At 26.1% G+C, this 115,343-nt stretch carries 93 protein-coding genes, 8 tRNA genes, 1 other RNA gene and 6 pseudogenes (1 of these 108 running past the window's edge); 46 read left to right on the top strand and 62 right to left on the bottom strand.

Translation table 11 applies throughout. The annotated features are described in order from the left end of the window. The 12 genes from G4A98_00540 to smrB all read right to left on the bottom strand — a co-directional run. Positions 1-1,133, bottom strand: the 5' portion of a protein-coding gene (locus G4A98_00540) for a methionine--tRNA ligase (GenBank protein QIQ41720.1). It extends 514 nt beyond the left edge of the window; only the first 1,133 of its 1,647 coding nucleotides appear in the window; its start codon is at positions 1,131-1,133; the stop codon falls past the left edge of the window. 143 nt (positions 1,134-1,276) lie between these two features. Next, positions 1,277-1,858, bottom strand: a complete 582-nt coding sequence (dcd, locus tag G4A98_00535; protein QIQ41719.1) for a dCTP deaminase — start codon at positions 1,856-1,858, stop codon at positions 1,277-1,279. Between the two features lie 205 nt (positions 1,859-2,063). Then, positions 2,064-3,470, bottom strand: coding sequence for an NADP-dependent phosphogluconate dehydrogenase (gene gndA / locus G4A98_00530; GenBank protein QIQ41718.1), 1,407 nt, complete (start codon positions 3,468-3,470; stop codon positions 2,064-2,066). A gap of 380 nt (positions 3,471-3,850) precedes the next feature. Continuing rightward, positions 3,851-4,483, bottom strand: coding sequence for a bifunctional phosphoribosyl-AMP cyclohydrolase/phosphoribosyl-ATP diphosphatase HisIE (locus G4A98_00525; GenBank protein QIQ41717.1), 633 nt, complete (start codon positions 4,481-4,483; stop codon positions 3,851-3,853). Next, positions 4,477-5,253: an imidazole glycerol phosphate synthase subunit HisF gene (gene hisF, locus G4A98_00520; GenBank protein ID QIQ41716.1), complete on the bottom strand. Its 777-nt coding sequence runs from the start codon at positions 5,251-5,253 to the stop codon at positions 4,477-4,479. The genes G4A98_00525 and hisF overlap by 7 nt, the downstream gene beginning before the upstream one ends. Further along, positions 5,232-5,972 carry a 1-(5-phosphoribosyl)-5-[(5-phosphoribosylamino)methylideneamino]imidazole-4-carboxamide isomerase gene (gene hisA / locus G4A98_00515; protein ID QIQ41715.1) on the bottom strand — a complete coding sequence of 247 codons (741 nt, stop codon included), beginning with the start codon at positions 5,970-5,972 and terminating at the stop codon, positions 5,232-5,234. Before hisA ends, hisF begins: the two co-directional genes overlap by 22 nt. A 4-nt stretch (positions 5,973-5,976) precedes the next feature. Continuing rightward, positions 5,977-6,567, bottom strand: a complete 591-nt coding sequence (gene hisH / locus G4A98_00510; protein ID QIQ42157.1) for an imidazole glycerol phosphate synthase subunit HisH — start codon at positions 6,565-6,567, stop codon at positions 5,977-5,979. Continuing rightward, positions 6,567-7,628 carry a bifunctional histidinol-phosphatase/imidazoleglycerol-phosphate dehydratase HisB gene (hisB, locus tag G4A98_00505; protein ID QIQ41714.1) on the bottom strand — a complete coding sequence of 354 codons (1,062 nt, stop codon included), beginning with the start codon at positions 7,626-7,628 and terminating at the stop codon, positions 6,567-6,569. The genes hisH and hisB overlap by 1 nt, the downstream gene beginning before the upstream one ends. After that, positions 7,618-8,724 (bottom strand): histidinol-phosphate transaminase, encoded by a 1,107-nt coding sequence (hisC, locus tag G4A98_00500; protein QIQ41713.1) that lies wholly within the window; start codon positions 8,722-8,724, stop codon positions 7,618-7,620. The genes hisB and hisC overlap by 11 nt, the downstream gene beginning before the upstream one ends. Next, positions 8,721-10,028: a histidinol dehydrogenase gene (hisD, locus tag G4A98_00495; GenBank protein ID QIQ41712.1), complete on the bottom strand. Its 1,308-nt coding sequence runs from the start codon at positions 10,026-10,028 to the stop codon at positions 8,721-8,723. Before hisD ends, hisC begins: the two co-directional genes overlap by 4 nt. Positions 10,029-10,036: 8 nt before the next feature. Next, positions 10,037-10,936, bottom strand: coding sequence for an ATP phosphoribosyltransferase (hisG, locus tag G4A98_00490; protein QIQ41711.1), 900 nt, complete (start codon positions 10,934-10,936; stop codon positions 10,037-10,039). Positions 10,937-11,363: 427 nt separating this feature from the next. After that, positions 11,364-11,897: an endonuclease SmrB gene (gene smrB / locus G4A98_00485; protein QIQ41710.1), complete on the bottom strand. Its 534-nt coding sequence runs from the start codon at positions 11,895-11,897 to the stop codon at positions 11,364-11,366. 286 nt (positions 11,898-12,183) lie between these two features. Between smrB and aroC the strand changes: the two genes are divergently transcribed. From aroC to G4A98_00470, 3 genes are all read left to right on the top strand, one after another. Then, positions 12,184-13,248, top strand: coding sequence for a chorismate synthase (aroC, locus tag G4A98_00480; protein ID QIQ41709.1), 1,065 nt, complete (start codon positions 12,184-12,186; stop codon positions 13,246-13,248). 838 nt (positions 13,249-14,086) lie between these two features. Continuing rightward, the gene (gene dapA / locus G4A98_00475; GenBank protein ID QIQ41708.1) at positions 14,087-14,971 is read left to right on the top strand and encodes a 4-hydroxy-tetrahydrodipicolinate synthase; all 885 of its coding nucleotides are present in this window, start codon (positions 14,087-14,089) and stop codon (positions 14,969-14,971) included. Beyond that, positions 14,949-15,209, top strand: a complete 261-nt coding sequence (locus tag G4A98_00470) for a hypothetical protein (protein QIQ41707.1) — start codon at positions 14,949-14,951, stop codon at positions 15,207-15,209. The genes dapA and G4A98_00470 overlap by 23 nt, the downstream gene beginning before the upstream one ends. A gap of 123 nt (positions 15,210-15,332) precedes the next feature. On the opposite strand, the gene dapE is transcribed toward G4A98_00470, so the two are convergent. The 4 genes from dapE to G4A98_00450 all read right to left on the bottom strand — a co-directional run bounded on the left by dapE (position 15,333) and on the right by G4A98_00450 (position 21,090). Further along, positions 15,333-16,460: a succinyl-diaminopimelate desuccinylase gene (gene dapE / locus G4A98_00465; GenBank protein ID QIQ41706.1), complete on the bottom strand. Its 1,128-nt coding sequence runs from the start codon at positions 16,458-16,460 to the stop codon at positions 15,333-15,335. Between the two features lie 107 nt (positions 16,461-16,567). After that, positions 16,568-18,565 carry a transketolase gene (gene tkt, locus G4A98_00460; protein QIQ41705.1) on the bottom strand — a complete coding sequence of 666 codons (1,998 nt, stop codon included), beginning with the start codon at positions 18,563-18,565 and terminating at the stop codon, positions 16,568-16,570. Positions 18,566-18,620: 55 nt separating this feature from the next. Further along, entirely contained in the window at positions 18,621-19,571 is a 951-nt protein-coding gene (gene tal, locus G4A98_00455) for a transaldolase (GenBank protein QIQ41704.1), read from the bottom strand. Between the two features lie 298 nt (positions 19,572-19,869). Next, complete coding sequence (locus G4A98_00450; protein ID QIQ41703.1) at positions 19,870-21,090, bottom strand: beta-ketoacyl-[acyl-carrier-protein] synthase I; 1,221 nt, start codon at positions 21,088-21,090, stop codon at positions 19,870-19,872. Positions 21,091-21,235: 145 nt separating this feature from the next. Here G4A98_00450 and rsmI point away from each other — a divergent pair, with 145 nt between their 5' ends. Further along, positions 21,236-22,084, top strand: a complete 849-nt coding sequence (gene rsmI, locus G4A98_00445) for a 16S rRNA (cytidine(1402)-2'-O)-methyltransferase (GenBank protein ID QIQ41702.1) — start codon at positions 21,236-21,238, stop codon at positions 22,082-22,084. Between the two features lie 32 nt (positions 22,085-22,116). Then, an RNA gene (gene rnpB, locus G4A98_00440) (RNase P RNA component class A) lies at positions 22,117-22,483 on the top strand. A 76-nt stretch (positions 22,484-22,559) separates the two neighbouring features. Here rnpB and pmbA read toward each other — a convergent pair. Beyond that, positions 22,560-23,900 (bottom strand): metalloprotease PmbA, encoded by a 1,341-nt coding sequence (gene pmbA / locus G4A98_00435; GenBank protein QIQ41701.1) that lies wholly within the window; start codon positions 23,898-23,900, stop codon positions 22,560-22,562. Between the two features lie 195 nt (positions 23,901-24,095). Here pmbA and ppa point away from each other — a divergent pair, with 195 nt between their 5' ends. Beyond that, complete coding sequence (gene ppa, locus G4A98_00430) at positions 24,096-24,629, top strand: inorganic diphosphatase (GenBank protein ID QIQ41700.1); 534 nt, start codon at positions 24,096-24,098, stop codon at positions 24,627-24,629. 34 nt (positions 24,630-24,663) lie between these two features. On the opposite strand, the pseudogene G4A98_00425 reads toward ppa, so the two are convergent. Then, positions 24,664-27,569, bottom strand: a pseudogene (locus tag G4A98_00425) (translocation/assembly module TamB). A 347-nt stretch (positions 27,570-27,916) separates the two neighbouring features. Here G4A98_00425 and rpmB point away from each other — a divergent pair. Together rpmB and rpmG are read left to right on the top strand one after the other, a co-directional pair. Further along, positions 27,917-28,144 carry a 50S ribosomal protein L28 gene (gene rpmB / locus G4A98_00420; protein ID QIQ41699.1) on the top strand — a complete coding sequence of 76 codons (228 nt, stop codon included), beginning with the start codon at positions 27,917-27,919 and terminating at the stop codon, positions 28,142-28,144. A 10-nt stretch (positions 28,145-28,154) separates the two neighbouring features. Then, the gene (gene rpmG / locus G4A98_00415; protein QIQ41698.1) at positions 28,155-28,322 is read left to right on the top strand and encodes a 50S ribosomal protein L33; all 168 of its coding nucleotides are present in this window, start codon (positions 28,155-28,157) and stop codon (positions 28,320-28,322) included. Between the two features lie 185 nt (positions 28,323-28,507). Here rpmG and fliR read toward each other — a convergent pair whose 3' ends face one another. The 11 genes from fliR to fliF form a co-directional block, all read right to left on the bottom strand. Continuing rightward, on the bottom strand, positions 28,508-29,284 hold the full coding sequence (gene fliR / locus G4A98_00410; GenBank protein ID QIQ41697.1) for a flagellar biosynthetic protein FliR: 777 nt from the start codon (positions 29,282-29,284) through the stop codon (positions 28,508-28,510). Next, positions 29,284-29,556, bottom strand: a complete 273-nt coding sequence (gene fliQ, locus G4A98_00405; GenBank protein QIQ41696.1) for a flagellar biosynthesis protein FliQ — start codon at positions 29,554-29,556, stop codon at positions 29,284-29,286. The genes fliR and fliQ overlap by 1 nt, the downstream gene beginning before the upstream one ends. Positions 29,557-29,626: 70 nt before the next feature. Continuing rightward, positions 29,627-30,766, bottom strand: coding sequence for a flagellar type III secretion system pore protein FliP (gene fliP, locus G4A98_00400; GenBank protein ID QIQ41695.1), 1,140 nt, complete (start codon positions 30,764-30,766; stop codon positions 29,627-29,629). A gap of 11 nt (positions 30,767-30,777) precedes the next feature. Beyond that, a complete protein-coding gene (gene fliN, locus G4A98_00395; GenBank protein ID QIQ41694.1) occupies positions 30,778-31,179 on the bottom strand; it encodes a flagellar motor switch protein FliN in 402 nt (133 codons plus the stop codon). Further along, the gene (locus G4A98_00390; GenBank protein ID QIQ41693.1) at positions 31,154-32,134 is read right to left on the bottom strand and encodes a flagellar motor switch protein FliM; all 981 of its coding nucleotides are present in this window, start codon (positions 32,132-32,134) and stop codon (positions 31,154-31,156) included. The genes fliN and G4A98_00390 overlap by 26 nt, the downstream gene beginning before the upstream one ends. Before the next feature lie 100 nt (positions 32,135-32,234). Next, a complete protein-coding gene (locus tag G4A98_00385; GenBank protein ID QIQ41692.1) occupies positions 32,235-33,389 on the bottom strand; it encodes a flagellar hook-length control protein FliK in 1,155 nt (384 codons plus the stop codon). Between the two features lie 5 nt (positions 33,390-33,394). Next, complete coding sequence (locus G4A98_00380; GenBank protein ID QIQ41691.1) at positions 33,395-33,841, bottom strand: flagellar export protein FliJ; 447 nt, start codon at positions 33,839-33,841, stop codon at positions 33,395-33,397. A gap of 29 nt (positions 33,842-33,870) precedes the next feature. Next, positions 33,871-35,274: a FliI/YscN family ATPase gene (locus G4A98_00375; protein ID QIQ41690.1), complete on the bottom strand. Its 1,404-nt coding sequence runs from the start codon at positions 35,272-35,274 to the stop codon at positions 33,871-33,873. Further along, the gene (locus tag G4A98_00370; protein ID QIQ41689.1) at positions 35,232-35,894 is read right to left on the bottom strand and encodes a flagellar assembly protein FliH; all 663 of its coding nucleotides are present in this window, start codon (positions 35,892-35,894) and stop codon (positions 35,232-35,234) included. Before G4A98_00370 ends, G4A98_00375 begins: the two co-directional genes overlap by 43 nt. Next, entirely contained in the window at positions 35,887-36,882 is a 996-nt protein-coding gene (fliG, locus tag G4A98_00365; protein ID QIQ41688.1) for a flagellar motor switch protein FliG, read from the bottom strand. The genes G4A98_00370 and fliG overlap by 8 nt, the downstream gene beginning before the upstream one ends. Beyond that, on the bottom strand, positions 36,879-38,546 hold the full coding sequence (fliF, locus tag G4A98_00360; protein QIQ41687.1) for a flagellar basal body M-ring protein FliF: 1,668 nt from the start codon (positions 38,544-38,546) through the stop codon (positions 36,879-36,881). Before fliF ends, fliG begins: the two co-directional genes overlap by 4 nt. Positions 38,547-38,820: 274 nt before the next feature. Between fliF and fliE the strand changes: the two genes are divergently transcribed. Beyond that, positions 38,821-39,129 carry a flagellar hook-basal body complex protein FliE gene (gene fliE / locus G4A98_00355; protein ID QIQ41686.1) on the top strand — a complete coding sequence of 103 codons (309 nt, stop codon included), beginning with the start codon at positions 38,821-38,823 and terminating at the stop codon, positions 39,127-39,129. A gap of 130 nt (positions 39,130-39,259) precedes the next feature. Here the strand turns inward: fliE and G4A98_00350 are convergent. Both G4A98_00350 and gltX read right to left on the bottom strand, forming a co-directional pair. Continuing rightward, a tRNA-Ala gene (locus G4A98_00350) sits at positions 39,260-39,332 on the bottom strand. Positions 39,333-39,521: 189 nt separating this feature from the next. After that, positions 39,522-40,925: a glutamate--tRNA ligase gene (gene gltX / locus G4A98_00345; protein ID QIQ41685.1), complete on the bottom strand. Its 1,404-nt coding sequence runs from the start codon at positions 40,923-40,925 to the stop codon at positions 39,522-39,524. A gap of 210 nt (positions 40,926-41,135) precedes the next feature. Here gltX and G4A98_00340 point away from each other — a divergent pair. Further along, positions 41,136-41,211 (top strand) — tRNA-Val (locus tag G4A98_00340). Between the two features lie 23 nt (positions 41,212-41,234). Continuing rightward, positions 41,235-41,307, top strand: a tRNA-Lys gene (locus tag G4A98_00335). An 18-nt stretch (positions 41,308-41,325) separates the two neighbouring features. Here G4A98_00335 and ligA read toward each other — a convergent pair. After that, on the bottom strand, positions 41,326-43,350 hold the full coding sequence (gene ligA / locus G4A98_00330; GenBank protein QIQ41684.1) for an NAD-dependent DNA ligase LigA: 2,025 nt from the start codon (positions 43,348-43,350) through the stop codon (positions 41,326-41,328). Positions 43,351-43,603: 253 nt separating this feature from the next. On the opposite strand from ligA, the pseudogene cysK reads away from it, so the two are divergent. The 5 genes and pseudogenes from cysK (at position 43,604) to G4A98_00305 (ending at position 48,206) form a co-directional block, all read left to right on the top strand. Then, positions 43,604-44,547, top strand: a pseudogene (cysK, locus tag G4A98_00325) (cysteine synthase A). A 101-nt stretch (positions 44,548-44,648) separates the two neighbouring features. Continuing rightward, the gene (locus G4A98_00320; protein QIQ41683.1) at positions 44,649-44,906 is read left to right on the top strand and encodes an HPr family phosphocarrier protein; all 258 of its coding nucleotides are present in this window, start codon (positions 44,649-44,651) and stop codon (positions 44,904-44,906) included. Positions 44,907-45,059: 153 nt separating this feature from the next. Next, positions 45,060-46,772, top strand: a complete 1,713-nt coding sequence (gene ptsI / locus G4A98_00315) for a phosphoenolpyruvate-protein phosphotransferase PtsI (GenBank protein ID QIQ41682.1) — start codon at positions 45,060-45,062, stop codon at positions 46,770-46,772. Between the two features lie 48 nt (positions 46,773-46,820). Continuing rightward, on the top strand, positions 46,821-47,324 hold the full coding sequence (crr, locus tag G4A98_00310; GenBank protein QIQ41681.1) for a PTS glucose transporter subunit IIA: 504 nt from the start codon (positions 46,821-46,823) through the stop codon (positions 47,322-47,324). Positions 47,325-47,408: 84 nt separating this feature from the next. Further along, positions 47,409-48,206: an undecaprenyl-diphosphate phosphatase gene (locus G4A98_00305; GenBank protein QIQ41680.1), complete on the top strand. Its 798-nt coding sequence runs from the start codon at positions 47,409-47,411 to the stop codon at positions 48,204-48,206. A gap of 27 nt (positions 48,207-48,233) precedes the next feature. On the opposite strand, the gene G4A98_00300 is transcribed toward G4A98_00305, so the two are convergent. Next, on the bottom strand, positions 48,234-49,478 hold the full coding sequence (locus G4A98_00300; GenBank protein QIQ41679.1) for a tRNA CCA-pyrophosphorylase: 1,245 nt from the start codon (positions 49,476-49,478) through the stop codon (positions 48,234-48,236). 219 nt (positions 49,479-49,697) lie between these two features. Between G4A98_00300 and rfaE1 the strand changes: the two genes are divergently transcribed. After that, complete coding sequence (gene rfaE1 / locus G4A98_00295; protein ID QIQ41678.1) at positions 49,698-50,645, top strand: D-glycero-beta-D-manno-heptose-7-phosphate kinase; 948 nt, start codon at positions 49,698-49,700, stop codon at positions 50,643-50,645. 277 nt (positions 50,646-50,922) lie between these two features. Next, entirely contained in the window at positions 50,923-51,570 is a 648-nt protein-coding gene (gene ribB, locus G4A98_00290) for a 3,4-dihydroxy-2-butanone-4-phosphate synthase (protein ID QIQ41677.1), read from the top strand. Here ribB and tsaD read toward each other — a convergent pair. Then, entirely contained in the window at positions 51,548-52,558 is a 1,011-nt protein-coding gene (tsaD, locus tag G4A98_00285) for a tRNA (adenosine(37)-N6)-threonylcarbamoyltransferase complex transferase subunit TsaD (protein QIQ41676.1), read from the bottom strand. The two genes, ribB and tsaD, sit on opposite strands and share 23 nt — an antisense overlap. 229 nt (positions 52,559-52,787) lie before the next feature. Between tsaD and rpsU the strand changes: the two genes are divergently transcribed. From rpsU to rpoD, 3 genes are all read left to right on the top strand, one after another. Next, positions 52,788-53,003 carry a 30S ribosomal protein S21 gene (gene rpsU, locus G4A98_00280; GenBank protein ID QIQ41675.1) on the top strand — a complete coding sequence of 72 codons (216 nt, stop codon included), beginning with the start codon at positions 52,788-52,790 and terminating at the stop codon, positions 53,001-53,003. Positions 53,004-53,080: 77 nt separating this feature from the next. After that, a complete protein-coding gene (locus G4A98_00275; protein ID QIQ41674.1) occupies positions 53,081-54,814 on the top strand; it encodes a DNA primase in 1,734 nt (577 codons plus the stop codon). A 164-nt stretch (positions 54,815-54,978) separates the two neighbouring features. Next, on the top strand, positions 54,979-56,817 hold the full coding sequence (gene rpoD / locus G4A98_00270) for an RNA polymerase sigma factor RpoD (protein QIQ41673.1): 1,839 nt from the start codon (positions 54,979-54,981) through the stop codon (positions 56,815-56,817). A 127-nt stretch (positions 56,818-56,944) separates the two neighbouring features. Here rpoD and cysE read toward each other — a convergent pair. The 7 genes and pseudogenes from cysE to G4A98_00235 all read right to left on the bottom strand — a co-directional run bounded on the left by cysE (position 56,945) and on the right by G4A98_00235 (position 63,342). Further along, positions 56,945-57,740 (bottom strand): annotated as a pseudogene (cysE, locus tag G4A98_00265) (serine O-acetyltransferase). A 49-nt stretch (positions 57,741-57,789) separates the two neighbouring features. Further along, entirely contained in the window at positions 57,790-58,236 is a 447-nt protein-coding gene (gene secB / locus G4A98_00260) for a protein-export chaperone SecB (protein QIQ41672.1), read from the bottom strand. 87 nt (positions 58,237-58,323) lie between these two features. After that, entirely contained in the window at positions 58,324-58,758 is a 435-nt protein-coding gene (locus G4A98_00255) for a rhodanese-like domain-containing protein (protein ID QIQ41671.1), read from the bottom strand. 102 nt (positions 58,759-58,860) lie between these two features. Further along, complete coding sequence (gene argH / locus G4A98_00250) at positions 58,861-60,240, bottom strand: argininosuccinate lyase (GenBank protein QIQ41670.1); 1,380 nt, start codon at positions 60,238-60,240, stop codon at positions 58,861-58,863. 78 nt (positions 60,241-60,318) lie between these two features. Beyond that, the gene (locus G4A98_00245; protein QIQ41669.1) at positions 60,319-61,530 is read right to left on the bottom strand and encodes an argininosuccinate synthase; all 1,212 of its coding nucleotides are present in this window, start codon (positions 61,528-61,530) and stop codon (positions 60,319-60,321) included. A 29-nt stretch (positions 61,531-61,559) separates the two neighbouring features. Beyond that, the gene (gene argB / locus G4A98_00240) at positions 61,560-62,333 is read right to left on the bottom strand and encodes an acetylglutamate kinase (protein ID QIQ41668.1); all 774 of its coding nucleotides are present in this window, start codon (positions 62,331-62,333) and stop codon (positions 61,560-61,562) included. 77 nt (positions 62,334-62,410) lie between these two features. Beyond that, positions 62,411-63,342 (bottom strand): annotated as a pseudogene (locus G4A98_00235) (N-acetyl-gamma-glutamyl-phosphate reductase). Positions 63,343-63,511: 169 nt separating this feature from the next. On the opposite strand from G4A98_00235, the pseudogene G4A98_00230 reads away from it, so the two are divergent. Continuing rightward, a pseudogene (locus G4A98_00230) lies at positions 63,512-64,651 on the top strand (peptidase dimerisation domain-containing protein). On the opposite strand, the gene metF reads toward G4A98_00230, so the two are convergent. Next, the gene (gene metF, locus G4A98_00225) at positions 64,646-65,524 is read right to left on the bottom strand and encodes a methylenetetrahydrofolate reductase (GenBank protein ID QIQ41667.1); all 879 of its coding nucleotides are present in this window, start codon (positions 65,522-65,524) and stop codon (positions 64,646-64,648) included. The pseudogene G4A98_00230 and the gene metF sit on opposite strands and share 6 nt — an antisense overlap. A 104-nt stretch (positions 65,525-65,628) precedes the next feature. On the opposite strand from metF, the gene murB reads away from it, so the two are divergent. The 15 genes from murB (at position 65,629) to purH (ending at position 81,821) form a co-directional block, all read left to right on the top strand. After that, a complete protein-coding gene (gene murB / locus G4A98_00220; GenBank protein ID QIQ41666.1) occupies positions 65,629-66,687 on the top strand; it encodes a UDP-N-acetylmuramate dehydrogenase in 1,059 nt (352 codons plus the stop codon). A gap of 148 nt (positions 66,688-66,835) precedes the next feature. Continuing rightward, positions 66,836-66,908 (top strand) — tRNA-Thr (locus G4A98_00215). Between the two features lie 15 nt (positions 66,909-66,923). Then, positions 66,924-67,005 (top strand) — tRNA-Tyr (locus G4A98_00210). Between the two features lie 26 nt (positions 67,006-67,031). Then, a tRNA-Gly gene (locus G4A98_00205) sits at positions 67,032-67,103 on the top strand. A 17-nt stretch (positions 67,104-67,120) separates the two neighbouring features. Continuing rightward, positions 67,121-67,193, top strand: a tRNA-Thr gene (locus G4A98_00200). A gap of 279 nt (positions 67,194-67,472) precedes the next feature. Beyond that, positions 67,473-67,856, top strand: a complete 384-nt coding sequence (gene secE / locus G4A98_00195) for a preprotein translocase subunit SecE (GenBank protein ID QIQ41665.1) — start codon at positions 67,473-67,475, stop codon at positions 67,854-67,856. Between the two features lie 2 nt (positions 67,857-67,858). Further along, positions 67,859-68,404: a transcription termination/antitermination protein NusG gene (gene nusG / locus G4A98_00190; GenBank protein QIQ41664.1), complete on the top strand. Its 546-nt coding sequence runs from the start codon at positions 67,859-67,861 to the stop codon at positions 68,402-68,404. Positions 68,405-68,439: 35 nt separating this feature from the next. Beyond that, positions 68,440-68,868: a 50S ribosomal protein L11 gene (rplK, locus tag G4A98_00185; GenBank protein ID QIQ41663.1), complete on the top strand. Its 429-nt coding sequence runs from the start codon at positions 68,440-68,442 to the stop codon at positions 68,866-68,868. Positions 68,869-68,870: 2 nt separating this feature from the next. Then, entirely contained in the window at positions 68,871-69,566 is a 696-nt protein-coding gene (gene rplA, locus G4A98_00180) for a 50S ribosomal protein L1 (GenBank protein ID QIQ41662.1), read from the top strand. A 261-nt stretch (positions 69,567-69,827) separates the two neighbouring features. Continuing rightward, positions 69,828-70,325 (top strand): 50S ribosomal protein L10, encoded by a 498-nt coding sequence (gene rplJ, locus G4A98_00175; protein ID QIQ41661.1) that lies wholly within the window; start codon positions 69,828-69,830, stop codon positions 70,323-70,325. A 66-nt stretch (positions 70,326-70,391) separates the two neighbouring features. Next, positions 70,392-70,760: a 50S ribosomal protein L7/L12 gene (gene rplL, locus G4A98_00170; GenBank protein ID QIQ41660.1), complete on the top strand. Its 369-nt coding sequence runs from the start codon at positions 70,392-70,394 to the stop codon at positions 70,758-70,760. 216 nt (positions 70,761-70,976) lie between these two features. After that, positions 70,977-75,005, top strand: coding sequence for a DNA-directed RNA polymerase subunit beta (gene rpoB, locus G4A98_00165; protein QIQ41659.1), 4,029 nt, complete (start codon positions 70,977-70,979; stop codon positions 75,003-75,005). A 74-nt stretch (positions 75,006-75,079) separates the two neighbouring features. Then, a complete protein-coding gene (gene rpoC / locus G4A98_00160; GenBank protein ID QIQ41658.1) occupies positions 75,080-79,303 on the top strand; it encodes a DNA-directed RNA polymerase subunit beta' in 4,224 nt (1,407 codons plus the stop codon). A gap of 476 nt (positions 79,304-79,779) precedes the next feature. Then, the gene (locus tag G4A98_00155) at positions 79,780-80,076 is read left to right on the top strand and encodes an HU family DNA-binding protein (protein QIQ42156.1); all 297 of its coding nucleotides are present in this window, start codon (positions 79,780-79,782) and stop codon (positions 80,074-80,076) included. A 167-nt stretch (positions 80,077-80,243) separates the two neighbouring features. Continuing rightward, positions 80,244-81,821, top strand: coding sequence for a bifunctional phosphoribosylaminoimidazolecarboxamide formyltransferase/IMP cyclohydrolase (gene purH / locus G4A98_00150; protein ID QIQ41657.1), 1,578 nt, complete (start codon positions 80,244-80,246; stop codon positions 81,819-81,821). Between the two features lie 126 nt (positions 81,822-81,947). Here purH and metE read toward each other — a convergent pair whose 3' ends face one another. Beyond that, positions 81,948-84,221, bottom strand: a complete 2,274-nt coding sequence (metE, locus tag G4A98_00145; GenBank protein QIQ41656.1) for a 5-methyltetrahydropteroyltriglutamate--homocysteine S-methyltransferase — start codon at positions 84,219-84,221, stop codon at positions 81,948-81,950. A 964-nt stretch (positions 84,222-85,185) separates the two neighbouring features. Continuing rightward, positions 85,186-86,004 (bottom strand): Cof-type HAD-IIB family hydrolase, encoded by an 819-nt coding sequence (locus tag G4A98_00140; protein QIQ41655.1) that lies wholly within the window; start codon positions 86,002-86,004, stop codon positions 85,186-85,188. A 182-nt stretch (positions 86,005-86,186) separates the two neighbouring features. Between G4A98_00140 and glmU the strand changes: the two genes are divergently transcribed. Together glmU and glmS are read left to right on the top strand one after the other, a co-directional pair. Continuing rightward, positions 86,187-87,560 carry a UDP-N-acetylglucosamine diphosphorylase/glucosamine-1-phosphate N-acetyltransferase gene (glmU, locus tag G4A98_00135; protein QIQ41654.1) on the top strand — a complete coding sequence of 458 codons (1,374 nt, stop codon included), beginning with the start codon at positions 86,187-86,189 and terminating at the stop codon, positions 87,558-87,560. 74 nt (positions 87,561-87,634) lie between these two features. Next, entirely contained in the window at positions 87,635-89,464 is a 1,830-nt protein-coding gene (glmS, locus tag G4A98_00130; protein ID QIQ41653.1) for a glutamine--fructose-6-phosphate transaminase (isomerizing), read from the top strand. A 134-nt stretch (positions 89,465-89,598) separates the two neighbouring features. Here the strand turns inward: glmS and rpoH are convergent, their stop codons facing one another. After that, positions 89,599-90,453 (bottom strand): RNA polymerase sigma factor RpoH, encoded by an 855-nt coding sequence (rpoH, locus tag G4A98_00125; protein ID QIQ41652.1) that lies wholly within the window; start codon positions 90,451-90,453, stop codon positions 89,599-89,601. Between the two features lie 157 nt (positions 90,454-90,610). Beyond that, a complete protein-coding gene (gene ftsY / locus G4A98_00120) occupies positions 90,611-91,750 on the bottom strand; it encodes a signal recognition particle-docking protein FtsY (GenBank protein ID QIQ41651.1) in 1,140 nt (379 codons plus the stop codon). A 98-nt stretch (positions 91,751-91,848) separates the two neighbouring features. On the opposite strand from ftsY, the gene rsmD reads away from it, so the two are divergent. From rsmD to dnaC, 3 genes are all read left to right on the top strand, one after another. Beyond that, positions 91,849-92,421, top strand: coding sequence for a 16S rRNA (guanine(966)-N(2))-methyltransferase RsmD (rsmD, locus tag G4A98_00115; protein ID QIQ41650.1), 573 nt, complete (start codon positions 91,849-91,851; stop codon positions 92,419-92,421). 90 nt (positions 92,422-92,511) lie between these two features. Next, positions 92,512-93,006: a primosomal protein DnaT gene (gene dnaT / locus G4A98_00110; GenBank protein ID QIQ41649.1), complete on the top strand. Its 495-nt coding sequence runs from the start codon at positions 92,512-92,514 to the stop codon at positions 93,004-93,006. Further along, positions 93,006-93,746, top strand: coding sequence for a DNA replication protein DnaC (gene dnaC / locus G4A98_00105; protein ID QIQ41648.1), 741 nt, complete (start codon positions 93,006-93,008; stop codon positions 93,744-93,746). The genes dnaT and dnaC overlap by 1 nt, the downstream gene beginning before the upstream one ends. A gap of 17 nt (positions 93,747-93,763) precedes the next feature. Here dnaC and efp read toward each other — a convergent pair whose 3' ends face one another. The 3 genes from efp to G4A98_00090 all read right to left on the bottom strand — a co-directional run bounded on the left by efp (position 93,764) and on the right by G4A98_00090 (position 96,868). Continuing rightward, positions 93,764-94,333 carry an elongation factor P gene (efp, locus tag G4A98_00100; GenBank protein QIQ41647.1) on the bottom strand — a complete coding sequence of 190 codons (570 nt, stop codon included), beginning with the start codon at positions 94,331-94,333 and terminating at the stop codon, positions 93,764-93,766. Positions 94,334-94,882: 549 nt separating this feature from the next. After that, complete coding sequence (gene groL, locus G4A98_00095; protein QIQ41646.1) at positions 94,883-96,529, bottom strand: chaperonin GroEL; 1,647 nt, start codon at positions 96,527-96,529, stop codon at positions 94,883-94,885. A 45-nt stretch (positions 96,530-96,574) separates the two neighbouring features. After that, the gene (locus G4A98_00090) at positions 96,575-96,868 is read right to left on the bottom strand and encodes a co-chaperone GroES (GenBank protein QIQ41645.1); all 294 of its coding nucleotides are present in this window, start codon (positions 96,866-96,868) and stop codon (positions 96,575-96,577) included. 269 nt (positions 96,869-97,137) lie between these two features. Between G4A98_00090 and G4A98_00085 the strand changes: the two genes are divergently transcribed. Further along, positions 97,138-97,210 (top strand) — tRNA-Phe (locus tag G4A98_00085). A gap of 16 nt (positions 97,211-97,226) precedes the next feature. On the opposite strand, the gene mnmE is transcribed toward G4A98_00085, so the two are convergent. The 4 genes and pseudogenes from mnmE to rpmH all read right to left on the bottom strand — a co-directional run bounded on the left by mnmE (position 97,227) and on the right by rpmH (position 100,966). After that, positions 97,227-98,591 (bottom strand): tRNA uridine-5-carboxymethylaminomethyl(34) synthesis GTPase MnmE, encoded by a 1,365-nt coding sequence (gene mnmE / locus G4A98_00080; protein QIQ41644.1) that lies wholly within the window; start codon positions 98,589-98,591, stop codon positions 97,227-97,229. 79 nt (positions 98,592-98,670) lie between these two features. Next, positions 98,671-100,269: a membrane protein insertase YidC gene (yidC, locus tag G4A98_00075; protein QIQ41643.1), complete on the bottom strand. Its 1,599-nt coding sequence runs from the start codon at positions 100,267-100,269 to the stop codon at positions 98,671-98,673. Between the two features lie 194 nt (positions 100,270-100,463). Continuing rightward, positions 100,464-100,810, bottom strand: a pseudogene (gene rnpA / locus G4A98_00070) (ribonuclease P protein component). Positions 100,811-100,822: 12 nt separating this feature from the next. Next, a complete protein-coding gene (gene rpmH, locus G4A98_00065; protein ID QIQ41642.1) occupies positions 100,823-100,966 on the bottom strand; it encodes a 50S ribosomal protein L34 in 144 nt (47 codons plus the stop codon). A 464-nt stretch (positions 100,967-101,430) separates the two neighbouring features. Between rpmH and dnaA the strand changes: the two genes are divergently transcribed. The 3 genes from dnaA (at position 101,431) to gyrB (ending at position 106,439) form a co-directional block, all read left to right on the top strand. Next, positions 101,431-102,795 (top strand): chromosomal replication initiator protein DnaA, encoded by a 1,365-nt coding sequence (gene dnaA / locus G4A98_00060; GenBank protein QIQ41641.1) that lies wholly within the window; start codon positions 101,431-101,433, stop codon positions 102,793-102,795. A gap of 4 nt (positions 102,796-102,799) precedes the next feature. Further along, positions 102,800-103,900 carry a DNA polymerase III subunit beta gene (locus G4A98_00055; GenBank protein ID QIQ41640.1) on the top strand — a complete coding sequence of 367 codons (1,101 nt, stop codon included), beginning with the start codon at positions 102,800-102,802 and terminating at the stop codon, positions 103,898-103,900. A 127-nt stretch (positions 103,901-104,027) separates the two neighbouring features. Beyond that, positions 104,028-106,439 (top strand): DNA topoisomerase (ATP-hydrolyzing) subunit B, encoded by a 2,412-nt coding sequence (gene gyrB / locus G4A98_00050; protein ID QIQ41639.1) that lies wholly within the window; start codon positions 104,028-104,030, stop codon positions 106,437-106,439. A gap of 73 nt (positions 106,440-106,512) precedes the next feature. Here the strand turns inward: gyrB and atpC are convergent, their stop codons facing one another. The 9 genes from atpC to mnmG all read right to left on the bottom strand — a co-directional run bounded on the left by atpC (position 106,513) and on the right by mnmG (position 115,152). Beyond that, on the bottom strand, positions 106,513-106,929 hold the full coding sequence (gene atpC, locus G4A98_00045) for a F0F1 ATP synthase subunit epsilon (protein ID QIQ41638.1): 417 nt from the start codon (positions 106,927-106,929) through the stop codon (positions 106,513-106,515). A 26-nt stretch (positions 106,930-106,955) separates the two neighbouring features. Beyond that, entirely contained in the window at positions 106,956-108,353 is a 1,398-nt protein-coding gene (gene atpD / locus G4A98_00040) for a F0F1 ATP synthase subunit beta (GenBank protein ID QIQ41637.1), read from the bottom strand. Positions 108,354-108,377: 24 nt separating this feature from the next. Then, the gene (gene atpG / locus G4A98_00035) at positions 108,378-109,250 is read right to left on the bottom strand and encodes a F0F1 ATP synthase subunit gamma (GenBank protein QIQ41636.1); all 873 of its coding nucleotides are present in this window, start codon (positions 109,248-109,250) and stop codon (positions 108,378-108,380) included. A gap of 35 nt (positions 109,251-109,285) precedes the next feature. Next, positions 109,286-110,824 (bottom strand): F0F1 ATP synthase subunit alpha, encoded by a 1,539-nt coding sequence (locus G4A98_00030; GenBank protein QIQ41635.1) that lies wholly within the window; start codon positions 110,822-110,824, stop codon positions 109,286-109,288. Between the two features lie 11 nt (positions 110,825-110,835). After that, positions 110,836-111,369, bottom strand: coding sequence for a F0F1 ATP synthase subunit delta (locus G4A98_00025; GenBank protein QIQ41634.1), 534 nt, complete (start codon positions 111,367-111,369; stop codon positions 110,836-110,838). Continuing rightward, positions 111,369-111,854 (bottom strand): F0F1 ATP synthase subunit B, encoded by a 486-nt coding sequence (locus G4A98_00020; protein QIQ41633.1) that lies wholly within the window; start codon positions 111,852-111,854, stop codon positions 111,369-111,371. Before G4A98_00020 ends, G4A98_00025 begins: the two co-directional genes overlap by 1 nt. Positions 111,855-111,972: 118 nt before the next feature. Next, positions 111,973-112,212 (bottom strand): F0F1 ATP synthase subunit C, encoded by a 240-nt coding sequence (gene atpE / locus G4A98_00015; GenBank protein ID QIQ41632.1) that lies wholly within the window; start codon positions 112,210-112,212, stop codon positions 111,973-111,975. 36 nt (positions 112,213-112,248) lie between these two features. Further along, positions 112,249-113,073: a F0F1 ATP synthase subunit A gene (atpB, locus tag G4A98_00010; protein QIQ41631.1), complete on the bottom strand. Its 825-nt coding sequence runs from the start codon at positions 113,071-113,073 to the stop codon at positions 112,249-112,251. Positions 113,074-113,265: 192 nt separating this feature from the next. Next, positions 113,266-115,152, bottom strand: a complete 1,887-nt coding sequence (gene mnmG / locus G4A98_00005) for a tRNA uridine-5-carboxymethylaminomethyl(34) synthesis enzyme MnmG (GenBank protein QIQ41630.1) — start codon at positions 115,150-115,152, stop codon at positions 113,266-113,268. Positions 115,153-115,343 lie beyond the last annotated feature (191 nt).

Here is a 115,343-nt window from a genome sequence, read left to right as displayed (position 1 = left end):
ACAAAATCTTCTAAATTAATTTCAATATCGTGAATTTTATTAGATGACTTGCTTGCATAATAATAACGTAAACTATCTGAATCAAAACATTTAATCCAATCTCTAGCTTTAATTAAAGCACCTCGTGATTTTGATAATTTCAATCCGTTTATCGTAAGATAACCATGAACAAAAATTTTATTAGGTTTTCTAAAAGAAAAAGCTTCTAATATTGCAGGCCAAAATAAAGTATGAAAATAAATAATATCTTTTCCAATGAAATGGTATAGTTCATAACTAGATTTTTCATTCCACAATTCATGAAAATTTAATTTTTTATTTTTAAAACAAAGATTTTTGAATGTACTAATATAACCAATAGGAGCATCAAGCCAAACATAAAAATATTTATTAAGATATTTAGGAATTTTAAATCCAAAATAAGGTGCATCTCGAGAAATACACCATGATTTTAAACCTACTTTAAACCATTCTTCTGTCTTTTTAATTACTGAATTTTCTAAAACACCAGAATGTATCCATATTTTCAGCATATCACTAAAGAAAGGCAAATCAAAATATAAATGTTTTGTATTTTTTAAAATAGGTTTTGTTCCTGAAATCACAGATATTGGATTAATTAAATCTATAGGTTCATAAGTTGAACTACATATTTCACAATTATCACCATATTGATGTTTGGATCTACAAATCGGACATGTACCTTTGATAAATCGATCTGGAAGAAAAATTTTCTTTTCATCATCATACAATTGAGAGATTTGTTTTTCTTTAATTAAACCTTGTTTATTCAAACATGTAAAAATTTTTCTTAATAAATATAAATTTTCTACACTATGAGTTGAATAATAATTATCATGTGAAATTTTAAAATTTAAAAAATCTATTTGATGTTCTTTTCTAATATTTTTAATCAGTTCATTAGAAGATATTCCCAAATCTTTAGATTTTAACATTATCGCAGTACCGTGTGCATCATCAGCGGAAACAAACCATACTTCATGACCACGCATTCTATGATAACGCACCCAAATATCTGCTTGAATATGTTCCAACATATGTCCAATATGAATCGAACCATTTGCATAAGGTAAAGCACAGGTAACTAAAATTTTTCTAAGTACACTTGTCATAATATTATATTTTTTTAAATGAAAAATATGATGTAAAAAAATAATTACAAACTATTACTAGTTTAAATCAATAATTTTATTAATAATTAATTTATAAAACAACTAAGAAATTAAAATATAGATGATATTTTTTATAAAAAGTTTTATTCTTTATCAATACGACTAGGAACCACTCCATTTTGAATTTTATATTTAGCTTCTTGTCTTAAATTATAAGGACGTAATACTGGTTGAGATAAAACTTCAAAACTAAGTGCGGCAATCTTCATTTGAGGACATAATACTAATGTTAATTTTCCTGCATTAAACATTTCTAGAACAATATTACCCTTCCATCCTGGATCAATCCGATGTGCAGTAGCATGAATCATTAGTCCTAGACGAGCTAAAGAAGAACGTCCATCTAGCCAACCAACTAAATTATTTGGAATTTTAATATTTTCAAAAGTAGAAGATAATACTAAAGATCTCGGTTGTAAAAACAATGGTTTTTCTTTAGAAAAAATTATTTCATGACTCATAATTTCTCTTAATTCTGACGCTTTATTTATTTTAGAATTACTTAAATCAATACAAGAGCTAGTATGTTCATAAAAAAAACGAAATTTATTACTCAGATGTATGTCAACAGTGATTCCATTAATTAATTTTTTTTCAGGATAAGGTTCTATAATTAATTCTTTTCTTTTCAACCATTCTTCAATATCTTTATCACATAAACGCATTTTTATTCCTGTAATATAATTAATGTCATTAAAAAAAATATGTTATAACATCGATAAAAAATATAACAAGTAATAAATAGAATCGAATAGCAGAGATATTTTTTAATATATTCTGCTATTTTAGTTTTTAACTATAAGATAATATCCATGATATAAGAAACATGATAGATACATATATAAATATCAACTATTCTAGTATTATTTTTTATTCAGACCAATTCGTATGAAAGTAACCAGTTTTATCTATTCTTTGATAAGTATGTGAACCAAAATAATCTCTTTGAGCCTGGATAAGATTAGCTGGCAAATCTATTGTTCTATAACTATCATAATAAGATATTGCTGCAGAAAAAGTTGGAATAGCAACACCATATTTTACCCCATAAATAACAATTTTACGTAATGATCTTTCGTATTCATTAGCTACTTTTGAAAAATAAGGAGTTAATAATAAATTCATTATGTTTTTATTTTGCGAATATTCTTCTGTTATTTTTTCTAAAAAATTGGCTCGTATAATACATCCAGCTCTAAAAATCTTAGCAATTTCTCCATATTGTAAACTCCAATTATATTTTTCTGAAGCTTTTTTTAATTGAGAAAAACCTTGAGCATAAGAAATTATTTTCCCTAAATACAAAGCTCGTCTAACTTCTTCAATGAAACTATTTTTATCTTTAATCGATGCTTGTATATTAGGTCCTTTCAATATTTTTGATGCAGCGATACGTTGTTGTTTTAGAGAAGACAAATAACGTGAAAAAACAGATTCAGTAATTAATGAAAGAGGTTCTCGTAATTCTAAAGCATTTTTGCTGATCCATTTACCCGTACCTTTATCTTCAGCTACATCTAAAATAATATCTATTAAATATTTTCCATTATGATCTTTTTTAATAAAAATATTTTTTGTTATTTCAATTAAATAACTATTGAGTTCACCTTTATTCCATTCAGAAAATATAGATGATAATTCTTCATTACTTAGATTTAATAAACTTTTTAATAAAAAATATGACTCTGAAATTAATTGCATATCACCATATTCAATACCATTATGTATCATTTTTACATAATGACCTGAACCATTTGGACCAATATAACTTACACATGAATCACCTTTAAATTTTGCGGATATTTTTTGTAATATAGGAAATACAAGATTATATGCTGTTCTTTGTCCTCCTGGCATAATAGATGGACCATGTAATGCTCCTAATTCACCTCCAGATACTCCCATTCCAATAAAATTAATGCCGTATTTAGATAATTCTTCACTTCTTCGAATAGTATCTTTATAAAAAGTGTTACCTGCATCAATTAATATATCTTCTTTTTCTAAATAGGGTATAATTAGTTTAATAGTCTCATCAGTGGCTCTTCCAGATTGAACCATTAATAAAATACATCTTGGTTTCATAAGTGAATTAATAAAATCTTCAATAGAAAAATATGGAAAAATATTCTTCTTCTTATGTTGATTTATTATTTCTTTTGTGATTGAACTTGTTCGATTAAATATAGATACAGTATAATTTTTACTCTCAATATTTAATGCTAAATTTCGTCCCATAACTGCCATTCCTACAACACCAATTTGTTGTTGTGACATTTCTTTCTCCAATTACAATATGCTAAATAAATATTAAATCATCATTGTTAAAAATTATTACATTTCATTTAATTTCTTACACAATAAATGATATTACAAATATTTTCAATTTTTCATTAATTTAAAATAAAATATGAAAAAAGTATTTTTATTAATTTAAAATACAGATAAAAACTTTGCAAAAATTATATTAATATTTGATTTTGTAAAAAAAGAAAAATTTACTCATATAATATCTAAGAAATTTTTTAAAAATGGAGATGTTTACGTATAATCACACATAATATATATGTGTTTTATATTATTGAAATTTATTTTTGAAATTGAAATGTCATAGATCTGTTTTTATTAATATTTTTTAATATTATACATTTAATTTTCTAAAGATTAATATGTAATTTTTTTTTTCTTCTTTTTTTCAAATTATCAAGAACTATATTTAAATTTAAATTTTGATCATGCAATAATACAATAAGATGATAAATTAGATCTGAAGATTCATTGATTAATTCATTTGAATCTTTCTTCATGGCGGCTAATATTGTTTCTACAGCCTCTTCACCTACTTTTTGGGCTATACGACTTGTTCCCGATTCATATAAACTAGACGTATATGAATGAGTAGAAAATTTATTTTTTCTATCCTCTATAATTTTTTCTAATCGAAATAAAAAATTTATATTATTTTCCTTTAAAATAAAACAACTCGTATTTCCTAAATGACATGTCTTCCCTTGGGGAGTAACTAAAATTAACAATGCATCATGATCACAATCCGTACTAATTTCAATTACTTGTAAATAATTTCCTGATGTTTCTCCTTTAGTCCATAAACAATTCTTAGTACGAGAATAAAATGTCACTAAACCATCTTTTTGGGTTTTTAATAAAGCTTCTTTATTCATGTATCCATGCATTAAAATTTCATTCGAAGAATAATCTTGTATGATTGCAGGAATCATGCCATTAGTTTTTTTCCAATTAAGATTTACTAAATTACTTGTTCTTAACATTCTCTAATCTCCATTCCCCGTGCAATTAAAAAATTTTTTAAAGTGCGTATATCTACTATATTTCTGTGGAAAACAGATGCCGCTAATACTCCATCTACGTTAGAATAATGTAATGCTTCATAAAAATGTGTTATATTTCCTGCACCTCCTGATGCAACTAAGGGAACTTTACATATTTCTCTTATTTCGCTTAGATGCGAAAGATCGTATCCTTGTTGCAATCCATCTTTATTCATTACATTTAAAACGATTTCACCAGCACCTTTTTCTTGAACTTTTTTTACCCAATCAGATGTTTTCCAACAAGTTTGATAAGTTTTTCTGATATCTCCTGTATATTGCTGTACCATATAAGAATTTTTTTCTTTATCAAACCAAGAATCAATACCAACTACCGTACACTGTACGCCAAAACGTTCTGAAATTTTAGTAATTAAATCAGGATCCATTAATGCTGCAGAATTAATCGATATTTTATCTGCACCACTAGATAAAATGCTTCCTGCGTCTTCTACACTTTTAATTCCTCCAGCTACACAAAATGGAATATTTATTATTTTAGCAATATTTTTTATCCAGATTTTATTAACTAATTTATTTCTTGTTGAAGCAGTTATATCATAAAATACTAATTCATCTATACCTTCTTTTGTGTAACGTTTAGATAATGGCAAAATATCACCTACAATCTTATGATTTTGAAATTTGATCCCTTTTACTACTACACCGTTATTAACATCAAGACATGCTATGATTCGCTTTGCCAACATTTTAAAACCTCTTCTATCGTAAATTTTTTTTCTAATAAACTACGGCCAATAATAATACTTTTAATTCCAGTTTGTTTTAAAGAAATAATATCTTGTAAGGTAGATACCCCACCAGATGCTTGAAAATGTATACTTTTAAAAGAATTAGTAATTTCTTTATATAAATTAAAATTTGGTCCTAGTAATGTTCCATCTTTAGATATATCTGTACATAATACATGTTTTAAACCACTCGGTAAAAAATATTCAATGACTTCCTCAAGCATCAAATTAGTTCTTTTTTGCCAACCATTAATATATATTTCTTTTTCATTATGACTATTAATGTTTACGTCTAATGCTAAAACAATTGAATCTGAACCATAAATTTTTAACCATTCTTTTACTTTGTTTGTATTATCTATAACAGAAGAACCAATCACTACTCTTTTAGCTCCTAAACTAAGAAGCGTACTTATATCTTTGGTAGTTCTTACCCCGCCACCTATTTGTATAGGAATAGCAGTACAAGATAAAACTTTTTTCAATAATGCTATTTGTCTATTATTGCTGTCTTTTGCTCCGTCTAAATCTACTAAGTGAACAATTTTAACATTTTTTAATTTATATTCTTCTAAATGAGAAAGTAAATTTATATCGTAATTTTTTTTATTTAAATAATTACCTTGATATAAACGTACTGCTCTACCATCGATTAAGTCAAATGCTGGAATAATCATTAATTTACATCTCCAAAAAATTTTTTAACAATTGCGAACCTATATTTCCAGATTTTTCTGGATGAAATTGAACTCCAAAAAAATTATTTTTTTGTATAACTGAACTAAAATCTAGACCATAATTAGTTGTAGACAATGTGTATTTATTGATAGGAACTATATAACTATGAACGAAATAAAATCTCGAGTGATTTGGTATTTTTTTAAATAAAGGATGCTCTGTATGAAATATAATTTGGTTCCAACCAATATGAGGTAATGGTAAATGATTAGTTTTTAAACGTAATGCAGACGATTTAATGATTCCAAGTGTTTTTACACCATTACATTCTTCACTAAAATCACAAAACAATTGCATGCCAAGACATATTCCTAATATTGGTTGTTTGAATTTTTGAATAATACTAACTATATTTTTTTGAAATAAAAAATTCATTGCTGAAGAAGCAGTTCCTACTCCAGGTAAAAAAATCTTTTTAGATTGTGAGATAATAGATGGTGCTGAAGTTATTATAGGATCATACCCTAAATTTTTAATTGCTACTTTTATCGATGTTAAATTCGCACAACCAGTATCTACTATTACTATGTTCATCATAAAATCCCTTTTGAAGTAGGTAACACATTGCCTTCTAGCTTAATAGCTTGACGTAACGTACGACCAAAAACCTTAAATAAACTTTCAATACAATGGTGATCATTTTTTCCTTCAGCATATAAATGAAGTGTGATTTTCATAGAATAACAAAGGGAATAAAAAAAATGTTCAACCATATCAGTACTAAGATCACCAACCATTTTATAGTTAAAATTGGCTTTAAAATTTAGGTATGGACGATTTGATATATCCATAATACAATTAGATTTACTTTCGTCCATAGGTAAGTAAAAACCGAATCTACACAAACCATTTTTTTTTCCTAAAGCTTGTAATAACGCTTCCCCTAATACAATACCTGTATCTTCTATTGTATGATGATCATCAATATGAAGATCGCCTTGTGTAGAAACATTCATACAAATACCACTATGTACTGCTAATTGTTCTAACATATGATCAAAAAACTTTATACCAGTATCAATTTTACTTGTTTCTTCTAGATCTAACCAAACGTCAACATGAACTGTAGTTTCTTTTGTTTTTCTAATAATTCTAGAATATCTGTTATGTTTTATAATATATTTTTCAATATCAACCCAACCACATATGTTTTCTTGATATTGAATGCCTTTGATTCGAAGATTTTTTGATAGTTCTATATCTGTACTTCGGTCACCAATAACGTAGCTACTTTTCAAATCTATTTTATTTAACCATGGTTTTATCATATTTATTTTAGGTTTACGACATTCACAATGATCATCTAAAAAATGAGGGCAAATTAATATATCATCGAATATCACTCCTTCTGAACGAAAAATTTTCAACATAAAAATATGAGGTACATTAAAATTTTCAAGAGGAAAATTTTTAGTACCAAGACCATCTTGGTTAGTCACCATAATTAATTTATAACCAAGTTTTATTAATTTACGCAATGAAGAAATGACATTTTTTTTAAATATTAATTTACTTATTGAATCTATCTGGTAAGTATTAATAGGTTCATCAATTAATGTCCCATCTCGATCAATAAATAATATTTTATTTTTCACTCATATCACCTTGAAAAATATGTTTTTTAGAAAAAATTTTAAGCTCTTCAATTAAACGTGAAGATTCTAAACGTGTTCCTATTGAAATTCTTATACATTTTTTTATATTAACTTTCTCATTTTGATTTCTTAAAATTATTCCTTGATTCCATAAAGTTTTAAAAACTTTTTTAAACATAAAAAATTTTACTAATACATAATTTGTATGGCTTTCAAATACTTTTTCTACACAAGAAATATTTTGTAATTGATTAATTAACCAAATACGATTATTGTTTGAATCTAATACTCTGCTTTGCATTAATTTAATATAATGTGTTTCTAAAGATTTCACCGCTATATCAGCAACAGGTATTGATATCGGATAAGGACTGATAACTTTATTTAAAATTTTAATAATTTCTTTTTTTGCTAAAGTAAAACCACATCTTATCCCAGCTAAAGAAAAAGCCTTGGACAATGTTCGTAGAATAACTAAGTTTGGATATTTTTTTAAGTCATTTGTCATACTTTCTTTTGGAGAAAATTCAATATAAGCTTCATCGATAACAACTAAAGATCGACCTAAAGTTATATTTAGTAAGAATATTAGATCTTCTTTTAAAAAAATATTTGCAGTGGGATTATTAGGATTACAAATATACACTAATTTTACTCTGCTTAAATTTAACGCAATTTTTGGCAAATCTAATTGCCAAGTATTTTTAATGGTAGGAATTTCTTTTATTTCTATACCAGCTATTTTTGCATTTATTCGATACATATCATAAGTGGGAGGACAATAAATAATTGCATCTTTTCCTGGTTCACAAAAAGCTTTAATTAACAATTCAATTCCTTCATCAGCACCTCTTGTAACTAAAATTTGATCATAAGATAAATTAACATAATTAGCATAAGAAACTATTAAATTATTCGGTTGACATTCTGGATAGCGATTAAATGATCTTTTTTTTAATTCAAAAAAAACAGGTACAGGTGATTCATTAGCGTTTAATAATACGTTACCATGCTCACCTCCTATACGTCTTGCAGATTGATAAGGTATTAAATCTTGTATATTAGTTCTAGCTAATTTTAGAATATTATCTGTCATATTTTTCTCTTTAAAAAATCTATTCGAATTTTTACAGCATTTTTATGTGCTTCAAGTTTTTCTGCAGAAGATAAAATTTCAAGAGTATTAGATAATTTGATCAATCCTTGTGGTGTTAACTCTTGCACTAATATGCGTTTTTGAAAATCAGATAATCCTAAAGCAGAATTAGTAACAGATTTTCCATATGTTGGTAGAACATGATTTGTTCCAGACGCATAGTCACCTGCAGATTCAGGAGACCATAAACCTAAAAAAATAGAACTAGCATTAGAGATATAATTAAGCACCTCTCTAGGTGATTTTGTTTGAATGATTAAATGTTCAGGCGCATATAAATTAGATATTTTAATACATTCTGATAAATTTTCAGTAATAATAATCGTACTATTTTTTAATGCTATTAAAATTTCTGATAATCTAGATAAATTGTTTAATTGTTTATTAAGAGAATAAATTACATTTTTTGCTAATTCAACACATGATGTTAGTAAAATAACTTGCGAGGATATACCGTGTTCAGCTTGAGACAATAAATCAGCGGCCAAAAAATCTGCATTAGCACTATAATCAGCAATTATTAATAGTTCTGAAGGTCCTGCTAACATATCTATTGCAGTTCCATCAGCAATAGAATTAACTTGTAATTTTGCTTCTGTAACATAAGCATTTCCTGGACCAAAAATCTTGTCTACTTTAGGAATAGTCTCAGTTCCTAAAGAAAGAGCTGCTATAGCTTGCGCTCCACCAACTTGAAAAATTTTTTTAATCCCGCAAATATCAGCTGTATAGAGAATTTCGTTGCTAATCGGAGGAGGCGAACAAAGAACAACTTCTTTACAACCAGCAATTTTTGCAGGTATCGCTAACATTAATACAGTTGAAAAAAAAGGTGCAGTTCCACCAGGTATATAAATACCTATCGAATTTAAAGGTAGATTAATTTGCTGACAACGCACTCCAATTTCTGTTTCAATATCTACTGTTGATGAAATTTGAGCTTTATGAAACAAAGTAATGTTTTTTTTTGCAATTAAAATAGAGGTTTTTAAAATATCACTTAGGTAAGATGAAGCGGAAGAAATTTTTTTTTCTGAAATTTGAAATTGATTTAAATCACATTTGTCAAATAAAAAGGTATATTTTTTTAATGCTTGATCACCTAACGTTTTAATGTTTTCTATAATTTCTGTAACAGTTTTTTTAATAGTATTGCTTTTTTTAAAAAAAGGTCTTGATAATATTTTTTTTTGTTCATTAGAATTTAATTTATTCCAATAAATTAAATTGTTAAAATATTTCATTATAGTTTTTACTCCATCATTTTTTCAATTGGTAAAACTAAAATTGAACTAGCTCCTAATAATTTTAATTTTTCCATTGTTTCCCAAAATAGTGTTTCACTGCTTACCATATGCATGGCTACTCGATCATTATCCCCTGCTAATTTTAGAATAGTCGGTTTTTCTGCTCCATGTAGTAAAGATATTACTTCTTCCAATTTTTTTACAGGAGCATGCAACATGATATATTTGGATTCACGAGCTTTAATCACACCTTTAATACGAGTCATTAATTTACTAATAACTTCTTTTTTTATAGCATTAATGTTTCCAGTCTTAGAAATAAGACATGCATGAGAATGATAAACTATTTGTACTTCACGTAAACCATTAGCTTCTAATGTGGCTCCTGTAGAAACTAAATCACAAATAGCATCTGCTAAACCAGCTCTAGGTGCAACTTCTACTGATCCATTTAACATGCATAATTTAAATGAGACATTTTTTTGATCTAAATATTTTTTTAACAAATAAGGATATGAAGTAGCAATTCTAATGTTTTTTAAGCATTTTATACTAGAGTATGTAGTATTTACTGGTAAAGCTAAAGATAATCTACACACTCCAAAATCAAGTCGTCTTAAAGTAACATAAGAATATTCTAGTTTTTGCGACGTTCGTTTTAATAACTCTTCTTCAAGAACATTTTCTCCGACTATTCCTAAATCTACAACACCATCCATTACTAACCCAGGAATATCATCATCACGGACTAACATAACATCAATCGGCATGTTTTCAGCAAAAGCTATTAGCTTTTGTTGTTTTAAATTAATTCTAATACCACAACATGTTAATAGTCTTATAGAATCGTTGCTTAAACGACCAGTTTTTTGCATCGCTATACGTATACGATTATTGTCAAACATATTTGAAATCCTTTAAAATTCTTTATATTAAACAAAAAAAATTATAACTTTTATTTTTTTTCAAAAATAAAAAAACCCAAATAAATAAGGGTTTTTAAAAAAAATATTTCTCTATAATATGAAAAAACATAATAATTAAATAATTTTAACAACGCGAATAATGTTCATATAAAAATTATTGATACTAGTTTTGTTTTACACACTTTTATTAAAATACTTTTTGATATTTAAAAAGATAATAATACGATTTTAATTGAATTTAAAAAATTTTATTTACATTGAAAAACATGATTAATGAAATTTAAAGTGATTAATAATTAATTTAAAATTAAAAAATTAGAATTGTATTAAAAAATAAAAATTTTATTTTTATATCTTTGATATAAAATTATTTAATTTATTAGTTAAAATATTTGTATTTTTTTCTTTAAAAATTAACTTCAATTATAACTATGATTGCAGCATCGCTTCCAAAAAATTTAGGAGCTTCATGGAAAGCTATGATATCTGGATGTTGAGATAGCCAAAAAGGCATTTGTTTTTTTAAAATATGTTTACCATGTCCATGCATAATATGAGCACAAAAAATTTTTTCTTTTTGACATATTGTGATTAATTCAGCTAATGCTTGTTGTGCTTGATATTGTGTTAATCCATGTAAATCAAGAAATATATCTGGTTCATATTTTCCTTTTTTTATATTTTTTAATATATTGTATAAACTTTGATGACGAACATAAGAAACGGGATTATCTTGAAATAAATCTTTTTTATTTTTATCAGAAAAATAATGTGTATGAGCATTTTTCTCTAAAAAAATTCGCTGAGATACCGTATTAGTATTATTTTTTTTATGAACTCGAGAATGAAAAATAGTGTCTTGTACTATCTCACGAGTACCATTTAACCATTTACGAAATAAAATATTCGAATTAATAGCATGTCGTCTATTTTTATTCATAATTATTTTTTACCAATAATATTAATTGAAAATTTTAAATACATATACAATTTACTTGTAATTTTTATAATGATTTACGTATTTTTTATTAATTATATAATTTAGTTTTTGTAAAAACAACAAATAAAAAAATATTATTAGCAGACTATATAGTAAATAAGCTATTTTCAATAATTGATATTTTTAAAAAAAATAATTTTAATTTTTCAAGAAATAAAGAATCATTTTTTTTTATTTATTCTGTATAGTTATATTATTATATTTTAACAATTATAGAAAAATAAAAATGTCTGGAAATACAATCGGTAAAATATTTTGTGTAACTACTTTTGGTGAATCACACGGAGAAGCATTAGGATGTGTAGTTGATGGGACACCACCAGGTCTAGAATTATCTTGTAAAGATTTACAATATGATTTAAATCGGAGACGACCAGGAACTTCTCGTTACACAACTCCACGATGTGAACCTGACAAAATTCATATACTTTCTGGTATATTTAATGGACTTACAACTGGTACTAGTATCGGTTTAATTATTTATAATAGTGATCAACGTTCTCAAGATTATAATGATATCAAAAATATATTCCGACCAGGACATGCTGATTATACTTATGAAAAAAAATATGGAATTAGAGATTATCGTGGAGGTGGAAGATCTTCTGCTCGCGAAACTACTATGCGTGTTGCAGCAGGTGCTATCGCAAAAAAATATCTTAAAAATAAATATGGAGTAAAAGTAAGAGCATATTTATCAGCAATGGGAAATATTAAATGTTCTTTGAAATCTTGGGAAGAAGTAGAAAAAAATCCTTTTTTCTGTGCTGATACTGAAAAAATTTCAGAACTTGAAACTTCAATTAAAAATTTAAAAAAAATAGGTGATTCGATTGGAGCCGAAATAACAATTATTGCTGAAAATATTCCTATAGGATTAGGAGAACCAGTTTTTGATCGTCTTGATGCTGATTTAGCACATGCCTTAATGAGTATTAATGCAGTTAAAGGAATAGAAATCGGAGATGGATTTTCAGTCGTAACTCAAACAGGAAGTACACATCGTGATGAAATTACACCAAAAGGATTTTTAACTAATCGTTCTGGTGGCATTTTAGGTGGTATTAGTAATGGTGAACATATTTTATTAAAAGTAGCATTTAAACCTACATCAAGCATTCGAAAAGTAGGAAATACAATTAATCAAAATAACGAAACAGTTCAAATCATCACTAAAGGTAGACATGATCCATGTGTAGGATTACGTGCTGTTCCAATAACTGAAGCAATGGTAGCAATTGTATTAATGGATCATTTATTAAGATTTCGTGCACAATGTAATGGAAAATAATTTTTTTTAAAATATATAAATACTACTAAGTAAATATTTATTTAGTAGTATAATTATATAAAAACATTATAAATTCTTTCAAAAATTAATATCGCTATACTTTATATTTTAAATAGAATAAGTTTTTTGATATTGAGTCTTATATTCAAATCGTTTAAGTATTTTTACTTATAAAATACAACCAATTTAAAAAGAGTACAATAAAAATTGTTATACTTATCTTTCTAAATACTAAATTTTTATAAAAAAATTGTTTTTTTAAAAAAAAAATTTTAATTTTTTGTGTGAAATAATAAGAGTTTATTAGTAGTAAAAATTAATTTATTAATATGCTATATTTTTTAAAAAATTCGCTGTTGTCTAGCATATTAAAATCTTGTATTATACAAATCAAAGTCATGGATGTATCAAAAAAAGTTATTTTTCTATTCTAACTCATTTATTAGTTTTTACTATTTTTCTGATCTAATTAAATAAAATAAATTCCACCATAATAGTGCTCGATATTATCATATTTATAACCCAAAACAACTAACTATTATCTTTATTTTTTATTTAAACAATATACTTTTATATATGAATTTTTTTTTGATTGCTAAACAACTAAAAAATATACATTTAATACATAAAGATAAGTATATCAAATATAAATTAAAATAAAAAATATTTTTTATTATATTAAATAATTAATACTTTATAATATAAATCGTATTATCTAATATTTTTATATTTAAAATAAAATTATATTTTAAAAACATAATACTCATAATTTCTATATACTTTATTTTTAAATGTGTCAAAAATCCCATAAAATATTTTTTATGGAGGAGGGCCAATAATGTTTAAAGGAAGTATTGTTGCACTAATTACACCCATGGATGAAAAAGGTCGGATTTGTCATTCAAGTTTAAAAAAACTAATAAATTATCATATTACTAATAAAACTACAGCTATTGTTTCTATTGGAACTACTGGAGAATCCGCAACACTGAGTCAAGAAGAACATATAAATATTGTTATGCTGACTTTAGAATTGGCAGACAACCGTATTCCAATTATTGCAGGTACAGGAGCAAATGCTACAACAGAAGCTATATCTTTAACAAACAGATTTGAAAAATCTGGTATTTCAGGTTGTTTAACTGTTACTCCATATTATAATAAACCTACTCAAGAAGGATTATATCAACATTTTAAAGCCATTTCAGAAAATACTGAATTACCACAAATTTTATATAATGTGCCTAGTCGTACAGGATGTGATTTACTTCCAGAAACAGTTGCAAAATTAGCTCAATTAAAAAATATAATAGGAATTAAAGAAGCAACTGGAGATTTATCTAGAATTAACAAAATAAAAGCATTAGTTCCAAGTGATTTCTTATTAATTAGCGGAGATGATGCAACAGCTTTAGATTTTATACAATTAGGCGGTCACGGTGTAATATCAGTTACAGCAAATGTTGCTGCAAAAGAAATGATGAAAATTTGCTCATATGCATTAAAAGGAGATTTTATTAAAGCTAGATCTCTAAATAATCGTTTAATGTTATTACATGAAGCACTTTTTATAGAACCTAATCCCATCCCTATAAAATGGCTAGCTAAAAGAACAGGATTAATAAATTATGATACACTTCGTTTACCCATGACTCCTATTTTAGATTCTACACGTTTTCAACTTGAAAAAGCCATTCAATATGCTAATCTTAAAATATTATAGAACATTTTTTAAAAAAACAATAATATTTCAAATATTAAATATATTTTTAATAACATCTTGCACATTAAAAGATTTTAAAAAAAATGATGATTTTGATTTTTACAATACAAAAAATCAATTTAAAAAATTAATCGTTCCAAAGGGGATCAGCATTCCCGATAAAAAAGAAGAATATAGTATTCCTTATACAGATAAAGATTTAGAAAAAAAAAATCATGATATATTTCCTCCTATATAAAACATATCATGTTTTAAAAAAATGTTTTTAAGTTAAACATTATTTATGTCAATTAATGCAGACTATCTTCATGATATTCTGCATTACTTATAATAAAAAATTAGAAAAATAATTTTCAAGGAATTAAGTGAATAACTTCTTCATGATATCTTCATACATACAACTTAATAATTGCAAATCAGATATTTTTACACATTCATTCATTTTATGAATTGTGCTATTAGTTAATCCTAATTCGACTACTTCAGAACCTGTTAAGGAAATAAATCGACCATCAGAAGTTCCACCAGAAGTAGATAAAATAGGTTTTTTCTTATTAAAATAAGAAACAGATTGTATTACAGTTGTTATTAATAAACCTTTTTTAGTAAGAAATGGTTTTCCTGATAACAACCATTTGATAGAGTAATTGATATTATTTTCATCTAATATATTGACTATTTTAGATTGAATATCTTTCTCAGAAACTTCTGTATTAAATCGAATATTAAACTGAACGAATAAGGAACCTGGAATAATGTTATTAGTGCCATCTCCTGCATGAATATTTGCAATATTTATACTCGTAGGTAAAAAAAAATCATTCCCATTGTCTAATTGTATAGATAATATCTTTAAAATGATCGGTAATCCCTTATGTATTGGATTATCTGCTAAATCAGGATAAGCAATATGACCTTGTATTCCATGAATAGTTAAATTCGCCGTAATTGAACCACGTCGACCATTTTTTATAACATCACCTACTACAGCAGTACTAGAAGGTTCTCCTACTAAACAGTAATCAATAAAATCATTTTTATAGGTTAAATATTCTACTACTTTAGTCGTTCCATTAACTGCACTAGACTCTTCATCCGAAGTAATAAGAAAAGATAAACGTCCTTTGTGTTTTGGGAATTTTTTTACAAATCTTTCAGTAGCAATAACCATAGCTGCTAAAGCACCTTTCATATCTGAAGAACCTCGTCCAAATAAAAATCCATTTCTAATTACTGGTTCAAAAGGATTAGTATACCAATCTTGTTCCGGTCCGGGTGGCACTACATCAGTATGTCCTGCAAATGTGAATGTTTTTCCAGTACCTCTAAAAGCCCAAAAATTTTTTGTATCATGAATATTAATTATTTTAACTTTAAATCCTATTGCACATAAACGTTTAATAATAATATCCTGACAACCTAAATCTTTTGGACTAATAGATGGAATAGAAATTAATTCTTGTGCTAATTTAGTGATTGAGCAAATCATATATCTTCCTAATCTAGGATTCATACTAAAAAATATTATCAATATTTTTTATAAAAAATGGGGCTATAACTAAGCCCCATAAAAATTAAAAACTTTTAAAAATCAAGTTAAGATTTTAATAAAGTTATCGATTGATCAACTATATTTTCAGTAGTAAAACCAAACTTTTTAAATAAATCTTCAGCAGGAGCTGAGTTACCAAATGTTTTCATGCCAATAATTAAACCATTGAGTCCTACATACTTATACCAAAAATCTTCTATACTTGCTTCAACTACAATTCTTTTAGTAACATAAGATGGCAATACAAGTTCTTTATAAGTAGTATCTTGTCTATCAAAAACATTAGTAGAAGGCATCGATACGACACGTACAGAATACCCTAAAGACACAAGTTTTTTTGCAGCAATTAAAGTAATATTCAGTTCTGAACCAGTTGATATAAAAATAACGTCTAGTGGTTTTTTAGAATCGTATAATATATATGCCCCATAAGAAATACTATCTAATTGTTTGGAGTCTCGATGAAATTGTTCTAAATTTTGACGTGATAAAATTAATGCTGTAGGTCCTGATTTTTTTTCAATAGCTTGTTTCCAAGCTATTGCTGTTTCGACTTGATCACTAGGTCTCCATACATCTATATTAGGAGTCATTCTTAAGCTAGCTAATTGTTCTACAGGTTGATGCGTAGGACCATCTTCACCTAATCCAATAGAATCATGAGTATATACAAAAATATGTTTAGTATTCATTAAAGCAGCCATACGAACTGCATTACGTGCATATTCAACAAACATTAAAAATGTAGCAGTATAAGGAATGAAACCTCCATGATGAGAGATTCCATTTGCAATAGCTGTCATTCCAAATTCACGAACTCCATAATGAATATAATTTCCAGATAAATGATCTACAATAGAATTAGAAACTGACGACATAGTCAAGTTACTAGGCGATAGATCTGCTGAACCACCAATCAACTCAGGCAAAATTTTAGCATAATTTTCTAATGTATTTTGAGAAGCTTTTCGACTAGCAATATTTTTTTTATTTTCCTGTAAAAAATGAATATAATTATTTGTTATCTTACTCCAATTTAAAGGTAATTCTTTTTTCATTCGTCGTAAATATTCTAACGATAAATTAGAATATTTAGATTGATATGAAGAAAATTTTTTATTCCATTCTTTTTCAAGTTCAGAACCTTTTTCTACAAAATTCCATTCTTTATAAATTTTTTTAGGTATTTCAAAAGGAGGATACTTCCAATGTAATTGTTCTCGAGTCAAAGCAATTTCTGCTTCACCAAGTGGAGCGCCATGCGATTCTGCTGTGCCTGATTTATTAGGAGAACCAAAACCAATGATAGTATTACAAATAATAATTGAAGGTTTGTCTATGATTGATTTTGCTTCTTTTATACTATTTTTTATAGATTCTGAATTATGACCATCAATCGCATCTACTACATGCCAATTATACGATTCAAAACGTTTTGCTGTATCATCAGTAAACCAATTAGATGTTTTTCCATCAATTGAAATACCATTCTTATCATAAAAAACAATTAATTTTCCAAGACTTAAAGTTCCTGCTAAAGAACATACTTCGTGAGAAATTCCTTCCATTAAACAACCATCACCTACAAAAACCCAAGTATAATGATTAACTATATCGTGTTCTGGTCGATTAAAATAAGAACTTAAAGTTCTTTCTGCAATAGCCATACCAACAGCATTTGCCAATCCTTGTCCTAATGGACCGGTAGTTGTTTCTACACCAGGTGTTTCACCTGTTTCAGGATGTCCTGGAGTTTTTGAATTAAGTTGTCTAAAATTTTTTAGCTCTTCTATTGATAAATCATATCCTGTAAGATGTAACAAACTATACAATAACATAGAACCATGTCCATTAGACAATACAAAACGATCGCGATCAGTCCAATTAGGATTTCTTGGATTATGTTTTAAAAAGTTTCTCCACAAAACCTCAGCAATATCTGCCATTCCCATAGGCATACCAGGATGACCTGATTGCGCATTTTGTACAGCATCTATACTTAATATTCGGATTGCATTAGCTAGTTCTCTTCGTAAAAACATAGATTTTCCTTTAGATTAAAATATTACTAGTGAAGTTTTATTTTAAAAAAACGTTTTATATCTTTTTAGAGAATATTTCTTCTAGATATAATTGATCTTTTCCAAAAATACGTATACCTTCAGATAATTTTTGAACAGCCATAGGATCTTGATTATGTTCCCATCGAAATTCTTCTTCAGAAAGTTTTATTGGAGGAAGTGAAGTAGAACTAGGAGGATTAAGTTGTCTATCAATGTTTCCAGTATTAGATTCTAGTTCTTTTAATAAAACAGGTGAAATAGTTAGTCGATCACATCCAGATAAATATAATATTTGTTGGATATTACGAAAGCTTGCTCCCATAATAATAGTTTTATAATTATGTTTTTTATAGTATTCATATATTTTACAAACAGATATCACACCAGGATCTTTTCCTGAAAAAGATTTAGATAGTAAGTTTTGAGAAATATACCAATCGTAAATACGACCAACAAAAGGAGATATTAAAAAAACATTTGCTTCTGCGCAAGCGCGTGCTTGAGCAAAGGAAAACAAAAGAGTTAAGTTGCAAAGAATATTGTCTTTTTTAAGTTCTTCTGCAGCTTTTATACATTCCCATGTAGCAGCTAATTTAATTAACACTCTTCTTCTAGGAATTCCTTGTTCTTCATACAAATTAATTATTTTTTTTGCTTTTAAAATACATTTTTCTGTACTAAAAGACAATCGAGCATCAACTTCACTAGAAACATAACCTGGTATTTTATTTAAAATTGCTATTCCAAGATCAACTAATATTTTATCGCTTGCATTAATTATTTGTTCTTTATATAAACCCCCTTTCTTTCTTGCATATTCTATAGCTTGATCTATAAAAATTTGATTAACACTCAAACTTACTGCTTTAAGTATCAAAGATGGATTAGTAGTAGCATCTTCTGGTGTATACTTGCAAATAGATTCTATATCACTAGTATCTGCAACTATCGTTGAAAATTGTTTTAAAGCATTTAATTGATTCATAGTTAATCTCATTTTTCTTAAAAATAAAAAATTTAAATTTAAAAATATATCAATGAAAAAATAATAAATATATTTCTACTCAGTACTAATTAAAACATTATATATTAATAACAAAAAATCATTTTAATATTAAAAATATTAAAATGATTTTTTCTAACTAGTATAAATTAAATAAACACACATAAAAAATATATATTTTCTTAATATAAAAATAATTTTCAAAAAATTTCATAAATATTTTTAATATATCTACAGATTAATTTTATTGAAAATATTTAAATGATTAGTGATATATTTATCAATATTTTTTTATTATTAATGAAGCGTTAGTGCCACCAAAACCAAAACTGTTAGACATCGCTGTTCTAATTTTTATATTTGTAGTTTTTTGAATAATATTCATATCTTTTGCACAAGATTCTAATGTTTCAATATTGATTGAAGGAGCAATAAAATCATATTTTAACATTAATAGAGTATAAATAATTTCATGTACTCCTGAAGCTCCTAACGAATGACCTGTCATTGATTTTGTTGCTGAAATCATTGGTTTTTTTTCATTTAAGAACACTTTTTTAATTGCTTTTAGTTCTATTAAATCACCAGTTTTCGTCGAAGTTCCATGTACATTAACGTAATCAATGGAGATATTTTTATCTTTTCTTGCTAAATTCATACAGCGAAGCGCTCCATTTCCTGAAGGTGATACCATATTAAAACCATCAGATGTTGCTGCATATCCGATGATTTCTGCATAAATATGAGCAGAACGAGATAAAGCAGAACTCAATTCTTCAATAACTAGCATTCCTGCACCACCTGAAATAACAAAACCATCACGATTTATATCGTATACACGTGATGATTTCACAGGATTACTGTTAAAATTTGTAGAGAGCACTCGCATTGCATCAAATTGACTAGCTAATTCTAAACTCACCTCTTCACCTCCACCTGCAAAAATAATATCTTGTCTACCAAACTGAATTAATTCAAATGCATGTCCAATACAATGTGCAGAAGTAGCACAAGCTGAACTTATAGAATAAGTTATTCCATAAATTTTAAAAAAAGTAGATAAACAAGCCGATATTCCAGAAGGCATAGTTTTAACTGCAAGATAAGGGCTAATATAGTTTAAAAAACCTGTATTTTTCATAGTATTTATATTAGATTCAATAATATTTTTTGAAAAACTACATCCTGATCCAGCAATTAATCCAACACGAGGATTTTTCTGATATTCTGCACTTTCTATATTGGCATCTTTGATAGCTTCAATCATCGCCAAAAAAGAATATCTAGAGGCATTATTCATAAATCGAGACAATTTCTGTGATATCATATTCATACTTTTTAATTTAATATTACCCCAAATGTTACTACGCATTCCTAATTTTTTCATTTCTTCTGAAAAAACAATTCCGGAAGCACCATTATATAAAGAATCAAGGACTTCTTTTTTTTTATTACCAATGCTCGAAATAATACCAATACCTGTTATCACTACTCGTCTCACTTTTAATCCTTAAATTTATGAAAAATTATATATCTAATAAAAACTAGTAATAAAAAATCAAAGCGCAATTTTACATGCACAATAAAATATTTAAATTAATTTAATTTCTCATCATACATATAACGATATTTTATGGATAAAAAAAATGAATGAATTTTACATTGGTATACTTTATATTGTACCAACTCCTATCGGTAACCTTTCAGATATAAGTTATAGGGCATTAAAAATATTGAAAGATGTTCATATAATTGTAGCTGAAAATATTAGACATACTAATATTTTACTTCAACATTTTAATATTAAAAACTATTTAATATTAATGAATAAAGATAATGAAAAAAAACAAAGTGATAACTTAATTCAAGAACTAAAAAAAGGAAAAAAAATTGCTTTAGTTTCTAATGCAGGCACTCCAATTATTAATGATCCTGGCGGTATATTAATAAAAAAATGCCATTCTTGTAATATAACAGTTATTCCTCTTCCAGGACCTTGTGCTGCTATTACAGCATTAAGTGCTTCTGGAATAATAAATAATCGTTTTTGCTATGAAGGATTCTTGCCTTCTAAAAAAAAAGCAAGACGTGATTTACTCTATTCTTTAAAAGAAGAAACACGAACAATTATTTTTTATGAATCTAAATATAGGATACTTGAAAGTATACAAGATATAATAGAACAAATAGATAAAAATAGACACGTAGTAATAGCAAGAGAAATTACAAAAAAATGGGAATCTATTTATGGAGCAAAAGCAAGTGTAATGCTTCAATGGCTTAAAGCTGATAAATATCGTTATCAAGGAGAAATAGTAATTATTGTTGATGGTTTTAAAAAATTAAAAACAGATAATTTATCAAAAAAAATCTTGGATACATTTTTAATATTAAGAAATTTTTTTTCATTAAAAACATCAGTTTTAATTACTTCCCAAATACATAAGATTAGTAAAAATAATTTATATCAATACGTGATAAAAAAAGAAGAGTGACAATATTACATGAATAATGTATCATTAATCTTGAAGTTGACCAAACAGTCGCTGTTTAATTTTTAAAAATTAAAAAGAGGAAAGTCCGGGCTCCATAGAGCAGGGTGCCAGATAACATCTGGAAAGCGTAAGCTTATGACTAGTGCAACAGAAAAAAAACCACCTATTTTTTAATAAAAAATATGGCCAGGGTGAAAAGGTGTGGTAAAAGCACACCGCATAATTGGTAACAATTTATGGCATGGTAAACTCCACCCGGAGCAAAGCCAAATATAGGATAAATTATTGCGTATTGCTCGTACTTTATAAACCTGGGTAGGCTGCTTGAGTTAGTAAGTAATTACTAATCTAGATGAATGACTGTTAAAACAGAACCCGGCTTACAGGTCAACTTCACCAGTCTAAAAAATTTCTATAAAGGTAATAAGTTTATTACCTTTAATTGATTAATGTTTAAAGCATTCAAGAATGTAATTTAATTTCCAGAAATCTGCATTTCAGATAATAATACTGATCCACATTGAATATTATTACGACTATCAATATCAGTACTAATATCAATAATATTATTCCACATATTTTTTAAATTACCAGATATAGTAATTTCATTAATAGGATAAGAAATTTTTCCTTTTTCAACCCAAAAACCTACTGCTCCACGTGAATAATTACCACTGATTATATCTACACCTTGTCCCATTAATTCTGTTACTAATACTCCCTGATTCATCTTTTTTAAAAGCTCTTCAAAAGATATGTTGCTATTTGAAATCAACCAATTATAAATTCCACCGCAATTTCCTGTACTTTTTAATTTAAGTTTACGTGCATTGTAACTATTTAATAACCAAGTTTGTAATATTCCGTTTTGAATAATATATTTATTTGTTGTAATTACACCTTCATTATCAAAAGGTTTGCTTCCTAATCCTTCTTTTAAATGAGGATTTTCTTCGATATTCAGCCAATCAGGGAAAATTCTCATTTTTAAATCATTAATTAAAAATGTAGATTTTTGATAAACATTATCACCACTAATAGCATGAACAAGATGCGAAAAAAAGATATGAGATATTTCCGATGAAAAAATAACTGGAGATTTCATAGTATGTATTTTTCGAGAACCTAGTCTAGATATGACTCGTTCAGCAGTTTTTTGACCTAATATTTCCGGTTTTACTAAATTGTCTATTTTTCTTGAAACAGAATAATCAAAATCTCTTTGCATAGAATTTTTATCTTTAGCAACTATACAGTTATAAGTTGAATAACGAGTAGATTTATATTTTTCTAACATACCTAGACTATTTCCAAAAACATTTATAGTTGCATAACTATTAAAAAAACTACCTTCGCTATTAATAATTCTCTTGTCAAATTTAAAAGCTGCTTTCTCTGATGAGACACAAAGATCAATTGCATTTTTCACATTAAATTCCCATGGATGAAATAAGTTAAGTTCTATACAATGGAAACATAATAACTTTATATCTGGCAAACCTGAAAAAAAATCAGAAGATGAATACTTTGAAATATTGATAGCTATATCTAACATTTTTTCAATACTATTGATACTAAAATCTTTTGATGAAACACTACCTTTAGAGAATTTATTATATACTGTTATAAATAATGCACCGTCACTATTAAACTCTACATTTTCAATAATACTATTTCTTATAGTAACACTAATACCTATTGTTTTTTTGACAAATACTTCAACAGCAGTACTTTTATTTTTAGATAGTTGAAGAGTTTCTTTAACTACATTCATAAGAAATAATTCTTCTTTTTCGATTTCCTTAATTAATTCCATATATATTAACCCTTGTAAAAATATTTTTTTATATATAAAGATTATATTAAAAAATACTTAAAATTAAAATAAATTACTTTGTATAAAATATAGATATAATTATTCTTCAATGTTAAAATTTATTGAATGTCATATGATTATTTGCTCATTTAACTAATATACTAGAACAATCAAAGATTGTTATTAAGGAAAAAAATGAATTTCAAAAAAATTATTGCCGGTGATGATATACCAAATGATATATACGTTATTATAGAAATACCATCAAACTCATCTCCTATTAAATATGAAATAGATAAAAAATCAGGTATGCTTTTCGTAGATCGTTTTATACCTACTCCCATGTTTTATCCTTGTAACTACGGTTATATTAATCAAACTTTATCTCTAGATGGTGATCCTTTAGATGTTTTAGTATCTTCATACTATCCAATACAATCGAACTGTGTTATTCACTGCAAACCTGTTGGAATCTTAAAAATGCAAGATGAATCAGGTGATGATGCTAAAATTATAGCAGTTCCTAAAAGTAAAATTTGTAAAGAATACAAAAATATAAATGATATATCAGATATACCAGAATTATTAAAAAAACAGATTTCTCATTTTTTTCAACATTATAAAAACCTAGAAAAAAGAAAATGGGTAAAAATTGTTGGATGGGGAGATTGTCAAGATGCGAAATTAGAAATTAAAAATGCATATAATCGTGCTAAGCAACAACAATAATATTTTTTTGATATAAATAATATTTGTAATATATTTAAAAAATAAAATTTTTTTCATTAATTTTAAAATAAAATAATAAAAATCTTATATATCCAATTAAATCATATTTTGAAAGTAAATAGTGCAAATTCAATTGAGAAGAAAATTTTAGTTTTATTTTAGGAAAAATCAAAACTGATATTTTTTTACTATTAAATGCAATAGTCCATTCTATATTAGTAGAATTCTTGAGAAATGGATGTAGTGTAAATAATATATTTCCTTTGTCTATTATAATTTCTTGATTAATTTTTATAATATCTATTTTTCCTGAAAAATAAGGAAAAAATAAAGTTATATACTTTAATATTTTATTACTTCTGATAAAAATATTTTGAAAACTAACATCAGCCGAAACTTTAGGCTGATACCAAGTACCAAAAATATTTATTTTACTTTGAAAAATACCATTTGCTTGTTTAAAGTTTAAAGTAAAAAAATTTATAAAAGAAAAAGGGAAATGATCAACAATAAATTCACCTTCTATATTTTTTTTATCATAAATATCTATAATATTTAAATATCCTACGATACTGTTTTTTTGCAATGAGTCTCTTATCTTGTTTACCATCCATTTACTTTTCAAATCATTATTTATTAAATGAATAGATATTTTAAAATAATCTATATTTTCAATAAAAATTTTTTTATTGATCTTTTTTTCTAATTTTATATTATTGCCTATTAGAATTAATTTACTATCATAAATATTTTTTTTCAATTTCCATTGAAATTGTGAATTAATAGATAATTCACTTTTAAAATTCAGCAGTTCTGGATTAAATATATTAAAAAAAGATATTTTTATGTTATGTAAAAAGGATAAAAAATTATCTCTTTTTCTAATATTTTCTTGATAAAAATTACTGATATTATTATTAGAATCATAATAATTAATTAAATTATTTTTTTTTGCATTGACTTGTCCTAAAAAAGTTTGAATCTTGACTTTTTTAAAAAAACCTTTCCAATTTCCTGTTTTTTTATTAAAAAATCCATTGATTATTAAATTTATATATAGTTTATGACTTTTTAATAAAAAAGAAAAATGTTGTTTATTATTATAAGAACAAGTGTGAATACGTAAAGTATTAATATAAAAATTATTAAAATGAATTTTTTTTGCGTCTATTAATATTTTTCCTAAAAATTTATTATTCATATTTATTTTCGTAGATATTTTTATATTTTTTAAATATGTATTATTCCAATCTAAATCACTAGCTAAAATTTGACTGGTAATAGTAGGAAATAAATAATCGCCGTAACAATTTAATTTTGCTTTAATTCTACCTTTTAAATTAGGTGTAAAATAATTTAAATTATTAGCATAAAAAGATGAATAAATATTATATTTGTTTCCTAACGAACCATTGAAATGTAATTTATTCTTTCCTAAAAATAAATCTATTCCAGGAATATCTATACAATTAAAGTTTTTATAGTATAGAGAGCCTAGTACAGAGAATTGTTTTCTTATGATATTACCATCTAAATGTATTTTAGGAATATATAAATTACTTATATTATTATCATAGTTTCCTGCTATATTCATTTTTCCTATTAATTTTAATATATATTTATTATGTTGAATATTTTCTTTTAAATTAATTATTTTTTTATAAAAATTTTTTTGTTTAACTGGAATAAATTTAATTTTTTTTAAAAATATATTCTGTAAATTACCGCTTCCTTTAATATCAATAAATATTGAAGGAAAACCTTGTAGAGTAAAAATATTTTTTAAAGATAAAAAATAATTATTAATTTTTCCTTTCAAAACACCATTAAAATTATCTAATTTTAATATATAATCTTTTTTAATTGGTAAAGATAAATTGTTACTCTTTAATTTTATAAAAAATGGATAATCTACACTGTTTAAAAAAACTAATCCATAAATTTTAATATTATATAAATCTTTAGATTTTAATTTAAATTTAAATTTATTATGAGTACTTAAACCTGCTGTAAATGAAACATGCATAATTTTGTTATGAAATATCGGCGTCATTATTCCAGTATTGATAAAACATGAAGTTGAACCATGATTATTAAAAAAAATTTTTCCATAAGAATTTGTTTTTAAAAAAGAAGAATCTATTTTTAGATTCTTTATTTTTAAAATACTATTTTCTATTTTAGCTTTGAACTCTACTTTAAAGACATTATTATTTTTATAATCTATAAATTTTATTTTATTACATTTTAAAGATTTAAAATTAATATTTAAGGGAATAAAGTTTTTTTGTTCATATGAAAAAAATTGTAAAAAACTATATATTTTTTTATATTTATTAAATTTCTCTTTCAAAGTTGAATGATTTAAAATATTTTTTTTTTTAAATCAACCTTTGATGATAAATAAATAGAATTTATATAAGTAGGTGAAAAAATAATATTATTTTTAACTAACTCTATACTACTTAAAACATTTAAAAAACATATATGTACTCCTGGCGATTTAAAAAAAATTTTATCTGCATGTATTTTTCGAAAAATTAAGGGATATTTTATAAAAATATTTTTTTTAAAAATATTAAGAGATGTATTTTTTTTTAAAAAATTATGGGATATATTGTTTTCTGATGAAACGATCAAAGTTTTTGTTTTAATTTCTTTAAAACTTGTTTCCATTTTAAATAGAGATTGAGTATCTAGAATCACATGTACACTATTTGTTCTCATTGAAATACCAAAAGCATTATATTCAGCATTTTTTAAAGTAAAATCACGCCAATTTCCCGATATTTCTTCTGCTTTTAATCCTATAAAAAAACGACTAGTAAAATTAAAAAAATATTTAAATCCAATATTACTTTCTATAAATAATAAAAAAATTACAAAGAACGTAGAAAAAAAAATCAAAGATTTAGATAAGCATCTCTGATATATACTCATAAAAATTGTCCTGATTTAGTATTAAATTATAAATATAAAAATTAATTTATAATAAATTAACTAAGAGTTAACATGATATATTTTATATTAAAAACAATAAAAAAACGATATTTTTCTATTATGTAAGTATGATTTTTAAAATACTTTATAATAAATTTACGTAATATTAAAAATTAATTATAATATTGCAATATACTAGATCCTGTTTTATAAAAAATATCGAAAGTTAAACAACTATTATAGTTTTTGATAATATGTTAAAATATTTTTTTGATTTTATAAGACAATAATGCTGATAAAATTCATTGATTTAAAATATATCGTATTATACTTCAAGGGGAAAAATGATGTCACGTATATGTCAAGTTACTGGTAAAAAAAGAATGATTGGTAACAATCGTTCTCATGCTATGAATGCAACTAAAAGAAAATTTTTAATAAATATTCAATACCATCGATTTTGGATTGCTGATGAAAAAAGATTTGTTAAATTACGTGTCTCAGCTAATGGAATGCGTTGTATTGACAAAAACGGTATTGAAAAAATAATAAAAAAAATAAATTATAAAAAATAAGGGTGATTTAATGGCTAAAAAAACTCGTGAAAAAATAAAAATGATATCATCTGCAGGAACTGGACATTATTACACTACAACTAAAAATAAAAGAAATACGCCAGATAAGTTAAAATTCAAAAAATATGATCCTGTAATTCGAAAACATGTCTTATATAACGAAGGCAAGATCAAATAAAAAAATAATACATTTCTATTAAAAAATATTTTTATTTTATACTAAAAACTAAAGTATAATTTTAGAAAAATTATACTTTATTTATAAGAATTTTTTAAAAAAAATTCCAATCTTAAAATACATAATAATGTATAATAGTTATCTTTTTTAAATTAAATTATACCATTTAAATAATAAAATAAAAACTATATATTTAAAAAAGTGTGAGTTATAAAAAACATTAAATCATATAATATTTTTTTAAACAAAGGAAATGTAACAGGTATTAAAAAATATAAAACTAATATCCCTACTAATACATTTAACGAAAACCCAATAGAAAAAATAGATATCTGGGGAGATAAACGATTTAATAAACTCATTATAAACCCAAGAGATAATAAAACAATCATAACTGGAAAAATAAATAAAATGCTATTAAAAAAAATATAACTAGAAAATTTTAATAAGATAAAGAAAATATTGACATTTAAAAAATAACTATCAATAGGCATACTATAAAAGCTATCAATTAATATAGAAATTAAATAAAGATGAGTATTTAAAATTAGAAAAAAAAATAAAGTCAAAATATTCAATAAACGAGATATTACAGAAATACCAATATGACTATTGTGATTAAAAAAAGTTGCAAATGATAGACCCATTTGTAAGCCTATTATTTCACCAGCTAAATTTACTGTAACAAATAACAATTGTGCAGTAAAACCTAAAACAATTCCAATTAATATTTGTTGTAAAAGTAACAACAATCCCAAATATGAAAACAATGTTGTATGAACTTCAGGTAACAGAGGAAATACTAACCAACTGATCATGCCAGATAAAACAATTTTATTCTTTCTATTAATAAGTTTATCATTAAAAATAGGTGCAGTAGAAAAAAAAGATAAAATTCGTACCATAGGCCAGAAAAAATTACTAATTAAGGTTATCAATTGTAAACTATTAAATGTTAACATTATGATTTAATAATCAAAGGTATACTATTGAATAAATTATGCATGTAATCTAGCATAATACCTAACATCCAGGGTCCAAGTATTACGATTACGCCTAAAACAGAAATAATTTTAGGAATAAAAGATAGAGTTTGTTCATTAACTTGTGTAGCCGCTTGTAAGATGCTAATAACTAAACCACTAATTAAAGCTGCTAATAATAATGGTGCAGCAATAATTAATGCAACTTTTATGGAATTATGAAATAATTCCATGACATATTCAGATGTCATAAATAAACATCTCCATTTTAACAGTTAATTTAAAATTATTTATCATATATAAATATATTTTACAAAAATGTTATGCATTAAAACTTTGTGTTAATGAAGTAATTAATAATTGCCATCCATCAGCTAATACAAACAACATTAGTTTAAAAGGTAAAGAAATTGTTGAAGGTGGCACCATCATCATGCCAAGAGCCATCAATACACTAGCTACAACTAAATCAATAATTAAAAAGGGTATAAAAATAGTAAATCCAATTTGAAAAGCTGTTTTTAATTCACTAGTAATAAATGATGGTAATAAAATTCGCATTGGTATATCATTTTTATTTTTATAATAGGAAATATTTGCTAATTTTGAAAATAATTCTAAATCAGGTGTATGTGTTTGATTTAACATAAATTTTTTTAACGGAACTACACCTTTTAGAATAGCATCTTCCATATTTATCTTTTCTTCGCTAAATGGCACATAAGCATCTTTATATATTTTATCAAATGTAGGAGACATTATAAAAAATGTCAAAAAAAGTGCTAAACCCAGTAATATTTGATTTGGTGGCGCATACGGTGTTCCTAATGCATTTCGTAATAAACCAAAAACAATAATAATTCTTGTAAAACTAGTCATCATTAAAAGAAAGGCTGGAAGGAAAGTTAAAGATGTTAAAAAAACTAATGTTTGTACTGGAACCGACCAAGTCTGTCCTCCGTCATCTAAAATATGACTTGTTAATCCAGGTATTTCTGCACGAACTGTTGGACAAAGAAATAATAAAAATAAAAATGGAATAATTCGATAAAACATTGTTTTTTTCCAGGATATTTTAGAAAAATTTTTTAAAGAATGATTAAAAGAATTTTTTTGAAACAAAGTTTCATCTGTTTTTTTTATTGGTACATCCTTTAAAATAGATGAAAATGTATATAAATGCGTAATATTTTTTGTTGTTACACCCAATAATAGTCTTACTTTTTGAACCTCTACAAGAAGAACAGACTCTTGGGATCCGACAGATAATCTATCTATAATTTTTATACAAGATATTAAGTGATTAACTTTAAAAAAAGAAATTTTTTTTAAAATCCAACTTAAAATTAATATCAATAATATTATTTCAGATAAAGCACTAATTATTTGATAAAATTTTTCACTATTAAATATCGGTTGAAAAATACTTGATATTGACTGAAAAAACATATTATTTTTCATAAAGTTTAAATTTAAGATAAAACATTTATAGTTTTTAAAGAATTCTTTATACTAGTAATACGAAGACCATATTTTTTTTCTAGCACTACAATTTCGCCAGATGCGATTAAATAACCATTAACAAAAATATCTAATGATTCTTTTATTGATTTATCTAAAATTAACATGCTTCCCTTTGAAAAGCTAAGAAAATCTTTTATTTTTACTTTGGATTTTCCTAATTCTACAGTAATATTAACAAAGGTATTAAGTAAAACATGTTTACTATCTACTGTAGTTCTAGAATCATTTAATATATTTTTATTCACATTTTCTTGCAGTGATAAATCCTCATTAACATCTTGATTTTTAGATATTTTTTTTTCAGAATTAATTGATTTTTTCTTATCATCGTTGTTCTGTGTATTGCTCATGAGAGCGTTCCTTATCTTGATCAGACTCTAAATTATTATTAATAAACTCTTCTATAAAAACAATAGATTGTTCATTAAACGTTTTATAGTCACCAAAAAATATAGCTTGATCTTTTATGAAAGCTGTAATTTTATTAGGTTTTTTAATTGGTAAAATATCTCCTACCGATAAATTATAAATTTTATCATATGAAATAGAAATGCCAACGATTTTAGATTTAATATTTAATTCAACATTATATATATCATTAAAAGAGATACTATTCTTAGTATTTTTTTCTTCTATATGCGTGTTTTTATAATTACCGCTCATTGAAAGAACTATTTTTTTATCAATATGTTTCAGTATTGAAATTGGGATTAAAATATTAAAAAAAACTTCTATATTATTAATAGTAAAATTAAAATAATGAATTAAAAATACTCTATTAAGATCAAAATCAAATTGTTTTATATCAAAAAACGTTTTTGTATTAATAAAAGTTATTTCTTTTAAAAAATATTTTTTATAAATTCGAGTCAAAGAGCTTGTTATAAATTTAATTATTTTTTTATTAATGAAAATCTCGGCAGACGTGATATGTGTTATTTTTTTATTATTGTTTATAGAATTATCCTTTCCTCCAAACAAAATATCTATGACAATAGATAAAAAATTATCGGAAAAAATTATAAAAGATTGATTATTATAAGGAAGTATTTCTATTAAATTAAGACATCTTAAGTTTTTTACGATGTTTTCATTAGCATAACAAGATCCTATCCTTGTGTTGTAAGATATTAATTTTATATTCTTTTTAGTAAGATTAGAAAAAAATGTTATAAAATGTTCTACCAAACCATCATTAATATCTTCTAAAATTTTAATTTCATATTCTTTTAAAGAATGCTTTAAATTATTTTCCCTTTCATAAACTTTTTTGAATTTATTATATAAATTATTACTTTTCCCCATTTTTATACCTCACAGGTAAAAGTTATTAAAAGAAAAACTGAATACTTCGATTGTTTACATCGAATAACATGATTATTTTGCAAAATAGTTTATATTTTTTTCACACACATATGTCAATTAGTTTATATTTTGTAAAATCTGTTTTTTTTTCATATATATTCAACATTTTTTTAAAATTATCTGTACGATGCATATTTTTATAAAATGAATTTTTATAGATTTTTAGTTTGTTATTTTTCAAAGAACTACAAATCTTGAATTCTTCTAATTTAATTCCATTTTTTGTTAAAGAATCACGTAAAAAAGGCATATAATCATCTAAAAACATTCTAACTTCATTATATTTAGAAATAAGTTTTAATGTAGCAGCATTATTTTTCATATTGATGACAACATGTATAGAACCTAAATATTCTGGTTTTAAATGTATTTCTACTTCATTAAACTTATTAGAAATTGACAAAAGTATTTTTTGGCTGATTAATTTTTTCCATTTAATAGAGTTACTTGAATCATTTGAAAACAATGGTTCTATGCATAATTTCATATCTTTGGGTTGATTAAAAACTTTTAAGGAACTTCCTCTGTTAATTACATTTTCATATTTGGATGTAAATAAAACATTTTTATTTTTTTTAATATCTGTCGGAACAATTATTTTTTTTGCGTCTTCTACACATTTTATATTATTTTTATTAATATTAGACATACTTATTTTTTTTTGAAAAAATTTATGATTAATTTTTTTAGAATATACATTATTTCTTATATTTATATTATTTAATTCACGAATGTGATTGTATGTATTTTTATTTTTTATCAGCTTATTTGGTGAACTATCTATTTTTAATACTTCAATTTTTTTTTTATTTTTTTTGATGTTATCATTTTTTCTATTTTTTAAAGAATCAATAGAATTTGACGGAGTATTTTGATCTTTATCTATTCTTTTTTTTTGTATTTTATCATCTTCAATATTATTCACGTCTTTCAAATTACAACCTACATCTTTTACACTTAAAAAATTCAATAAATTATTGATTACAAAATTAGAACAGAGAATACTTTTATCATCATCTTTTTTTTCTTTGTTGAAAACATCATCAAATTCTATTTTTTTACTCAGTAAGTGTTTATTTAATTCATTAAAAATAGATTTTGATAATCCTGTTTCATAAAGAACATCAAAAAAATTATTGTTTTTATTAAAAGAAGCATTGTTCTGTGATGCTACATTGAAAATCATTTCTAACATTATAATCATTGTCCTTTTTTTAAAAATTTTAATTGAATATAATTATTATTAATTATGTCTTCCTGTATTTTTCTTATTTTTAGTATTTCTTTTTTATTTACTATATTAAAATGTTGCCAAACTTTTAGTTTAATTTTATTTTTAGACCATGTTCTTAAACTTTCTTCAATTATTTTTTTATGTTTTTCAATTCTATTTAGATTGTCTTGGATAATTATTTGCAGCATCGAAATAAAATTATTGTAGTTTTCCCATTGATGTATACAAATTCCTAATATCATTTTATCATGTATTTTTTTTGAATATTCTTTTTGATAATCAATCAACAATTGTAATTGCTTACTATTCTGTTCTTTTTGTAAATACAGCTGTTTAAGATTAATAAGTTCTATGTCTATTTTCTTTTTTTCTATTTCTTCTAATAAAGAAAATGAAAATTTTTTATATGTCATTGATTTAATACATCCAGTATATTTAAATATTAAAGAAATATTTCATTTAACGCTTCACAAGAAATCAAATAATCACTTTTTTCCGATATTTCTTGTTGCAAAAATTTTTTTAATTTTGGCCATATTTTAATAGCATGATCTAAAATTAAATCAGTACCATTCACGTAGGCACCTATATTTATTAAATCTCTATTCCTTTGATAAGAAGCAACTAATTTTTTAAAATACAAAGCTTGATTATATTGTTTCGTATTAATAATACTAGGCATAACACGACTAATAGAAGATTCAATATCAATTGCAGGATAATGACCTAAATCAGAGTAATGACGAGACAATATAATATGTCCATCTAATATAGAACGAGCAAGATGTGAAATAGGATCTTGTTCATCTTCACCTTCAGTCAAAACGGTATAAAATGAAGTAATTGAAGCTTTGCTTTTATTAGCTATTCCTGTACGTTCTACTAACATTGGAATCTTTGAAAATATAGAAGACGGATAGCCTTTAGAAATCGGAAATTCTCCTAAAGACAATGAAATTTCTCGTTGTGCCATTGCATAACGTGTTAAAGAATCCATAATTAACAATACATGTTTGTTTCTTTTATAAAAATATTCTGCAATATTAGTAGCATAAGATGCCGCTTGTATTTTTAACAAAGGAGATACATCTGCAGGAGCAGCAATAACTACTGATCGTGATAATCCTTCAACTCCTAATATATTTTCTATAAAATCTTTTACTTCTCGACCTCGTTCTCCGATTAACGCGATAATAATAACATCAGCTTGTGTATACCTAGCCATCATACCAAGTAAAACACTTTTACCAATACCTGAACTAGAAAAAATTCCTATTTTTTGACCTCTTCCAACAGTTAAAAGTCCATTAATAGCACGTATTCCAGTATCTAATACTTCAGTAATTGGAGTTCTATGTAACGGATTAATACTATCGTTTTTTATAACAGTATAATGTTTATAATCAATTTTAGGTAGTTGATCTAATGGTCGACCTCGACCATCTAATACTCTTCCTAACAATTCTACACAAAGTGGCATTTTTTTTATAATACGATCTACATAACTTCCTAATTTTAAAAAAACACGAGCACCAGGAAAAACACCATTAATGTCTTCATAAGATAATAATAGAGTTTTTTCTCCTGAAAAACCTATTACTTCAGCATGAATATTTACATTTTGACCATCTATTATTCTTTCAATAAAACACTCTGAACCAATAGGCATCTTTAATCCCATCACTTCTAAAACTAATCCATTAATACTAATAAGACGACCGTAATTAATAATATCAGATAGCTTCTCAATTCTATTTTCAAAAGAAGAAAACTTTTTTAAAAATTGAACGAATCTTAAATTCATTAATATTCCTCTGAATAGATAAAACGACATACTTCTTGCCATCTAGCATCAACTGTAGCATCTATATCAATATTTTCTGATTTAATTTTACAACCATTTAAGTCTATATTATCATCGAAAATTAATGTCCATTTATAAGTATTTAAAAAATCTTTAAAGGTACTTTCGATTAATTTTTTATTATTAGGATGAATTACAAGTTGCGGTTTTTTTAAAAAGATACCGTCTTTTTTAATAATATTTGTTATATAATTAATTAACATTGATTCGTCAATATCAATGTTTTTACCAATTACATAAGATGAAATTTTTAAAACTGTATTTAGTAATTGAGAAAATAGTGCATTTTCAAACATAGATAAAGCTTTTTCAAAATCTAAAAACAAATTATTCAATTTGTTTTTTAATAAAACACTCTCTTCTTGACTTTGTAAAAATCCTTTTTTAAAACCAATTTCATATCCTTTTGTTTTCATTAAATCTCTTTCGAATTCTTTTTTATCAACACTATAATTTTTTGTATTTTGTAATTCTAAAGAAAAATCTTCTTTTTTAAATTTATCAAAATGAAATAAAATTATTTTATTTTTTTTTGTATTTTTTAAAAATATTTTTTCTGGATACCATCGTTTCCATGTTTTTTCTAAGATCGAATTAGGCATAATACTCTCTTAAAGTTTTTAATGATATTTTTTTGTTTTCTATAATATTTTTAATCATTATTAAAATTAGTTTTTGTTCATTTTTTATTGAGTCATTAGAAACATAAGATTTTTTCTGTAAACTTAAAGATAGTTGATTAGATTCTATCTCAGGCATATTTTTAAAAAACTTTTCCTTAATAGCAGGACTAGTCTTTTGAAGTGCAATATACAACTTTTCTTTTTCTATATTTTTCATTGCTAATTTAATGTATTTATCATCTACATCTAATAAATTTTCGAATAAAAACATTTCTGCAATAATTTTATCGGCTAATTGTTCGTCACATTGACTAATTTTTTTTATCGTTTCTTTTTCATGCTTTATTTTCATCGAATTTAAAATTTGAGCAGCGGTTTTTATACCTCCTTTTTCTGATAAAATTAATTTTTTATATTTTAATAAATTATTAATAACTTTGTTTAGTTCTACTAAACTAGATTCTTCAATACCCCGAAAATCTATGATTCTTAATATAATTTCAGCTCGTTTTTTATCACCTAGAAACGAAAGAACTTGAGCCGATTGATTTTTATCTAAATATACAAGTATTGTAGTAACAATTTGCGGGTGTTCATTTTCTAATAAAAAAGCTATTTTTTTAGCTGGCATATAATTGAGTGCTTTAATATATATTAAAGCATTACGAATTTCTAGTGCATCTTGTAACAGAGAATTTCCTTGTTTTTCTCCTAATGCTTTAGTTAGCATCTTAATAAGATACTTATCACTATTATTACAATTTAAAGCATTGTTTTTTATTGCAAGATCATAACACTCCAGTAGTATTTCATTTAATTTTTGAGTAGAAACTCTTTTAATATTCACCATAGCAGTAATCAGTTCTTGTACTTCAAAAGGAGTTAAATGTTTTAATATTTCTCCTGCTTGATCAGACCCTATTGCTATTAATAATAACGCACTTTTTTCAGTACCATTTAAAATCATATTTTATCACTCATCCATTGACGAATAATCAACGCTATAGTACGTGGATTCTGATTAGATATATTACAAATTTGATGGATTAATTTATCTATATTGATATTTTTTTTCAAATCTACTTGAGTAATGTTTTTTTCTATAATATCTTTTTTTTCTATATCTCTTTCTGTTGGCATAACCACTGTATTTTCAAGATTATTATTTTTTGAAAAAGGACAAATATATTTTTTAAATAAGAGTAAAAAAAATAAAAAAGAAAAAAACCATGGAGCAATAGTAAACAAAGAATTCGAAAATTTAAACGTTTTTACATTATTAATTTGAACTGGCATTTTTTCATTATATTTAGCAAATGGTGCGTTAACAAGATGAATACTATCTCCTCGAGATTTAGAATATCCTATTGCTTCTTGTATTAATTTTTCAATATTTTTTGTTTTTTCTATAGTTAAAGGAACTAATTTTTCGTTCTTATCTTTAGAAAAATTTATTATAACTGCTGCAGATAACCTTTTAATTTCTCCTATGTTCATTTTAGTGTGTGATACACTATGATTTAATTCATAATTTATGGTATGATCACGATGAGTATTACTGTTAATAGGAGTAAAATTATCTTTTAAAATTTTACTATCTTTAATAGAATGTATTTTTTTTGCATCTTTATTATTTAGAGTATTTTTATTAAAATAAATATTATTGTTAGATAAAGAATTTGGTATGTCGCCCTGCATATTTTTTTTCTCTACTTCATCATGAATACTTATTTGATGAGATCTTATAGATTGATTTTTACGATCAGTATTCGGTGAATATTGTTCTTGTGTTTTTTCTTGTGAATTAAAATCTATCTGTGCAGTTACTTGGGCATAAACATTACCAATTCCTACTAATGGTTCTAAAATCTTTTTGATTCTATTTCTATAACGAGACTCAATATCTTCAGAATATTTAAATTGTAAATCATTGACTTGATCATATTCTAAAGAAGTCTGATTTAACAACCTACCTAATTGATCTACAATAGTAATATTCTCTACTGAAAGGTTAGATATACTGCTTGAGACCAAATGTAGTATTGCATTGATTTGTCCTGTATTTAATGATTGTCCTGGCTGAAGCTCTAATATAACAGAAGCTGATGATGTGTTTTTATCTTGTAAAAATAATGATGATTTAGGAAAAGCTATATGAATTCTAGCACTTTTTACAGCTTGTATTCTTTGTATAGTACGAGCCAATTCTCCTTCTAAAGCACGTTGATAATTTATCTGTTCATTAAATTGACTTACTCCAAATTTTTCTTTGTCTAATAATTCAAAACCTACACCTCCACCTCTAGGAAGATTATTTTCGGCTAAATGCAAACGAATTTCATAAACTTTATTTTTTGGAACTGATATTTGACCCGAAACATTAGTGAATTGATAGGGAATTTTCATTTGATTTAATTCATTAATAATAGCTCCACCATCTTCATTAGATAAATGATTGTATAAAACTTGATACTCAGGAGATTTAATCCATATTGACACAGAAACAGCGGTAATAACTGCAGCTGTTAGTAAAATGATTAAAACACGCGAGTTTTTTAAAAAACGAGATAAAAAATTATTAAATTTTTTTTTCTCTTTTAAAACTGAATCTTCTATAGTGCTGAAATTCATGAAATCTTCCTATCTGAATAATTAGTTCTAACTATAATTTAATGATAATTTAAAAACATCACTAATAGTATGAAATAAAAAAATTTCTTGTGAAATGATTATTTAAATGAAAATATTATTAATATAAAATATTATTAATATAATAAAAACATTATTTCAATAAAGTATTAATATTTTTATCTTTTATATATGATAGTATTTTTATCTTTATAAAGATATGATAGTATTTTAAAAACTTAAAAAATAAAAAATTATTTTTTTAACGAGGAAGATTATGTTTATTGATAATATCAATCATCAAAACATTAATACAAAAATTAATCTGTTAGATATAAACACAAAAACAAAAAAAACAGAAAGTGACAAGTTTATGGACTATTTAAAAATAGCATTAGGAGAAATAAGCAAAACTCAAAATCATGCAAAAACTGATTCTGAAAAATTTATATTAAATCAATCAGGAATTTCTCTCAATGATGTAATGATAAATTTAGAAAAATCTTCTATTTCTATACAAATGGCAATCCAGATAAGAAATAAAATTGTTTCAGCTTATCAAGAAATAATGAGTCAACAAGTTTAATTTAGAAAATTTTCTGTGCTGAATAAAAAAATTTAGCACAGTCTTATAAAAAAATTTTTTAATAATTTTTAGAAAAAAGCATTTTTTCTGTATTTTTTATAAAATTTTGAATTCAAAATAATAAATTTAATGGAGCTAAGCGGAATCGAACCGCTTACATCTTGCATGCCATGCAAGCGCTCTACCAAATGAGCTATAGCCCCAAAACATTACAATATAAAAACACATGAATCCTGTCAATTTATTTTTTATAAATTATATTAAAAATAAAGAATTAAAAACATATTTTTTATAAAATCTCAAGTATGATCTTACTAAAAACCATACGTGTCAATTTTTTTATAAAATAATTTTATTATACTGTATAAAAATAGTTTAAAAAATACTATCATCTATAAATTTTTAATGTAATTAATAGCTTTTTTAATTCGTAATAGAGTTTTATCTCGACCGATTAAACTAATTACAGAAGTAATACTGGGAGAATATATATCTCCTGTCATAGAAATACGTAATATCATATTAACTTCTTTTATTTTTACTTTAAGATCTTCAGATATATCATTAATGATTTTTGATATATTATAATTGTTCCAAATAGATAATTTTTTAATTCTTTCATAAGATTGATCTAGAATACAAACATTTTTTATTGTAAAATATTTTTCTACTGCTAATTTGTTAAAAAATTCAAATTCTTCATAAAAATATCGACAAGATTCTGCTATTTCTTGTAAAGTATTATAACGACTTCTTAATAGTTTAACTAAAGATTCTATATCAGGACCATTTTTTATATTAATATTTTGTATTTTTATATAATCTTTAAGAAGACTAGAAATATAATTTAATGGTAAATTATTAATATAATATTTATTCAACCATAAAAGTTTTTTCATGTTGATTGAACTAGCAGATTTACTGATAGATTTTAAATTAAATAATTTCTTCATTTCAGATATATTAAATATCTCTTTATTACCATAAGACCAACCTAATCGTACTATGTAATTTAATAATGCTTCCGGTAAAAAACCATTATTATAGTACTCAAGTATATTTACAGCATTATTTCTTTTAGAAATTTTATGACCTTCTTCATCTAAAATCATTGATAAATGTGCATAAATAGGTATTGCAGAACCTAGCGATTTTAATATATTAATTTGACGAGGTGTATTGTTAATATGATCTTCTCCACGAATAACATGAGTAATTTTCATATCTAAATCATCTATCACAACACAAAAGTTATAAGTAGGCATTCCATTAGAACGTTGAATAATAAGATCATCTAGTTCTGTATTATTAAAAATAATTTCCCCTCTAATTTTATCTTCAAAGACTACTTTTCCCGAAAGTGGATTTTTAAATCGTATTACATAATTTTGATTTAATGTATTTTTAATATTTAAGTTTCTACAAGTACCAGGATAACGTGGTTTACAACCTTTTATAATTTGTTTCATTCGTATTTCTTCTAATTCTTTAGATGAACAAACACAAATATATGCATCTCTTTTTTCTAACATAGAATCAATAACTTCTTTATATCTATTCAATCGTTTACTTTGGAAATAAGGCTCTTCATCCCAATTTAATCCCAACCAATTTAATCCATTTATAATAGAATCAATAGAAATTGATTTAGAACGTGAAAGATCAGTATCTTCTATACGAAGTATAAATTTTCCATTATAATGTTTTGCAAATAACCAAGAATACAAAGCAGTACGAATACTACCAATGTGCAAATTTCCAGTAGGACTAGGTGCAAAACGAGTTTTTACTTTCATATATTCCTCGTAAAAAAAAATAATTAATAAATAACTAATAATTCTACAAATATTTTTTTATATCAGTATTATTGATCTTAATTTTTAAAAAATAGATTACAGTTTCACCATTATGATTAAATTTGCAACAAACAAATGTTATTTTTTAAAAAAAGATTGACTCTATTACTTCTGGCTTTACAATATGTATATATACAAATTTATTAAAACGGGTGATTAGCTCAGTTGGTAGAGCTCCTCCTTTACACGGAGGAAGTCGGCGGTTCGAGTCCGTCATCACCCACCAAGAATTATTAAAAATTTTTAAAAGGGTCGTTAGCTCAGTTGGTAGAGCAGTTGACTTTTAATCAATTGGTCGCAGGTTCAAATCCTGCACGACCCAAAAAAATACAATATACTACTATTTAACATGAACTAAAGAGACAAGTTCTTCTTCGTTAATAATTTTAATATTTAAATCTTTCGCTTTAAAAAATTTAGAACCAAAATTTTTACCAACAATTAAAAAATCTATTTTTTGAGAAATTCTATCTAAAATCTTTGCACCTAAATTTATTAAAATTCTTTTTAGTTCGATTCTTGAAAAAGAATCAAATTTTCCTGTTAAAACAATGTTTTTATTAAAAAAATATGATTTTTTTATATCAAATTCATGTCCTTCTTCATCATTCCAAAAAATTCCTACTTTTGTAATGAGTTCGTTCACCATTTCACGATTTGACATGATAGAAAAATAATTAAATATATTATTTGAAATAACTTTTCCTACTCCTTCTACACAATTTAATTGTAAAATATTAGCATTCATTAATTCATTTAATTTGATAAAATGATGTGCGATTTTTTCAGATATAATTTCTCCTACACCGGGTATTCCTAAAGCATAAATAAAACATTTAAGAGTAGTTTTTTTACATTCTTGAATAGACTTGATAATTTTTATGCTTTTCTTTCCACCTACGTTTGTTAATTTAATTAAATCAAGATCTTTGAGATAGAAAAAATCTATTGGATTCTTAACAAATCCTTTTTTTATTAATTCATTAATAATTTTTGGACCTAAACCAATTACATGTAAGGATTTTTTTGAAAAAAAATGGTGTAATGCTTTTTTCTTCTGAGCGTTACATATCAATCCAGCATGGCAGCGGATTACTTTTTCTTGAGTATTTTCTAATAATTTTGTATTACATACTGGACATAATGTAGGAAAAATAATTTTTTTTGTATTATTGTGACGTGTAGCTTTAATAACACGTAATAATCTTGGTATAACATCACCAGAACGACAAATGACAACAGAATCATTAACATGTAAATCTAGTCTTTCTATTTCATTCTTATTATGTAAAGATGCTTTTCTAATCATAACTCCAGATATATAGACAGGATCAAAATAAGCTACAGGTGTAATTACACCTGTTCTACCAACTTGAAATTGAACATCTTTTAATAATGTAATTCTTTCTACAGAAAAAAATTTAAATGCTATAGCCCATCTTGGCGATTTTGTATTACAGCCTATTTTTTCTTGTAATTCTATTGAATTCACTTTAATGACAATTCCATCTATATCAAAATCAAGAGTATTTCTTTTTTTTTCAAATTTTTTGTAAAATTCTAAAACTTCTACGTAATTTGAACAAAGTATACTTTCTTGATTAACAGGCAGTCCCCAAGATAAACATTTTATTAATCGTTCATAATGAGTAGTTAATTTTCCATGAACTTCTGTACAAAAATAACATCCATAACATGAAAACATTAATTTTCTTTCAGCTGTTATTTTTGGATTAATATGACGCAGTGAGCCTGCTGCCGCATTTCGAGGATTAGAAAAATATTTATTTTGATTTATTTCATGTTGCTTATTTAATTGTATAAAATCAGATTTCAGCATAAATATTTCACCTCGAACTTCTAATCTTTTCGGTATATCAATTCCCTGCAATGTTAATGGAATTGAATCGATTACTCGCACATTATCAGTAACATTCTCTCCCTTAACACCATCACCGCGAGTTGCTGCTCTTACAAAAACTCCTTCTTCATAAATTATACTAATAGCTATTCCATCTAATTTAAGTTCACAACAAAGAGATTCTGGTTCATTAGTATTAATAAATTTTTTAATTCTTTTTTCAAAATTTAAATATCCATTGACATCGAACGTATTTTCTAATGATAACATAGGAAAAAAATGTTTAGTTTGTTTGAATTGTCTCAGAAAATTTGATCCTACTTTTTGTGTAGGTGAATCTAAAGTAATAAATTCTTTATTTTTTAGTTCTAAACTATACAACTGATGTAACAAATAATCATATTCGGCATCAGAAACAATGGATTGATCTAATGTATGATAAAAATATTCATATTTTAAAATATTTTTTCGTAACTTATCGATTTTATTTTTAATAGATTTCATAAATTTATTATATATATAATTATATTACGAACAGATAAAATTTAAATGTTTTAAATTTTATAAATTAATAATATTAGTATTTTTAAATATTTTTTATTATATAATTTTTATTTATAATATAAAAGATAGATTTTTTAACTCATGGTTAAAAAGAAGTGTAATAAAAAATATTTACACACAAGACTAAAATGAAATTTCGTTTAATACCATTTAAGATTTATAATACAAGAAAAAATTTTTAAAAAAGGGAAAAATGAGTAAAATATATGAAGATAATTCTTTAACTATCGAGAATACACCTCTCGTTCGATTAAAAAAAATGGACATGGAAGTATTTTAGTAAAAATAGAATCTAGAAATCCAAGTTTTAGTGTTAAATGTAGGGTTGGTGCTAATATGATATGGAGTACAGAACAAAATAAAAACATCAATAAAAACATAGAATTAATAGAAACTACGAGTGGCAATACGGGAATATTATTAGCTTATGTTGCTGCTTCTAGAAGTTATCGATTAATTCTAACTATGTTTGATACTATGTCTGTTGACAGAAGAAAGTTACTCAAATCCTTAAGTGCAAAATTAATACTAACAGATGGAAAATATGATATGAAAGGAGCTATTTCTATAGCTAATAACATTATATCATGTAATTCAAAAAAATATTTTTTATTAAAACAATTTGAGAATCCGGATAATCCCAAAATTCATCAAATCACTACTGTTCTAGAAATCTGGAATGGTACCAATGATAATTTAGATATATTAATTTCTGCTGTAGGAACAGGTAAAACGATTACCGGTATTACAAGATATATAAAACAAATCAAAAGGAAAAAAATTTAATAGTGTAGCTGTAGAACCTTCTAAATCACCTATAATTACACAATTTTTAGCAGAAAAAAATAAAATATAAACCACAAAAAATTTAAGATATTAGACTTGTATGTATTCCTAAAAATCTAGATTAAACGTTAATTAATCAATTTATTACTGTTTCTAATACAAATGTAATACTTATGGCTTAAAAATTAATGAAAAAAAGAAGGAATATTAGCAGGAATTTCTTCTGGTGCAGCTTTATGCGCAGCAATACAAATACAAAAACAAAAATATTTTTTAGATAAAACAATAGTTGTTATTTTACCTTCTTCAGGAGAATGTTATTTAAGTACAGAATTATTTTCTAATCTATAAAAAAAACCGTGTAAGATACAACTTTTACAATAAACAACTCTAAAAAATATTTTAGAATTTACTAACAGATTGCATTAATAAAATTTTACTAAGGAAAAAAAATGTTTCAAAACCAAATTAAAATAACTGCTCCGCATGGTTTGCATACTCGTCCTGCAGCTCAGTTTGTAAAAGAAGCAAAAAAATTTATTTCTGAAATTTCTATTATTTACAATGGCAAATCAGTCAATGCAAAAAGTTTATTTAAAATACAGACGCTAGGTTTAATCCGAGGAAGTCTTATTACACTATCAGCTGAAGGGGAAGATGAAAAAGAAGCAATTGAACATTTATCGACAATAATGACAGAATTAGAATAAATTACCATTAAAAAATTAATTTTTAATTTCTCTGAAAAAATACTGGAAATTATATAAAAAAATAACTTCTAACTATTTTATAAAAAATATATTCGCCTGACATGTCATATTTCCATCTCTAAATGAATAAACTTTATTATTAAAGGTAATGTTATGATTTCAGGCATTTTAGCATCACCGGGTATAGCTTTTGGAAGAGCTCTTTTATTAAAAGAAGAAGAAATTGTTATTAACCGGAAAATAATTACTATTAACAATATTACTATAGAAATAGAAAGATTTTTTGAAGGTAGAAAAAAATCAATACAACAACTAACGGAAATAAAAATAAAAACAAGAGAAAAATTTGGAGAAAAAAAAGAAAGCATCTTTGAAGGCCATATTATGCTACTTGAAGATGAAGAATTAGAAAAAGAAGTAATTTCTCTGATAAAAGAAAGGAACATATCTGCCGCTGCAGCTACTGAATTAATTATTGAGGGACAAGCAAAAGCTCTAGAAGAACTAAAAGATGAGTACTTAAAAAACAGAGCGATTGATGTAAGAGATATTGGAAATCGCTTATTAAAAAACATACTTAACTTAAATATTATTGATTTAAATAATATAAATAGTGAAGTAATTTTAATTGCAAAAGATTTAACTCCTTCTGAAACAGCACAAATTAATCTAAGATATATTTTAGGATTTATTACTGATTTAGGAGGTAGAACATCACATACCTCAATTATGGCAAGATCGTTAGAAATCCCTGCAATTGTAGGAACTGGAAATATTACAAGACTAGTAAAAAATCATGATTATATTGTTTTAGATTCTATTAATAATCAAATTTTTATAAATCCATCTAATCAATTAATAAATCAAAAAAAAGCAATAAAAAAACAATATATTTCAACAAAAAATAAATTAATACTTTTAAAAAGTTTACATGCTACAACTATTGACGGACATAATATTAAAATCGGTTCTAATATTGGTAGTCTTAAAGATATTGATTCTGCAAAAAAAAATGGTGCCGAATGTATTGGTCTGTATCGCACTGAATTTTTATTTATGGGTAGAAATTCTTTACCTACTGAAAACGAACAGTTTCAAGCATATAAAACAATTGCAGAGTTAATGAACAATAAATCTGTCATTATCAGAACAATGGATATTGGTGGAGACAAAGATCTTCCTTATATGAATTTGCCAAAAGAAGAAAATCCTTTTCTCGGATGGCGTGCTATACGTATTTCAATAGATCGAAAAGAAATATTACACACGCAATTAAATGCTATTCTTCGTGCTTCTGCATTTGGTAAAATATATATTTTGTTTCCTATGATAATATCAGTAAATGAAATCAGATTTTTAAAATCAGAAATTAAAAAACTTCAAATTCAATTAAATAATAATAATATATCGTTTGATAAAAATATCAAAATTGGAATTATGATTGAAACTCCAGCATCAGCTATAATAGCTGAACATCTAATAAAAGAGGTGGATTTTTTTAGTATTGGAACTAATGATTTGACGCAATATACCTTAGCTGTTGACAGAGGAAATGATTTAATTTCACATCTTTACAACCCTATGAACCCATCTGTTTTAAAATTAATTAAACAAGTGATCGATATTTCACATATAAACGGAAAATGGACTGGAATGTGCGGCGAGCTTGCAGGAGATGAACGTGCCACTGTTCTTTTATTAGGAATGGGATTAGATGAATTTAGCATGAGTTCAATCAGCATCCCTAAAATTAAAGAGATTATTCGCAAAACATCTTTTTCTAGTGCTCAAAAATTGGCACAACAAGCCTTGAAATTACCAACTACTGAAGAAATACTTTATTTAGTAGAAACCTTTGTTCATTAAAACCTAAAAAATACTAAAAATAAAATAAAATGTACTTAGGAGAAAAAAATGAGTTTCTTTTCTGATTTTTTTAACAGTAAAAAAACTAATTTTTCTAAAAAAATAGAAATTATCGCACCTTTATCAGGGAATATAATAAACATAGAAGATGTACCAGATCTTGTTTTTTCTAAAAAAATTGTAGGAGATGGAATAGCTATTAAACCATTAGGAAATCAAATACTTGCACCAGTAAATGGAACAATTGGAAAAATATTTGAAACTATGCATGCTTTTTCAATGATTTCAGAAGATAATGTTGAATTGTTTGTACATTTTGGAATCGATACTGTGAAGTTAAAAGGAGAAGGTTTTAAAAAAATAGCACAAGATAATCAAAAAGTAAAAATAGGAGATGAAATTATTATATTTGATTTAGATTTTCTTACAGAAAAAGCACAGTCTATTTTAACTCCTGTTGTAATATCTAATATAGAAAATTTTAAAAAAATAAAAAAATCATCTGGAACTGTTATTGCTGGAAAAACAGTTATTCTGACTTTGTATCATTGATTTTCAATATAAAAACGGTGCTGTTATTTAGTACCGTTTTAAAATGTATACTATTAATATTAAATAATTTTAAGGGAGAAATAAATGCTTGATTTACATCAAGTTATTGCTTCTATTATTATTGGAACTATAGAAGGAATAACAGAATTTCTTCCTATTTCCTCTACAGGACATATGATTATAGCTTCTCATTGGCTAAGAATAGAAAACAATAACACAAAAATATTAGAAATTTTTATTCAATTGGGTTCTTCATTATCAATATTATATTTTTTTCATAAAAAAATTTTAAAAATAATCAATTTTAATACAAATCTTCAAAATAAAAACACAAAAAATATTCATGTTCTTATTGCTATTTTACCTACAATATTTTTTGGGCTGATATTTTATAAAAATATCAAATTATTATTCAATACACATAATGTTATGTATGCATTAATATTAGGTGGTTTTTTTTTATTAATATCTGAAGTATTTAAACCCAAAAAATACAAAACATATGATATTAACGATATTAGTTTATTTCAATCTGCAATCATTGGATTTTGTCAAATTCTTTGTTTATATCCTGGTTTTTCAAGATCTGGAGCTACTATAGCAGCTGGAATATTATTAGGAATAAAAAGATCAGTTGCAATAGAATTTTCTTTTATAGTATCAATCCCATTAATAATGGGAGCATCTTGTTTTGATTTTATAAATAATTTTAGCAATATTAAAATATCAGATCTTCCAATATTTTTTATGGGATTTGTAATATCTTTTATAATTTCTATAATATCTATTAATAAATTATTAAAACTTATAAATAAAACATCACTGATATTTTTTGGAATATATCGTTTCGTAATAGCAGGATTAATTTATTTTATTGACTAATTGAGAAGTTCATCAAAAAAACATCTTTTATGGATAGGAACAATGTTTAATATTTTTTAAACGCCATAATTCTAATTTTTTAATTCTTAAACGCATTAATTCATTTTTTATTGTATAACCCTTAAAACCTTTTTTTAAAATTAATTTAATAGAAACACTTTTAACAACATAAAAACATGTTTTTAAAAAACAACCAGGTTTTATACAAAAACAATTAGATTTATCTTGACTTACAAAATTAAAATTACTTAAAAAAGCTAATTTTTCAACACGTTCTGGTTTTCTCCAAGCATCAATTTTTGAAAATAGATTAATAATATTGTTAGATGATTGATAATAAATAGTATTTAAAAAAAAATAAAAACCAGTATTGAAAACAGCTATGTCTCTAATGTAAGATGGAATATTAAATCGCTTGCATAAATTATTAATAATAGATGCCGAATATGAATCAAAAAATATCTTTGTACAATTATTATTTATTTGATTAATTGATAAAAATTGACACAAATAAGAAAAACGAATATCAACATCTTTATTATAAAGTGATATTTTAGCTAATCCCATTAATATTATGTTTTTATTATATACTTCTTTAAAAGAAGAATAGTTTAAAATGTATTTTTTTTCGTATAAAATATACATTTCTGGAAAAAAAAAATATAGTGCATTGCAAGCATATAAAACTTGAAAATATACATGAGGATTAGCAGTTTTAAAAGCTTTTTCAGTTTCATTCCATATTCTGTTTGAAGTTAAGTATGATAATTCCTTTTTTTTTACTATCATACACATTAATAACATAGTTTCTTTTGCAATTTTAAATCCTAAGTGAACTAAAGTGGCAGCAAATCTTGCTGCACGTAAAACACGTAATGGATCTTCTATAAAAGATTCTGAAACATGTCGTATCAAACGACATTCTATATCTTTTTTTCCTTCGAAAGGATCAATATAATTACCATTTTGATCTTGAGCAATAGCATTGATTGTTAAATCTCGTCTTACTAAATCTTCTTCTAAAGTAACATTAGAATTGCAATCAGTATCAAAACCAGTATATCCCCTTCCAGATTTTCTTTCTTTTCTCGCTAAGGCATACTCTTCATGTGTGTCTGGATGCAAAAAAACTGGAAAATCTTTTCCAACTTGTTGAAAATTTTTTTCTAATAATATTTTTTCTGTACCTCCTACTACTACCCAATCTTTATCTTTTACAGGTAAATTAAGTAAAGAGTCGCGAACAGCTCCTCCTACTAAATATATTTTCATAATAATTTTCTCATACTAAAAAATAAAATTCTATTCTATAATGAAAAGTAGAATTCTTTATATAATTGTTTATCATTTTACAAATTAAATCTTGTAATAATATTTTATATAATATATAAAAAAATATCTTGTTAAATTTAAGACTTTTTATACTTATTTTAAAAAAATGTTCAATATTTAATATGTTTGAAGTTATTTGAATACTAAAGAGATAATATTATGAAAAAAAAATTGATTAATTTTAACAATTCACTTGTGTTAGTTGTCGGAGATATTATATTAGACTGTTATTGGTATAGTAAAAACCACTACATGCTGTCTGAACAATTAACACCAATCGTGCCAATTGATCAAATTAAAGAACAACCTGGAGGCGCTGCAAATGTAGCTAAAAATATTGCAGAGATTGGAGGTTATTCCAAAATTATTGGTTTTATTGGTATGGATAATGCAGGATTAATTTTAAAAAAACTTATGAATCATGTTAGAATTAGTTGTGATTTGATTTCTATAAAAAAAAATAAAACTATTACAAAAATTAGAATTGTATCAGAAAAGAAACAATTGATTCGTGCAGATTTTCAAGAAAAATATATTTCTAAAAAAAATAATATATTGCATCAAAAAATTATTAATTCACTATCGTCCTTTAAAATTTTAGTACTATCAGATTATGCAAAAGGAACTCTCATAAATATAAGAAAAATTATTAATTGCGCAAAAAAAATGTCTATTCCAACAATCATAGATCCTAAGGGAATAGATTTTAAAAAATATTCAGGTGCTAGTTTATTAACACCAAATCTTTCTGAGTTTGAAAAAATAGTTGGAAAATGTCATAGAGAAAATGAAATTTTACAAAGAGGAATAAAATTATTGTCTGAATTGAAGTTATCAGCATTATTAGTGACTCGTTCTGATCAAGGAATGACTTTATTTCAAACAAAAAAAAAACCAATACATTTTCCTGCTATATCTAAAATAGCTTCTGATGTAACCGGTGCAGGAGACACCGTAATTGCTATAATTGCAGCGTCTTTAGCAACAGGATATTCTTTAGAAGAAGCATGTTTTTATGCTAATATTGGAGCTAGCATAGTCATACAAAAAATTGGTACTGAAACGTTAACGATTAATGAGTTAAATTCTGTTTTAAACTATCAATAAATAAATATTATTTTTCTTTTAGAACTTGTTTATAAGACCTATTGTTTAAAAAAATATAAAATATTTAATCAAAATTAAACGTTTTTTAAAAAATATAAAGAAATTAAAAATCTTATTTTAAGATAAAAATTTCTATACCTGTCAAACTTGCTTTCATCTATGATATATTAATTATTAATTATAATTTTAGAATAATTATAAAAAATAAAGATAAAAAATTAATTAAATTTACTACAAAAAAATTTTTCAATAATTTAACCCTATTAAGATTTTTATAATGAATCAAACACTTTTATCTAAATTTGGAACACCTATAGAACGAATTAAAAAAGCAATATTTGCTTTACAATCTGGTCAGGGAATAATCATATTAGATGATGAAAAACGTGAAAACGAAGGAGATCTCGTTTTTGCGTGTGAAAATATGACAGTAGAACAAATGGCTTTAGCTATTCGATATGGAAGCGGAATAGTATGTCTCTGTATTACTGAATCTAAACGGAAACAACTTAATTTGCCTATGATGGTAAAGAAAAATACTAGTGTATATCGTACTGGGTTTACGGTGACAATAGAAGCTTCTAAAGGAATTTCTACTGGTGTATCAGCTAAAGATAGACTAACTACTATAAAAACTGCTACTGCTGATCATGCTAAACCTAGTGATTTAAATAGACCAGGTCATGTATTCCCATTAAGAGCTCATACAGGAGGAATTTTATCAAGAGCAGGACATACAGAAGCTGCTATCGAAATTGTTTCTCTGGCAGGATTTAAACCAGCTGGAGTCATTTGTGAATTGACAAATAAAGATGGGACTATGGCACGCACACCAGAAGTAATAAAATTTTCTGAAAATAAAAAAATGCAAGTATTAACTATACAAGACTTAATCTTGTACATTAAACACACAAATCACTTATAGACCATCGTGGTTTTACTAGTATTTCCAGTTGAGGGTTTTGTGCTTCTTTATGACGCAATGATCCAAGATATGCAATCATAGCACCATTATCTGTACAAAGTTCTACACTAGAATAAAAAACTGTTCCGTTAAAATATTTTTTAACCATTTTTTCAGATTTTTTACGCAAATTATAGTTCGCACTGACACCACCTGCTATAACTAAACGTTTCCATTTTTGTTTTTTTAATGCCTTTTTAGTTTTAATTAATAATACATCAATTACTGCTTCTTCAAAAGCTCTCGCAATATTAGCTTTTTCTTGCATACTTTGATTACATTCATTAATTTTTTGAGCCGTAAAAGTTTTTAAACCTGAAAAACTAAAATTTAAACTAGAATGCTGTATCATAGGTCTGGGAAAATGAAAACAATCTTTAATACCCTTACATGCTAATTTAGACAATTCAGATCCGCTTGAATATTTCAATCCTAATAATTTTGCTGTTTTATCAAATGCTTCACCAGCTGCATCATCTAAACAATTTCCAAGTATTTCATATTCACCAAATTTATGAGCACCAATAATTTGTGTATGTTTACCAGATACTAATAATGCAATAAATGGAAACTCAATTGATTTAAAATCCAACATTGGCGATAATAAATGTCCTTCCATATGATGAACTGGAAGAACTGGTATATTCAAGGATAGTCCCAATGAACATGCAAATGTAGCACCTACTAATAACGAACCGACTAAACCAGGACCAGCAGTATAAGCAATTATATCAATATATTTGACCATATTTTTTTTTCTAAATATTTTTTTTAATAAAAGAATCATTGCTTTCATATGTTCTCGAGATGCTAGTTCTGGAATAATACCTCCATGTATATTATGGATTTTTTTTTGACTACACACTTCGTTGATTAATAATCCTTCTTTACTATCATAAATAGCGACACCTGTATCATCGCAAGAAGTTTCAATACCTAATATTCTCATAAATTTATACCTATACATTAAATGTAAAAATAAGAAAAAATAGATTACGCATCAAGTTTAAATTAATGTTATTCTAAATAAATTAATGTTAAAAAATTGCATTACAACAATATTAAACATGAAAAATGCTTCTTTACAATATCATACTCATTGATATAGGATCTATTATCTTAAACATATTTTGATAATTTCTTATTCTAGAAAAGTAAATAATTGAGGTAAATTTTGAATGCCAATAATAAAAGTACGTGAAAATGAACCATTTGATGTCGCACTCCGTCGTTTTAAACGGTCTTGTGAAAAAGCTGGTATTTTAGCTGAAATTCGTCGAAGAGAATTTTATGAAAAACCGACTACTGAACGTAAACGAGCTAAAGCTTCAGCCGTCAAACGTCTTGCAAAAAAACTTACACGAGAAAATGCGAGACGTATTCGCATGTACTAAATACATTTTAAAAATAAAAAAATTAAAAAACCGTTCTTTTTAAAGAACGGAAATAATTTCTATAGTTATAAAATTATATGTCTGGGAAAATACCTAAATATTTCATCACTGAACTACTATTTCGAACTAATATCGTAGAATTAATTAACGAACGTTTAACATTAAAAAAAAATGGTAAAAATTATCAAACTAATTGTCCTTTTCATGATGATAAAACTCCATCTTTTACTGTAAGTTATGAAAAACAATTTTACTATTGTTTCGGATGTAATGCACATGGTAACGCAATTGATTTTTTAATACAGTATGAACATTTAAGTTTTATAGAAAGTATTGAAGAGCTTTCTATGATACACGGTATCACAATACCATTTGAAAATATAATACCAAATAACGTTTATTTTAAAAAACAAAAACTATATTTATTAATGGAAAAAATATGTAATTTGTATAAAAAAAATATAAATATTACTAGTGCAGCTAATCAGTATCTAGCTAAAAGAGGAATTAATCAAAAAATGATTGATTTTTTTTTAATTGGTTTTTCTAGTTTTAAATGGGATAATTTTTATCAAAAATTAAATATTAATAAAGAATTAGAGCAGGAATTATTAATTCACAACATAATTTCTATTAGTAAAAAAGGATGTACGTATGATCGTTTTCAAGGACGTGTAATATTTCCTATACAAGATTATCATGGTAGAATTATCGGTTTTGGAGGGCGTTCATTAAATCATATTTTACCCAAATATCTCAATTCACCTGAAACGGATATTTTTCATAAAAGAAAACAAATTTATGGATTATATCAAGTTAAAAAAACATGTTCAAAACCTATATATTTATTAGTTGTTGAAGGATATATTGATGTTATAACATTAACACAATATAATATCAATTATGCAGTCTCTACACTAGGAACTGCAATGACAACTGAACACATTCAACTTCTCTTTCAAAATACTGATGTAATTATATACTGCTACGATGGTGATAATGCAGGAAAAAATGCAGCCTGGCAAACTTTAAAAAAAGCATTACCTTATATATCAGATAAAAAAACACTAAAATTTATCTTATTACCTGATAATGAAGATCCTGATTCAATTATTAGAAAAGAAGGTAGAGAAAAATTTCAAATTCGCATCAAAAATGCTATAACTATGTCAAAATTTTTTTTTACAAACATATTAAAAAATATTAATTTATCATCCAATGATGATAAATTTTATTTAAGTGTACGCGCTTTACCTTTAATAAATACTATTTCTAGTGATACGATAAGAATTTACTTGCGTCAAATTTTAGCTAGAATGATAGGAATTTTAGATGATAATCAATTTGAAAAATTTTTATATGAAAAAGAAGTTAAAAAAGATCAAAAACCAAAATTGCAAATCAGACGTACTCCAATGCGCACTCTAATAGGACTGCTTTTACAAAATCCTAGTTTAGCAAAAATAGCTCCTTCAACAATTAAATTTAAAAATTTAAAAATAGAAGGATTACCGATTTTTTTAGAAATATTACAGAAATGTCTTGATAATCCCAACATTAACACAGGTCAGTTATTAGAACTATATAGAAATACTAAAATAATGAATATTTTAAAAATTTTAGCACGATGGGATCATATGATAATTCAAGAAGAAATTCAAAATATGTTTTTAGATTTATTAATGAATATATATAATAAAATTCTTGAAAAAAGACAAGAATATCTTATTGCGAAAGAAAGAATAAAAGGACTAAAAATGAATGAAAAAAAAGAAATTTGGTCTATTAATAAAATATTATCAAAAAAATAGTATGCACTTGTTAAAAAATTTAATCGAAATTCAATGTATTAACCGTTTAAATATTTAACAATACTTTTTGATATATTTTAAATAATTAAGATTATCTTATTATTCATTATTGACAAAACAGTCAATTAATATTCATCAAATTAATAAAATCTGGATATCGTATTATGGATCAAAACCCACAGTCGCAACTTAAACTACTTGTTACACATGGTAAGGAGCAAGGGTATTTAACCTATTCTGAAGTTAATGATCATTTACCAGAAGATATTATTGATTCTGAACAAATCGACGATATTATTCAGATGATTAATGATATGGGCATTCCAGTAGTTGAAGAAGCACCTGATGCTGATGATTTAATATTAAATGAAATCAATACAGATACAGATGAAGATGCAGTTGAAGCAGTAACACAAGTATTATCTAGTGTAGAATCTGAATTAGGACGAACTACTGATCCTGTTCGTATGTATATGAGAGAAATGGGCACTGTTGAATTACTTACACGAGAAGGAGAAATTGATATAGCTAAACGTATTGAAGAAGGTATTAATCAAGTTCAATGTTCAGTATCAGAATATCCAGAAGCAATTACGTATCTTCTCGAACAATACGATCGTGTCAAAACTGGTCAGATACGATTATCAGATATAATAACAGGTTTTGTAGATCCCAATGTAGAAGAAGTTTTTTCTCCCACAGCTATCCATATAGGTTCTGAACTTCTCGATGAAGAGCAACAAAGAAATGAAGCAGAAGAAGACGATCAAGAAACTCATGAAGACGATAATAGCATTGATCCCGAATTAGCTAATGAAAAATTTTCTGAATTACGTATACAGTATAATAATACAAATAATACAATAAAAAATAAAAATAGAAAGCATAAAGACTCATTATTAGAAATTTATAATCTTTCAGAAGTTTTTAAACAATTTCGATTAGTTCCTAAGCAATTTGATCATTTGGTTAATAATATGAGACATATGATGGAAAGAGTTCGAATACAAGAAAGAATTATCATAAAATTATGTGTTGAAATATGCAAAATGCCAAAAAAAAATTTTATTAAGATTTTCCCAGTAAAAAAAATTAATAATCTTTGGTTCATAAAAGAACAAAATACAAATCAACCATGGTCTGAAAACTTAAAAAAAGTCAAAGAAGATGTTTTTACAAGTGTAGAAAAATTAATTAAAATTGAAGAAGAAACTGGTTTAACAATTGAACAAGTCAAAGATATTAATAAAAGAATGTCTATTGGAGAATTAAAAGCTAGAAGAGCAAAAAAAGAAATGGTAGAAGCCAATTTAAGATTAGTTATTTCTATTGCAAAAAAATACACAAATAGAGGGCTGCAATTTTTAGACTTAATTCAAGAAGGGAATATTGGTCTAATGAAAGCCGTAGATAAATTTGAATACCGTCGTGGTTATAAATTTTCAACTTATGCAACTTGGTGGATCCGACAAGCAATTACACGTTCTATTGCCGATCAAGCTCGTACTATTCGCATTCCAGTTCATATGATTGAAACTATTAATAAACTGAATCGTATTTCTAGACAAATGTTGCAAGAAATAGGTCGAGAACCAACTCCAGAAGAATTATCTGAAAAAATGCTTATTCCTGAAGACAAAATTCGAAAGGTATTAAAAATAGCTAAAGAACCAATATCCATGGAAACACCTATTGGAGATGATGACGATTCACATTTAGGTGATTTTATTGAAGACACCACTTTAGAATTACCGTTAGATTCTGCTACATCTGAAAGTTTGCGTTCAGCAACTCACGATGTCTTATCAGGTTTAACAGCTCGTGAAGCAAAAGTATTGCGTATGCGTTTTGGAATAGATATGAATACTGATCATACTCTAGAAGAAGTTGGTAAACAATTTGATGTTACGCGTGAAAGGATACGGCAAATAGAAGCAAAGGCACTCAGAAAATTACGTCATCCAAGCAGATCAGAAGTATTACGTAGTTTTTTAGACGATTAAAATAGAAGAATTAAATATAAAATAAAGCTTCTGTACTAATATTAGTATACCTACTATAATTTTTTTTAACAAAACAGAAGTTTTTATTTTATATAAACTAAATACTATTTCATAGTAAAAAATCTATTTATAAAATGTAAACAATTTTTTCTCCCGAGAAAAATATTTTTTTACTATCTGATTGATGTGCAATTTTTTCTAGCACTACAACAACCGTCACATATAAAGAAACATTTTTTTAACACTATTGCAACCTGCACCTATTTTTGCTCTTATCCCTACTTCAATATTTCCTAGAATTTTTGCTCTATCCCCTATAATAACTTTGTTTCGAATAGTAGGATGTCTATTTTTTTACCGGAGTTCTTACTAGTACCCCCTGAAGCAACTGAATGAAAAATTCAAATATCATCTTCTATAATAAATTTTTCCCTAATAACAATACCAGTTGCATGATCAAGCATTATACCAGCACTAATATACGCATCTGGATGAATATCAACTGAAAATTCAGAAGATATTCTACTCTGTAAATACATAAATGACGATTTTTTTTATTTAACAAAGATAATGGATTATTCTATAAGCTTCTAATGCATGAAAGATTTTTAAATCAAGTAAAGGTGTTAAATAATCATTTACTGCGGGTTCCTTTTTTAATACAGCTTCGATATCTCGTACTATAAAATTTCATATTAAAGGATTATTTAAATATATTTCATCAAATATACTTTGAATTTTTCGTCCAAAATAATGGATGTTGATAATTTATTTGATAAAATATAACTTAAAGAAATAATCAATGTTTAATGTTATAAAATATTCCTTTGATAAAAATCTAATAAAATTAGTGCTTTTTTTAATGAAGAAGACAATTCATAGAGTATTTTACTCCATATTCTTGATATTTCTAAAACACAAATAATTTTTTTCTTTTTATGAAAAAAAATTAGTTTATTTATAATGCATTTTTTATTTTTTCTTTTTTTTTGATTCAATATAATCATGATAAAGAGCATCAAAGTTAATAGGTACAAGATTCATCTGAGGGAAACTACCATGAGATATCAAACTAGATATACACGAACGAGCATAAGGAAATAAAATATTTGGACAGTAAGAATACAAACAGTGACTTAATCTTTTTTCATTTAAATTCGCAATAAAAAAAATACCAGCTTGATCTATATCACATAAAAATACTAATTCTTCTTTAATTTTTACTGTCACTCTTACTTTTAAAATGATTTCAAAAAGATTTTTTTCTATTTTTTTAGCAGTAGTATTTAAATTAAATTGAATATTAGGAGCCCAATCAATATGAAAAATATTTGGTGTATTTGGTGCTTCAAAAGAAGCGTCTTTTATATAAATACGTTGAATTTCAAAAGATTCTTGTTTTTTTTTTTCTTCTGACATAAGCTATCCAAAAAAAATAATATATATATAAGTTGATATTTTTTTAATTATATTAATTTATTAAAAATTATTTTTTACTTTTCTAAATCATTTATCTTTAATAATAAGAGGAAGATGATCTGTATTCCAATAATATATACCATTTTTTAAAATATAAACATACTTAAATCCCTGTTTAAAAAATTGTTTAATACATATGTTACCTTTATATGTTTCATTTAAAACAAGAATAATAGGGGAAAGTTTATATGTTTGTATTTCCTTCATCTCTCCTAAAAGAATATTTTTTAATGGAATATTGATAGAATTAATAATATGACCTTCTTGAAAAAATTCTGGAGAACGAGTATCAATGACAATAGCTTTATCCTGATTTATTAACTTTATTGCTTGAAAATTATTAATTGTTTTAGATTGTAAAAATATATTTTTAGCTATAAAAAAAAATACTCCAATAAGAAAGAAAAACCATATACTAATAAGTATAGTATGTTCCCTAATAAAAAATACTGCATCTTGCATAAATTATATTTCCTATATTTTATAAATTTATTAACTTAGCATTTAAATAACTTCTTAAATGCCAGTTAATAAATATAAAGATTTTGTATAAATGTGAATATATTAAAAAATACCTAATCTTTTTTTTGCTTTTATAATTTCTTTATACACTTGACATGGTGCTACTCCACCTTTAGATACCCTTTTTTCAAGACAAGATTCTAAAGTAATATGCTCGTATATATCTTCTTCAATAAGATGGCTGTACATTTGAAATGTAGACAATTCTAAATTATTTAAAGATTTTTTTTCACTAATTGCTCTAAGAACTAATTGACCAGATATATTATGTGATTCACGAAAAGTAAGTCCTTTTTTTACTAAATAATCCGCAATTTCTGTGGCATTAGAATATCCTTCTTCTGCAGCTTTTCGACATGATTGATTTTTTATTTTAATATTTTTTAAAATTAATATTGCTATACATAAACAATCATTCCAGGTTTTTATTGCATCAAATAAACCTTCTTTATCCTCTTGCATGTCTTTATTATAAGATAAAGGAAGAGATTTTAATACAATTAAAATGGAAATTAATGAACCATGAACACGACCACATTTAGCACGAATAAGTTCTAATGCATCTGGGTTTTTTTTTTGAGGCATTAATGATGATCCTGATGTAATCAAATCAGATAATTCAATGAAATTAGCTTCGCCAGAATTAAAAAAAATCATATCTTCAGAAAATCTTGATAAATGCATCATGCTAATTGATGCAGATGACAATAATTCAACAACATAATCTCGATCAGAAACACTGTCAAGTGCATTATTTGTTGCAGAATTGAAATCCATGGATAAAGCAAGTGCTTCGCGATCAATTTTCCATGCCGTTCCAGAAAGAGCACCAGATCCAAGAGGACTTGTATTTAGTCGTTTTAAAACATCTTCTAAACGACTAACATCTCGTCTTAACATTTCAACATAGGCTAAACACCAATAAGAAAAAGTAATAGGTTGAGCTCGTTGTAGATGCGTATATCCTGGCATAATAATATCATGATTAGATTCAGCGATTAAAATAAAATTTTTTTGCAACTGAATAAGATTTTCTAATAAAAGATTGATTCTATTTCTACACCATAATTTTAAATCGGTTGTAATCTGATCGTTTCTACTTCGACCAGTATGTAATTTTTTACCTAATTTTCCAATTTTATTAACAAGATGTTCTTCTACCCAACTATGAATGTCTTCGCAATTACTTGTAAGAATATTTTGAGTACGATCTTTAATTTCAGTCAGCAATTCAAGAAGTGCAGATTCTATTATTATTTGTTCTTTTTGAGTAATAATACTACTCTTCATTAAAGTTTTAGACCAAGCTATGGAAGAAATTATGTCTTCTTCTGCTAATATATAATCAAACGATAAAGATTGATTAAATTCTTTAAATAGTTCATGCGATTCATTAATGAATCGTCCACCCCAAAGTGCCATATGTCTTCTCGATAAAAAAACTGAAAAAAGAAAATTAAATTTAATTTGTTAAAAATATATTGCAAAACATTTCAAAAACTATTTTAATTGATTTTTCGCACGTATTCTTGAAGAAAGAGAAAAAAGACGAATAAATCCATTGGCATCAGATTGTTTATAAACTTCATCTTTACTAAAAGTAGCATATTCTTCTGAATATAATGAATTAGGAGAATTTTTTTGCACTGCTATTACACTACCTTTATATAATTTTAATATAACTTCTCCACTTATTTCAGACGATAATGAATCAGCAGCAGCTTGTAAAGATTTTCGTGTTGGAGAAAACCAGCGTCCATCATAAACAATAGAAGACATTTCTAGACCTATTTTTTCTCTCCATTGAAAACTTTCACGATCAAATACTAATTGTGCAATTGCTTTTATAGCTGTTGTAATAATCGTACCCCCAGGTGTTTCATAACATCCTCTAGATTTCATTCCAATTAATCTATTTTCAATAATATCAATTCTACCAATTCCGTGTTTAGAGCCTACATTATTTAATTCTTCTACACATTTTAATGGATTTAATCGTTTACCATTAACAGATACTACGCAACCTTCCTTTAATATCAATGAAATATATTCAGGTTCTTCAGGAGCATCTTCTGGATCTACTGTCCAACTCCAACAGTCTTTATTAGGTTGATTCCAAGGATTTTCGAGTAAACCTCCTTCTGTTGAAATATGCCAAGAATTTTCATCTTTACTATATATTTTTTCTAATGTTGCTGTTATCGGAATGTTTCTTTCTTCTAAATATTTTAATAATGATTCTCTTGAATTCAGATTCCATTCTCGCCATGGTGCGATTACATTTAAATCTGGAGCTAATGCTGCATAAGCCATTTCAAACCGAACTTGATCATTTCCTTTTCCAGTCGCACCATGACATAATGAATGCGCACCAATATTTAATGCAAGTTCTACTTGTTTTTTTGCAATAATAGGTCGAGCTATTGCTGTTCCTAATAAATAACTTCCTTCATATAAAGCACCAGTTTTTAAAACAGGATAGACATAATTTTCTATAAATTCTTCTTTTAAATCAAAAACATGACAGCTAGATGCACCAGAATCTAATGATTTTTTTTCAATTCCATTTAAATCTTTTTTAGATTGTCCTATATCAGCTACAAAAGCAATAACTTCAAAATTATAATTTTCTTTAAGCCATGGAATAATTGCTGAAGTATCTAAACCACCAGAATATGCTAGAACAACTTTCTTGTTTTTTTTCCTAATCATTTTTTCAACCTACTATATTTATAGTAAAATTACATGAACACTCGAGTACCAACATTTACGCCATTAAATAACAATTTTAATTCTTCTGTATTTTGCCAACTTGCTATATCCACAGGACGGCGTAAAACTCGCGCAGCTTCTAAAGCTGCATTCACTTTGACAATCATACCATTAGTAATAATTCCTTGAGAAATTAATCGTTGAGCTTGAATACTATTAATCTCTGTAATTCTTTGTCCTTTTCCATCCAATATTGCACTTATGTCAGATAATAAAATCAAATTTGCCTGTAAAGTAGTTGCTAAAGCTGTGGCTGCTAAATCAGCATTGACATTCATCAATAAACCATCATTAGTAATTCCTATAGAACTAATAATTGGTAAAATGCTTTCTTCGCAAAGTTTTTTTAAAAATAATGGTGATCCTGGCAATGCTTTACCAACATGACCTAAATCTTGATCTAACTTTTCTACATTAACACTATTCCCATCTGCTAAACATAACCCAACAGCATTTATATTATATTTTAATGCCCAGGCAAGTAAAGTTTTGTTAACAGTTCCAGCTAATGCACCTGTGATAACATTAATATGTTCAGATGGAGTAATACGTAAACCATTTTTCTTTTTAACTGGTAGAGAAAGCTTTTTCATTAAATCATCAATTAAACGACCTCCTCCATGTATTACTAATACATGACGTTTATAAGATTTTTGATAATCTACTAAAGATTTAAATAAACGCATCATAGCATTATCACTTTCTAATAAAACTCCACCTAATTTAATAACTAAAGGATTCATTATAAATGCCCCATTATTAATTAAATAATTGATTCTATTTCAGCAAAACCAAAATGAATATTAAAACACTGTATCGCCTAAGCAACTGCGCTCTTTAATAAATTATCTTCTTCTCTCACAATTACTATATAGTTATCTTTTATCAAAAGAACAATATCAAAACATGGCGGTTTTTCAACTAATTTAATACTTGTTAAATATTTTTTATATATACGAATTAAGGATTTATTCTTATAAAATTTATCAAAAATATTATATATAGCTACTAATCTAGTACTAGTCTTTTTATTTACATGTAATTGTAGTAATTATTCCCCCGAGAAAAAGAATCTAAATACAGAATACAAATTATTAGAATATCTTATTATTCTATAATTTCAAGAGTATGACGAGCAGTAAAAATGTTATATAGTTGCAAACTTACTGCATAAAAACTATTTTTAAACTAAGTTTTCTTCTAGCGCCACTCATATCATTAATAGCATTAATAATTGGCATATTCGTGTTGCAAATAATATTTTCTTCGATAATAGGTTTCAATGCTAATTGAATATAAGTTGCATGACGTTCAGGAACTGCAATTAAATTAATTGACTTTATTTCTTTTTTTTTATTCTGCTAAGCATAAATAAATTTTTTTAAAAATTCTTTATTTTGATAAACGAATATATAATAATCTAAGTATAGTATACTTTTTTTAATCTATAAGCAGGAGAAAAAATCAAACAAAATATAACCAGAAGATAAAAAATAAGAAACAAGAGAATAACTAACATAATAATTTTTCGATAAAAAACAGAATCGATATTCTTTTCAATTAAAGTAGTATCTCTTATAGCTTCAAACCATAGATCTATAATATTTTTGAATTGTTAATAAACATTTAAAAATAACTTACTTATATTTAAACTATTATTTGAGATAAATATTTTTTTATGTGAGAAAACGTATGAAGATTTATATAGTTCACTAATTCTGTACTAGTATATCTACTACCACCAACAATTATACATTTAGCATAAAATTAATAAACCGTGAATAAAAAAACTGCTATTTGTACATACCATAATATATATATGTTATAAAAAGCATATTTTATATTATCAATGTATTAATCAATTATTTATTTATGAATAAAATATTTTAAATATTTAATAAAATATGTACTTAAAAAGTTTATAATGAGAAAAATACCTAATTCGATTGAAATTTATAAATCACTAATAAAAATTCCTACAATTAGCAGCGATAATCACTTTCTTGATCAAAACAATAAAAACTTGATTGATTTATTATCTAATTATTTTTCCGATTTAAATTTTTCAATAAAAACTTATCAAGTTTTACATACTAATAAGTTCAACATGATAGCTTATATTAGTTCAAGAAGTGCAGGACTGCTATGATCTGGACATGTAGATACAGTTTTAATTTCAATGAAAATACATAAAAAAAAATCTTTTCACATTCACTAAATCTAATAATAGATTATATGAATTAAGAATAATACATATGAAAGGTTTTTTTGCTTTCATATTAGATGTAATATTTTCTATAAAGATAAAAAACTAACTAAACCAATTTGTATTCTGACTACTGCTAATGAAGAAACAGATATTTCTGCAATTAAACATTTCATAAAATCTACTAATATTAAAAAAAATATATAATATTTATCGAACCCATATCTTTAAAATTAATCAATGTAGATAAAGGAGATATATCCTATTCAATTGAAGTTATTGGAAATACTGGACATTCTAGTAATCTTAATCATGGTATTAATAGTGTTGAAATTATGTATGATGTTATGCAGTATTTATTACTTTTAAAGAAGTGTTTAAAAAAGAAATACTAACCTTTTTTCCATTTCATCTCTAACTATGAACTTATCTTTTATACATAAAGGTAGTACAATAAATCGAATTTGTTTTTTATGTATATTAAATCTTGAAGTACAACTTAAAAAAGGACTGACTTTAATAAAAATTGAAATTTTAATTAAAAAAAATTAGCATTAATTATAAAAAAATGAGCCTATCGTATTTTGATAAAAAGAATTCCTTCTTCTGTTCCGGAATATAAATGATTTTATAAAAATAATATTTTTTAAACAGTAGAAACATCATTTTAATTAAAGAGTAAACAGTAAATTACTGTACTGAAGCACCGTTTTTCAAAAAATTGCACCCGCCTTGATACTAGAATCAGGTTGTGTTAAATAAGTATATCAAACAGATGAATATTTAGACTCTTCTTTTATTGTACCTACTAAAAAAATTATCAATAAATGTTATTTTAAATTAAAATTTTTATAAACCTAAAATATGACAAATAGAATAAGCAATATCAGATTGATTTAAAGTGTAAAAATGAAAATTTTTTACTCCTTCAAAAGATAACTTTTTTACCATATCTATTGCTATACTAGAACCTATAATTTGTTGTGTAACCATATCATTATCTAGTCCATAAAATATTTCAGACATCCATTGAGGAATTTTAACATTAGTCATCTTTGAAAAACGTTTCAATTGCTTAAAGTTACAAACAGGCAAAATACCAGGTATGATTTCAACATTTATTCTATTTTTAATGCAATTTTCTCGAAAACGTAAATAACTTTCAATATTAAAAAAAAACTGTGTAATCGCTCTATTTGCACCTGCATCAATTTTTTTTTTTAAATTAAGGAGATCTGATTCAATATTTTTTGATTCTGGATGTAATTCAGGATAAGCAGCTACAGAAATATCAAAATTAGCAATTTTTTTTAATAAAATCACTAAATCTAGAGCATACATATTATGTTTATAATTTTTTTCTAATGTATCGCCTCTTAGTGCAACAATACTTTTAATACCATTCTTCCAATAATGCTCTGCGATTTTTTTTAATTCAATAGGTGTAGAATCAACACAAGTTAAATGAGCGGCTGTAACAACACCTGTTTTTTTATATATCTTCTTCACAATATCATACGTTTTTTCACGTTCACCAGTATTTGCACCATAGGTCACCGAAAAAAATTTTGGTTTTAATTTACTAAGACGTTTAACTGAAGACCATAAATTCTTTTCTAGAAAATCGTTTTTAGGTGGAAAAAATTCGAAAGAACACTGTATACTATTTCGAATATTTTCTAATTTCTGGTTCATTATATCTTGATGGTATTCAGCAAACATATTCATTTTAAAACTCCATTAAAATAATTTTATTTAAAAACTATTAAACTTTATTATATATAATAAAACATATTTATTTTTTATAATAAAATATTTTTATTCGATAATTTATGTGTAAAATAAAATATCTTACTAATCAATCATTAAAAGATTTAAACACATTTGCAATAGATGTGACAGCAAAAAAAATTATTTTTATAAAATCAATTCAATCACTTATTAATATATCAAAAATATGTCAATCATCTAATATTCCTTATATAATTTTAGGAGAAGGAAGTAATACATTATTTTTAGAAAACTATAGAGGAATAGTAATTATTAATCGGATTAAAGGAATAAAAATACTAGAAAAAAAAAATGTTTGGTTATTGCATATCTTTTCGGGAGAAAAATGGCATGATTTAGTAAAATTAACTTTGCATTTAGGTATTTTCGGATTAGAAAATTTAGCATTAATTCCAGGTTGTATAGGGTCTGCAGCAATTCAAAATATTGGTGCATATGGTTTAGAATTTAAAGATATATGTCAGTATGTTGACGTATTATCTTTAAAAAGTAATACGATTAGAAGAATTCATAACAAATTTTGCCAGTTTTCTTATCGGAATAGCATTTTTAAAAACCAATATCATCATAAATATGCTATTGTTGGAGTCGGAATTAAACTATCAAAAAAATGGCGTCCAACTATATTTTCTTCATTAGAAAATTATATTAACTTAAAAAATATAACTGCACATGCTATTTTTAATGTAGTCTGTAAAATACGTATAAAAAAATTACCTGATCCAAAAAAAACTGGAAATGCTGGTAGTTTTTTTAAAAACCCTATTGTTACAAAAGAAAAAGCAAAAACACTTGCGATTTTATATAACACTCCGAGTTATCCTGAAAAAAATAATTTAGTAAAAATTTCTGGTGGTTGGTTAATTGAACATTATAACTTTAAAAATCTTCAAATTGGTGATGCAAGTATTCATAACAAACAAAAATTGATATTAATTAATAAAAACAATGCTACTCCTCAAGATATTATAAAACTAGCAAAAATAATACATATATGTATTTTTAAAAAGTTTGGAATATTACTAGAACCAGAAATAGACTTTATCGGACCAATTGGAAAAGTACAATCATCAGAAATTTTTAAATTAAAAAATAATTAAAAACTCAATAAATTTAAATAAAAAATATAATCTTTCCTAAAAACAAGATTATTTTGATAAAAAAACTTGCAATATGAACGAAAAATTATATAATATAACTTAATTAAAATTAATATTTTAATGTTTTTTTCTATTTTCGGTAAAAAAAGCCGGCTTAGCTCAGCAGGCAGAGCAACTGACTTGTAATCAGTAGGTCACCAGTTCAATTCCGGTAGCCGGCATAAAAATTATTTTTAGGTGGGGTTCCCGAGCGGCCAAAGGGAGCAGACTGTAAATCTGCCGTCATAGACTTCGAAGGTTCGAATCCTTCTCCCACCAGTAAAAAAATATAAATCCTATAAAATGCGGACATCGTATAATGGCTATTACTTCAGCCTTCCAAGCTGATAACGCGGGTTCAATTCCCGCTGTCCGCTTAAAAAACAGTAAAGTTGCTGATATGGCTCAGTAGGTAGAGCACACCCTTGGTAAGGGTGAGGTCCCCAGTTCAATTCTGGGTATCAGCATAATTAATTTTTTAAAAAAATATTTTCAAATCATTTATCATAAATCTCACCTAATACTTTATTTTAAAATATTTTATATTTTGAAACTTCTATACTTACTTCATACATAATGACGAATTGATCTATTTTAAAAAATTAATAGTTTATTTTACGAGCTTTTATTTTAAAAAATGATTTTTTTTTCATATAAAAAATATAATTTTTATAAATAAAAAAGAACAAGATATTTGATGTATTAACATATTTTTTCTATATTATTTTATAATTTTAGGAGAAACTATGAATAAAAATAACTATAACCGAAACAAATATAAAATTTCAGAAAAAATAAAATGGTTATCTATATCTATATTTTTGACGCTTTCTTTTTTTATTAATTACTATTTTGACAAAACACAATTATTTGTTCGCATATTTATTATGTCTTTTTTAATTCTTTGTGCAATAGGAACTTTAATATACACAAAAAAAGGAGAATACCTATTATCATATATAATTATGTCAAAAAAAGAGATGCAAAAAATAATATGGCCTAAATATAATGAGACTTTATATACTACATTAATTGTTATTGTTATAACAATTTTTATGTCTCTTCTTTTGTGGGGTGTAGATAGTATAATATTCCATTTAATAGCATTTATTATTAGTTTAAGGTTCTAAAAATGCATGAGAGTCAAAAAAAAAGATGGTATGTATTACAAGCTTTTTCTGGATTCGAAAGCCGCGTAGCACAATCAATACGAGAACATGTAAAATTAAATGAAATGGGAGATTTATTCGGTGAAGTAATGGTTCCTTCTCAAGAAGTAGTGGAAATTCGAGGTGGACAGCGTAGAAAAAGTGAATATAAATTTTTTCCTGGATATGTTTTGATTCAAATGAAAATGACGGATTCTACTTGGCATCTGATTAGAAGTGTTCCTAGAGTTTTAGGATTTATTGGAGGAAAATCAGATAAGCCTTCTCCTATTAGTGATAAAGAAGTAGAAATTATTATTAATAGACTGCGCAAAATTGGTGATAAACCCAGACCTAAAACTTTATTTGAACCAGGAGAAATGATTCGTGTAAATGACGGTCCTTTTGCAGATTTTAATGGTGTAGTAGAAGAAGTTGACTATGAAAAAAGCAGACTTAAAGTCTCTGTTTCTATTTTTGGAAGATCTACTCCTGTAGAACTAGATTTTAGACAAGTAGAAAAAAATTAAAAAACTGATAAATTTTAATATAAAATGAGAAAAATATGGCTAAAAAAATACAATCATATATTAAACTACAAGTATCAGCTGGAACAGCTAATCCTAGTCCACCAATTGGCCCCGCTTTAGGGCAGAAAGGTGTCAATATTATGGAATTCTGTAAATTATTCAACAAAAAAACAGAAAATATAGAAAAAGGACTTCCAATACCAGTAATTATCACAGTTTATTCTGATCGTTCATTTACATTTATTACTAAAACACCTCCTGCTTCTGTTTTATTAAAAAAACTATCTAGCATTAAAAAAGGTTCTAGTAAAACTAAATTAGAACAAATAGGAAAAGTCAATCGTGCACAAATAAAAGAAATAGCAATGATTAAAAATAATGATATGACTGGTTCTAATATTGAAAGCATGATGAGATCTATTGAAGGAACAGCTAAATCTATGGGTCTAGTCATTGAGGGATAATAATGAACAAAATCGCTAAACGCATTAAAAAAATGAAAGAAAATATTAATTTTGAAAAATTATACCAAATTGATGATTTAATAAATTTATTAAAAAAATCATCTAAAGTAAAATTTAATGAAAGTATTGATATTGCTATTAATTTAGGGATAGATTCTAAAAAGTCAAATCAAAATATTCGAGGTTCTATAGTATTACCACATGGAATCGGACGTTCTATTCGAGTCGCTGTATTTACACAAGGTGATAATGTTAAAATAGCTAAAAATGCAGGTGCTGAATTAATAGGAATGGAAGACCTATCTGAAAAAATAAAAAAAGAAGGTGTTAATTTTGATGTTGTTATTGCTTCACCTGATGCAATGCAAGTAGTAACACAGTTAGGACAAATACTTGGACCTCGTAATTTAATGCCTAATCCTAAACTAGGAACAGTAACGACAAATATTTCTGAAGCAATTAAAAACGCAAAAACAGGACAAGTACGCTACCGAAATGATAAAAATGGAATTATTCATGCTACAATTGGTCGAATTAATTTCAATATAAACCAAATAAAAGAAAATTTGCATGTATTTTTAGAATCTATTAAAAAAGCAAAACCGCCACAATCAAAGGGATTGTATATAAAAAAGATAGTTTTATCAACAACTATGGGAATAGGATTAATTATTGATCAATCTACTTTATCTCCTTAACAAAATGATTTCCACTTTACGCTATAAAAAAAATTATTTATAATATCCCTTTTTTTAATCAGTATTAAAAATATTTTTATGTTTTAAAACGATTAAAAAATCATCTGTTTCTAATGCTAAAATTTATTATTTAATAATCTTTTTTTATAGTCATAGAGTGAAAAAATAAAAATGTATTTTAAAAAAATATATATAGTTAGTATTTTTATTAAAAATTGATTTAAATCATTTCTCTCTAGATTAATAAGGAGAATTTAATAAATGGCATTAAATCTTTATAACAAGAAAATCATTGTTGCTAAAATTAATAAAATTTCTAATACAGCATTATCAGCTGTTACTGCAGATTCTCAAGGTGTTTGTGTAAATAAAATCAATGAATTAAGAAAATCTGGACGTGAAATCGGAGTAAAAATGAGTATTGTTCAAAATACTCTATTATCTTTAGCAATTAAAAATACTATTTTTGAATGTTTAAAAGAAAAGTTGAAAGGTTCTACTTTTATCGCTTATTCTATGATACATCCAGGTAGCGGTGCGAGGTTATTCAAAGAGTTTGCAAAACAAAATACACAGTTTAAAATTACAGGAGCAGCTTTTGAAGGAAAATTACTCTCTACTTTAGAAATAAATCAACTTGCAGATATGCCTACTTATAAAGAAGCCATAATCAAACTTCTATTAACATTGAAGATATCAATTGCTGGAAAACTTATTTATATATTATCTGCTATAAAACAAAAAAAAGAAACCTCATAAAGGTTATTATTTTTGATGTATTAATAACATCTAAAATAATTCTAATTGTTATTAGGAATTATTGTTATGTCTATTACTAAAGAACAAATCTTAGAAGCTGTATCAGAAATGTCAGTCATGAATGTCGTAGATCTTATTGCAGCAATGGAAGAAAAATTTGGAGTTTCTGCTAATATGGCTATGAATAGCAATAATCCAAATGAAAAAGATTTGCATGAAGAAAAAACAGAATTTGATATTTTCTTAAAAGTTATTGGACCAAATAAAGTATCAGTAATTAAAACTGTACGTAGTGCAACTGGTTTAGGATTAAAAGAAGCTAAAGACTTAGTAGAATCTGCCCCAACAGTATTAAAAGAAAATATCAGCAAAGAAGATGCAGAATCACTTAAAAAAACATTGGAAGATGTTGGTGCTGAAATCGAAATTAAATAAAAATATTAAATTTTATAATTTAATCAATTTGAAAGCACGGCTGGTGATTTTAATTCACCAGCCTTTTAAATCAAAAAACATTCAAGTCATTTTCTAAAAATATTTAATAAAAAATAATTAAAAAATAAAATTCTTAAAAAATATTAAAACTGTCTCCCCTTCAGACAAAAAGATAAATTAATTTGTAATTTATCTGTCAACGAGATTAGGAACCCCATGGTTTACTCTTATACCGAAAAAAAACGTATTCGTAAAGATTTTGGCAAACGTCCTAAAGTTTTAGATATACCATATCTTCTTTCGATTCAATTAGATTCTTTCAAAAAATTTATTAAACCAGATTTAGAAGGTGAATACGGATTAGAAGCAGCATTTCGTTCAGTATTTCCTATTTGTGGTTATAATGGAAATTCTGAGCTTCAATATGTTAGTTATCGTTTAGGAGAAACAATATTTGATGTGAAAGAATGTCAAATAAGAGGCGCGACTTATTCAGCACCATTAAGAGTAAGATTACGTCTTATTATCTACGAACGTGACATATTAGAAGCCACTGTTAAAGATATTAAAGAACAAGAAGTTTACATGGGCGAAATCCCACTCATGACAAATAATGGAACATTTATAATAAATGGAACAGAAAGAGTCGTTGTCTCTCAGCTACACCGTAGTCCTGGAGTTTTTTTTGATAGCGATAAAGGAAAGACACATTCTTCAGGAAAAGTTCTTTATAATGCCCGAATTATTCCTTACCGAGGATCTTGGTTAGATTTTGAATTCGATCCAAAAGATAATTTATTTGTTAGAATTGATAGACGTAGAAAACTACCAGTAAGTATTCTTTTACGTGCTCTTAATTATAATACAGAAGAAATATTGAATATATTTTTTGAAAAAAATATTTTCAAAATAGAAAAGAATCAAATTGAACTAGAATTAGTACCTGAAAGACTACGTGGTGAAACTGCGTCATTTGATATTAAAAAGAATGGAAAAACATATATAGAAAAAGGTCGTCGTATTACTGCTAGACATATTCAAGAGTTAAAAAGAAATGAAATAAAATCTATTATAGTTCCTGTTGAATATATTTTAGGAAGAATTGTATCTAAAAAATATATAGATCAAAAAACAGGTGAAACAATTATTTTACCCAATACAGAACTCTCTTTAGAAGCATTAGAAAAATTAAAAAAATCAGGTTTTTATTATATTGAAACACTATTTACTAATGATTTAGATCATGGTCCATATATATCAGAAACACTACGAATAGATTCAGCTAATGATCGCATGAGTGCTTTAATAGAAATTTATCGTGTTATGAGACCTGGAGAACCTCCTACTAAAGAAGCAACAGAAAATTTATTTGAAAATTTATTTTTTTCTGAAGACAGGTATGATCTTTCTTCTGTTGGTAGAATGAAATTTAATAGATCTCTTTTACGTAAAGAAATTGAGGGTTCAGGTACTTTAAATAAAGAAGATATTATTGATGTTATCAAGAAAATTATCGATATTCGAAATGGAAAAGGAGAAATAGACGATATTGACCATTTAGGAAACCGACGTGTTAGATCTGTTGGTGAAATGGCAGAAAACCAATTTAGAATCGGTTTAGTAAGAGTAGAAAGAGCAGTTAAAGAAAGATTATCTATCGGTGATTTAGATACTCTTATGCCTCAAGATATGATTAATGCTAAGCCAATATCAGCTGCCGTTAAAGAATTTTTTGGTTCTAGTCAATTATCACAATTTATGGATCAAAATAATCCTTTATCAGAAATCACGCATAAAAGACGTATTTCAGCATTAGGTTTAGGTGGTTTAACTAGAGAAAGAGCAGGTTTTGAAGTTCGAGATGTTCATCCTACTCACTACGGACGTGTATGTCCTATAGAAACACCAGAAGGTCCGAACATTGGATTAATTAATTCTTTATCTGTATATGCTCAAACAAATTCTTATGGATTTTTAGAAACACCTTATCGAAAAGTCAGAAATGGTTTAGTTACCAAAGAAATTAATTATCTATCTGCCATAGAAGAAGGTAATTATATTATTGCACAAGCTAATACTAATATTGATGAAACTGGTTTTTTTACTGATGATTTAGTCACGTGTCGACATAAAGGTGAATCTAGTTTATTTAATCGTACTCAAGTAAATTATATGGATGTTTCTACACAACAAATTGTGTCTGTCGGTGCATCTTTAATTCCTTTTCTTGAACATGATGATGCAAATAGAGCGTTAATGGGTGCTAATATGCAACGTCAAGCCGTACCAACTCTTAAAACAGACAAACCTCTAGTCGGGACAGGAATGGAAAGAGCAGTAGCAGTAGATTCCGGAGTTACAGTTGTAGCTAAAAGAAGTGGTTTTATTCAATATGTAGATGCTTCACGTATCGTGATTAAAGTAGATGAAAAAGAAATGTATTTAGGAGAAGCTGGAATAGATATATACAATTTAACTAAATATACTCGTTCAAATCAAAATACTTGTATCAATCAACAACCTTGCGTCAATTTAGGTGAAAAAATTAAGAAAGGTGATGTTCTAGCAGACGGACCATCTACTGATTTAGGAGAGCTTGCGTTAGGACAAAATATGCGTGTAGCATTTATGCCTTGGAACGGATACAATTTTGAAGATTCAATCCTAGTATCAGAAAGAGTTGTTCAAGAAGATCGTTTTACTACAATTCATATTCAAGAATTATCTTGTATATCACGAGATACTAAATTAGGAGCAGAGGAAATTAGTTCAGATATACCTAATGTAGGTGAAGCCGCATTATCTAAATTAGATGAATCAGGAATTGTTTATATTGGAGCAGAAGTCACTGGAGGTGATATATTAGTCGGAAAAGTAACACCAAAAGGAGAAACACAATTAACACCAGAAGAAAAATTATTACGTGCTATTTTTGGTGAAAAAGCATCAGATGTAAAAGATTCTTCATTACGAGTTCCTAATGGAGTTTCAGGAACTGTAATAGATGTTCAAATATTTACAAGAGATGGCGTAAAAAAAGATAAAAGAGCCTTAGAAATTGAAGACATGCAACTTAAAAAAATTAAAAAGGATCTTACTGAAGAATTTAAAATATTTGAATCCAGTTTATTTACTCATATTAAAAAAACTTTTATATCTTGTGACATTCAAACAGAACAACTTAGCACACTACCTTTTGACAAATGGTTTTCTATAGAAATTAAACAAAAAAACAAAAAACAAGAAATAGAAAAACTTGCAAAAAAACACAATGAATTGAAAGAAGAATTTAATAAAAAAATTGAAATAAAACGCCGAAAAATCACACAAGGAGACGACCTAGCTCCAGGTGTGTTAAAAATAGTTAAAGTATATTTAGCAGTTAAACGTCAAATTCAACCTGGTGATAAAATGGCAGGAAGACATGGGAACAAAGGAGTAATTTCTAAAATTAATCCTATTGAAGATATGCCTTATGATCAACATGGTATACCAGTTGATATTGTTTTAAATCCACTAGGTGTTCCTTCTCGTATGAATATCGGACAAATATTAGAAACACATTTAGGAATGGCAGCAAAGGGTATTGGTGATAAAATAAATTATATGCTTAAAACACAAGAAAAAATATCCAACTTGCGCAAATTTATACAAAAAGCTTTTAATTTAGGAGATCATCTACGTCAGAAAGTAGATTTAGATACATTTTCAAATGAAGAAATATTACGTTTAGCTGAAAATTTAAAACATGGCATTCCTATTGCTACACCAGTATTTGATGGTGCACAAGAAAACGAAATAAAACAAATGTTAAAATTTGCAGGACTGCCTACTTCGGGACAAATTACACTCTTTGATGGAAGAACAGGAGAACAGTTCGAAAGACCTGTTACTGTTGGCTATATGTACATGTTAAAATTAAATCATTTAGTAGATGATAAAATGCATGCTCGTTCTACTGGTTCTTATAGTTTAGTCACTCAACAACCATTAGGTGGAAAAGCCCAATTTGGTGGTCAACGTTTCGGTGAAATGGAAGTGTGGGCACTAGAGGCATATGGAGCTTCTTATACATTACAAGAAATGTTAACTGTCAAATCCGATGACGTAAATGGAAGAACTAAAATGTATAAAAATATTGTAGACGGAAATCATCAAATGGAACCTGGAATGCCAGAATCTTTTAACGTTTTGTTAAAAGAAATTCGATCATTAGGTATTAACATTGAACTAGAAAGCGAATAATAATATCGGCAATATAGTACAAAACATTTATATATTCATTACCTTGAAAATTTAACTCCAACGAGAGCTAATGTGTGAAAGATTTACTAAAATTCCTAAAATCCCAAACTAAAAATGAAGATTTTGATGCTATTAAAATCTCGTTAGCTTCACCTGATATGATTAGATCTTGGTCATTTGGAGAAGTTAAAAAGCCTGAAACCATTAATTATCGTACATTTAAACCCGAACGAGATGGATTGTTTTGTGCACGTATTTTTGGTCCAGTAAAAGATTATGAATGTTTATGTGGTAAATATAAAAGATTAAAACATCGAGGTGTAATCTGTGAAAAATGTGGCGTTGAAGTAACACAAAGCAAGGTAAGACGAGAACGTATGGGTCATATAGAACTTTCTTCTCCTACAGCTCATATTTGGTTTTTAAAATCTTTACCATCACGAATAGGTTTATTATTAGATATGCCTTTAAGAGATATTGAAAGAGTACTATACTTTGAATCTTATGTCGTTATAGAAACAGGAATGACTAATCTTGAAAAACGTCAAATTTTAACTGAAGAACAATATCTAGATTCATTGGAAGAATTTGGAGATGAATTTCATGCTACAATGGGAGCAGAAGCTATTCAATTTCTATTAAAAGATATTAATTTAACACAAGAATGCAATACTTTAAGACTTGAATTACATGAAACTAATTCTGAAACAAAAAGAAAAAAACTAACAAAAAGAATCAAACTATTAGAATCTTTTATTCAGTCTCATAATAAACCTGAATGGATGATTCTAAATGTATTACCAGTATTACCGCCTGATCTCAGACCATTAGTACCACTAGATGGTGGAAGATTTGCAACATCAGATTTAAATGATTTATATCGTCGAGTAATTAATAGAAATAATCGTCTAAAACGCTTATTAGATTTAGCAGCTCCAGACATAATTGTACGTAATGAAAAAAGAATGTTACAAGAAGCAGTAGATGCCTTATTAGACAATGGTAGAAGAGGAAGAGCGATCATAGGATCTAATAAAAGACCTCTTAAGTCATTAGCTGATATGATTAAAGGAAAACAAGGACGATTTCGACAAAATCTTCTTGGAAAACGTGTAGATTATTCTGGTCGTTCAGTAATTACTGTAGGTCCTTATCTTCATTTACATCAATGCGGATTACCTAAAAAAATGGCGCTAGAACTTTTTAAACCATTTATATACGGAAAATTAGAAGTTCGTGGTTTAGCAACTACTATTAAAGCAGCAAAAAAAATGGTAGAAAAAGAGGAGGCAGTAGTATGGGATATTTTGGATGAAGTGATTCGCGAACATCCAGTTCTTTTAAATCGTGCTCCGACTTTACATAGATTAGGTATACAAGCATTTGAACCAGTTCTTATAGAAGGAAAAGCAATCCAACTACATCCACTAGTATGTGCAGCTTATAATGCAGACTTTGATGGAGATCAAATGGCTGTACATGTTCCGTTGACTATAGAATCACAATTAGAAGCTAGAGCTTTAATGATGTCAACAAATAATATTTTATCTCCAGCTAATGGAGAACCAATTATTGTTCCTTCTCAAGACGTTGTTTTGGGTTTGTATTATATGACCCGTGAAAAAATCAACGGAAAAGGAGAAGGTATGTTATTGAATGATTCTAATGAAGCAGAAAAAGTCTATCGTTTAGGTATTGCTGAACTACATGCATTGGTAAAAGTACGAATAATAGAATATAAAAAAAATGAAGATAATAGTTTTATCACAATAAAAAAAATCATTACTACTACTATAGGGAGAGCTATTTTATGGATGATTGTTCCTAAAGGATTACCATTTAGTATTATTAATCAAACTTTAGGTAAAAAAGATATTTCTCAAATGCTGAACACTTGTTATCGTATTTTAGGACTAAAACCTACTGTTTTTTTTGCTGATCAAATTATGTATACTGGTTTCGCTTATGCAGCAAGATCAGGAGCTTCAGTTGGTATTGATGATATGGTGATACCAGAAAAAAAAGCAAATATTATTAATGAAGCCGAAATTGAAGTATCTGAAATACAAGAGCAATTTCAATCTGGATTAGTAACAGCAGGTGAAAGATATAATAAAGTTATTGATATTTGGGCAGCAGCTAACGAACGAGTGGCTAAAGCTATGATGGAAAACTTATCTACAGAATCTGTCATAAATAAAAAAGGTGAAAAGCAAAAACAAATATCTTTTAATAGTATATTCATGATGGCTGATTCAGGAGCACGTGGTTCTGCTGCACAAATTCGTCAATTAGCTGGTATGAGAGGATTGATGGCAAAACCTGATGGTTCGATTATTGAAACACCTATTACAGCTAATTTTCGAGAAGGTTTAAATGTACTGCAATATTTTATTTCTACACATGGAGCACGTAAGGGATTAGCAGATACAGCATTAAAAACCGCTAATTCTGGCTATTTAACACGTCGTTTAGTAGATGTAGCACAAGATTTAGTTATAACAGAAGATGATTGTCGAACACATGAAGGAATTTTAATGACTCCGTTAATTGAAGGAGGTGATGTAAAAGAACCATTACGTGAACGCGTTTTAGGTCGAATTACTGCAGAAAATGTTATTATTCCAAATACTAAAAATATACTAATTAAAAGAAATACACTGTTAAACGAACAGTTATGTGATCTTTTAGAATCTAATTCTATAGATAATGTTAAAGTAAGATCAGTTGTAAATTGTGACACTAATTTTGGTGTTTGCGCTTATTGTTATGGGCGTGATCTAGCTCGAGGAAATTTAGTTAACAAAGGAGAAGCAATTGGAGTGATCGCTGCTCAATCTATAGGAGAACCAGGCACACAGCTAACTATGAGAACTTTTCATATTGGAGGTGCAGCATCAAGAGCTGCAGCAGAATCTAGTATTCAAATAAAAAATCAAGGTGTTATAAATCTTAATAATGCAAAGTTTGTAACTAATTCTACTGGTAAAATAGTTATCACTTCAAGAAATGTAGAACTTAATATTATTGACAATTTTGGGAGAACAAAAGAAACTTATAAAGTTCCTTATGGAGCTATTATGGCTAAAGGAGATGGTGAAAAAGTAAACTCTGGAGAAACTGTTGCAAAATGGGATCCACATACCATGCCAGTTATTACCGAAGTTAATGGTTTAGTTCGTTTTGTCGATATGATTGATGGTCAAAGTATTACAAGACAAGCAGATGAATTAACTGGTTTATCTTCTATAGTAATATTAGATACAGCAGAAAGAATGACAATTGGGAAAGACTTAAGACCAGCATTAAAAATTGTGGACTATAATGGAAAAGATGTGCTTATTTCAGGAACAGATATGCCTGCACAATATTTTTTACCTGGAAAAGCTATTGTTCAAATTGATGATGGAGCACAAATCAGTTCTGGTGACACATTAGCACGTGTTCCACAAGAATCTGGAGGAACTAAAGACATAACTGGTGGACTGCCAAGAGTTGCGGATTTATTTGAAGCTAGACGTCCCAAGGAATTGGCAATTTTAGCTGAAATCAGTGGTATTATATCTTTTGGAAAAGAAACTAAGGGAAAAAGAAGATTAGTTATTACACCGGTAGACGGAAGTGATTCTTATGAAGAAATGATTCCAAAGTGGAGACAATTAAACGTCTTTGAAGGAGAAAGAGTAGAAAGAGGAGATGTGGTATCCGATGGTCCAGAATCACCACATGATATACTTCGATTAAGAGGCGTTCAAGCTGTAACTAGGTATATCGTAAACGAAGTACAAGAAGTATATCGTCTACAGGGTGTAAAAATTAATGATAAACATATTGAAGTAATTATAAGACAAATGCTTCGAAAAGCTACTATAGTTAAATCAGGAAATTCCGATTTTTTAGAAGGCGAACAGGTAGAATTTTCTCGTATAAAAATTTCAAATCGAATATTAGCAAAAAAAAAGAAAAAAATAGCTACTTTTTCAAGAGATTTATTAGGAATAACTAAAGCGTCACTTGCAACAGAATCTTTTATATCCGCAGCTTCTTTTCAAGAGACAACAAGAGTATTAACTGAATCTGCAGTAGCAGGAAAAAAAGATGAATTAAGAGGATTAAAAGAAAATGTCATTGTTGGACGTTTAATTCCCGCAGGTACAGGATATGCATATCACAGAGAACGTTTTAATCGTCGTCAAAAAAAACATAATAATCCAACAGTTAGCAGTTCTCAAATTAGTGCGGAAGAAGCTTCTGCTAGTCTTTCAGAATTATTAAATTCTGCTCTTATAGAAAAATAAATGATCCTTAATATTTTTATATATTTAAATTATGGCTGCTCCTAAAAGCAGCCACAGTGAAAATATAGTAATTTTATATTATAATATTTTTAGTATGCTTACTCTTCTAAAAAAATTATTTTATATGTTCTTAAACAGATTAAATTTAAATATCTTTAAAAATTAGTTTTAATATTTTTTAAAAAAATAGTTTTTTTTAAAAAAAATATATATTTTTCATAGAATATATTTTTAATAATATTTAGATATATTATATATTTAAATTTTCTTCAATTATGAATTTTTAACCTAACTCTTCTTTCTTTTTATATTGTTTGTTATAAATATAACAATTTTTAATTGATAAAAAATTATATAATATGAAAAAATATATTTTTCTTTTTATATCAAAAATGTATAGAAAAAACTTACCATAAAAAATATAGTTTTAATATAAATTTATAAAAATAATATCTAAATACATTATTAATTTTTACATTCAAATAAAAAAAGGAAAAATAATGAATAAAACTCAATTAATCGATGTGATTTCTAAAAAATCTAATTTATCTAAAATACAAGCAAAATTGACTTTAGAAACAACATTATCAACTATTATCGATTCTTTAAAAAAAGGTGAGTCTGTACAAATAGTTGGATTTGGTACTTTTAAAGTTAATTTAAGATCATCTCGTACAGGGAGAAATCCTCAAACAGGAAAAGAAATACAAATTCCCGCTACAAAAGTAACTAGTTTTACATCTGGAAAAACATTAAAAAATGCAATTAAATAATTATAACGTACAATACATTTAAAGGGGCATAGTGCCCCTCAATAAATATATGATTTATAATGATCCTAAAAATTATTATGTATTTAAAATGATCTGAATATAAAAAATACATCTTTATATTATATAACAAAATATTTAATTGTTTATTAAAAATAAGAAAATATATTATGCCATCAAATAATCTTATAAAAAATGCGCTAATTAGCGTTTCAGATAAAAAAAATATTTTAGAAGCAGCAAAAATATTAATAAAAAATAAAATTAATTTATTTTCAACAGAAGGAACTGCAAAAATTTTACAAAAAAACAATATACTTGTTACGGAAATATCAGATTATACAAAATTCCCTGAAATAATGGATGGACGAATTAAAACATTACATCCTAAGATTATGGGCGGTATTTTAAGAAGAAAAGATAAAGATAAAGAAATCATGAAATTATATGATATTTATCCAATAGACATAGTTATTGTAAATTTTTATCCATTTGAAAAAATAAAAAATATTAAAAACAATAATATAGATGATATTATAAATAATATTGATATAGGTGGACCGACACTTGTACGTGCTTCTGCAAAAAATTACAAGAATGTTATAATTATAGTAGATCTGTGTGATTTTGAATTTGTTATTAATTCTATTAATAATAATACCATGAATACAGAAAAAAGATTTTACTTAGCATCTAAAGCATTTCAATATACACTGTCTTATGAAAAAATTATTGCACAATATTTTATAAAAAAAAATACTTTTAATAAAAATGATAAAAGCAATTCTTTTCCTGAAGAAATAAATTTTTCTTTTATAAAAAAACAAGATTTAAGGTATGGAGAAAATCATCATCAAAAAGCATCTTTCTATATAGAAAAAAATATATTTCAATCTGGAACAATTAGTACGTCATATCAGATTCAAGGAAAAATGTTATCATATAATAATATATCTGATTCCGATATAGCATTAGAATGTGTAAAAGAATTTAATAGACCTGCATGTGTTATTGTAAAACATGGAAATCCTTGTAGTGTTTCGGTCAAAGATAATATTTTAGAAGCATATTTATCGGCATACCATGCTGATCCTGTTTCAGCATTTGGGGGTATTATTGCTATTAACTGTATATTAGATGAAAAAACAGCTCAAACAATTATTAATCAACAATTTGTTGAAGTTATTATTATACCGGAAATTAATGATTTAGCATTAAAAGTATTAGAAAAAAAACAAAATATAAGAGTACTTATTTCTGGAAAATTACAAAAAAATAAAATAGGACTAGATTTAAAAAAAATTACTAATGGATTACTTGTACAAGAACATGATTCTTATAATACAGATTATAAATCATGGAATTTTGTTACAAAACGAACTCCAACAAAAAAAGAATTAAAAGATTCCATTTTCTGTTGGAAAGTAGCAAAATTTGTAAAATCAAATGCAATTGTATACGGTCGTAATGAAGTTACTATCGGAATAGGTGCTGGTCAAATGAGTAGAATTTATTCGACTAAATTAGCCAATATAAAAGTTAGGGATCAAGGTTTTAATGTTGTTAGGGCAACTATGGCTTCTGATGCCTTTTTTCCTTTTAGAGACGGAATCGACAGTGCTGCCTCTGTTGGAATTAGTTGTATAATTCAACCAGGAGGTTCAATACGTGACAAAGAAATTATTGAAGCTGCAGATGAACACAATATAGCAATGATTTTTACTAATAAACGTCATTTTAAACATTAATTTTTTTGTTATTAAAAAAATCCATAAAAAATTTATAAGCATTAAATCATCATTTAGATTTTTATAAGTAGTCTAAAAGATGATTTAAGGTCAAAATTATATTTTTAAAATGAAAAATAAGTTCATTTAATTCAGACAATTCTCTTTGATTTTTTCCCTAAGTTTTTTAGTTGCTTCAACCATATTTTTTAAAGCTGATATTGTTTCATTCCAGTTTCTTGTTTTTAATCCGCAATCTGGATTAACCCAAATTCGTTTAATAGGAATATATTTTATTGCTTTATTTAAAAGAATGGTTATTGATTTTGTACTTGGTATATTAGGAGAATGAATATCATATACTCCCGGACCAACTTCGTTAGGGTATTGAAATTCTTTAAATGATTCTAATAATTCCATATCTGAACGAGCTGTTTCAATGGTAATCACATCAGCATCTAATAGTGCAATAGCATGCATGATATCATTAAATTCACAATAACACATATGTGTATGAATTTGTGTAGTATTTTTAACGCCTGCAGCACTTAAACGAAATACATCAACAGCCCAAGATAAATATTCATTCCAAGAACTTTTTCGTAGAGGTAAACCTTCTCGTAATGCTGGTTCATCAATTTGAATTATTTCTATTCCTTCTTTTTCTAAATCTAAAACCTCGTCATGCAATGCTAAAGCAATTTGTATCGCAATTTTTTTTAATGAAATATCTTCTCTAGGAAAAGACCAAAATAAAATTGTGACTGGTCCTGTTAACATTCCTTTCACTGGTTTTTTAGTTAAAGATTGAGCATATTTAGACCACTCTATAGTAATAGGTTGTGAACGACTAATATCTCCAATAATAATAGGTGGTTTTACACACCGTGAACCATAACTTTGCACCCATCCATGATTTGTAAATATAAATCCGTCTAAATGTTCACTAAAATATTCTACCATATCGTTTCTTTCAGCTTCCCCATGAACTAAAACATCTATGTCTAATTCTTCTTGTATTTTTATAACTTTTTCAATATGTTTTTTAATTCTTTTAGTATATTCTGCTACAGTGATTAAACCTAATTTAAAATCACGTCGTAATTTTCTTATATCAACAGTTTGCGGAAAGGATCCGATTGTAGTTATTGGTAGAATAGGTAAATTAAATTTTTTATTTTGTTGTATAGAACGAATTTCATAAGCATTTAAACGTTGATGTTCCTCAATTACAAAATTAGATAAACGATTATTTACTTGAGTTTTATGTACTCTTGTAGAAAATCTACGCTCATGGATAGGTAGACTCCATTTTGTAATCAAATCAATATTATTATTATTCAAAGCATTTGATAACAATCCTAACTCTGTACATTTTTGTACAGAAAAAGCAAACCATTTTTTTACTTCTTTATCTAATTTTTTTTCTGCTTCTAAATCAATAGGTGTATGTAATAAAGAACAAGATGAACCAATTAATATTTTTCTGTGATTCTTTGAGATAGCTTTAATAGTATTAAACCATTTTAAAAGATCAGAACGCCAAATATTTCGACCATTAATAACACCTAAAGATAGCATCCATTCTGTTGATATTTTAGAAATAAAACTTTTTAAATTATATTTTCCAAATACTAAATCAATATGAATACCTTGAATTGGAAGATCACGAATAAATTCTATATTATGTTCAATACTATCAAAATATGTTGTAAGTAATAGTTTTGTTATTCCAGATAATTCTTTGTAAACATAATAATAAGCTTCCTTCCATTTTTTTGGCAATTCTAAAACTAGTGCAGGTTCATCAATTTGAATAAAATCAACACCACGTTTGGACAATTCTTTTAAAACGTGTTGATATATTGGAACTATATCTTTTAAAATATCAAGACGATCAAAATATTCTCCTTTTACTTTTCCTAGCCAAAGATATGTAATTGGTCCTAAAAGTATAGGTTTCACTTTGTGACCTAACAACAATGCTTCATCTACCTCGTCTAAAATTTGTTTCCAAGAGAATTTGAGAATTTTATTTTTGTAAAACTCAGGTACAATGTAATGATAATTAGTATTAAACCATTTAGTCATTTCTGAAGCTGAAATATCTGGAGAGCATCCTCGTGCAACACGAAACAAACAATCTAAATCAATGGAATTAACCGTATTATGTCTTTCTGGAATATTTCCTAACATCATACTAGTAGTCAACACATGATCATACCAAGAAAAATCTCCCACGGGTATATAATCAATACCAGATTCTTTTTGTTTTTTCCAATTTTCTTTTCTCAATTTACAACCAACTGATAATAAATCTTGTAGTGGAAGATCGCCAGACCAATATTTTTCTTGAGCTTTTTTTAACTCGCGATTCAAACCTATTCTTGGAAATCCAAGAGTATGATTGAAAATTTGCATTTTAAATATCCTATTTTTTATAAGTAAGATTATTTTTTTTAAAATAATTTATAATTGCTTTCTATAAAATATATATCCTATAATTCTAACATTAAAAAATTAGCAATCCTAAATAGTTCATTCTGAATATGAAAAAATATCATGATTAAAATAAAACATCTTCACATACTATAAGCATTAAAAAATAACGATTCATTAAGTACAGCTACTACTCAAAACTACATTAAATACAATCATCTATAAACTCTTATCATATAATTATTTAATTATCTATTTCATGTCATAAATCTATTATAGGGATAATATTAGAATTACCAATTTTCTAAGAAACATGTTTTCAAGTAGAAATAATTTTTTTTTCTGACATAAATTTGAATACTCAACTATATTTACTAAAAAACAGCTCTATATTGTATTAACTTATGAAGTATTCCTACAGAGTAATTTATTTTATATACTAGTATTTACTTTTAAAATTTAATTAGTGTTTTTCTTAATAATCTTTTTATTTTTTGAAAAATAATATTATACTAGAACATATTGTATCTAAAATATTATTGACTTATCCTATTCAAAAAACAGACTAATTATATAGAAATGTTTTTTATAATTTTCTAATATTATACCTGTTTTAAAAAATACTAATAATACGTTACTGTTAATTCAAATAGTATCAGAACAAATGGGAATTACTGCACTGACCCAAATTAGGTAGTAGATGATTTTGAACATCAAGGATTAATCGTAAATAAAAAGAATAGGACATGAAAATAAGGACGATTATATGCAACTACACGTAATCGTGAATAAAGAAAACTAGTTATAAAAAATTTTATTCATTATATACGTTCACATGCTTTTACTTATTTACAATTTACTTATAATGTATTTAATGAAAAACAATTTCTTCAAAAGAATATTTCTTTTTTATTATTAAATGTCATATAAATATTTTTTATCAACTTTATACTATCTTTGCATTACTTTCTATAAAAATTTTATTTAAACACCTTGCAACACCATCATTGTCATTACTTTCAATAACTTCAAGATGAGGCAATGCATTTTTTAAACGTGAATCTGCATTTTTCATAATATATGCTTTTCCAGCAACAGTTAGCATATCTTGATCATTCATTCCATCTCCAAAAGCAATACAATTATTTAAAGGAATTCCTAGTAAGTTAGATATTAATTTTAATCCATAACCTTTTGAAGTACTTCCTGAAACAATTTCAAGACAACCGGGAACTGAAAAATTCATATGAACTTTCTTGCCATAATAATTCGCAATTGTTCTTTTTAGAATATATAATTTTTGAAAATTTCTACTTGTAAAAAAAATTTTGCTGATGTTATTAAAATTTAAATTATCTGGATGAAAATATTGATATTTTAATATTGAAAGAGCAGAACAAAATTTATTATCTATTTTATTATTATTTATGTACCATTTATTATTTTGATATATTTGAGTAATTATTTCTGTATCTAAATATTTTATTCTGCAAAGTTTTGAAGCAATATTTTCTTCTAGATCATTACTAAATATTAATTCATTATCTAAATTATAAATTTTAGCTCCATTAGAAGTAATCATAAAAATATTTATTTTTAAACTATCTCTAATTTCCATAACATCTATATAATGACGACCTGAAGCAAAAATGAAATAAAACCTTTTTTTTATCAATATCCGTATAATTTCTTGAGTATATTTTGTTATTTTATTCTTTGAAGAAAGCAAAGTACCATCTAAATCTACTGCAATAATGTAACACATAAACAATCCTAAAAAATATAATATATTTTATTATAAAAAACATATTATATATACATAAATTCATAGATAAAAATTATTTATTAAAAATTTTATAATATTGAACTAATAGATTTAAAATAAAAAAACAATTCATAAAAAATTACAAATCTTTTATTTAATAAAATATATAAAAAAGGATATTTATGTCAAAACAAGAAATAATTATAGTAATACTCGCTGCTGGAAAAGGAACTAGAATGCAATCTAATTATCCTAAAGTATTACACTATTTAGGAGGAAAAACAATTTTAGAACATGTAATACAAACAGCACAATCTATTAAACCTGAAAAAATTATACTGGTTTATAACACTCAAAAAAAAATTGTATTGCCTAATATTAATAATATTCCGATTCAGTGGGTAATACAAAAAAAACCACAAGGAACAGGACAAGCTATACTATTAGCAATAAAAAAAATTTTAGATAATAAAGAGATACTAGTTCTATATGGAGACGTACCATTTATTTCAGTTGAATCAATAAAAAAACTGCAACAATCTAAAAAAAAATCAAAAATTAGTTTATTAACTGTAAAAGTAAAAAATCCTAGTGGATACGGACGTATTTTGCGAAAAAAAGGAAAAGTCATTGGTATAATAGAAGAGATAGATGCTACTAATAAACAAAAAAATATCCAAGAAATATATTCAGGAATTTTTATAGCAACGAGTAAAGACTTAAAAAGATGGTTAGAAAAAATTGATAAAAACAACAAAAAACAAGAATTTTATGCAACAGATATTGTATCTTTAGCTTATTTAGAAGGAAATTTTATTGCAACAGTACAACCTATTAATTATGAAGAAATATTAGGAATAAATAATAAATTACAATTATCTGCTTTAGAGAGAATTTTCCAAAAAAAACAAATTGATAAATTGCTTATCAACGGAGTTACAATAAAAGATCCATCTAATTTCATTCTTAGAGGAACATTGCAACACGGAAAAAATGTTGAAATAGATACCGGTGTAATTTTAGAAAGTAATATTATTTTAGGAAATAATGTTACCATTGGTCCTGGTTGTATTATTAGAAATAGTATTATTGATAGTCAGACTAGTATTCAAGCATATACAATCATAGAAAATGCTAAAATAGGAAAAAGTTGTATTATAGGTCCATTTGCTCATTTACGATCAAATACTTTATTAGATAAAAATGTTCAAATAGGAAATTTTGTTGAAATAAAAGATAGTATGATTAAAAAAGAATCTAAAGTAAAACACTTAAGTTATCTTGGTAATTCTGAAATTGGTTCTAAAGTAAATATTGGAGCTGGTAGTATTACATGTAATTATGATGGTGTAAACAAATTAAAAACTATTATTGGTGACAATGTTTTAGTCGGATCTAATACACAATTAATTGCACCGATAAAAATTGTAACAAACACAACGATTGCAGCAGGAACTACTTTAACAAAAGATGTAAATACAGCTTGTTTAGTTTATAATACTAAAAAACAAATATATAAAAAAAACTGGATTCGTCCTAATAAAATTAAAAAATAATCATATATAGTTCATCAAGTTAGTATATTTATTTTTAAAATAAAACTGTTTTAATAAAAATAAAAGGTATCAATATGTGTGGTATTGTTGCTGCAGTAACACAACGTAATATTACTAATTTTCTTATCGATAGCATTAAAAAACTAGAATACCGAGGATATGATTCTTCAGGATTAGCTGTAATAGACGATAAAAATAATATTATTAGAATTCGTTGTGTTGGTAAAGTTAATGAGCTTGTAAAAAAAATACATAAAAAAAAAATACTTGGTAATGTTGGTGTAGCTCATACCCGATGGGCTACTCATGGAAAAGTTTCAAAAGAGAACACTCATCCACATATTTCTTCAAACATTGTTGTTGTACACAATGGAATTATTGAAAATAATTCTACATTACGTCTTTTTTTACAAAAAAAAGGATATATATTCTCTTCTGAAACTGATACGGAAGTAATTGCACATTTATTACATTGGGAACAAAACAAAAAAAAAGATTCGCTGAAAAACGTTATACAAAATAGCATAAAAAAATTAGATGGTAATTATAGTATGGTTGTAATTGATAAAAATAATCCCTCAAAATTAATAGCTGCACGTTCTAAAAGTCCATTAATCATAGGATTAGGAGTAAAAGAAAACTTTATAGCTTCTGATCAAATCGCATTATTGCATATAACAAAACGTTTTATATATTTAGAAGAAGGTGAAATTGCTATTGTTAAAAAAAAGGAAATTAATATCTTCAACGAAAATAATTCCATAATACAGCCAAAAGAAATCATATCTAATATAGAATACAAATCAGTAAAAAAAGGAAAATACCGTTATTATATGGAAAAAGAAATATATGAACAACCTAAATCAATTCAAAATACTTTACAAAACCGATTAAAAAATAGCTATGAAATATTTTTTTCTGAATTAGAATTAAAAGCAAATCATATATTTTATAATACAGAAAATATTCAAATAGTTGCATGTGGGACGTCATATAATGCCGCGATGATTTCCAAATATTGGTTTGAATCACTTGCTAATATTCCTTGCGATGTTGAAATTGCATCTGAATTTTCTTCAAGAAAACTGATTGTAAGAAAAAAAAGTTTATTCATTACTTTATCGCAATCAGGTGAAACTGCTGATATATTATCAGCATTAAGATACTCGAAAAAGTTTGAATATTTAGGAAATTTAACTATATGTAATATGGAAAGTTCTTCTCTAGTTAAAGAATCTGATTTCTATATATTAACTAAAGCAGGTTTAGAAATAGGAGTAGCTTCAACAAAATCTTTTACGACTCAATTAACTGTTTTACTTATGTTAGTTGCTAATATAATAAATTTAAAAAAAAAGAATAATAGTATTTCAAAAAAAATTATACAAACATTAAATGTTTTACCTATTAGAATTGCAGAAGTTCTAAAAAAAAATAAATTAATAAAAAATATAGCTGATAGTATAGCTAATAAAAAAAACATGCTATTTCTTGGAAGAGGAAATCAATATCCAATTGCAATGGAAGGAGCTTTAAAAGTAAAAGAAATTTCTTATATTCATGCTGAGGCTTATCTATCTGGAGAACTCAAACATGGTCCTCTTGCCTTAATCGATAAGAATATACCAATCATTATGATTGCCCCTAAAAATTCATTGTTTGAAAAAAATAAAAAAAATATAAAAGAAATATGTGCTAGAGGAGGTATAATTTATGTATTTTCCGATCATATATTTGATTATGAAGATAATATAAATGTTATAAAACTACCGTATGTAGAAGAATTAATAGCACCTATTTTTTATACAATACCCCTACAATTACTTGCTTACTATATTGCATTAAAAAAAAGAAAAAATATTGATCAACCAAGGCATCTTGCTAAATCAGTTACAGTAGAATAAAATTTATTTGTATAAAAAAATTATTAAATTTAAAAAAGAGTATGAGTTTTTAATTTAATAAAACTTAATCTCATACTCTATACAAACATTTTTTAATTAAACTAAATTATATTATATTGAGATCGTATTTTAAACTAAGCTTCTATAGCTATCTTCAACTTTTTCATCGCATTTTTTTCTAATTGTCGAACCCGCTCTGCCGAAATTCCATAATTATTTGCTATAGTTTGCAAGGTATTTTTTTTATTTTTATCCAACCAACGTGCGTGAATAATATGACGACTGCGTTCGTCTAATCTTAATAATGCATTACTTAATTTATTTGCTGCATGTTCTTTCCAATCATCTTGCTCAACGCCAATAGCAAAATTAGATTTTTTATCTTGTAAATATTGCATAGAGTTATTAATTTTTCCATCAAAATCTTTTTCTGGTAATGGATTCAAAGTAACATCTTGAGCAGACATGCGAGATTCCATCTCTCTTACATCACCACTACTAACTCCTAACTCTCTAGCAACTATTTCAATTTCTTCTTCATTAAACCAACCTAATCTTTTTTTTGTTTTTCTTAAATTAAAAAATAACTTTCTTTGAGATTTAGTAGTTGCAACTTTAACGATACGCCAATTACGTAAAACATACTCATGTATTTCAGATTTGATCCAATGAACAGCAAAAGAAACAAGACGTACTCCTATTTCTGGATTAAATCTACGTACTGCTTTCATTAATCCTATATTACCTTCTTGTATGAGATCAGCTGGAAGCAAACCGTATCCTGAATAATTGCGTGAAATATGAATTACAAAACGGAGATGGGATAAAATTAAAGTTTTTGCGGCATCTAGATCGCTATTATAACGCAATCGTTTAGTCAGTGTTTTTTCTTCTTGTATTGATAGAACAGGCCATAAATTAGCTATCCTAATATAAGCATCTAAATTACCTGGTGGTGTTACAGATAAAATCTGTACTTTATTAATCATTTGAATTCCCGCATCAACGAATTATATGTACTAAATTATTAATATGTGGGACACATCTATAGTACTTTAATTAAAAATATAAATCAAAGATTTATATAAAATAATTTATCTATGTTTTATAAGATAAAAATATTATTATTTAATAATATTTTATTTTTTATATAAATATAGACTCAATAAATTCTTGACTATTAAAAATACCTAAGTCTTGTATTTTTTCACCAATACCAATATAACGAATTGGAATTTTAAATTGATCGGCTAAAGAAAAAACCACACCTCCTTTCGCTGTTCCATCTAACTTTGTAATTATAATTCCAGTTAAATCTAGTGCTTTATGAAATATTTCTGTTTGTTGTATTGTATTTTGTCCATTACAAGAATCAATAATTAATATTTTTTCATGCGGTGCCGTTACATCTATTTTTTTAATTACTCTAACTATTTTTTTTAATTCTTCCATTAGGTATGATTTATTATGTAATCTACCTGCTGTGTCAATAATTAAAATATCTATTTTTTTTGATTTTGCGGATTTTATCGCATCAAAAATAACTGCTGCAGGATCCGAACCGGGACGTTGTGCTATTACTGGTATTTTATTTAATTTTCCTAATACTTGTAATTGTTCTATACCTGCAGCTCTGAACGTATCTGCAGCAGCTAACATTATCGATTTTCCTTCCGATTTGTATTTTTGTGCTAATTTAGCAACTGTTGTAGTTTTTCCTGTACCATTAACTCCTACCACTAAAATCACAAAAGGAATATGACTAGATATTTCTAAAGGAACTTCTACTTTTTTTAAAATGTTGTACATATTTTTTTTTAATAAAAAATATAATTTTTTAGAATTTTTTAAATCTTTATGATTGACATCCTTAATTAAATTACTAATAATTTGATTAGTAGTATTAATTCCAATATCAGCAAGTAACATCTTTTCTTCTAATTCTTCAAAGAGCATGTCATCAATTTTTTTTGATAAAAAAATATGATTAATTCCCTCACCAAAAAATTCTTTTGTTTTTTTTAAACTTTTTTTCAAACGTAAAAAAAAATTTGTTTTTATGTTTTCGTATTGCTCTACATTATGATTATCATCATTTAATATTTCTACCACATCTTTTTTTATATTATCTTTTTTAATTGATAAAGGTTTTAAAATACATGATTTTTTGTTATTAAAACTATTATTTTTTTTTTCTTCATTACATTCTATTTTATTTATTGTTTCCTTTTTTTTTATTTTAGAACTTAACCAAGAAAAAAAACCATTTTTTTTACTATCTTTCATATTATTTACCTTATACTTATAAGTAAAAATTATTTTTATTAAAAATTTAACATTAATTTTTAAATAAATTATATCACTAACATAAACAACCTAACAAAATGAATAATTCTCTTTTAAAAAAAAATGGTAAAATTTACATTATTTCTGGAAAACTTAAAGGAAGAAAAATATCTTTTAATAATATTCCAAATTTACGCCCTACTACTAATCAAATAAGAGAAACACTATTTGAATGGTTAGCTAAATATATTAAAAACGCTCGATGTCTAGATTGTTTTGCAGGTAGTGGCGCATTAGGAATAGAAGCTATATCCCGATATGCTAAATTTTCAACTTTATTAGAAATCGAGAAGAAAACATTCTTTAATCTTCAAAAAAATATAAAAAAATTAAATATTTCTAATTTAGAAATAATACGTACTAACACACTTCATTGGCTAAAAAAAACTGGAAAACCATATGATATAATCTTTATCGATCCTCCTTATCATCAAGGATTAATTAAAAAAACTATTGATTTACTAGAAAAGAAGGAATGGATTAAAAAAAACTCCTTTATTTATATAGAACAAGAAAAAAAACAATCTCTCATAATACCGAAAAATTGGATTTTATATAAAAAAAAAATTACAAATAAAATACAATGTTATCTATATATTTTTAATATATAAAAGTAATAAAAATTATAATATTTTGTGTTAAAAAGTCTAATAATATACAATATATCAATTCTTAAAAAATTAAATTAGGTAAAAATGTTCATGAAAATTTTAGTTTCTGATGATATATCTCTTGATTTATTTTGTAAAAATCCAATACATACTTTAGAACAATCAAATAAAGGAATTGTAGCAGTGATAAAAAATAATTCCCCTATTTTTTATGTAATTACACCTGATGTATTAAAAAAAATATTTGATCTTGAACATCACGTATTACAAAAGAATATAAAAAAACAAAATATCTCAAAAAAATTTTCAATGCATCCAAAATGGACTCCTGATAAAGATTTTATTCATCAAGCAGCGTTATGGGGAATTATTTTAACTGAAGAAATATTAGAATCTGAACTCGCATCTTTTATTTCTTATTGGCAAGCAGAAGGTTGTTTTTTCCATCATATACAATGGCAACAAAAATTCGCTAGAAGTTTGCAAAAAAGTAGATCTATGAATTATATATCACAAAAAAAACGAGATATTACATATATTCCAACACCTGATCAAACTATACCAAATGGATTCAGAGGTAAATAATGACATTTTATACTGAATTCTTTAAACGTCTTCAACGTATAATGCCTAAGAATATTAAACCTAAATTTGATAATGATGAAGCTTTATTAGCTTGGAATCAAGAACAAGGAAGATTATCTTCTGAATCTATATTACGTGAAAATAAAGCAATGAAAATGCAACGTGTTTTAGGTCGATCAGGTATTCGAGAATTATATATGAATTGTTCATTTGATAACTATAAAGTTGAACATGATGGTCAAAGAAAAGTACTTAAAGCATCAAAACGATATGCAGAAGAATTTAATAAAAATATTGCTAGTTTTATTTTTTCAGGAAAACCTGGTACAGGTAAAAATCATTTAGCATCTGCTATAGGAAATTACTTAATTTTACATGGAAAAAGTATTTTACTTGTAACAGTAGCTGATTTAATGTCTAATATGAAAGGTACATTTAGCGGTACCAGTAATATTACTGAAGAAAATTTATTACATAACCTAAGTAGTGTCGATTTATTAATGATTGACGAAATTGGTATGCAAACTGAATCTCGTTATGAAAAAGTAATTATAAATCAAATCGTTGATAGAAGATCGTCTTCTAAACGTTCCACTGGAATGTTATCTAATTTAGATCATAAAGGGATGAAAAGTTTATTAGGTGAAAGAGTTATTGACAGAATGCGTTTAGGAAATAGTTTATGGTTAACTTTTGGATGGGATAGTTATAGACAATATGTTAATGGAAATGAATACTAACAAATATAAAAAATGTTTTATTTTACTCGAGATACATATTCACCAGATCTCGTATCTACTTTAATTATTGAACCAATTTGAATAAATAACGGTACTCTTAAAACTGCACCTGTACTTAATATAGCCAATTTAGTACTACTAGCATTGATAGTATTACCTTTTAGAGTTGCTTGTACGTTTATAACTTTAATATTCACAAAATTATTAGATACAATTGAAATCGGTTGATTGTTCCATAAAGTTACGGTACATGTATCTTGTTCTAACAACCATTTTTTATGAATTCCGATAATTTTTTTTTCTACTGATAATTCTTCAAAAGTATTTTGATTTATAAAATACCAAAAACGACCATCGTTATATAAATAAGAAAGTACACATTCTACAACATCAGCTACTTCCAAAGAATCTGTAGATTTAAATACCTTTTCTATCAGTTGTTTTGTTAATAACTTGCGCAATTTTACACGAACAAAAGACTGTCCTTTTCCAGGCTTTATAAATTCGCTAGACTCTATCAAACACGGTTCATCTTCAAAAATAATTTTACAACCCGCACGAAAATTATTAGTATGATATACTCTCATGAAAACCTCTATTGCCATAAAAATATAACTGCTCATATAAAATTATTCTGTAATTTTTTACAAAAATTACTAAGAATTTTAAAAATATTTTAAATTTGTTAAAGATCTGTAAAAAATAAAAAATCCACTAGATTATCTAAAAGAATTATTCTAAGAAAATTAACTGACATATTATATAAATGAATTATGTTATAAATAATAGATGTTATTCTGAAAAAGAATTGTATATAAAAATAAAATAATAAATATAATAGATTAACAGGGATAAACATATATATAAAATAAAAAATTAAATAATAAAAAATATTATAAATTATAATCTATACTTGTCTTTCCGTCTCATATTAACTTTATACAAAAAATTATTTTATACAAGTATACTATTACAAATAGTATTTTATATAAATTTTATTCTATTGTTAAAAAATTAGTTTGATTAAAAAAATTTTATGTTCAATAAATATAAAGAAACTTTCCTCAAAATAATTATTTTGAGGAAAGATATTTTTAAAATAATCCAAAATTACTATAGAAAAACATAATCCCTTATTACATCATTCCACCCATACCGCCCATTCCTCCTGCAGGAGAAGAACTGGATTCAGAAGCTTTATCTTCTTTCGGTAAATCAGTCACCATACATTCTGTTGTTATCATTAAACCAGCAACAGAAGCGGCGTATTGTAAAGCAGAACGTGTAACTTTAGTAGGATCTAATATACCAAAATCTATCATATCACCATATTCATCGGTAGCAGCATTGTAACCATAGTTATCTTTTCCATCTTTAACATTATTAGTAACTACGGAAGGTTCTTCACCGGAATTAGAGACAATTTGACGTAATGGAGCTTCCATGGCACGTAGAGCTACACGAATTCCTACATTTTGGTCTTCATTTTGACCGCGTAAATTAGATAATTTTCCTGCTACTCGTACTAATGCAACACCACCACCAGCGACCACACCTTCTTCTACAGCTGCGCGAGTAGCATGTAATGCATCTTCTACACGAGCTTTCTTTTCTTTCATTTCTACTTCTGTAGCTGCACCTACTTTAAGTACTGCAACTCCTCCAGATAATTTAGCTAAACGCTCATTTAATTTTTCTTTATCATAATCAGAAGTAGCTTCGTGTATTTCTTGACGAATTTGACTAATTCTGCTTTGAATTGAGTGTTTTTCTCCTACACCACCAATTATAGTTGTGGTATCTTTACTAATAACAACACGTTTTGCTTGTCCTAAGTCTTCTAAGGTAGATTTTTCTAATTCCATAGCTAATTCTTCAGAAATAACAGAACCACCAGTAAGAATTGAAATATCTTGCAGCATGGCTTTTCGACGATCACCAAATCCAGGAGCTTTTACTGCAGCTACTTTCACAATTCCTCTCATAGAATTGACTACTAACGTAGCTAAAGCTTCACCTTCTAAATCTTCTGAAATAATCAACAATGGTTTTCCTGATTTTGCAACAGATTCTAATATTGGTAACATTTCACGAACATTAGATATTTTTTTATCAGCCATTAAAATATATGGGTTTTCTAATTCAACAATACCTGTTTCTGGTTTATTAATAAAATATGGAGATAAATAACCTCGATCAAATTGCATACCTTTAACAACTTCAAGTTCATCTTGCAGACCAGTACCTTCTTCTACTGTAATTACTCCGTCATTTCCAACTTTTTCCATTGCTTCTGCAATTAAAGAACCAACTTTTTCATCTGCATTTGCAGAGATAGTTCCAACTTGTGTAATTGCTTTAGAATCAGAACATGGTACAGATAAATCTTTTAATTCTTCTACAGCACTAATAACAGCTTTATCGATACCACGTTTAAGATCCATTGGATTCATACCAGCTGCTACTGCTTTTAAACCTTCATTTACTATAGATTGCGCTAATAATGTTGCTGTTGTAGTACCATCACCTGCTGCATCATTTGCTTTTGATGCAACTTCTTTTACCATTTGTGCTCCCATGTTCTCGAATTTATCTTCTAATTCAATTTCACGAGCTACTGATACACCATCTTTAGTAATGCTAGGCGCTCCAAAAGATTTATCTAGAACAACATTTCTACCTTTTGGCCCTAAAGTTACTTTAACTGCATCTGCTAATACATTAACTCCACGAAGCATTTTAATTCGAGCTTCATTTCCGAATTTCACATCTTTAGCGGCCATTTGACATTCCCTTAAATAAATTTTTCAATGGATATAGCATATAGTTTACTCTTCAACAATTGCTAAAATGTCACTTTCAGTTAAAATCAATAATTCTTCGTTATCAATTTTTTCTGTTTTTGCACCATAACCTTCATTAAAAATAACAACATCTCCTACTTTAACATCTAATGATTTAATGTCTCCATTATCTAAAACACGACCTTTTCCGACAGCAGTAACTGTTCCTCGAGTCGATTTTCCTGCAGCAGAACCTGTTAATACAATTCCACCTGCAGATTTTGATTCGACTTCTTGACGCTTAACAAGCACACGATCATGCAATGGACGAATTTTCATATGATAATGCTCCTGTGAACAATCTTAATGAATTATTTTAAATTATTTTTTTAATTTAATATGTTCTATTAGTTTAAATATAGGGATCTTTATTTAAACTTTCAAGGGTAAAAATTATTTTTTTCTTATTTTCTTCGAGAAAATTTATATTTTTAAAGATTTAAAAAGTAATTATTAATTAATATAAATTATAAAAAGTGAATATAGTGTTATTTTAACAATAAAAAACATTGACAACGTTTTATATTTGATGATTTAATATAAAAAAAGCCCGGATAGCTCAGTTGGTAGAGCAGGGGACTGAAAATCCCCGTGTCGGTGGTTCAATTCCGCCTCCGGGCATATTGTAATGTACAAATTACTTTCCAATACAAAAATTAGAAAAAATACTATTTAATAAATCTTCAGAAGTATACCGACCCGTTATTTCACCTAAAAATCTATTTATTATACTTAAGGATTCTGCTAACAATTCAATATCTTCAGACATTTTCCATTTTTTTTTAGCTATTAAAAACTCATCATATGCCAAATCAAGTTGTTTAATATGACGACGACGCGCGATAAAAACACTTTCTTTGTTTATATTTTTTTCAATTCCTACAATATGTTTTCGTAATATGTCAATGCCTTGACCTGTAAGTGCTGATATGCTTATAAAGCATAAACCATCTATATTTTTTATACCAAACTCATCTTGTACTAAATCATTTTTGTTTAAAACAAAAGTGACTGGTGGAATACTATCACTAGAAATATTTTTGATAAATTCATTACATATTTTTTGTCGTTTTAATTGGTTAATTGTTTTATCAATAACAAAAAGAATATGGTCAGATTTTCTAATTTCTCCCCAAGCACGCACAATTCCAATATGTTCTACTTTATTTGCTGTATGGCGTAAACCTGCAGTATCAACTAATTCACATACAATACCATTTATATTAATATTTTCATAAAGAAGATCTCGTGTAGTACCAGGTACATCAGTGACTATAGCTCTATCAGAATGTGATAAAATATTCAATAAACTTGATTTTCCTGCATTAGGAGGCCCAGCAATTACTATTTTTTTTACTTCTCTTAATAAACTTCCTTCTAAAATTATATTTTTTAATTGTAAAAATTTACTATTCAACTCTCTAAATTTTATATAAATTATATTATTTATATTAATATCTATTTCTTCTTCTGAAAAGTCTATACTAGATTCTATATTAATACGCAACTCAATAATTAAATTGATTAATTCTTTGATAAAAAAAGAAAAATTTCCTTGTAATGAATTTAATGAAGCGCGAATAGATAATTCTGTTTCTGAATTAATTAAATCATCTATAGATTCTGCTTGAACTAAATCTATTTTTCCGTTTAAAAAAGCACGTTCAGAAAATTCTCCTGGTTTAGCTATTCTAACATTATTGATGGATATAATTCTTTTTATCAACAAATCCATTATTACTGGACTTCCATGACCTTGTAACTCTAATACATCTTCACCTGTAAATGAAAAAGGAGCAGGAAACCATAAAGATATACCTTGATCTAATACTTTGTTCTTTTCATCTAAAAAATTTGAATAAGTAGCAAATCTTGCTAAGGGAATTTTTCCTAAAATTTCCCTAGCAACTATCTTCGCTTCAAAACCAGATATTCTTAATATTCCAACTGCACTTTTTCCTGGACAAGTAACTTGAGCAACAATAGTTTCATTATGAATCATAAAATATTTTCTTCATATAAATCAGATATTAAATAAGTTTAACAAAATAGTTGTTGAAATAGTTAAATCATAAAAAATTTTATCTATTTTTCTCTAAATTAGATAATATAAATCTTTGTTGTACAATCGTTACTAGATTACTAATTATATAATATAAAACTAATCCTGAAGGAAACCATAAAAAAAACGCTGTAAAAATAATTGGCATAAAATGCATAATCTTTTTTTGAAATGGATCAGAAATATGATTAGTAGATGATGTTTTTTGAATAAAAAACATTGTTAAACCCATTATTATAGGCAATACATAATATGGATCCTGACTTGATAAATCATGAATCCACAATAAAAAAGGAGCATGACGTAATTCAACAGATCCTATGAGCATATAATAAAGAGATAAAAAAATTGGCATTTGAATAAAAATAGGTAAAAATCCACCTAATGGATTTATTTTTTCTTTTTTATATAACACTATCATTTCATGACTAATACGTTGTTTATCATTTGAAAATTTTTCTTTGATTTCCTTTATTTTTGGTTGTAATGAACGCATCTTGGACATAGAAATATATTGTGCTTTTGTTAAAGGATAGGTTATAGCCCTCATAATAAAAGTAATCAAAATAATAGAAAAACCCCAATTTCCCACAAAATTATATAACATAGTCAACAATGTAAACAATGGTTGTGATAAAAACCAGAGCCAACCATAATCAACTGTTAAATCTAAATTAGGTGCAACTAATTTCATTTCATTTTGTATTTTAGGACCAATCCATAGCTTTGATTTTATAATAGATCTCGAATTTGGTAAGATATCAATTGAAGGAGACTTATATCCAATAGCAGCAACGTCATGATTTAAACTAGATGTATATATTGTATTTTGACCAAAATTCTGAGGAATCCAAGCAACTGCAAAATACTGTTGTAACATTGCAATCCATCCGTTTTCAGTCGTAATATTTAGGTTTTTATTATTAGAAATCATATCGAATTTATATTTTTCATACTTATCATCAACACTTGAATAGGCGGCACCACGAAAAGCTTGAATCGCAAAATTACCACTATAAATATTTCGTTTTTTCGGTAAAGTTATTGTTTGTTTTATCTGTCCGAATATGTTCATATTCAAAGTTTCTTTACTTAAATTATTGATATCATATTCTATTTGAATATCATATCTATTTGGTTTAAGAACAAAAGTTTTTGTATAAATCACACCCTTTTTACTTACCCATTTTATGGGTACACGTAACTCTTTTTGATTATCTTCTAACGAAAAAAAATTTTTATTAGAAAAATATAATGGTCTGCTATTATTTATTGGATTATCAGGACCATCTTTCCCAATTAATCCACTTTGTGCTTGATAAACAAAATCCGATGCAGTTTCAAGTAATTTAAAAGGTTTAGATGAATATAATGTATCTTTATATGTAAGTAGAGAAGCTTCTTCTATATCTCCACCATACATATTAACAACAAAACTAATTACATCATTTTTAATACGAATTTTTTTTTCATTTTTTTTTGTTTCAATAAAATGGAACATTGGAACTGTTTTTTCATTTTCTTTATGATTTAAAAATGATTGACTTTGCCATGCTTGCCAAAGTAAAAAAGAAACAAATAGAAAAGCAAAAATAAAAAAATTACGTTGTACTTCCATAATTAATATTCACTTTTATCTTTAATATTTAAAGGTACACAGTTTTATTTGCTTATATTTAAAGAATATTACTTTAATTAACATAGAACCATTAGAAATGGTATTGAAACTAAATAATATACTCAAAATATATAGAATAAAAAAATATTGAATGTTATTAATTCTAAGAGAGCTTTAATTAAATAAAAATAAAATTATCTATAATAATGCAACCACAAACTATTTAGCATATCTATTATATGTTTGTTATTTAAATGAAGAATATTTTTTTTTGCTACTACAACAAAATCCATTGCAAGTAATTTATATTGCAATAAACGAAAAGTTTCTCGAACTAATCGTTTAATTAAATTTCGATTATGAGCATGTTTAATATTTTTCCGGGGTATGCTAAGACCCAATCTAGGATATCCTAATGTATTAAAACATCCTAAAATACTTATTTCTAAAGTATTTTTTTTTTAAAAGGTTTACTAAAAACATTTTGAAAATTTATGGAACTAGATAATCGCAATGGTTTTTTAAAAAAATGATTACACACAATATTAACCTACTATTTGCTAGAAACTGTTAAACGAGTCCTTAATTTAGCACGTCTTCGTGATAAAATATAACGACCATTTTTTGTTGCCATACGTATTCTAAATCCATGTGAACGATTACGCTTTAATATTGATGGTTGAAAAGTTCGTTTCATTTTAATATTTACCTAATTATTTTTTGTTAAATATGACTGATAAAATTTACTTGTACTAAGAGTAATTATTCTAAATCATATAGTCAATTAACTTTATTGAAATCGTTGATTATAGAAAAAATATTAATAAATATATTTACTAAATTAAAATAGATTCAATATTGCCTTATCTAAAAAAATATTTTTAATTTTGTATTCTGGTATGATAATTATATTTTTAATTATAAATATAATAGTACATCTAAAAATCACTTCTTTAGATAAAAAAAATATCTCAATAATATATTATATCCTTTTTGTTGTGCTCACCAATCTTAGATTGTATAGCTTTTAATGTAAAAAAATATAATTTTATATAAAAGATTATATAAAATTAAAATTATATATATATCAAAGTCAACGTATAAAAAAGAATAACTTTCAAATTTTATTTTTTTATTAATTGTGTTCGCTTGGAGTCTACCGTGTCACTTTGTCTTTGGAAACAGTGTCTTGACCGGTTACAGAATGAGCTACCAACTACAGAGTTTAGTATGTGGATACGCTCTCTGAAGGCCAAACTAAACAATAACATTCTAGAAATATATGCTCCAAATAAATTTGTTTTGGATTGGGTAAAAGAGAAATACTTAATTCACTTTAAAAAAATACTGCAAGATTTTTGTGGTTCTAATTCTCCATTGATAAAATTTGAAATATATCAAATTTATAAAGAAAAAAAACCAAAAAAAAACACTTTAAGTAATTCTTGTAATAAAAATAACAAACCAATCTGGTCTAAGACCCCAGCATTTCAAAATTTGCTTTATCAGTCTAATATTAATAAAAAACATAACTTTGAAAATTTTATAGAAGGAAAATCTAATCAACTTGCACGATCTGTAGCATTTCAAGCAGCAAAAAATCTTGGAAATTCTTATAATCCATTATTCTTATATGGCGCGACAGGATTAGGAAAAACTCATTTACTTCATGCTATCGGAAATGAAATTTTAGCATATAAATATGATATTAAAATTATTTTTATGAATTCAGAACGTTTTGTACAAGATATGGTAAAAGCATTAAGAAATAATGCGATTGAAAAATTTAAATTATACTATCGTTCTGTTGATGCACTATTAATTGATGATATTCAATTTTTTGCACATAAAGAACGTTCACAAGAAGAATTTTTTCATACATTTAATGCTTTATTAGAAGGAAACCAACAAATCATTTTAACTTCTGACCGTTATCCTAAAGAAATAAACGGAGTTGAAGATCGTCTTAAATCAAGATTTAGTTGGGGTCTTACTGTTGCTATAGATCCACCGGAAATAGAAACTAGAGTTGCTATTCTTATAAAAAAAGCTGACGAAAATAATGTTGTATTATCTAACGAAGTAGCTTTTTTCATTGCTAAACATTTACATTCTAATGTACGAGAATTAGAAGGTGCTCTTAATCGAGTTATTGTTAATTCTCGTTTTACCCATCGTTCTATTACTATAGATTTTGTTCGAGAAGCACTTCGAGATATACTAGCTCTACAAGAAAAAACTATTACTATTGACACTATTCAAAAAACAGTTGCAGAGTATTATAGAATTAAAGTTACTGATTTACTATCGAAAAAACGTTCACGTTCAATAGCTCGTCCAAGACAAGTAGCAATGGCAATAGCAAAAAAATTAACGAATCATAGTCTGCCTGAAATTGGAGACGCTTTCAGCGGTAGAGATCATACAACAGTGCTACATGCATGTCGTAAAATTGAAAAATTGCAAGAAGAAAGCAACGATATTAAAAAAGATTTTTTAAATTTAATTAGAACTCTATCAGAGTAATCATATGAAATTAGTTATAAAAAACAATATTTTAATTAAAAAATTACAAAAAATAAATCGGTTACTTATCAAAAATCATTCTTTTCCTATTTTAGAAAATATATTAATTACTGTAAAACATGGCATTTTATCATTAACTACAACAAATTTAGAAATAGAATTAATTTCCACTATCAAATTATCAGAAGAACATATATCAGGAAAAACAACAATTTCAGGTCGAAAACTTTTAGATATTTGTCGAAATTCATTAGAATCGTCAAAAATCAAGATGCAGTTAAATAAAAATAAAATGCATATTATTTCTGACAATAGTAATTATATATTAAGTACTTTGCCTGCTGATAATTTTCCAAGCCACCATGACTTTCATCATATTTCAGAATTTTTTATATCATCAAATATTCTAAAGAATATGATAGAAAAAACTCAGTTTTCTATGGGAAAACAAGATGTACGATATTACCTCAATGGCTTGTTATTAGAAAAAATAGATAAATCGTTTTGTACAGTAGCTACAGATGGCTATCGATTAGGAATTTCAAAAACTTCTTTACAAGAAAATATAGTTCCTTTCTCAATAGTTATCCCAAGAAAGGGTATTATTGAATTATATAGACTATTAAATATTCAAACACAATTAATACGGGTTTTAGTTGGGAAAAATAATATTAGAGTATATGTAGAAGATATAGTTTTTACCGCACAATTAATTGAAGGACAATATCCTGATTATAAAAGTGTTTTGCTTAAAACAAAAGAACACTTTATTACCTTTGATTGCCAACTATTAAAACAATCATTATTACGTGCTGCTATTTTATCTCATGAAAAATTTTGCGGAGTAGAAATTCATATCAGAAATGGGCAATTTAAAGTATTATCTGATAATCAAGAAGAAGAAACAGCAGAAGATACATTTAATATAAATTATACTGGAAATGAAGTAGAAATATCAATTAATGTATATTATATACTAGAAATATTAAATACTATTACTAGTAAAAATATTTTTTTATTTTTAAATCATTTTAATAATTCCATACAAATTGAAGCAGAAAACGATGCTTCAACATCATATGTCGTAATGTTATTAAAACGTTAAGTATTTAAATACTGTATTATAAAACATCATAAATAATTTAAAACAACTTTTATATCATTTGTTTTTGTTTTAAAAAAGATGCTAATAATTAATTATTTTTTTAATCAAAAAGATTATAGGAAAAGTTATGGAGAATATATACAACTCTTCTAATATTAAAATTTTAAGAGGATTAGATGCCGTTCGTAAAAGACCAGGTATGTATATTGGAGATACAGATGATGGTAGTGGATTGCATCATATGGTTTTTGAAATAGTAGACAACTCTATAGATGAAGCACTAGCAGGTTATTGTAAAGAAATAATTGTAACTATTCATTCAGATAATTCTGTTTCTGTAAAAGATAATGGGAGGGGAATACCTACAGATATTCATCCCGAAGAAAATATTTCAGCAGCAGAAGTAATAATGACAGTACTACATTCAGGGGGTAAATTTGATAATGCTTCATATCAAATATCAGGAGGATTACATGGAGTAGGTATATCAGTGGTTAATGCTTTATCAGAAAAATTAGAACTAATAATTTATAAAAATAAAAAAAAATATCAACAAATATATAAAAATGGAAAACCAGAAAATCCTCTTGCTACTATTGGAACAAGTGATATAACAGGTACATATATAAGATTTTGGCCAAGTTATAAAACATTTACTAACAATATCAAATTTCAATATGAAATTTTATCTAAACGTTTGCGTGAACTATCTTTTCTTAATTCAAATATTGCTATTCATTTAGAAGATAATAGAACAAATATTAAAAATTGCTATCACTATAAAGGTGGTATTAAAGCATTTGTTAAATTCTTAAATACAAAAAAAACACCTATTCATTCACGAATCTTTTATTTTCGTTCTATGAAAGATCAGACAGAGCTAGAAATTGCTATGCAATGGAGTAATTCTCATCAAGAGAATATATTATGTTTTACAAATAACATACCACAAAAAGATGGTGGAACCCATTTGGCTGGTTTTCGTTCTGGTATGACACGAACCTTAAATCTACATATAGAGAGAGAGGGATATAATAAAAAACAAAAAACTACTGTAATAGGTGAAGATGTACGTGAGGGGTTAACAGCTATTATATCGATTAAAATACCTGATCCAAAATTTTCATCTCAAACTAAAGATAAATTAGTCTCCTCTGAAGTAAGATCAGTTATAGAATCATTCATTAATGAAAATCTTATCGAATATCTTTTAGAAAACCCTACTGATTCAAAATCTATCATTCAAAAAGTTATTAATGCCGCTAAAATTAGAGAAGCGGCACGACGAGCTAGAGAAATTAATAAAAGAAAGAGCATACTCGATTTGGGTGCTTTACCTGGTAAACTATCTGACTGTCAAGAAAATGATCCTAAATTTTCAGAAATTTATTTAGTAGAAGGTGATTCAGCGGGTGGATCTGCTAAACAAGGGAGAAACAGAAAGAATCAAGCCATCTTGCCTCTTAAAGGGAAAATATTAAACGTTGAAAAGTCAAAATTTGATAAGATGATTTTATCTCAAGAAGTTGCGTCTCTTATCACTGCATTAGGATGTGGAATTGGTAAAAACGAATATAATATAGATAAATTAAGATATCATTATATTATTATCATGACTGATGCTGATGTAGACGGTGCACATATTCGTACACTTCTTTTAACTTTTTTTTATCGTCAATTACCTGAATTGATTGAAAAAGGATATATTTATATTGCACAACCTCCATTGTACAAATTAAAAAAAGGAAAAAAAGAAGAATATATTAAAAATGATACAGAAATGAATAAATATCAAATTACAAATTCTTTAAAAGATCTTATTTTAACAAGCAAAATAAATTCTAATATTAATGAAAATCTTAAAATATTTAAAAAAATTATATCTCAATACTATTTTATCCAAATTATTATGGAAAAAAGTAAACATTATTTTCCAAAATTAGTATTTGACGAACTAATCTATCACACTCATTTATCTAATTTAAAAGAAATTACAATAGTAACAAATTGGATAGAACAATTAGCAGAAAATCTGAATAAAAAAGATAAAACTAATACTTACTATTCAACAGAAATTAAAAAAAATTCTGATAAAAATATATTTGAACCGACTATAAGAATCTCTAGATATGCATATCATACAAAATATGATTTTAAAGAAGAATTTTTAAAAAGTAAAGAATACTCATCAATGACTAAATTAGGTGAAAACTTTAAAAAGTATTTTCTAAATGCAGTATTAATAGAAAAAGCAGGACATGTATATGAAATAGACAATATAAAAAATACACTAAAATGGTTAATAAAACAATCTAAACGTGGTTTATTTATACAACGATATAAAGGATTAGGAGAAATGAATCCTGAACAATTGTGGAATACAACAATGAATCCTGAAACTAGAAATATGTTTCAAGTAACTATTAAAGATGCAGTCTCTGCTAATAATTTATTTAATACTCTTATGGGAGATGCAGTAGAACCTAGACGAAAATTTATAGAAAAAAATGCTTTAAAAGCAGAAAACATTGATGTTTAGAAATATTTTTTAACTCAGTAATATTATTTCAAATACTTGCGGCAGGAAAAAACCAGCCGCGAACGATTGTTTTTCATTTAAATTTGTCCATTATCTCAAGCACTCTTAATTTGGCAATTTCTTTAGAAATGCGTAGCAAGACATCATCTTTTTTATTTTTCATATTTTCATTTTTTATACATTCTTCAGCATTGTTTTTTGTTTGTAAAACACGTTTTCGATCTAAATCAATAGCACGAATGGCTACATCTGCTAAAATCGATACAATAGAAGGTTGTACTTCTAATATACCTCCTGATATATAAATACATTCTTCTTTTTTATCTTCTTTATGGACAATATATATTATTCCAGGTTTAATTATACTTAATAATTGAGTATGTCCTGGATAAATACCGAGTTCTCCTTCACTTCCAGAAACTTGTATTTTTTTTACAAAACCAGAAAATATACGTTTTTTTACACTAACTATATCTAAATAAAAATTCATAAGCATATCTCATACATCTTAAATAATTATAATTTTTTTGATTTTTCTATGACTTCTTCAATAGAACCTACCATATAAAATGCTTGTTCTGGAAACGAATCAAATTCACCTTCTATAATTCCCTTAAAAGCGCGAATATTATCTTTTAACGAAACATATTTACCTGGAGAACTAGTAAAAACTTCTGCCACAAAAAATGGCTGAGATAAAAATTTTTGTATTTTACGTGCTCTTGATACTAATATTTTATCTTTTTCTGCAAGTTCATCCATACCTAAAATAGCAATAATATCTTTTAATTCTTGATATCTTTGCAAAATTGACTGTACACTTAATGCCGTTTCATAATGTTCATCTCCTACAATATAAGGATCCAATTGACGACTTGTAGAATTTAAAGGATCAATAGCAGGATAAATTCCTAATGATGCTATTTGACGACTCAATGTAACCGTAGAATCTAAATGTGCGAATGTTGTTGCTGGTGAAGGATCTGTTAAATCATCAGCAGGAACATATACCGCTTGAACAGAAGTGATTGAACCTTTTTTTGTTGACGTAATTCTCTCTTGAAACAGACCCATTTCTTCTGCTAAAGTGGGTTGATATCCTACTGCAGATGGCATTCGACCAAGTAAGGCAGAAACTTCTGTTCCTGCTAATGTATAACGATATATATTATCAATAAATAATAAAACATCTTTCCCTTCATCGCGAAATTTTTCTGCAATAGTTAATCCTGTAAAAGCTACTCGTAATCTATTTCCTGGCGGTTCATTCATTTGTCCATATACAAGAGAAACTTTATCTAAAACTTTAGAATCATTCATTTCATGATAAAAATCATTTCCTTCTCGAGTTCTTTCACCTACTCCAGTAAAAACTGAATAACCAGAATGTTCTATAGCAATATTACGAATAAGTTCCATCATATTCACTGTTTTACCGACACCTGCCCCTCCAAACAAACCAACTTTACCACCTTTCGAAAAAGGACAGATTAAATCAATTACCTTAATTCCCGTTTCTAATATTTCTCTAGAACTAGCTTGTTCTTCATAACTTGGAGGAGAACGATGAATTTCCCAATATTCAATTTTAGAAGTATTTTTAGTTTTTAATGCTCCTTGATTATCTATTGTTTCACCTAATACATTAATTATACGACCTAGTGTTGCTTCTCCTACTGGAACTTTTATATAATGTCCAAGATCAGTTACAACTAAACCGCGTTTTAAACCATTAGATGAACCCATAGCGATAGTTCGTACGACACCTCCACCTAATTGTTGTTGTACTTCTAAAATTAGTTTATATTGCTTATTTTTCACTTCTAAGGCATTATATATTTTTGGTACTGAATCTTGATTGAATTCTACATCAACTACAGCACCAATAATTTGGATAATTTTTCCATTAGCCATTCTTTTAAAACCTCTAACTAATTTTTAATCAAATGAAACTGCTGACGCACCTGCAACAATTTCAATTAATTCTTGAGTAATATTAGCCTGACGAACTTTATTGTAGACTAACTGTAATTCTTTAATACGATTACTACTATTATCTGTTGCTGTTTTCATTGCAACCATACGAGCTGCTTGTTCACTTGCTATGTTTTCTAAGATACTTTGATACACTTGAGATTCTATATAACGATTGAATAATGTATCTAAAATTAATGTAGATTCTGGTTCGTATAAATAATCCCAATGATTGCTGCTTACATTCTTAATGTTATTTTTACAAAAAGGAAGTAGCTGAATAATTTTAGGATGCTGTAACATTTTATTATGAAATTTATTATACGCAATAAAAATTTTATCGATCTGTTTATCTTGATATGCCTTCAATATAATATCAATAGAATTAATTAATGCTTCTAATGAAGGATTCTCTCCTAAATTAGTGACTTTTGCGAGAATAGTACTTCCACATAGCTGAAATACAGATAAACTTTTTAAACCAAATAATATCAAATCACATGGAATGTTGATTTTAGCAAACTTCTGAATTTTAAATAGTACTTGTTTAAAAAGATTAGTATTTAAACTTCCACATAATCCTCTATCAGTAGATATTACAATTATACCAATACGTTTAGTTTCTCTTTGTTCTAAATAACTATGTTTATATTCTAAATTTCCTTGCGTAACATGATCAATAACTTTTTTAATAATATTAGCATATGGGCGACCAGCTTTCATTCTTTCCTCAGTTTTTCTCATTTTAGAAACTGCAACCATTTCCATTGCTTTAGTAATTTTTTTCGTATTAACAACACTGACGATTTGATTTCTGATTTCTTTTGTACTGGTCACTATATTTCTCTTTTTAACTTATTGAGTATATTTTTTTAAAATATATTTTTTTTAAAATTAGTAATTAATTTTATAAATGTCTTTTCTATAACAATAGAAAAATCACCTGTTTTATTAATTTGTTCCATGAACTCAGAATAATAGTTCTTAGCATAAATCAATATTTCTTTTTCAAATCTAGTAATTTCATCTATAGCAATATCATCAAGAAAATGATTTTCTGCGACAAAAAGTATAAGACCTTGTTCAGCTATGGAAATAGGTGAATATTGTTTTTGTTTTAACAATTCAGTAATCTTTTGACCATAATTTAATTGTTTTCTAGTTGCATCGTCTAGATCAGATGCAAACTGTGAAAATGCTGCAAGTTCTTGATATTGTGCTAATGCTGTGCGAATTCCGGAAGAAAATTTTTTAATTATTATACTTTGTGCAGCACTACCTACACGAGATACAGATATACCAGGATTCACAGCAGGACGAACACCTGAATTAAATAAATTGGATTCTAAAAAAATTTGACCATCAGTGATAGAAATAACATTAGTAGGAACAAACGCAGAAACATCTCCAGATTGTGTTTCAATAATAGGTAAAGCTGTGATTGAACCTGTTTTTCCAATAATTTTATTTTTAGTTATCTTTTGTACATATTCTGCAGAAATCCGAGATGCTCTTTCTAACAAACGAGAATGAAGATAAAATATATCTCCAGGAAATGCTTCTCTACCAGGTGGTCTACGTAATAATAAAGAAATTTGACGATAAGCTATTGCATGTTTTGAAAGATCATCATAAACAATTAAAACATCTTCTCCTTGATTTCGAAAAAATTCTGCCATTGCACAACCAGAATATGGCGCTAAATATTGTAAAGCAGCCGCTTCTGAGGCGGAAGCTACTACGATAATGGTATTCAATAAAGAATCATTTTCTTCTAGTTTTTTAACAACATTAATAATTGTAGAAAGTTTTTGTCCAATGGCAACATAAATACATTTAACGCCTGATTTTTTCTGATTAATAATTGTATCTATTGCCAGTGCTGTTTTTCCTGTTTGTCTATCACCAATAATCAATTCACGTTGTCCACGACCAATAGGAATCATCGCGTCAATAACTTTATAACCTGTTTGTATTGGCTGATTAATTGATTGTCGATCAATTACCCCAGGTGCATCTGCTTCTATTGGAAAATAATCATTATGTTTTATAGATGTTTTTCCATCAATCGGAAGACCTAATGCATTTACTACACGTCCTAAGAAATTAGGACCAACTGGGACTTCTAATATTTTTCCTGTACACTGTACTTTAGTTCCTTCAGTAATATGAATATAAGGACCTAGAATCACTGCACCAATTGTATCCCTTTCTATATTTAAAGCAATTGCATATTCATTGTTCGGTAATAAAATCATTTCCCCTAACATAACGTTAGAAAGACCATTAATTCTTATAATACCATCGCTAACAGAAATAATAGTACCTTCATTGTATGATTGATTAAATACTTCAAATTGAACTATTCTTTCTTTAATTAATTTGCTAATTTCTGTAGAATTTAATCTCATATATTATTCCCTTAAAAGTTTAAAGCATCAGATAGTTGTTTAAGATGATTTTGAATAGATAAATCAAAAACAGTATCGTTCACTTTTATAATCATACCATCAAGTATCTCAGGATCGACTTTACATGTGAATTGCGCTTTTCTTGAAAAGAACTGTTCTAATATTTTTCGTATTTTACTGATCTGTTTTTCCCCTAAAGAGAAAGCTGATCTCAATTCAACAATTATAATATTTTTATAACATGCTTCTAGTTGTATAAATTGTTCTAATATATTATCTAATATTTTAAAACGTTGATTTTCAGCTAATAACCTGATGAAATTTTTTGCATTTTCATCAATTATATCACTACTAATTGTAGTAAATATTAATGATAACTGTTGAGGTGAAAGCGCACCTGATAAAAAATTTCTGACTTTCTTAAAAGAAGCGATCATTTTAATAAAAATTAAAATCTTTTTCCATCTTTCAATGCTATTATTTTGAATGGCAATTTCAAAAATTGCTTGAGCATACGGTCTAGCAATAGTATTTGCTACTGACATTAATTTTTTACCTGTGATAAAGAAACCAATAATTGATCTAATAAATTTTGATTATCATCTTTAGAAATATTTTTCTTAATAATTTTTTCTGCTATAGAAATAGATAAATCCACTACCTCTGTATGCAAATTTTTACGTGCTTGCGTAATAGCAATTTCGATTTCTAACTGAGTGTTTAAAAGAATTTTTTTGCTTTCTGCTAAAGCACTTTTTCTTGCTTCTTCTAAAATTAATATTTTTTGTTTGTTTGCTTCATTTAAAATATTTGATGCTTTGTGTTTGGCTTCAATAATATTTTGATGTATTTTTTTCTCGAGAATACATAATTCATCTTGAGCTTTTTTTGAATTAATCAGAGATTCTGAAATCTCTTTTTGTCTAGTTTCAATGGCTAAAATAATAGGTGGCCAAATATATTTCATGCAAAACCAGACAAATAAAAAAAATGAAATAGCTTGTCCAAGAATTGTCGCATTAAGATTCACAATAATGCACCTTTTATATCAAAATAAAAATTAATCTTTACGTTATCTAAAAAAACGTAAAGATTTTATTATAGAAGTCTAAAATAATATATCTTTTATGAAAAATCCCAATAAAAAATCATGAAATCGCAAAAAGCATATATAAACCTAAACCGACAGCAATCATCGGAATAGCATCTACTAATCCCATAACAATAAAAAACTGTGTTCTTAACAACGGAACCAAATCAGGTTGCCTAGCAGCTCCCTCTAAAAATTTACTACCCAAAATACCAATACCGATTGCCGCTCCAATTGATGCTAATCCAATCATTATAGCTACTGCTATATAAAGCATGTCAACATTTACATTTTCCATTAGAAACTCCAGTTTTTAATAAAATCAGGATAGATTTTAATCTTTATGAGATTGAGAGGCCATTGATAAATAGACAATAGTTAATACCATAAAAATAAAAGCTTGTAGTGAAATTATTAAAATATGAAAAATAGCCCATGGTACATTTAAAAAACATTGCAACCACCATGGAAGCAAACCTGCAATTAAGATAAAAATCATTTCACCTGCATACATATTTCCAAATAATCGTAATCCTAAAGAAATTGGTTTCGAAAGCAGCGATACAAATTCTAATATAAAATTAAAAATAAAAAATATAGGATGGTTAAAAGGTTGCAAAGTGAGTTCTTTTAAAAAACCTGTATATCCTTTTATTTTAATAGTATAAAATAAAATTAGAATAAACACACTAAATGACATTGACAATGTAATATTAATATCAGCAGAAGGAACAATACGAATAGCTGGCAGTTCAAATACTTCTTCAGAAATAAATGGAAAAAAATCAATAGGAACTAAATCCATAAGATTCATTAAAAAAACCCAAACAAAAACTGTTAATGAAAGAGGTGCAATAAGAGAGTTTTTACCTTGATACATGCTTTTTACATTTAAATCCACAAATTCAAAAATTAATTCAATTGCAGTTTGTAATTTACTTGGTACATCTTTAGTAATATTTTTTCCTACCATATAAAAAAGACTTAAAAAAAAACCACCTAATATCAGAGAAAAAATTATTGAATCAATATTTAAAGTCCAATAATGAGAAGACAATGCACCTGGTTTAATAATTTTCAAACAACGTAAATCTATCTGCAAATGATTTAAATGATGACTAATATATTTTTGAGGATCAGATATCTTTTCTAAAATCATAGCATTCTCTCATATTTTTATAATTTTAAAAAAGATTATATAACAAAAAAAATACATTCAGCAAATAGTTACTCTTTAGGAAAATGAAGAAATTAGAAAAATTATTATGTATTTTAAATGAATTAAAATCAAATTTTAATTATTAAAAATAATAAAAAATAAATTAAAAAGTACATATTTAGTAAAAATATATTATAAACAATTTTTATAAGATTCTTTTTTTAAATACACTAATAAAATTGATATGGCAGCTGGTGTAATACCAGAAATTCTTGATGCTTGTCCAATAGAAACAGGTTTATAATCATTTAATTTTTTAGCTACTTCAGCAGATAAACCTTTTATTTTATTATAATTACAAGTAGGTGATAAGCAAGTATTTTCATTTTTCAAATGTCGTTCCACCTCTTCTGATTGTCGCTTGATATAACCTTTATATTTAATGTCATTTTCTATCTGTTCTATAGCTTCTAAATCAGAAATTCCCATCCTAAATACTTCTAAAGACTCTAAATTTTTATATCTAATTTCTGGTCGTTTTAGCAATTCAATTATACTTTTTTCTTTAATTAAATTAATATTGCATAACTTTTTCAAAATATCAGCATCAGATGATAGAGGTTGTATTTTGATTTTTTTTAAACGATTCATTTCTGTTTTAATATTTAATACTTTTTTATTGTATCGAATCCATCTTAAATCATCAACTAAACCAAATTTACGACCAATTTCAGTTAATCGTAAATCTGCATTATCTTCTCGTAAAGTTAATCGATATTCTGCACGTGAAGTAAACATACGATATGGTTCTCGCGTACCCTGAGTAGTAAGATCATCTATTAAAACACCTAAATAAGCTTGATCACGTCTAGGAAACCAACCTTCAGAATTCATCGATGTTAATCCTGCATTTAAACCTGCTAATAGCCCCTGTGAAGCTGCTTCTTCATAACCAGTCGTACCATTAATTTGACCTGCGAAAAACAATCTCTTAATTAGCTTGCTTTCTAAAGTTAAATTTAAATCTTTTGGATCAAAAAAATCATATTCAATAGCATATCCAGGGCTGATAATCTTAGATTTCTCCAAACCTTTTATAGAAGCCACTATTTTTTCTTGGATTTCTAATGGGAGACTAGTTGAAATTCCATTAGGATATATTTTAATACTAGACAATCCTTCAGGTTCTAAAAATATTTGATGTGATTGTCTATCAGGAAAACGTACAATTTTATCTTCAATAGAAGGACAATATCGAGGTCCTAAACCTTTTAAAAAACCTGTATATATTGGACTTTTATCTAAATTTTTACGTATTATCTCATGTGTTTTTTCATTAGTATGTGTAAGATAACATGGTATCTGTTTAGGATGATTGGAAGCATCTCCCATAAATGAAAAAACTGGAACAGGAACATCTCCGTTTTGAATAAATAAATCATTGAAATTAATGCTATTCACATCAATTCGAGGCGGTGTTCCTGTCTTTAATCTATTGACTCGCAAAGATAATTCTCTTAAACGAACAGATAAATCTATAGAAGACTTTCCTCCTATTCTACCAGCAGAATAACTATTTAATCCTATATGTATTTTACCGCCTAAAAAGGTACCTGTTGCTAATACAACTGCTTTTGCGTGAAATCTAATTTCATTTTGTGTTAATACGCCAATAACAGTATAATTTTTAAAGATTAAATCTTTAACCTCTTCTTCTAGAATTAGTAAATTATTCTGTTTTTGTAATATTTCTCTTACAGTTTTACGATAAAGAAATCTATCAGCTTGAGCTCTAGTAGATCTTACAGCAGGACCTTTGCTAGAATTTAAGACTCTGAACTGAATACCTGCATAATCAATAGCTTGAGCCATTATACCACCCAACGCATCTATTTCTTTTACTAAATGACTTTTTCCTATCCCACCAATAGCTGGATTGCATGACAAAACACCTAAATCTGTAATTTTTTGCGTTAATAACAAAGTTTTACAACCCATTCTGGATGAAGCCATAGCTGCTTCAGTTCCAGCATGTCCTGCTCCAATAACAATGACATCAAAATTTTTTAAATTCAACATATAAAAAAACCTTTTTAAAATTTAAAATGATTTAAATAGCATTAACATTTAATTCAAGATAACACATGTTAATACTAAAGATAAGATCCTCAAAGAAAGATCTGTTTTCTTTTCTTTTAGATCTAAATTCAAAAGAAAAAAAAAAGAATATTAATATTATTATTATTAGAAAAGATAAAATCTGTGGATAA

Origin of the sequence: Buchnera aphidicola (Microlophium carnosum) (genome assembly GCA_011752475.1) — a bacterium.
GTDB lineage: Bacteria > Pseudomonadota > Gammaproteobacteria > Enterobacterales > Enterobacteriaceae > Buchnera > Buchnera aphidicola_BG.
This window is presented reverse-complemented; position numbering and strand designations above follow the sequence as displayed.

Bases quoted from the DNA above. Each gene is read 5' to 3' on its own strand.
- dcd (QIQ41719.1), bottom strand. From the start codon at position 1,858: ATGCGTTTATGTGATAAAGATATTGAAGAATGGTTGAAAAGAAAAGAA.
- gndA (QIQ41718.1), bottom strand. From the start codon at position 3,470: ATGTCACAACAACAAATTGGTGTTGTAGGAATGGCAGTTATGGGACGA.
- G4A98_00525 (QIQ41717.1), bottom strand. From the start codon at position 4,483: ATGTTAAGAACAAGTAATTTAGTAAATCTTAATTGGAAAAAAACTAAT.
- hisF (QIQ41716.1), bottom strand. From the start codon at position 5,253: ATGTTGGCAAAGCGAATCATAGCATGTCTTGATGTTAATAACGGTGTA.
- hisA (QIQ41715.1), bottom strand. From the start codon at position 5,972: ATGATTATTCCAGCATTTGACTTAATCGATGGTAGAGCAGTACGTTTA.
- hisH (QIQ42157.1), bottom strand. From the start codon at position 6,567: ATGAACATAGTAATAGTAGATACTGGTTGTGCGAATTTAACATCGATA.
- hisC (QIQ41713.1), bottom strand. From the start codon at position 8,724: ATGACAGATAATATTCTAAAATTAGCTAGAACTAATATACAAGATTTA.
- hisD (QIQ41712.1), bottom strand. From the start codon at position 10,028: ATGAAATATTTTAACAATTTAATTTATTGGAATAAATTAAATTCTAAT.
- hisG (QIQ41711.1), bottom strand. From the start codon at position 10,936: ATGTTTGACAATAATCGTATACGTATAGCGATGCAAAAAACTGGTCGT.
- smrB (QIQ41710.1), bottom strand. From the start codon at position 11,897: ATGAATAAAAATAGACGACATGCTATTAATTCGAATATTTTATTTCGT.
- aroC (QIQ41709.1), top strand. From the start codon at position 12,184: ATGTCTGGAAATACAATCGGTAAAATATTTTGTGTAACTACTTTTGGT.
- dapA (QIQ41708.1), top strand. From the start codon at position 14,087: ATGTTTAAAGGAAGTATTGTTGCACTAATTACACCCATGGATGAAAAA.
- G4A98_00470 (QIQ41707.1), top strand. From the start codon at position 14,949: ATGCTAATCTTAAAATATTATAGAACATTTTTTAAAAAAACAATAATA.
- dapE (QIQ41706.1), bottom strand. From the start codon at position 16,460: ATGATTTGCTCAATCACTAAATTAGCACAAGAATTAATTTCTATTCCA.
- tkt (QIQ41705.1), bottom strand. From the start codon at position 18,565: ATGTTTTTACGAAGAGAACTAGCTAATGCAATCCGAATATTAAGTATA.
- tal (QIQ41704.1), bottom strand. From the start codon at position 19,571: ATGAATCAATTAAATGCTTTAAAACAATTTTCAACGATAGTTGCAGAT.
- rsmI (QIQ41702.1), top strand. From the start codon at position 21,236: ATGAATGAATTTTACATTGGTATACTTTATATTGTACCAACTCCTATC.
- pmbA (QIQ41701.1), bottom strand. From the start codon at position 23,900: ATGGAATTAATTAAGGAAATCGAAAAAGAAGAATTATTTCTTATGAAT.
- ppa (QIQ41700.1), top strand. From the start codon at position 24,096: ATGAATTTCAAAAAAATTATTGCCGGTGATGATATACCAAATGATATA.
- rpmB (QIQ41699.1), top strand. From the start codon at position 27,917: ATGTCACGTATATGTCAAGTTACTGGTAAAAAAAGAATGATTGGTAAC.
- rpmG (QIQ41698.1), top strand. From the start codon at position 28,155: ATGGCTAAAAAAACTCGTGAAAAAATAAAAATGATATCATCTGCAGGA.
- fliR (QIQ41697.1), bottom strand. From the start codon at position 29,284: ATGTTAACATTTAATAGTTTACAATTGATAACCTTAATTAGTAATTTT.
- fliQ (QIQ41696.1), bottom strand. From the start codon at position 29,556: ATGACATCTGAATATGTCATGGAATTATTTCATAATTCCATAAAAGTT.
- fliP (QIQ41695.1), bottom strand. From the start codon at position 30,766: ATGAAAAATAATATGTTTTTTCAGTCAATATCAAGTATTTTTCAACCG.
- fliN (QIQ41694.1), bottom strand. From the start codon at position 31,179: ATGAGCAATACACAGAACAACGATGATAAGAAAAAATCAATTAATTCT.
- G4A98_00390 (QIQ41693.1), bottom strand. From the start codon at position 32,134: ATGGGGAAAAGTAATAATTTATATAATAAATTCAAAAAAGTTTATGAA.
- G4A98_00385 (QIQ41692.1), bottom strand. From the start codon at position 33,389: ATGTTAGAAATGATTTTCAATGTAGCATCACAGAACAATGCTTCTTTT.
- G4A98_00380 (QIQ41691.1), bottom strand. From the start codon at position 33,841: ATGACATATAAAAAATTTTCATTTTCTTTATTAGAAGAAATAGAAAAA.
- G4A98_00375 (QIQ41690.1), bottom strand. From the start codon at position 35,274: ATGGCAAGAAGTATGTCGTTTTATCTATTCAGAGGAATATTAATGAAT.
- G4A98_00370 (QIQ41689.1), bottom strand. From the start codon at position 35,894: ATGCCTAATTCGATCTTAGAAAAAACATGGAAACGATGGTATCCAGAA.
- fliG (QIQ41688.1), bottom strand. From the start codon at position 36,882: ATGATTTTAAATGGTACTGAAAAAAGTGCGTTATTATTAATAGCAATA.
- fliF (QIQ41687.1), bottom strand. From the start codon at position 38,546: ATGAATTTCAGCACTATAGAAGATTCAGTTTTAAAAGAGAAAAAAAAA.
- fliE (QIQ41686.1), top strand. From the start codon at position 38,821: ATGTTTATTGATAATATCAATCATCAAAACATTAATACAAAAATTAAT.
- gltX (QIQ41685.1), bottom strand. From the start codon at position 40,925: ATGAAAGTAAAAACTCGTTTTGCACCTAGTCCTACTGGAAATTTGCAC.
- ligA (QIQ41684.1), bottom strand. From the start codon at position 43,350: ATGAAATCTATTAAAAATAAAATCGATAAGTTACGAAAAAATATTTTA.
- G4A98_00320 (QIQ41683.1), top strand. From the start codon at position 44,649: ATGTTTCAAAACCAAATTAAAATAACTGCTCCGCATGGTTTGCATACT.
- ptsI (QIQ41682.1), top strand. From the start codon at position 45,060: ATGATTTCAGGCATTTTAGCATCACCGGGTATAGCTTTTGGAAGAGCT.
- crr (QIQ41681.1), top strand. From the start codon at position 46,821: ATGAGTTTCTTTTCTGATTTTTTTAACAGTAAAAAAACTAATTTTTCT.
- G4A98_00305 (QIQ41680.1), top strand. From the start codon at position 47,409: ATGCTTGATTTACATCAAGTTATTGCTTCTATTATTATTGGAACTATA.
- G4A98_00300 (QIQ41679.1), bottom strand. From the start codon at position 49,478: ATGAAAATATATTTAGTAGGAGGAGCTGTTCGCGACTCTTTACTTAAT.
- rfaE1 (QIQ41678.1), top strand. From the start codon at position 49,698: ATGAAAAAAAAATTGATTAATTTTAACAATTCACTTGTGTTAGTTGTC.
- ribB (QIQ41677.1), top strand. From the start codon at position 50,923: ATGAATCAAACACTTTTATCTAAATTTGGAACACCTATAGAACGAATT.
- tsaD (QIQ41676.1), bottom strand. From the start codon at position 52,558: ATGAGAATATTAGGTATTGAAACTTCTTGCGATGATACAGGTGTCGCT.
- rpsU (QIQ41675.1), top strand. From the start codon at position 52,788: ATGCCAATAATAAAAGTACGTGAAAATGAACCATTTGATGTCGCACTC.
- G4A98_00275 (QIQ41674.1), top strand. From the start codon at position 53,081: ATGTCTGGGAAAATACCTAAATATTTCATCACTGAACTACTATTTCGA.
- rpoD (QIQ41673.1), top strand. From the start codon at position 54,979: ATGGATCAAAACCCACAGTCGCAACTTAAACTACTTGTTACACATGGT.
- secB (QIQ41672.1), bottom strand. From the start codon at position 58,236: ATGTCAGAAGAAAAAAAAAAACAAGAATCTTTTGAAATTCAACGTATT.
- G4A98_00255 (QIQ41671.1), bottom strand. From the start codon at position 58,758: ATGCAAGATGCAGTATTTTTTATTAGGGAACATACTATACTTATTAGT.
- argH (QIQ41670.1), bottom strand. From the start codon at position 60,240: ATGGCACTTTGGGGTGGACGATTCATTAATGAATCGCATGAACTATTT.
- G4A98_00245 (QIQ41669.1), bottom strand. From the start codon at position 61,530: ATGATTAGGAAAAAAAACAAGAAAGTTGTTCTAGCATATTCTGGTGGT.
- argB (QIQ41668.1), bottom strand. From the start codon at position 62,333: ATGAATCCTTTAGTTATTAAATTAGGTGGAGTTTTATTAGAAAGTGAT.
- metF (QIQ41667.1), bottom strand. From the start codon at position 65,524: ATGAATATGTTTGCTGAATACCATCAAGATATAATGAACCAGAAATTA.
- murB (QIQ41666.1), top strand. From the start codon at position 65,629: ATGTGTAAAATAAAATATCTTACTAATCAATCATTAAAAGATTTAAAC.
- secE (QIQ41665.1), top strand. From the start codon at position 67,473: ATGAATAAAAATAACTATAACCGAAACAAATATAAAATTTCAGAAAAA.
- nusG (QIQ41664.1), top strand. From the start codon at position 67,859: ATGCATGAGAGTCAAAAAAAAAGATGGTATGTATTACAAGCTTTTTCT.
- rplK (QIQ41663.1), top strand. From the start codon at position 68,440: ATGGCTAAAAAAATACAATCATATATTAAACTACAAGTATCAGCTGGA.
- rplA (QIQ41662.1), top strand. From the start codon at position 68,871: ATGAACAAAATCGCTAAACGCATTAAAAAAATGAAAGAAAATATTAAT.
- rplJ (QIQ41661.1), top strand. From the start codon at position 69,828: ATGGCATTAAATCTTTATAACAAGAAAATCATTGTTGCTAAAATTAAT.
- rplL (QIQ41660.1), top strand. From the start codon at position 70,392: ATGTCTATTACTAAAGAACAAATCTTAGAAGCTGTATCAGAAATGTCA.
- rpoB (QIQ41659.1), top strand. From the start codon at position 70,977: ATGGTTTACTCTTATACCGAAAAAAAACGTATTCGTAAAGATTTTGGC.
- purH (QIQ41657.1), top strand. From the start codon at position 80,244: ATGCCATCAAATAATCTTATAAAAAATGCGCTAATTAGCGTTTCAGAT.
- metE (QIQ41656.1), bottom strand. From the start codon at position 84,221: ATGCAAATTTTCAATCATACTCTTGGATTTCCAAGAATAGGTTTGAAT.
- G4A98_00140 (QIQ41655.1), bottom strand. From the start codon at position 86,004: ATGTGTTACATTATTGCAGTAGATTTAGATGGTACTTTGCTTTCTTCA.
- glmU (QIQ41654.1), top strand. From the start codon at position 86,187: ATGTCAAAACAAGAAATAATTATAGTAATACTCGCTGCTGGAAAAGGA.
- glmS (QIQ41653.1), top strand. From the start codon at position 87,635: ATGTGTGGTATTGTTGCTGCAGTAACACAACGTAATATTACTAATTTT.
- rpoH (QIQ41652.1), bottom strand. From the start codon at position 90,453: ATGATTAATAAAGTACAGATTTTATCTGTAACACCACCAGGTAATTTA.
- ftsY (QIQ41651.1), bottom strand. From the start codon at position 91,750: ATGAAAGATAGTAAAAAAAATGGTTTTTTTTCTTGGTTAAGTTCTAAA.
- rsmD (QIQ41650.1), top strand. From the start codon at position 91,849: ATGAATAATTCTCTTTTAAAAAAAAATGGTAAAATTTACATTATTTCT.
- dnaT (QIQ41649.1), top strand. From the start codon at position 92,512: ATGAAAATTTTAGTTTCTGATGATATATCTCTTGATTTATTTTGTAAA.
- dnaC (QIQ41648.1), top strand. From the start codon at position 93,006: ATGACATTTTATACTGAATTCTTTAAACGTCTTCAACGTATAATGCCT.
- efp (QIQ41647.1), bottom strand. From the start codon at position 94,333: ATGAGAGTATATCATACTAATAATTTTCGTGCGGGTTGTAAAATTATT.
- groL (QIQ41646.1), bottom strand. From the start codon at position 96,529: ATGGCCGCTAAAGATGTGAAATTCGGAAATGAAGCTCGAATTAAAATG.
- G4A98_00090 (QIQ41645.1), bottom strand. From the start codon at position 96,868: ATGAAAATTCGTCCATTGCATGATCGTGTGCTTGTTAAGCGTCAAGAA.
- mnmE (QIQ41644.1), bottom strand. From the start codon at position 98,591: ATGATTCATAATGAAACTATTGTTGCTCAAGTTACTTGTCCAGGAAAA.
- yidC (QIQ41643.1), bottom strand. From the start codon at position 100,269: ATGGAAGTACAACGTAATTTTTTTATTTTTGCTTTTCTATTTGTTTCT.
- rpmH (QIQ41642.1), bottom strand. From the start codon at position 100,966: ATGAAACGAACTTTTCAACCATCAATATTAAAGCGTAATCGTTCACAT.
- G4A98_00055 (QIQ41640.1), top strand. From the start codon at position 102,800: ATGAAATTAGTTATAAAAAACAATATTTTAATTAAAAAATTACAAAAA.
- gyrB (QIQ41639.1), top strand. From the start codon at position 104,028: ATGGAGAATATATACAACTCTTCTAATATTAAAATTTTAAGAGGATTA.
- atpC (QIQ41638.1), bottom strand. From the start codon at position 106,929: ATGAATTTTTATTTAGATATAGTTAGTGTAAAAAAACGTATATTTTCT.
- atpD (QIQ41637.1), bottom strand. From the start codon at position 108,353: ATGGCTAATGGAAAAATTATCCAAATTATTGGTGCTGTAGTTGATGTA.
- G4A98_00030 (QIQ41635.1), bottom strand. From the start codon at position 110,824: ATGAGATTAAATTCTACAGAAATTAGCAAATTAATTAAAGAAAGAATA.
- G4A98_00025 (QIQ41634.1), bottom strand. From the start codon at position 111,369: ATGTCAGTAGCAAATACTATTGCTAGACCGTATGCTCAAGCAATTTTT.
- atpE (QIQ41632.1), bottom strand. From the start codon at position 112,212: ATGGAAAATGTAAATGTTGACATGCTTTATATAGCAGTAGCTATAATG.
- atpB (QIQ41631.1), bottom strand. From the start codon at position 113,073: ATGATTTTAGAAAAGATATCTGATCCTCAAAAATATATTAGTCATCAT.
- mnmG (QIQ41630.1), bottom strand. From the start codon at position 115,152: ATGTTGAATTTAAAAAATTTTGATGTCATTGTTATTGGAGCAGGACAT.